This window comes from Paraburkholderia sp. AV2, from assembly GCF_054968425.1.
The window spans coordinates 1-80,747 of record NZ_JBANLK010000032.1; the positions used below are offsets into that span (position 1 = coordinate 1).

Sequence of the window (80,747 nt, forward strand, 5' to 3'; positions counted from 1 at the left end):
GTCCGATCAGCCTGATGGCGCTCAAGCGTGCCGCGCCGGACCTCGATCGTCCGCTGTCCGTGCCGCTCATGAAGGTAATCGCGCCGTTCGCGTTCGTCTGCGCGTCGATGATCCTGTACTGGGCGAAGTGGCCGCTGACGGGCGAGATCATTCTTCTGATGATCGTGGCGCTGCCGGTGTACTTCTACTTCCAGGGCAAGAAGGGCTGGGGCGGCTGGGGCCAGGACCTGAAGGCGGCGTGGTGGCTGTGCGCCTACCTGCCGACGATGGCGGTGCTTTCGCTGATCGGCAGCAAGCAGTTCGGCGGCAGCAACGTGATTCCCTACGGCTGGGACATGCTGGTGGTGGCGTTGTTCTCGCTGGTGTTCTACTTCTGGGGCGTTCACTCGGGTTATCGCTCGCCGTACCTGAAGGAGCGCGACGAGGAGGACGAGGTGCTCGAGGGTATCGGCGCGCACTGATCGCCGATCCTCTTTGGGCGGCGTTCGTGCCGCCATGAACAGCGAGGCCCGCCTGGAGCGATTCAGGCGGGCCTTTTTTACTGTGCCTGGCCGCGAGGTGATCGAATTCGTTGGACCGTGCGGCGCAGGCCAAGGCTCCCGACCGCGCCAGCGCCCCATCGGCTCCGGGAAAAACGTCGGAATCGAAGGCCACGCGCCATATCGGCCATAATCTCGCCCATCACTTTGTATGGACCCACACGGCAGCACGCCCTGTGCGAGACGCAATCATGAGGAAACCACTCAATCAGCGGCAACTCGACGCCCTGCTTCAGCAGGCGCTCGCGCTTCAGCAAAATGGCGCGTGGACCGAAGCCGCCGAGATTTATCGGGAGATCCTCGCGGTTCGGCCCAAACACTTCGACGCACTGCAGTTGCTGGGCGCGCTCGCCTTGCAGACGGGCCATCTCGACGAGGGCATAGCCCTGCTGCAAACCGCTCTCTCGATCAACGGGAAGCAGGCGGCGATTCACTCGAACCTCGCGTTCGCGCTCAATGCCAGATCGCGGCACAAGGAGGCGCTCGAGCGTGCCAACCACGCGCTCGCGCTGATGCCGGATTTCGTCGACGCGCTGACCAATCGCGGCATGGCGCTGGGCGCACTCGACATGCCCGCCGAAGCGCTGGAGAGCCTCGATCGCGCGCTTGCGCTCAAGCCTGAAATGCCCGAGGCCTGGAACAACCGCAGTTGCGTGCTGCGCGACCTGGGCCGACCCGAAGAGGCGGTAACGAACTGCGACCGGGCGCTCGCGCTGCGGCCCGATTACGCCGAAGCCTGGAGCAATCGCGGCAATGCCCTGAGCGACCTGAACCGGCCCGCGGAAGCCGAAGAGAGTTACCGCAAGGCCATTGCGGCGGCACCTGGCCTCGCCGACGCCTGGAGCAATCTCGGGCTCGCGCTCATCGACATGAATCGTCACGCCGACGCACTGTCCAGCTACGACCAGGCCCTCGCGCTGAAGCCCGACCATGTCGAGGGGCATTGGAATCGCGCGTTGTGCCTCCTGCAGATGGGCCGGCAGGAGGAAGGCTGGCACGAGTACGAATGGCGCTGGAAGCGCAGGCGCAACGCGGCGAGCCGACGCTCGTTCGAAGTGCCGTTGTGGCTTGGCGACGCGCCGCTCGACGGCAAGGCGATTCTGCTGCACGCCGAGCAGGGCCTGGGTGACACCTTGCAGTTCTGCCGCTATGCGTCGATGCTGGCACGGCGCGGCGCACAGGTGGTGCTGGAGGTCCAGCCCGAACTGGTTCGGCTGCTCGCGCCGCTGGAAGGCGTCGCGCACATCGTCGCGCAAGGCGATCCATTGCCGCCGTTCGATTTGCACTGTCCGCTGCTGAGCTTGCCGCTTGCGTTCAAAACCGATGTCGCGACCCTCCCCGGCACAACGCCGTATCTGTTTGCGGATGCGCAAGCGGTCGGGCACTGGGAAGCAAAGGTGAGTCAAGCAGCGGGTCCGGCGGCGCTGAAAGTGGGGCTCGTCTGGGCGGGCGGCGATCGGCCTCATGTCCCCGAACTCCGAAAGAACGATGCACGTCGCTCGATCGCACTGGAGCGGATGCTTCCGCTCTTCGACGTGCCGGGTGTCCGGTTCTTCAGCCTGCAGAAAGGCGCGCCCGCGCAGCAGCTTGCCGCGTTGCAGGAGCGTGGCGCAGGGAAGCCTGGCGCCGATATCGTCGACTTCACCCGCGAGCTTGCCGACTTCGCCGACACGGCCGCACTCGTGTCGACCCTCGATCTCGTGATCTCGGTCGATACGTCGACGGCGCACCTCGCGGGCGCAATGGGCAAGCCGGTCTGGATCCTGAACCGTTTCGATACGTGCTGGCGCTGGATGCTCGAACGCAGCGACACGCCCTGGTATTCGAGCGCCCGGTTGTTCCGGCAGCCCGCGCTTGGAGACTGGGATAGCGTTCTCGCCGCGGTGCGCGAGGCGCTCGCGGCACGCGTGGCGACGATCCCGTCCTGAATCCCGGCGAGGTTGCCCTGGCTCACCGTCATGGGAAAAGCGCAACTAACGGTCCGCCACGCGCCGCATCGCAAACAGCAGCATCGCGGCGCACTAAAAAGCGAGCAAGGAGGGGCGGGAGGTCAACTTTGTCGCGTACCGCTATGAAAGCGCGCGCAACTGCTGGCGCAGCCGATCGACTTCACCCGGAGCAAAGGGCTTTTCAATTTCGGCATGCATCTGCTGCCACAAAGGGAAAGCCTCTGCGAGCAGCCGCTGGCCGGCGGGCGTCAGGGTGAGCAGACGGCTGCGCTTGTCGTCCGGATCCTGCGTAATGGTGACAAGCTCGCGCCGCTCCAGTGGTTTGAGCGCGGCCGTTAGCGTGGTGCGATCCATCGCGAGCAGCGAGGACACGTCTTTCATCGCCGGGGGATGGGGCCGGTTGAGCGACATCAGCAGCGAAAACTGCCCGTTCGTGAGGTCCAGCGGGCGCAAGGCGTCGTCGAAAATGCGCGCGAGGTTGCGTGCCGCGCGCTGCATATGCAGGCACAGGCAGCAGTCGCGAACCATCGCGGTCATTTCGAAGGGAATTTTTTTCGCCCGTGCCATGTTGCAATTATGTTGATATCAACCTATCCTGTCAAGGCTCGAAGGGCAACATTCCGTTGCTCCCCTCATCGGACGGAGGATCTATGAGCGATCAGCAATTGTTTCTCGCGGTGTTTCTCGGCAGCAAGGACAACCCGCGCATGCATGCGTGGATGGCATTGCCGGAAAAAGAACGGCTCGCCAGGCAGCGGGAGGGCATTGCGGCCTGGCATGCCTGGGTCGACAAGCATCAGGCGGCGATTGTCAACATGGGTGGTCCGCTCGGTAAGACTTTGGCCATCGGCGAACATGGCGTCAAGGAAACGGTCAACGCGCTGTCTGGCTTTACGGTTGTGCGCAGCGCCTCGCATGAAGAGGCCGCGAAGATGTTTGAAGGCCACCCGCATTTCGCGATCTTCCCGGGCGAGTCGGTTGAAGTGATGCCCGTTCTTCCGATCCCTCGCGGCTGACTTCCAGGGAGCCGTCATGAAACTCTATGGATTTCCAGGGACCCGCGCGCAACGTGCGCTGTGGGGGCTGCACGAAGTCGATGCCGATTTCGAATATGTGTCGGTGAACCTGCTCCAGGGCGAGCACAAGCAGCCCGAATTCCTGCGCATCAATCCGGCGGGCAAGGTCCCCGTGCTGGTGGACGGCGACCTCGTGATTCCGGAGTCGGCCGCGATCGTGCTCTACCTTGCGGAAAAATATCCGGAGAAAGCGCTGCTGCCGGTCGATCTCGAAGCACGGGCGCAGGTGTATCGCTGGACCCTGTTCGCGGTGACCGAACTCGAACAGCCGCTCTGGAGAATTACCCGGCACGCCTTTCTTTACCCGCCGGACAAACGCCTACCGGCCGATATCGAGCTGGCGCGCGAGGATTTCAAAGCCATGGCCGCGATCCTCGAAAAGCATCTGGAAGGGCGTCAGTTCCTTGTTGGCGACAAGCTGACGGTGGCCGATTGCGTGATGGTCTATCTGATCGATTGGGCGAACGAAATCCAGTTGGTCGATGGATTCCCGGGCTTGCAGGCATACCTCGAACGCCTGTATGCACGGCCCGAGGCGCCGCAGCGAATCGCCGACGCGCGCAAGGCGGCGTGATGCCGATGCACGCAAGTTTGCGTGACATCGGCTGCCCGCCGCAGCGCGCGCGGTGAATTACTGGCCCGACCGGTAGACCGGCAGCTCGTCGTAGCGTTTCAGGCGGTAGATGGCGAACGACACCAGCCACGCGAGGATGAACACGCCGATGATGACGAAGCCGAGGTTGTTGAAGTTGTCGTTGAGGGTGCCGATCAGATCCCAGAAACCGCCTTTCAGGTTGAACTGGTCGGCGATCAGCCCGAGCGTTTCGATGCCGCCGATCAGCACCGCAACCAGCACGGAGACGAGCGTGATCGTGAGGTTGTAGTAGAGCTTGCGGATGGGGCGCACGAAGGCCCAGTCGTAGGCGCCGAGCATGAGCACGCCGTCGGTCGTATCGACGAGCGACATGCCGGCTGCGAACAGCACGGGAAACACGAGCACGACGCTCATCGAGAGGCCCTGCGCGGCCTGGCTTGCCGAAATGCCGAGCAGGCTCACTTCCGTTGCGGTGTCGAAGCCGAGGCCGAACAGGAAGCCGAGCGGCAGCATCCACAGCGGTCCCGAAACGAAGCGGAAGAGCGGGCGGAAGAGCCGGGCGAGGAGGCCGCGGTTGTTCAGCAGCAGATCGAGATCGTCGTTGTCGTAGGGCTTGCCGCGGCGGACCTTGTTGAAGGCGCGCCACACGCCGCGCAGGATGACGATATTCATCGCGGCGATGAGAAACAGGAACAGCGCGGAGACGCTGGTGGAGATGACGCCGCCAAGATCCTTCCAGGCTTCGACGCGGCTTTCGAGGGCGGCGGCCGTCGCCGCGACGGCTGCCGCGACCAGCAGCACCACGGCGGAGTGGCCGAGCGCGAAGAAGAAGCCCACGGTCACGGGACGCTTGCCGTCCTGCATCAGCTTGCGCGTGACGTTGTCGATCGCGGCGATATGGTCGGCATCCACGGCATGGCGCAGGCCAAAGCCATAGGCGAGGAGGCCTGTGCTCAGGAGCAGCGGGTGAGCGTGAAAGGCGATGAATGCCCAGATCCAGGCACCGATGTTGAAGGCTGCAAGGACGACGTAGATGCCGATGACGCGGCGGCGGAGGGACGCCGGAGCGGCAACCGTTTCCAGAGTGGTGGACATGTGACAGATCCTGAGGTCGGGACTGTCCCTGCAACGAGCGACCGCGTAAAGCGGCGCTGGCGCATTGGGACACCCCGCCCGTTGCGGCTGCATGGACCTCGGTTGATGGCAGGTCTCCTGGCTCGCGGGTCTCTGTCCTGTGCCGGCCTTCCCGGTTTCCCAGTGGCGCGGGGTGGCATGGACTCGCCGCTTACAGTTGCGGGGGCAGCCGCAGACTTTCGAAACCCGGCCGTTTTCACGGCGAGCTTCGACTGCGTTCCCTTTTGATCCCGTTGCCGGGAACCATCAGCGCGAAAGCGTAATCGCCCCTACGTTGCGGTGTCAACCTTTCGAGCAAAACCGCTCTCACCCCCTGCCGCGTTCAGAACTGCTCGATCCAGGCCGCGAGGCGGTCGGCAGGAAATTCCGTTCTGTGCTGAGTGGGCAGGAACGCCATGCCACTGTCCTTGCGTACCGGTTCGAGCGCGAAGTCGTTCCCGTCCAGCCAAAGCAGGCTGGCCAGCCAGACGGCGTGCCGGACCGACACGGCCTTGCTGGCCGGCTCGCCCAGGAACTCGGCCAGCGCGGTGAGATCGTCCAGGATCAGGCCGTCGCCTTCGCGCCGGACCGTGATGCCCGCGTGCTCCAGCGTTTCGGCCATCGCGGCCACCGCGTTGCCGGTGGTCGAGCCGACGTGGCGGTTACGCAGCGCCGCGAGGTTCGCCGCCACCATATGGCCAAACGTGCCGCTTCGGGCGCTCTCCGCAGCGATCAGATCGGAGTAGTCCATCAGCAGCCAGTCCGGCTCGGGACTGGGTACCTCGGCGAGTACCGCCGCAGCCAGGTAGGTCTCCACCGGCTGGAACCGCTCGGGCCCGATCAGCGCGGCCGAGAGGGACCGGACAAGGCCGATCCGCGTGGCGAGCGTCTGCTTTTGCAGCACGCCCAGCTTCTCGCGCACGAGCTGGTCCCGCTCCTTGCGCAGCTCGGCCAGTTCGAGCGCCTGTTTCAGCTCCATGCGCAATGCGGTGATGTCCCACGGCTTCTTGATATAGCGGTGGATCTGACCGAGGTTCACGGCCGCCACGGTCTGGTCGATCTCCGAATACGCGGTGGTCAAGATCCGCACGATATGCGGATAGCGCTCGCTCGCGTAACGCAGCAACTCGTTGCCGTACTCGCCCGGCATGCGCTGGTCGGAGACAAGGACCCCCACCCTGTCACCGTGTGCGTCCAGCAGCGCCTTGCCTTCCTCTACCGAGCCGCCAGTCAGGACCGGCGCCAGGCTTCCAATGGCACGCTGGAAGTACTTCACGGCCGTGGCCTCGTCATCGACGAAGAGGATCGCCGGTGACGACTCCTGGTTGGCTTTCGCTTCGTTCATCAACAACTCCTGAGTGTTTGACCTTTGATAGGGGGGAAATCCAGCACTACGTTGGTGCCAACCCCCGACGTGGACTCGATCCGAAGTCCACCGCCGCAAGACTGCATGACACGGTTGCATAGAATCAGGCCCAAGCCGTGGCCGCCGGATTGTGCGTGCGTTGTAATCGGGTCCGTCAACAGGCGGGCTTTGATCTCGGGCGGAATGCCCGGGCCGTTGTCGGAAATGCCGATACCGGGACTGGGTTCCGCCGTGACGGTAAAGCGCACAGACGGAGCGGGAATATCCGCGAGCGCGCGCAGCGCGTTCGACAAGAGCGAGGAGAGCACGAGCGCCACGCAGTTCGGCTGCGTGACCACGGCAAAGTCGCCGTCGACCTCGACCTGTACCCACGACCGCTGCCCCGCAGCGAACGGATAGGTATCGAGCAAGGCGGAAATCAGCCCGTGCGCCGTGATCTCGCTGCGGGCGTCGTCCCCGGCAGGCTTGCGGCGCCCGTTTTGGACCGAGCGCCAGAAGGACGAAACCACCGCGAGGCAGTACTGCGCGCTCTCGCGCATGGATCGGGCGGCGCCGTCGATATCCCACTGCGACTCGTGCTGCTCGTCGGCGCGATGTTCGATGTTGCTCGCGTTCAAGGCGATGGCAGCAAGCGGCGTGTTCAATTCGTGCGCCAGAAAGGCCAGAGTCTCGTCGATCGCGATCAGCCGGTGATTCTGGATGGCGCGTTCCTGGTGGCGCTCGAACGCCAGTTGCAGCGTCTCGCGCACGGAAGCCTGCCTGAGCGGCTTTTCGAGGATGCGGAACACCTCGCCGGTATTGACCGTCTGCAGCAGCACGTCGATGTCGGCATAAGCCGTCACCAGAATCCGAACGATGTGCGGGTAGTCGTGCGCCACCTGGCGCAGCAGGTCGCCGCCGTCGCGGCCCGGCATGCGGAAATCCGTGACCAGCACGGCAATGCGGGCGCTGTCCCGCTCCAGGACGGCGATGGCCTCATCGCTGCTCGTGGCCAGCAGGACCTCGTAATCCGCACCGACCATGCGCGAGAAATACTTTCCCGCCAGCTCTTCGTCGTCGACGTAGAGAACCGTGGGCTGTGTTTGCCGGATGTCTTGCCGGATTTCGTTCATGGCGTTCTCACGGCGCGCGCGACAGATCGAAGCTGAACGACGCCCAGTTGCCCAGCTCGCTCTCGGCGAACAGCAGGCCGCCGTGGCGCTCGATGACCGCATAGCTGATCGACAAGCCGAGGCCGAGGCCTTGTCCCACCTCGCGGGTGGTAAAGAACGGCTCGAACACGCGCGCGAGATTCTCGTCCTTGATGCCCGGCCCGTTGTCCTTGACCGTCACGGCGAGGCGTTGCTCCTCCCATTTCGCCGAGATGTGAATCGCCGGCCCGGTGGTGCCCGCGTTGCGCATGGCCAGGACTGCGTTGGAGAGCAGGTTGATCAGCACGCCGATGATGGCCGCTTCGTCGCCCTGCACGAGCGTATCGGTCGGAAGCTCGCGCGTCACCGTGACGCCGCGCAATTCGTGCGCGACAAGCCGCGTAGCGGAATCGAGCGCTTTTTCGAACAGGAAGGGCGTCCCCACCTCCGCTTCGGCGCCCGGCTTGCGGTAGGCAAAGGTCTTGAGGTCCGACACGATGTGCTGGATCCGCTGCATGCCCTGCTTGGCGTCGACGAGACATTCCTGCAGCGTTGGCTCCGCTTTGGCCGCGGGCTCTTCCATAGCGACTTCGATTGCCATCAGGCAAAAGTTCACGGGGTTATTGACCTCATGCAGCAACCCCGCGGCAAGCGTACCGATAGCCGCCATCTTTTCCTGCTGCAGCAACTGCCCCTTGATGTCGACCAGCTTGCGGTTGATCGATTCGAGCTCGGCGTTCTTCTGCGAGACTTCCGCCTTCAGGCGGAACAACATGAAGCGCACCCGCTCGTTGAAGAAGGTATAGACGCCGCTGGCGGCAGCGGCGAACAGAAGGAGCAGGACGTTGACGGTCAGCGTGCCGATAGGCGCGCCGCCGCCGGAATGCAGCAGGCAGGCAATCAGGTAGAGCGCGCAGGACAACACGCCGAAAACCATGTTCTGCCATAAGCCGAATGGCAGTGCGATGCCCGAAGCGAAGATGGCCAGGTTCAGGCCCATGTAGTAGGGCGACAGTACCCCGTCGGTCCTCCAGATCATCCACGAAATCATGATCTGCGGCAGCAGTAGCCAGGACAGCGTCAACCATGGAGAAAAGCGTCGCCCCGCCACGCTGCCCAGCAGGATCGCAATGCCGCCTATCAGCAGCGAGACGACCACGCGCGCGGCAGAGAACGAGATCAGTTGTTGAGGATACTGCGCATAATCCAGCCCCACGCCGAGCAGGACGAGCACGATGGCGGTACAGGCACCGCCGCGGCTGAAGGTCACGCGGAAGTCGGCCAGTTCGGTTTGATAGCCTGTGTGCAGTTGAGCAGTGCTCATGGATGGGGTGTCCGCCGGCGTTTCAGAGGATCGTGGCTTCCGCGAACACATTCACCCCGGTCTCATCGACGTAGAGCTTGTGGTCGGCGGATTGCGTGGGCAGCAGCGAACTCATGCCGCTCTCGTTCCGATAGATCAGATACCACTCGAGCAGATGCTCCATGCCGTACTTCTCGGGGTTCGCCGAATGGACGTTGGTGACGAGCAACTGGCCGCCGGGCCGCGTGCGGGCCGCGAAATAACTCAACAGACGCGCGCAGACCTTGTCCGAGAGATAGTCGAAGAGGCCGGCACAGTAGACGGCGTCGAATTCCCGCGAAGACTCGTCGGGCGAGATCTTGCGTTTGAGCAGGTCGTGCACGGATTGATGCACCATTTCCACCGAGGTCTTGTGTCCGGCTTCGGCCGCCGCCTGTTTGATCGAGGCCTCCGTAAAGGCCAGCGTTTCCTCGCTGAAATCGACCAGTTGAAACGACAGCAGCTCGGGCTGCGCATATTCGCGCACGAAGCGCTGGATCTCGAACGCCGGTCCGCAGCCGACGTTGAGGATACGAAACGGCCTGCCCGCAATGCGCGCTGCATCGGCCTGACGCGTGAGAAAGTCGATCAGCAGCGTGATCCGGTTGCGGTGCGCGGTTGCCACGGCGGCCTTGAGGAACGCCGTGTTGACGATCTGGAAGTAGGTGGTCGGCCCTTGCTGCGGATCGCTCAGGATCTGGTTGACCATCTCGTAGTCGCCGGCATAGCCCAGCGGCTTGGTGAACGTCCGGTAGACGAAGGGCGCGCGCAGCAGCAGCGGATGCAGTGCCGACTGCGCATAGGATCGATGCACGGGCGCCAGCTCGGGATCGACACGCTCCGCCTCTTCCTCCAGCCAGTTGAGGTAGGTCTTGACCTTGACCATGATGGGCGTGGCGAGCTCGTAGAACAGATCCTCGCGCAGCCTGCCTTCGTTTTTCGGCAGGCTTTCGGTCAGATCGACCTGCTCGACCCAGCGCGACACTTCCGAGAGGAACGCGCGCATCTCGTTGACCACGATCTGATAGTCGCGCCGGATATTGAAGCGCGTATCCCAGTCGGTGATGAAGAGTTCGGCTTCCCGCCCGACCGACCTGGGTTCGTTGGGCAGCACGCTAAGCTCGCGCCACTCGTCGATCAGCGCCAGCGAAACCACCGCGGTGAGGCCGGTGTTCACGAGGCTGACGACCACCGCCTTGCCCAGATAGGCGTTCTTGGCGCCCATCCGCACGCTCAGGTCGCTCAGGACTTCGCTGACCTGCACGATCGAGTATGGGTTATAGACCTCCATCACCAGCGACTTTCTCTGGAGGTTGATGATGGTTCCACGCACCTGCTCGCGCTGTGAGTTGCGGAAGCTAACTACCGGGTCGATTTGCGTTTGAGAGTACACGGTATAAGAACCTGAGGAATCCGGAAAACGCAGCGGGGTATCGGACGAGGTCCAGTGAATGGCGGCTGCACGTTCGGCATCGCATTCGATGCCGTGGACGCGGTCCGAACCAGCATTGCACTGGAAACACCCAAACCCTTGGCCGGAGTGGCTCCGGCGTGTTGCAGTGTAACATCAACGCGGATTATTCTGACCTATGCCAATTTTGGAGGGAAGGACCTCCGGCCCGGGGGGGCAGGTCGCGGATGCAGGCGGGGGAGGCGGCGCTGCACGCGGCAAGCGCAGTTGCCGGGCGCAGGTTCCAGGCGCTGGATTCCAGCGCGAGGGTGCCGCGATACAGTGGCCGCGCTAGTCTTGCCGCGGCACCGGCTTCGATGCGCTCACTTGCTGTTGCGCGTCGAATTCGATGCGGTTTCTGCCGCCGCGCTTCGCTGCGTAGAGGGCGGCGTCCGCGATGCCATAGGCAGTATCGAAATCCGTGCCCGCGGGGTTGTCGCTCACGCCGAAACTGGCCGTGATGCTCCGGCTCACGGGCGCCCGGAACACATGGCTGGCGATGGCCGCGCGCATGTCTTCGGCGAGCAGCAGCGCATCGGCGATATCGGCGCCCGGCATCACGACGGTGAACTCCTCGCCGCCCACGCGCCCGATGAAGCCCGTGCTGCCAAGGATCTGGCGAAGGCAGTTGACGATGCCGAGAATCACGGTGTCGCCGGCAGGGTGGCCGAAATCGTCGTTGACCTTCTTGAAGTCGTCGATGTCGAGCAGGATCATCACGGCCCGGTTCACGCGCAGCGCCTTGACCGTTCGCTCGATCACGGCGCTGCGATTGAGCACGCCGGTGAGCGCGTCGTGAGTCGCGCGATACTGCAACTGCTGGGTCAGTGCCTGCATTTCGCGCTCGGCCCGATCGCTGCGCCCGATCAGCCGGCGCGTCTCGCGCATCAGGCGCTCGTAATGGCCGATGAGTTCGCCTAGCGCCTCGCGATAGCGCCCGGCTTCGGCGTGCGGATCCTCGCACATTGCCCTGGCGCGTTCCAGGGCCTCGCTCTCGCTGCGGAACAGATCCGGCGCGTCGCCATGCGACGCGCTCCGGGAGTCGACCGGTTTCACGACGGCGGTTCTCAAGTTGCAACCGGGCAATCGTTGAACTTGATCGCCGTGAAATCGGTTTGCAATTCCTCGCCGAACTCGAGGATCGTTTCGTCTTCTTCGTCGCGGTACCAGTTCACCTCCACCCGGTTGCCGGACGTCGCGGCCCGGTCCAGGGCGTCGAACATGCCGAAGAGCATTTTCGTGCTGGAGCTGTTGAAGTAGGTGAGCGTCACGTCGACCGTGATCGCGGCATCCGCGCAACCCGCGAGCCAGGCGTTCAACTGTTCCATGATGGGCGCATAGAATGCGGCGGCGTTCTCGGGATAGGATTCGCCACGAAGCGCAAGCACGTTCTGGTCGAAGCGGAAGTCGATTTCCGGCGACGTGGCCGTGGCGGCGATGAAAAGATTTTCCATTCTGTACACGGACCCTGGTCAGATGATGGTCTTGAGGCAAAACAGCGTGGTGCCCGGATCGTCCTGGCGCGGATAAAAGGCAAATTCGATCGGAGCGCTGGCGTCGCGCGCCATCGTCAGGAAGCCGAGGCCCGCGCCCTTGCTGTCGACCGGCGTTTCGGCGCGCAACGACGTTTTGTAGGCCTGCTTGATTTCTTCGATCGACATGTTGCGCAGCGGTTCGAGCTTCTCGCGCAGATCGTCGACGGCACGCGTGGCGATCGGGTTGATGCACACCATCAGGTGACGCTCGCCGTCGCTGGAAATGCACATCGCGCCTTCGCGGATCGCGCCGCCTTGCCCCGTGGCCTCGGGCAGCGAGTCCGACGAATAGTGGACGATGTTCTGCGAGAGCTCGATGAAGGACGAAAAGATCTTCCGGCGCGTCGACGTGGTGACGCCGGCGACTTCCAGTTGCAGCTTCACGACTTCGCTCATCGCCGCCACGATGCTGTGCGAGAAATAGCCTTTGTGATAGAAAATCAGATTGCGCTGCTGGGCAATTTCGAAGAAGCAGCTATGCTGATCCATAGTGACAGACATGGTTGTGGAGTACCTCAAACTCGTGCAAAGAAGAGCGTGACGTCGTCACGCCGGGATTGCGTTTCCTGCCACTGGGCGAGCGCGTCGAGCAGGCCCGCGCAAATCGCGGACGGTGCTTCCTCGCGGCGGCCCAGAATCAGTTCGATTGCGCGGCGCTTGCCGAAGGCAATCTTTCGCGGACCGCCGATCTGATCGGTCAGCCCATCCGTCGAAACGAACAGCAGGCTCCCGCGGGGAACCTCGACGGTGTGCAGCGTCCATGCGTAGTCGGCGAGGCTGTCTACATAGCCCACGCCCATGCGTTCTCCGGCGATCGTTTCGAATTCGTCCGCATCCGGCCGAAGCACATGCAGCGCCACCCGCGCGCCGGCAAACGATACTTGCTGGCGGGCGGCATCGAACCAGAAGAAGGCGGCGTCGAGCCCGTCGTTGGACTGCGGGGCGTCGCCGCTGCCGTTGATTTGTCCTAGCAGCCCCTTGACGTTGCGGTTCACGGCGCCAAGCAGCGCCGACGGGTCGCGCGGCCCGAGCCTCTCCAGCGCTTGCGACAGCGAGGCCGAAGCGAGCAGGGTCATGAACGCGCCGGGCACGCCATGCCCGGTGCAGTCGGCCACGGCGCCGAACCAGCCGTCGGGAAACGACGCGAAATGGTAGAAGTCGCCGCCCACCACGTCGCGCGGCTCCCAGACGAGCGCGGCATCGGGCAGCATGGTCGAGAGCATGTCGCGCGACGCGCGCAACATCGCCTGCTGGATCACGCTCGCATATTCGATGCTCTGCATGATCTGGCGGTTCTTGGCCGCCTGCATTTCCGCCACGCTGCCGAGAAGCCGCAGGCCGTTGCCGACGCCCGCGAACCGTCCCTCACGCGTGACGATGAAGCCGTCCACCAGCGCCTTCTCGCCCACCTCGACCGTCTTGAACGTGAGCGCCTCGATGCTCATGTCGGCATCGACGATCAGCGGCTCCTTGTCCATGAACGCAATGCAGCTCTTTTTGTCGTAAAGCTCGCGATGAAACGGCTTGCTCATTTTCGAGAGGAATATATCCCGATTGATCAAACCGATAGGGCGACTGTTTTCGACAACAGCGAGACTGACCATATCGGGCCGCGAATAAAAAATCTCCATGACCTGAGAATTCGAATCCGTGGCGTCAATGGCCGGCACTTCCTGAACCAGATCACCGGCGCTTCGCGGGCCAGCGGAAAATCCCGGACGACGAAATTGCGCAAGCGCGGGATGCATGGCGATCCGCTCCTGTCCATGAGGAAAACAAGCACGCTAAAGGCTATTTATGTCAGTTTCGTTACAGGAGCGATGGAAGTGGAACGATGTTGGGGGCGTTCCGCCCGACGGCCCTCGCGCTAACGTTTGCGGGATTCCGGACGGCGCAGACGGGGCCAAAACGCCGGTCGAAGCAATAAATTTGTAAGCTGGCGTTTTCGGCCTGCCGTCACGCGCAGGCTGGCTCTCCGCGCTCTGTCTCCAGGCTAACAGATAATCGAAAAATGATTTTCCAGTCTCGACCATGCGATTCTCGTGCGATTCAAGCGATAAAGCCGATAACCTCATTTCGGCTTATTTCCACTATTCGAGAACAATCGATACTGGCCAATCGAAAACGTGAAAATCGACAGCGACGCTGATCAGCGCTCTCTCAATAGGGCGAAGGGCCTTCGTGGTCTGGCGCCCGGAAGGTGACCGGCGTTGCGTCCTTTACAATGCGCGCATGTGCTGACTTATCTGGGAGACTCCATGATTATCAAACCACGCGTGCGCGGCTTCATTTGCGTGACGACGCATCCTGCGGGATGCGAGGCCAACGTGCGCGAACAGATCGAGCACGTCGTCGCAGCGGGTCCTGTTGCCGAAGGCCCCCGCAAGGTGCTCGTGATCGGGGCATCGACCGGCTACGGCCTTGCGGCCCGCATTACGGCCGCGTTCGGCTGCGGTGCCGATACGCTAGGCGTGTTCTTCGAGCGCGGCGGCAGCGCCGACAAGCCGGGCACGGCGGGCTGGTATAACACCGCTGCCTTCGAACAGGCTGCGGCAGCCAAAGGTCTCTACGCACGGAGCCTCGACGGCGATGCCTTCTCTGCCGAGGTCAAGCAGCAAACCATCGACATCATCAAGCGCGATCTCGGCCAGGTCGATCTGGTCGTGTACAGCGTAGCCGCTCCGCGGCGCAAGCATCCCGTAACGGGGGAGATTTTCACGTCGACGCTAAAGCCCATCGGCAAGTCCGTCACGTTGCGCGGCGTCGACACGGACAAGGAAGTCGTCAGGGAGAGCACGTTCGAACCGGCGACGCAGGGCGAGATCGACGCGACGGTTGCCGTAATGGGTGGCGAAGACTGGCAGATGTGGATCGACGCCCTGCACGACGCGGGCGTTCTGGCCAAGGGCGCGAAGACCACCGCCTTTACCTATCTGGGCGATCGGGTTACGCAGGATATCTACTGGAATGGCTCGATTGGCGCCGCGAAGAAAGACCTCGACCGGACGGTTCTGAAGATTCGGGAAAGGTTGGCAGTCCTTGATGGCGACGCCCGCGTTTCCGTATTGAAGGCGGTTGTCACGCAGGCCAGTTCGGCGATCCCGATGATGCCGCTCTATCTCTCGCTGCTATTTCAGGTCATGAAGGAGAAGGGGACGCACGAAGGCTGCATCGAGCAGGTCTACGGGCTCTTCAAGGACAGCCTGTACGGCGGCGCGCCGCACGTGGACGAGGAAGGGCGTTTGCGCGCCGACTACAAGGAACTCGATCCCGAAGTGCAGGCCCGCGTGGGTCGGCTATGGGATCGGGTCAGCAGCGAAAACCTCTATCAGCTCACCGATTTTGCGGGCTACAAGACGGAATTTCTGCGCTTGTTCGGATTCGGCATCAACGGCGTGGATTACGAGGCCGATGTGAATCCCGACGTAGCGATACCGAATCTCGTTCAGTTGTAGTGTCCGGCAGCGCAGCCGTTGTTCAGGCTGCGCCCGCTCGATGCAACTCAGCCTGGCGCGACCCAGCGCGACCGGCGCACGCGTCATGACCCGCTCAGAGCTCACCCAGCACGGTAGCGCACACCGTCCGGAAGGTGTCCGAGGCTTGCCTCAGTTTCCGAAGCTCGCACCGAAGTTCTCCCTTGAGCCGTGTCGCTTCGCTACCTGCCAATACGTCGTGGTCGACTTCGATGGTATCGGCAAGATGTTGTGCGGGCACGCTCTTGTCGAAGGTCCGTATGAACGCCGGGACCTGGTCGAGGACCGTGCCGAGCCGGGCGCATTCGGAAACAGGCGCTTCGCCTGCTTCCAGTTTCACGGCGACCGCGTCGAGCCGGTCGGCCAGGGACGCGAGAAATTCGGCCGCACGTTCGCGACGGGAAAAGCTATGCGCCGCGAAACCGGATTGAATCGAGCAGGCGAACTGCGCGACGCGAAGAAGACGGTCGGCGGCGGACGGCATCGTTTCGATCCTGGACAGGCGTGTCACGGTTCAGCTCAGACGGCCAGCTTCCGGAATGTCTCGAGCACCGCTTCGCCCTTGAACGGCTTGACGATCCAGCCTTTCACGCCCGCCGCCTTGCCGCGCTCCTTCATCGCCGGACTGCTTTCGGTCGTGAGCATGACGACATTGACGGTCGTGTTCGCCAGCTCGCCGCGAATCTTTTCCACCATGGTCAGGCCGTCCATGTTGGGCATGTTGACGTCGCTGACGATCAGGCGGATGCCGGGGTCCGCTTTCAGCTTGACGAGTCCGTCCTTGCCGTCGATCGCCGTTGCAACATCGAGCCCGTTGTTCTTCAGAAAGCCCGCGACCTCGTCGCGCACCGTGCTCGAATCATCCACCACCAGTATTTTTGCCATGCTCGCCTCCTTCGCGTGCAAGGTTCAGAACAGGTCGAGTTCGCCCGTTTCCACGAGCCTATCGACATCGACGATGTTTTCGGAAAAGTCCTCGGGGGACCAGCTCAGGCTGAAGACGAAGCGCTGATCGATCGTGACCGAGCTTCCCGTCGATGGGTCCGTGAGCCGATAGCGAAAGCACAGTTGCGGGTTGCTCGAACCGAACGAAATGTAGCGGTTCTTGTGATTGACCAGCAGCGGCACCTGAACCTGGCTGCGCGATGTCATGGCTTCCTGGTTCAGGAAGCGGTCCTTGAACGCGCCCCAGATCAGATTGGTCAGCTCGCCCAGCAGGCCATTGATGTCGCGAAAGTCGCCAGGCGCGTCACCCGGACCTTCCTTCGCGAGAAGGGCAAGCATGGGGTCCTCTTCCACCTGCATGAGCATGTAGCCGCGGCACCACGCGCCGTCCAGCGGAATCAGGCTGAACACTTCGCCGAAGATGATGCGGTCGCGAACGATGCTCGGCGTGTCCCACGTTACGGAAACGCCCCGAAAGAGGCTTGCGAGGCGCACTTCGGTGATTTCGGAGATGCCCCGCACGAGGGCATTGGGAAACTCGAGGCTGAAGATGTACTCGTCGACTGCCGCCGAGAGTGCGGCCATCTCGCGCGTCGTGAAGGTAGCGCAGACGGCTTTGCGCAGCGTCGCGGGCAAGGCGTCGGGCGACGTTCCCGACGAAAGACGCAGGATGATCGGCAGCTCGGGACGCAGCGCCTCGATGCGCAGGGCCGCGCTGGTCGCTTCCTCGATGGAGCCGCCGTAGTCGTCCCCCAGCAGCACCCCGCCCAGATCGATGTTCGAGCGCAGCACGGACATGAGACGGTCGTGACGCGCTTTGAGCGCGACGAGACAGCGTTCGTCGCAGAACTGCTTGAGCGCGGGAGCGTGATCGGGGTTGTCGTCGAGAACCAGCAATTTGCTGATCGGGACTTTCGCGTCTGTCATGTGAACGTACCTGGTTGGGGCGGCGGCGTATCCCCGCAACTATCGGAGGATACGTTATGTAACCCTAATTAATTGCTCAACAGGGAAGTGGGCTGGCGATTGGGGAAGCGCAGTGCCAACACGGCAATCCAGGCACGCCAAAAGGGGCGTCCCGATCGAGTCGAGCGCCGCAATTATTCCAGGCGAGTATGACGGCAGGGTGACTCAATAAGCATAAATCCGGCGTGCGCGGTGAAATGCGTTATTGCGTCGGGCGATCTAAATTAAATCGTGGGAATGCCGTTAACCATGGCGCTCAGATGCTCATGCCGCCATCCACGGGCAGCGTCGCGCCCGTGACGAAACTGCTCAGCGACGATGCGAGATACGTCACTCCATTGGCGATTTCCACCGGATCGGCATGGCGGCGCAGCGGGATGACCCCGTTGAGAAACGCGGTGGCGTCGGTGTTCAGCACGTGATCGAGCGAGCGTTCGATGGCGCCCTGAAATTCGTTTGCCACCGGCCCGGGGTGGATCGTATTGACGCGTATCCTGCGCGGAGCGAGTTCTTTCGCGAGGACGCGCATGAGACCGACCACGGCATGCTTCGACGTGGCATAAGCTGCGACGCCCGGATCCGCCGTCAAGCCCATGACGCTCGACATCATGATGATCGAGCCGCCATCGTTCATCTGGGGAATCGCGTATTTGCAGGTGAGGAAGCTGCCGCGAACGGCCACGCGCAGCACCCGGTCGAAGACGTCCTCGGGATAGTCCGTCAACGGCGCGACCTGGCCGAACACGCCGGCGTTGGCGAACACCACGTCGATCTTGCCGAAGCGCGCGAGCGTTGTTGCTACGAAACGCCGGGTGTCGCTGGCGTCGCCGACGTCTGCGGCGCAACCCGCGGCGTCCGGGTGCGCCAGTGCGGCAAGCGTCGCATCGATCTGTGAGGAATCCAGATCGACCAGCATCACGCGTGCGCCCTCATCGAGAAAGCGGCGTGCCGTTGCGGTTCCAATGCTGCCCGCGCCGCCCGTGATCAGGCAGGTTTTGCCGTTCAGTAAGCTCATCGTCCTCGGATTCCTGTTTCCGTGAAGGCGGGAAGGGATGGCTCGAACCTCAGGCCATCGACGAACCCGCCTCGTGCGCACCGCTCGTGTGGCGCGCGGTTTCCTTCATTAGCAACCCGACGAGGAAGACGACGGCCGCGCCGCCCAGCGCCATGTAAAGCGGCACCGAGAGCCCGAATTGCTGGGCCAGCGCGCCGCCGACGGCGGGCGCCGCCGTCGCGCCGACAATCTCGGCCGCCATCGTCGCCATGCCGATCGCCGTTGCACCTAGCCGCGCGGGAACGGTCTCCGTGGGCACCAGCACCATCAGCAGCGCGACGATGCCTTGCTGCGCGTTCGTCAGGAAGAAGATCCCGGCCAGCAGCCACAGATTGGCGTACAGCGACTGCGTGAGCATGGCCAGGACGAGCAGGGCGATCAGCACCGACATGATGAGGAGTGCGGCCTTGCGTCCGATGCGGTCCGAGAGCGTCGGAAAAATAATCCCGAGGAGGAATGCGCCAAAGCCGGCGGCGCCAAGCAGGAATCCCGCCGTGGTTCCGCTCTGGCCCGCCACCTGCGTGATGTAAAGCGGCGCAAAGACGTTGACCTCGAAGAGCCAGCAGATGACGCCGATGGCGCCAAGGCAACAGAGCCACATGTTGCGGTAGGTGAGGATCGACAGATAGTCGCCGGGCGTGAGGTGCTCCTTCTCGACCCTGGCTTTGCGCGCGGGCTCCGGAACGAACTTCCAGATCAGGAGGCCGAGAAGGATGCCCGGCACACCGGCGACGAAGAACGCCGTTCGCCAGCCTTCGTGCGCGGCGACCTGGGTGGTCAGCACGGGGGCGACGGCGAGACCGATCAGCGACGCGGCACTGACCACGATCCCGACATTGCGGCCCCGGTGCTGCGGTTCGGCCGTTTCTTCCGTGAGCGCCATGATGACCGAGAAGCACGGCCCTTCGGCAATGCCCAGCAACCCGCGCACCAGCAGCATCTGCTCGTAGCTCTGGACGATACCGGATAGCCAGGAGAGCAGCGAGAACGCGAAGATCGAGGGCAGCAAAACCTTACGGCGTCCTATGCGATCGGAGAGCGCGCCGAGCAGCAAGGTGGAGATTGCCCAGCAGATGCCGGTGATCGCGGCCAGATTGCCCACCTTCGCACTATCGAGGTGGAGGTCGCCGATCATGTAGGGCGCCAGGTAGAGCTGCGACATGCGGTCCAGAAAGACCGTTCCCCACGTCAGGAACAGCAAAAGCAGCACGAGTTTCGAACGTCCGTCCGACCTTTCCATGATGTACCCCTCCGTTTAATGAAGGACCGCTTGATGGTGCCGCCGTCGGTTGGCGGCGCGGCCTCGACCGGTAGCCTCACGCGAGGTGCGCGATGATCTTGCGCAGCGAATGCAGAAACGCCTCTTTGGAGGCGGGCCCGATCAATTCGTCCAGCATCTTGTCGTGCTCGCGTGCGTGCATCCGCAGCGTTTTCAAGGCTTTCACGCCTTCCGTCGTCAGCCGCAGGGCGTAGCTGCGGCGGTCCGTGGCAAGACGCTCGCGTATCACCAGTCCGCGTTTTTCGAGCGCGTCGAGCACGGGCGTCAGCGTGGACTTGTCGCGTCCGTTGGCCTGACTCAGCGCGGTCTGGGAAATACCGGGATTCTCGTGAATCAGCTCCAGCGTGGCGTAGAAACCGGGGCGCAGATCGCTCGCGCCCACACGGCGCGCGAATGCCTGAAACGAAGCCTGCTGGGCCAGGCGCAAATGGAAACCAATCGTTTGTTCGAGCTCGCCAAACGCAATCTCCGGCGGCGAGTAGCGCGGTTCGGGCTGATCTTCCAGCAGTTTCGGCTGGCGGGCGGCATTCGACTTGTTCTGGCTCATGGAGGATCGACCCGGATGAAAAGGGTGAACGACTGCATTAAAGCAAATGATTGGAGATCCAACAGTTGGGAGTTCTACTATGTGGGTGCTTTCCGGTTCGAGGCTTTAGCTCACCGCTCAGGCGGGATCAGGCGCCAGGTCAGCACGACGGCAAGCAGGAACGCGACGTAGGCAAGCGTAAACACCCAGCCCGGAAAATCGTAGTACATCCAGACGCTGACCCAGTGCTGTATGAAGCCAGGCTGGCCGGCTGCTCCGATCGTTCCGGCGGTCCCATTGCGCAGGTAATCTTCGAGCACGGTGAGCGGGCACGGCACATCGAGCACCGCAAGCGTTGCGACGATGCCGATCGCGACGAGGTGCGTGGTGCGGAACACACGGTTGCGCGCCCACCGCTGCCTGACGGCGGCGCCGGCCCAGATCGCGGCGAGGCCGCCAACGATGAAGAGCACGAGCAACGCGTGCAGCACCAGGACCAGATTCGCAAGCCCGTTCATGAAATAGTCGCGTCGGCAGGTGGGCGGTTACCGGAATTCGACCGCCCGCAGCCGCATTCGTGCCGATCTGTTCTGTGAGCGCGTCAGCATTTTGTGGGCAGATCATCGGCATGCCAAGGTCCGCGACGAGGCCGGTGTAGACTTTGCCGGGTTCGCCTTGGCGCATCGTGCCCACTGGAATTCCCGCAATGGTCAATCCCACGCATTTCGATCTGCAGTCGCTCCGGGTGTTTCTGATGGTGGCCGAGCAAGGCAGTCTCACGAAAGCGGCCGAGCGTGGCCATCTGACGCTATCGGCCGTGAGCAAGCGCATTGCCGAACTCGAAAGCGTGACGGACTGCGCACTGCTGATCCGCCGGCCGCGCGGCATCGAACTGACGGCCGCGGGGCGTGGTCTCGTCGAGCATGCAAGCCGTGTGCTCGACCAGGTGAACAGCATGGCCAGCGAAATGAGCGACTATGCGATCGGCGTGCGCGGGCACGTGAGGCTCTGGGCCAATACCTCGGCCGTCGTGCAATTCCTGCCGGGCGATCTCGCGGGCTTTCTCGGCGCGAACCGGTCGATCAGGATCAGCCTGGAGGAACGCCTGAGCGGCGACATCGTCGAAGCGGTGAAGTCGGGCAAGGCGGATCTTGGCATCTTCGCGGACAACGTACCCGCTTACGGCATGGCGCGGCGGCTGTACCGGCGCGACGAACTGGTCCTGCTCGTGCCGCAGTCGCATCCGCTGGCCCGCGAGGCGCATGTCGATTTTGCGCAGACGCTCGACGAGGACTACGTTGGGCTCAACACCGGCAGCTCGTTGTTCGCCCGGCTGACCGACGCGGCATTCGAAGCGGGCCGGCCGCTCAAGCTCAGGATTCAGGTGTCGAGCTTCGACGGCATTTGCCGCATGATCGAGTCGGGACTTGGAATCGGTATCCTGCCGCGCGAGGCGGTGCGGCCCGAACTCCTCGTCAGCCGGCTCGGCATGGTGCGGCTTACCGATGCCTGGGCGAGCCGGACGCTCTGGATCAGCGCGAACGATTCGTCGTTGTCCGCGCCGGAGGTCGCTAGGCTGTTCGATTTCCTCTCCGGCGGCGCGCAGCCGGAGTCCTCTTGATTCGCGAGTGGCGGCGACCGTGGCGACAGCAGGTTCACACAGGATTGATTTCGTCCTGGCTGCGTCGCGTCGTCAATGGGCCGAGCACGCGCACGGTTACGGCCACGATCACGAGCGCGGTGGAGATGACGCCGAACATCGCCCCGGCGCCGTACCCGTTCAACACCGGCAGCAGCAGGAAAGGCAGCGCGCCGCTCATGATGCGGGACAGGGCATAGGTGCTGCCGATGGCGGTGGAACGCACGCGCGCCGGAAAAATCTCGGCTTGGTAGACGTGGTAGGCATTGCTGAAAACGTTCGAGGCACAAGTCGTTAGCACACCGAAGACGACGATGAGGATCGTGTCCTCCGAATACGCGAAGCCGAAGCCGAAGACCGCGATCGAAAGGATCGATGTGATCACGAGCGTGCGGCGTTCGAGCCAGTTGAGGAGCGGGATCGAGAGCAGGGAGCCGGCCGGGTAGCCGAGGAAGGAGAGGGCCATGAACAGGGTGCTTGCGGTGACGTCGAAGCCCCGGCTCTTGACCACGAGGCTCGCGAGCGTGCCGAATCCGTAGTAGCCGAAGCACTGGAACAGATGGAAGACCACCAGCATCAGGAATCGCTTGTCGTAGGGCGCCTGGCGCAGCACGGCGATATGTTCGGCGAGGCCCATCGCGTGCGGCGTGGCGGGTTCGCTGGCGATCACGGCGGGCAGTTTCGCGCCCGCGCTGTCGGCAAAGCGGCGCAACTGGTTTTGCGCTTCGTCGAAGCGGCCGCGCGCCAGCAGCCAGCGGGGGCTTTCGGGCAGACGATGCTGGACGAACAGCACGAATATCCCGCCCACTCCGCCAACGGCGAGAATCAGGCGCCATCCCGCCACCGAGCCGATCTGCAGGGTATTGAGCCATACGGCGAGGAAGCCGACGAGGGGCACCGCGACGTAGGAGACGGTATAGGCCCAGGCGGCGAGGCGGCCGCGGCGCTCCTTAGGCAGAATCTCCGAAAGATAGCTATCCGAAACAGGATAGATGGCCCCAACGCCGATACCGGTCAGAAAGCGGCAGAGCACCAGCATATCCGCATTGACCGACAAGGCGCCGAGCAGCGAAAACGCGCTGTACCACACGAGGCAGAACACGAACGCCTTGCGCCTGCCGATGCGGTCGGCGAGGCTGCCGAGGCAGAGCGAGCCGAAAAACATGCCGATGAAGGCCGAGGCGAGCAGCAGCTTGAAATCGGCGCTCTGCCGGGCGATGCCGAAGTCGTGTTGCAGCGCGGAGCCGATCGAGCTGACGAGAAAGATCTCGTACATGTCGAAGAAGAGCCCGATGCCGACCACCCATACGACGAACCGGTGCAGCGTGCCCACCGGCATGTCGTCTATCAGGCTGCCGAGCGTGGCTTCCTGAGTCCGCTCTTGTGTTGTCTCGCGAGCGACGCGCTGCCCTGCGTCGGCGCCGAACAGCGGCAAAGGGGTGCCCGCGGTCGCTACGCCGCGCCGGTCGAGCGGGTTGATGCCCATGATGTCTCCTTGATGTTCGGGGTGCGGCGTGTGGCTTCCCGGGATCTACGCCCCGTGGCGAGGGCCGTTGCCATGCCGTCATCGTGCAACGGCTAGTTCAGCAGCTCGGCAATCTCGATCAGGTTCAGGTCGGGGTCTCGCACATAAACCGAGCGGATCTTGTGCGTGGCGCCGGTGCGTGGCACCGGCCCTTCCACAATCGGCCAGTTCGCGTGCTTCAGATGAGCGATGACTTCGTCGAGCGGGACCGTCGCGATGAAGCAGAGGTCCAACGCGCCCGGAGCGGGCAGGTGAGCCTTGGGCTCGAATTCGGCGCCGCGCACGTGCAGATTGATCTTCTGGTTGCCGAAGCGGAAGGCGATGCGGCCCGCGCCGAACGTCTCCAGCTCCATCTGCAGCACGCGGGTATAGAAGTCCTTCGTGGCTTCGGGGGCCACGCAGGTGAGGACGAGATGATCGAGGTGATCGATCAGGGCCATGTCATGCTCCTTGTTGCGCGAACGCGCGCTGTTCGGGAACGCCGTCGGCCAGTGCCGGCGGCGCCAGGTGAAGGTCGAGGCGGCGGCCGGCTTTCAGGATCTGACTGGGCACGTCGTGGCCGACAAGATCGGGCAGCAGGGCAGCGGCATCGAGCGTTGCTGCGAGATTGACGCCGGTGTCGTAGCCGTCGAGTTCCAGCATGTGCACGAGTTCTTCCGTGCAGACGTTGCCGGTCGCGCCCGGTGCATAAGGGCAGCCGCCGAGCCCGCCGAGCGACGAATCGAAGCGGACCACGCCGGCTGCGAGCGCCGCGAGCGTGTTCGCCAGGGCCATGCCGCGCGTGTTGTGGAAGTGCAGCGTGAGTTCGAGGTGAGGGAACGCGTCGATTGCCTGGCGGCACAGATCGCCCACCTGCGAGGGAAAGGCCATGCCGGTCGTGTCGCACAGCGTGATGCCGCGCACGCCCAGATCGGAGAACCGGCTCATCCAGTCCAGCACGGCGGCGGCCGGCACGTCGCCTTCCATCGGGCAGCCCATGGCCGTCGAGAGCGACACGTTGATGGCCACATCGCTCCCGCTCCCGCGCACGGCTGCAACGACATCGCGAAGCTGTGCGAACGATTGCTCGCGGCTCATGCGCAGGTTCGTGCGGTTGTGACTCTCGCTGACCGACATCACGAGATTGACTTCATCGATACCGCAGGCCAATGCGCGCTCGGCGCCGCGCACGTTCGGCACGAGCACCGTGTAGACCACGCCGGGTACGCGCGTGATCCCGTGCATTACCGCTTCGGCGTCGCGCAGCGCGGGAATCGCTTTGGGCGACGTGAACGAGGTGACTTCTATCTTCGCGAAGCCGCACTGTCCGAGGCGGTTCACGAGAGCGATCTTGGCATCCGTATCGACGAAGCGCGCTTCGTTCTGGAAGCCGTCGCGCGTGGCGACTTCGTGGATAGAGAGCTTCTTTCGTGCAGGCGTCATGGTGGCGCTCCTTGCTAGATGATGCCGCGCGAGCGCCAGGCGGCGCGCGTGCCGGCATCGATACCGAGCGCGCCGAGCACGTCATCGGTGTGTTCGCCGAGCGCGGGCGCGGGGCGTTCGATTGTGCCGGGCGTCTCGCTCAGCTTCGGCACGATGCCGGGTACCTGCACCGGCGTGCCGTCGGGCAGCGCAGCCTCGACGATCATGTCGCGGGCCCGGTAGTGCGGGTCGGCGGCAATGTCGGCGGCGTCGTAGACACGGCCGGCCGGAATCTTCGCTTCGTTGAGCGCCGCGAGCACCTCGTCGAGCGTGAGGCGGGCCGCCCATTCGCCAATGGCCGCGTCGATGCGCTCGACGTCCTTCACGCGCCCGTCGTTCTGCGCGAGCGCCGGATCGCTGCCCAGGTCGGGGCGGCCAATCAGGTCCATGAGCCGGCGGAAGATGCTGTCGCCGTTGCCGGCAATCAGCGCGTAGCGGCCGTCGCTGCACCGGTAGGCGTTGCTGGGCGCGATGCCGGGCAGACTGCTGCCCGCAGGCTGCCGGACCGCGCCGAACACGGAATATTCGGGCAGCAGGCTTTCCATCATGTTGAAGACGGATTCGTACAGGGCGACGTCCACCACCTGGCCGCGGCCGCCTTGCTGCTCGCGGTGCCGAAGGGCGAGCAGGATGCCGATCACGCCGTGCAGCGCGGAGAGCGAGTCGCCGAGCGAGATGCCCACGCGAACGGGTGGACGGCCGGGTTCGCCGCTGAGGTGGCGCAAGCCACCCATGGCTTCGGCCACCACGCCGAAGCCGGGGCGGTCGCGATAGGGCCCGGACTGGCCATAGCCGGAGACGCGCAGCATGACGAGCTGCGGATTGATCGTTTGCAGTTCGTCCCAGCCGAGCCCCCACGCTTCGAGCGTGCCGGGCCGGAAGTTTTCGATCAGCACGTCGCTTTGCGCGATCAGGCGGCGCGCGGCGTCCTGACCTTCGGGCGTGCGCAGATCGAGTGTCACGGATTGCTTGTTGCGCGACTGCACAGCCCACCAGACCGACGTGCCTTCGTGCAGCAGACGCCATTTGCGCAACGGGTCGCCGGTTTGCGGCGGCTCGATCTTGATCACCTCGGCGCCGAACTCCGCCAGCATTTTCCCCGCGAAAGGGCCCGCGATGAGCTGCCCCATTTCGAGTACCCGGACACCTTCCAAAGGCCGCATCATCGCCGTGTCTCCTTCCTTCGATCAGTTGGAGACCATGTTGCGCGATTTTCGCGGGCTCGATAATCGATCGATGTTCAAGCAGGCTTTCCCGAACGGAAAGGCGGGGCTGGCGGGAGACGACGCGCGGGCTGCCTCCTGCAACTTCGGGGGGCAGCCCGGATTCCCCGCATCGTTTCATCGATAAGTCCGTATGGCGGGCTGCGATAACCTATCATGCCTGTGAGGCTCCCTAGTCACCCAATCCCATGACCACCGCACCCCTATCCCAGCTCGACCTTTCGAGGTTCCCGCGTCATGTGCTCCTCGATGGACCGACGCCCATTCAGCATCTTCCTCGCCTGAGCGCTCACCTTGGCGGCATCAACATTTACGTCAAACGAGAAGATCTGAACGGCCTGGGGGGCGGCGGTAACAAGCTGCGCAAGCTCGAGTTCCTGATCGGCGAAGCGCTGGCGGGCGGTGCGGATACGATCATTACCGTGGGCGCCCGGCAGTCGAATCACGCGCGCTTGACGGCTGCAGCGGCGGCGCGTGTCGGCCTGCATTGCGAGCTCGTTCTGACCCGGGCGGTGCCCCGTTTCGACGCCGACTATATCGACAACGGAAACATCCTGCTGGATGGCTTGCTGGGTGCGCGCGTGCATGATTTGCCGGGCTCGGCAAACGCGTTGCAATACGCCGAGGAGCGCGCAAACGAGTTGCGCGCGAAAGGCCGTAACGTCTATGTCTGCCCGCTCGGCGGCTCCAGTCCGGTGGGCTGCCTCGGATACGCGGATTGCGCCGCCGAAATCGTGGCGCAATCGAATGCCGCCGGTTTGTCCTTCGATCGCATCGTTGTTCCCAACGGCAGTGGCGGGATGCACGCCGGACTCGTTGCCGGATTTATCGCATTGGAACGGGATCCGTCGATCGTTTCCGCATTCACGGTGTACGGGAAGGCCGGGCAGGCGCGGGCTACCACGCTCGAGAAAGCCAATCAGACGGTCCGGCTCATCAATACGGGCCTGAGCGTCGATAGCGCGGCGATTTCGATTGATGAAGCGCAGCTTGGGCCTGGCTATGGAATCCCAACGGAAGGAATGCGAGAGACCGTTCGCCTGATGGCGTCGACGGAAGGGCTGTTGCTCGATCCCGTGTATGGCGGAAAGGCCTTTGCCGGCCTCTTGCAAAATGCGACCTGCGGAAACTACGTTGCCGGGCAGAATATTCTTTTCGTCATGACCGGTGGTCTTCCCGGGCTTTTTGCTTACCGGAGCGAATTCTGATATCGGTTGGGCGTTTCGGGTAGCGCGAAGAAGGCAGTACGTTTTTCTTTTCTCGTACGCCGAGGATCAGGGGGAGCCCGGCGAGGCGCCCGGGCCTCCGCCCTATTGCCGTGTACTCGTAGAACTGGCGCCCGCCGTTGCTATGCCACGTCCCGCACCTCGACCTCGGGCGCCGTCACAATGCGGTTACGTCCCATTGCCTTCGCCGTATAAAGTGCGGCGTCGGCCCGCGCCATGGCGCGCTCCAGCGTATCGTCCGGAGCGATCTGGTCGACCCCCGCGCTGAGCGTACAACGCACGCCCTCAACAGGCGACTGTTCCACAGCGAGCCGCAATGCATCCGTCAACTCCGCAGCGCTGTTCTTGCGCGCATCCACGAACACAATCGCGAACTCTTCGCCACCCAGCCTTCCAAAAAGATCGTCGGATCGCAGTTGACCGAACACAACCGACGCGATGTGCGTAAGCGCCCGGTCGCCAATTGCGTGACCAAAGCGGTCGTTGATCGACTTGAAGTTGTCGATGTCGAGAATGGCGATGGACAGCGGCTTGCCGGTTGCCAACACGTCGGAAAGCAGTCTGTTCGCTTTCGCCATGAATGCGCGCCGCATGAGTGCGCCGGTCAGCTCGTCGATCGTCGCGAGCTTGTCCATCCTCTTGACGATTTGATCGTGGACCAACATCACCATGCCGATCGACATGCAGGGCAGCGAAACGATCCCCAGACCCACGAGCAAAACGTTCCAGGGTGACGCTTGCAGAAATGTGCTGGGCGGCACGAGGCCGAAGACGACCGCGACGGCCCGCGCGATGTGGATCAAGGCGCCAAGCCAGGCCGCGGCGGTGACGAATCGAAAGGCATAGCGCGCGCCGTCACGCGGCGTGTGACGCAGCGCCAGGATACCCACGGCGATCCGTCCGTAGGCGAAGACGATGGACAGGAGGACGACTCTCGCATCGATGTTCGGCGAGACGCACGTAAAGTACACCAGTGCGGCAAAAACGCCGCCGAACGCCGCCGACTCTTTATGCCGGGCAGGGCGCATGCCGAAGAACTGGCGCGTACCCTGCACGAGCAGCAGCACGGCCACCAGCGCAACGAGGGAAGTGACGACGATCGCAATCTGGCGTGGCCGCTCGCCGGCGAGCAGCACGAATGACGACGTTACCGCGAACAGTGCGTAGGAAGCGCACCAGCGGTCTACCCCCGGCACCGCAGTCCGGTGCAGCGAGCCCAGAATGGCGACGCTCATCAGGCAGGATACGATCAAAATCCCGAATAGCGCGAGCGGGCTGAACATGAGTTTGAGCGGGCGGCAAGAGAGAACGAACGAGGAAAGACACGCCGCCATCAAACGCATGAAAGCAAAACGAAAACCATGAATCTGCGTATCCAGGCGGCGATGGAAGCATATCGTATTGCACGTGTGTCCCGGGAAAATCTCTCGTTCGCCCAACGCATCCGGATAACTACGGCGAATCTTTTCTGGCAATCAGCCATGGGGAGATCCCGGTTCCTGGAATATCCGATCCTTCTGGGGAGGCGGGCAATAATGCAATTGCTCCATCCGGAGCATGCAGAAAAGGGCTTTTAATTAAACGCCGTCTAAACCGGTGTCGCGAACGCAAATCTGGCGATTGCGCAATCGGGCTTTCTCATGTTCCATGCGAACGACCACAGCAGCACTCGTTCGTGCACTTGGGATCGATCCGGTTTTGTGCTATCAAAGTAAGCAGAAAGACCAAGAAAAGAACAAGAATCGATAGTGGGGCTTTCAGGGTTCAGCCGGGGGGCGCGCCAGACAGAAGTCGTGAAAGGAGGCACCCGTGCACGAACCAGATGGTTTCCTGTTGTCGTTGCATGCCGCGGCCCGCGAAGTTCCGGTCGAGGCCTTCCAGGAGCATGCACTTAATCTGCTTAGACAAATCACGGCGCTGAATCTCGATCTGCCAGACCTGTTCGGGAAAAATCGCAGTCCGGGACTACTCAACTATGTGCACCGTTACGGGCATATTCAGGCTTTGATCATCGGCCGCCAGTGCGGGGAAGCGGGCATGCATCAGGCGATCTCGCTGTACCGGGCTCGCGAGGACAAACCGTTCGCGGAGGCGCAGCGCCGGATGCTGGAGGTCGTGTTCCCGCATCTTACGGAGGCTTTGCAAACCAGCATGGCCTTCCACATGGAGCGGATCAGGCCGCGCGGCGGCGAAGTCGCATGGTCGCTCGCCATCTGCGATACGGCCGGGGAGTTCCGCTTCGCCGAGCCGGGCTTTTGCGATCTGCTGCGTGTGGAGTGGCCGAGCCACGCGTACCGTAATTTGCCCACGCAGCTTGCCGGCGTGATCGGCGGAGGCAGGAAAGCGCGCTTTCAGGGGCGCGCGGCGCTCTTCGTCATCGAGGTCGTGCACGATGTCGTTTTCGTGCGCGCCCGTGTGCGCGTACCGGTCGACGCGCTCTCGCCGCGCGAGCTCGAAGTCGCGAAACTGGTGGTCGCAGGCCTCACGCACAAGGAAATCGCGAAGGCGCTTGCGCTCGCACCGGCCACCGTGCGTAATCATCTGCAGGCAATCCATGAGCGCGCCGGCGTGCATACCAATGCGGAGCTCGTGCAGCAGCTCAGGCATGCCGGCGTCTAGAGGGCTTTTCACCAAATCGGGACCGGCGTGTCGAGACGAGCGAAATCACCGGTGTCGAATTCGACGTACGGCACATGGGCACCTTTGCATCGCGCGAAGAGGCGATGACGCGCTCAGGCCGCCGGAATCACGTCGATACGCAAGGCTTCGCCGCCGGCCGCGATGGCGAGCAGGCGGTCGACGTTCGGATGCGCGCCTGGACGAGTGCGCGCATCGGCAGTGTGTTCGGCGAATACAGCAAGGCCATGCTCGGCGGCGCGTGCATCGAGCGTGCCGAAGGCCTGCTTCAGGTAGTGATAGACCGCCAGCGACCCCTGCCTGCCCGGTTTGTTTTCGATGCTTGCCGTCACGGCGCCCTGGCCGTCGACCAGGTCGATGCGCTCGACGCCTTCGATGGCGGGCAGTTGGGCGAGGTTGTCCTTGAATACGTTGCTCGGCTGAATCACTCGAAATACTCCGTTGAAGGGGATGAAACTGGCGGCCCGCATCTTAACCTGGAGCGCGGCTCATCACGTACCCGCTACGCGGGCTGCGGGAGGCTGAGCCTCGAATGCGTCGTGATACGAAACGATTTTGCGAGCGTCATGCCGCGCGTGCCGGTTTGCCCAGATGCAGGGCGGCATACTGTAGAAGCATGATGGTTTTCCCGTCTTCGATCCGGCCTGCCCCGATCCATTCGAGCGCCGTGCTCAACGGCAACTCGACGACTTCGATTTCCTCGCCTTCGGCTTCCACGCCGCCGCCACGGCCCACGCGCATGGACGGGTCGTATTCGCCCACGTAGAAGTGCAATCGCTCGGTCACCGAACCGGGGCTCATGAAAGCCTCGAACACCTTGCGCACCTCGCGCACGCGATAGCCGGTTTCCTCCTCGACTTCGGCGCGGATGCGCGCCTCGGGCGTGGCATTGTCGAGCAGACCGCCCGCGGCCTCGATCAGCATGCCGTCATGGCCGGTGACGAATGCCGGCATGCGGAACTGGCGTGTCAGCACGACGTGCGCGGTTTCGGGATTCCACAGCAGGATCGTCGCGCCGTCGCCGCGGTCGTAGGTCTCCCGGTTCTGCCGCTGCCAGCTCCCGTCGCGGCGGAGGAAATCGAACGTCACCTTTTTCAGCACATACCAGTCGTCGGACAGGACAGTCGTTTCGACGATACGGACCCGCTCGCGCGTTGCGGTCATGGCACTCTCCATTCGACAGATCGGTGACTTGCATGGTAACGTGCATATTCGCGCAATATCAAGAAATTTCGTGCAAACCATGCTGACCAGTCAACGCAAGAAGGCCATTCTGGAAACGCTGCGGCGCGAGGGGCAGGTGCTGGCAGGCAACCTGAGCGAACGGTTTGGCGTGTCGGAGGACACGGTGCGCCGCGATCTGCGGGAACTGGCCGCGGAGGGGTTGCTGCAGCGCGTGCATGGCGGTGCGCTGCCGGCCTCGCCCGCCGTGGCGCCTTTCGCGCAGCGCGAGGGGATGGAGACGGCGGCCAAGCGGCGCATTGCGCGGTGCGCGGCGGCGATGATTGCACCGGGGCAGGTGGTGATCGTGGATGGCGGGACCACCTCGGCGCTCCTCGTCGCCCATCTCGCGCCCGACCTCGCGGCGACGATCGTGACGCACAGTCCGAGTGTCGCCGTCGCGCTCGCGGAGCATCCCGCGCTGGAAGTCGTGCTGATCGGCGGGAAGCTTTACAAGCATTCGATCGTGTCGGTTGGCGCGGCCGCCGTGGAGGCGATCTCGCACATTCACGCCGATCTCTACTTCATGGGGGTGACGGGCGTGCACCCGCAGGCCGGGCTGAGCACCGGCGATTTCGAGGAAGCCTATATCAAGCGCGCGCTCGCCGCGCGCGCCGCAGAGACCGTTGTGCTCGCATCGGCGGCCAAGCTCAATGCCGCCTCGGCGTACCGGATCGGCGACATTTCGCTGGCCCAGACCATCATCGTCGAAGCCTCGACGCCAGAGTCACTGATTGCGCCGGTCGAGCAGGCGGGTGTGACGGTCGTGCGCGCGTGAGGCGGGTGCCATAGGGGGCAAATGCTCCCGTCAACCGCCCAGGGCCACGATGGCCATCGTCAGCGCGCTGCCCAGCGCCACCATGCCTAGGCCCGGCCGCCAGCCTCCCGTGCCGGCGAAACGTCCCAGCGCATAGCCGCCCGCGAAGAGCATCAGCAGGGTCAGCACGCGCGAGACGATCAGGGCGACGGCGAGGTTCTGGAACAGCACGAAGGGCAGCGCAACCGGGAACGTGGAGAGCACGACGATCGTGAAGATCCCGAGCGCGCCCGCGAAGTCCGCGGCGTCCAGCCGGGCGTGGCGGGGCAGGGTTTCCATCGCGGCAATGCGGGCGCGTATGAGTTCGAGCTCGGGCGCGGCGACCAGTCCGCGCAGCGAAGGCGGCAGCGCGTCGTGCAGCTTCCGGACCGCGGCGGCGGGGTCGCCTTCCCGCTTGATGCTCAAGGCGAGCGAAAGCCGCTTGCCTCGGCCCGTGAACGTGCGCACGAGGAACATGACGGCGTCGGCCAGTCCCCATGCGAGGTTGCAGCCGAGCGCCGAATAGAGCATTTTGCGCCCGGCATCGTGCCCCGCGCTCACCACGGAGACCGCCCCGACGAACGTGAGCGCCATGAAGAGGCCAAAACACAGTTCGGAAACGCGGTCGACGGTATCGAGCACGGGTTCGCGCGGTTCGGGCTGGTCATGGCGGGTGGCGAGCGTTGCGTTCATGAAGCGTCCTCGGTTCTGGCGATGGAGGGGGTAGGTCCGTGCGCAAATGCACGCGGGCGATCTCGCATTTTTGAATGTGTACTTTTACCGCGCGCAAGGCGGCATACCGCCGAAGTGTGTTTAATAGGGGCTGCGCGCCGGTGCAACAAGGGTAGCCGCGGAGCGGCGGCGTGTCAGCCACCAGAATCACGGAGAAGTGACATGATGCATATGCTGTTGGGCAACATCGAACCGGGGACGACCGGCGACGAGATTCGCGACCTGCTCGTCAAATATGGCTTCCCGCCTTTCGATGAGATCGCGTTTATCGAGGGCGACGGCTCCCGGCCCGCCGTGGCGCTGACTTTCCACTCGATCGACGCCCATGTGCTCACGAGCCTGCAGTCGCGGCTGCACAATATGTACTGGAAGAATCGCCAGCTTTCGGCAGCAGTTGGGCGCGAGCGCTTCGTCTAAGCCGAAAGGGCACGCCGCCGCTGTCCGGGCGGCGCGTCATGTTGCCATGCATAACTAAGTAATTGGCGGTACATCTGGTTGCGGCCGGCCGTCATGCCGGCCGTTGTGTCGATTGTCGTGCGTCACACCCAAGGCTGTGCGAGCTGCTCGGTTTCGAAGGCACGCACGACGGCCGGGCGTTCGAGCATGCGCGCGAGGTAAGCGCCGATCTGCGGCCACGTACGCGCGGGGCGGTGGAAGCCGCGGGTCCAGCGGCATAGCATCAGCGCGTACGGATCGAGCGCCGTATAGTGCTCGCCGAGCAGCCACGGGCCGCCCGCAGCCGCGAGCTGCGCTTCGATCTGATCGAGCAGCCCGGCGATCTTTGCTTCGGCCTGGGCCGCGACCTGCCGCGCGCCTTCGATATTGCCGGCATCGACCCAGCGCTCGGGATAGAAGTAGACGATCAGTGCGGCTTGCAGCGTATTCGTGAGCCACGCGAGCCACTGATAGAAGTGCGCGCGCTGCGGCGTGCCGAGCGCCGGGGCCAGTGCTTTCGCGGGATGCGTGTCGGCGAGGTGCAGGCAAATGGCGGCCGTTTCGTAGAGCACCAGGTCGTCGTCCACCAGCACGGGAATCAGGCCGTTGGGATTCAGCTTGAGGTAATCGGCCGATTTGTGCTCGTCGTGGGTTCGATCGACGAGCTTCAGCTCGAACGGCTGCCCGATTTCCTCGAGCAGGATGTGCGGAGCCATGCTGGCATTGCTGGGATAGTAGAACAGCGTTTTCATCGGGTCTTTACACTCGGCAGATGCGTTCTGGAATGCAGCGCGGCGATGAGGCAAGCGGTGCATCGGCATTATTGCAGGAAGGCAGGCGGGCACCCAATCCTTTGTTCGCACAAGCAAAACCCTGCATGCCTGGGCGGCGCGCATGATGCGCCAGCAACACAAAACCCGCCGGCTTTTACGACATTTTTTCTTGTGGCACGCGCGGCGCCAACCCTAGACTTCGGTATAGAGCAAGGACCGGAGGGGCTATGTCGAAGCAGCGCACAGCGTCGGGGAATGGAGAAGAACGGATCATCTGCAATCAGCCGGGTATGGGACGGCTCGTGCTGCGACGATTCGATCCCCAGCGCGACTCTTGGGAACATCTCACGAAGCTGCTGCATCGCGCGTTCGCGAGGCTTGCGGCGCTTGGCCTGCACTGCGGCTGCGTGGATCAGGGCGCGAGCGTCACGCGGCAGCGGGCGCTGGCTGGCGACTGCTTCGTTGCGGTGTGCAACGGGCGCATCGTTGGGACGATGACGCTCGAGTCGCGCGACAGCGCCTCGCAGTGCGAGCAGTACCGTCAACGTCACGTCGCCTCGCTGCATCAGTTCGGCGTAGATCCTGCGTGGCAGCAACGCGGCATTGGCCGTGCGCTGCTTGCCTTTGCGGGCTATTGGGCCGCCGCGCGCGGTTTCACGCAACTCGCGCTAGACACGCCGTTTCCTGCCACGCATCTGATCGACTACTACCGGGCTCACGGGTTCAGCCTTGTCGATGTCGTGCGCTTCGCGGGCCGCGGCTACGATAGCGCGATTCTCAGCAAGCCCGCCACGACCGGGTGGCCGTTTCCGGCTTTCCCAGCTTTCCCGGTATCTACGCCACCTGGCGCATTGCCGCGCGGCGCCGCGCATCTGCCGTTATGAGCGATGACCGGCGCCCGCCGCCTTCCGGGCAGGAAGAGGAAGCACGCATCCGGCAGGGCCTGCGCACGCGTGCGCTGCTCAAGATCGTGCTGGTGACGATTGCTTTCAGCCAGGTGCTGGTCATGCTCTTCGGGATGGCCGCACGGACCCTCGATCCGGACGTGTCCGCCATGCCTTCCTTGATCTTCGGCTACGTGACCTGTGCGCTGGTGAGCTACTGGCTGCAGGCGGACGCGCGCCGCGCCTGGCAGCATGCCCGCGAGCGCGGCCATATCCGACGCGGAACGCAAGGCCCACTGCCGGGCATCGAGATCGCGGCGGCGTGCCCGCGTCGCTGGCTCGTGATCCTGTACGCGGAGTTGAATCCCGCCGCCAAGGCCTGACGCGCATTGACGCATTGACGTTTACGCAATTTTTGCGGAGCCATCAGGATTCCTTGCAGCTTTTTGCCGGGCCGCCCGGTATCGTGAGATCAGGCGCATCGGGCGTCATTCCATCAAAAAGCAGCGGGCATATGGCCCAGCGAGGTGCGCGGTGTTGAAACTGCTGATTCCCATACTCGATCGTAACGGCGCACTGGAAGCCGCGCGCCACGGCGCATTTCTCTTCGCGGAGCGCTGCGTTTCCGAGGTCGAGATCGTCGAAGTGCTGGACGAGGTCGGGCAGGACCGGAGCTCGGCTTTCCGGTCGAGAAGCGAGTTGCGGCGCTCCGAAAAGCAGACTATGCGCGACGCGCTCCTGCGCACGCGCGCGATCCTCGACGACGCGGGCGTGCCCTATACCTGGAAGCGCGTGTTCGGCCAGCCCGAGCGGATCATCGCGACTTGCGCGGAGAGTGGTCATGCCGACATCGTCGTGCTCGACGCGAGCCGCCTCGGCTTCTTTCGCAAGTGGGGCATGCTTGCGCGGCTGCGCCGGCTCACGCATACGCCCGTCACGCTGCTCCAGTGAATCGGGCGCCGCAAGGCGTCACCCGGTTGGGACCGTGCCGCGGGCATTGGGCGGGACACCCGTCGCCAGCGCATAGCGCACGAACTGTTCGGCCGGCATTGCCTTCGCATACCGCCATCCCTGCCCGTACCGCACGCCATGGCTTTCGAGCCAGTCGGCCTGGTCCGCGGTTTCCACGCCTTCGGCGATCACTTCGAGCCCGAGGCCGTTCGCCATGGCAATGATGTGCGGCACGATCGCGTCGACTTGCGCGCCCGTACGCAGGGCACGGACGAAGGCCCGATCGATCTTGATGCCGTCCACGGGCAACTCCTGCAGGTAGGCCAGGTTCGAATAGCCGGTGCCGAAATCGTCGATCAGGATCCGGTGGCCCGCTGCACGATAGCGGTCGAGCACAGGAGCGAAACGGCGTGCGTCGATGAATGCGCGCTCGATGGCCTCGAACCAGATTTGCCTCGGCCGCACGCCGTATTGCTCGCAGCCGGCCTGCAAGGTGTCCATCATGCGCGAGGTTTCGAGATCGTCGGGCGTGAGATTGATCGACACGTGCAGATCGCGGTGCCCGGCGAGCAAAGCGCCCACGCCCTCGAACACCGAACGGATCACGAGGTCCGTGATCGGCTGGATCAGGCCTAGCTGCTCGGCCATGGGAATGAACGAATCCGGCGCGACGATGGTGCCGTCGCCGAGGCGCCAGCGCACCAATGCCTCGGCGCCGACACAGCGGCCGCTCTGCAGTTCCACGATAGGCTGGAACCAGGCCTCGAACTGGCGTTGGCGGATTCCCTCCAGCAATGCCGCGCGCGGGGTGCGCTGGCGCCGCCGCCAGGCGAGCACGAGCCAGGCGACGAAGGTGCTGGCGAGCAGGGCGGGGAGGATGAGTGTCTTCATCCACCGCAGCCAGTCGGGGCGGATGCTGCGTTCGGGTTCGTAGGCCACGACGGCGAGCGGATAGCGGCTCGACCGCTCGATGACGTAGTAACGGTCGTCGGTATAAGTCGAGGGACTGCCGCGGCGCACGGCTTCGCGTACGGCGTCCGGATCGGCGTTCGGCCAGCGCGCGATGACGAGCGCATTGTGCGTCTCCAGTATGCCGATTTCGATCGTGTCGTCGAGCGGCACGATGTCGAGGTAGAAGCGTGGATCGAGCACGACGAAATAGTTGCCGTAGCGGATATGGAACATGCGCTGTTCGTGGCCCGGTTTGCCGGTCGTGCTCTGCCACGCCGGGAAGCCGCCCGGCAAGGTCAGTTCGGGCGGCGGCAGCGGGGCGCCGGCGTCGTTGAGCGTCGAGCAGGCGGTACCCTGACCGTCGTTCCAGGCGGCCCCGCGTACGTAGCGGTGCTCCGCTTCCACTTGCCGGAGCAGCCGAAGATGGTCCGCCGTGCAGGGTGGGCCGCTGTAGTGCGAGAGTTCGCGCAAGGCGGCTTGCGCGTCGTCGGTCACGAGTTCGGCGCGCATGAGCGCCCGCCGTGCGTATTCGTCGACCTGGGCGCGCTGGTGGCGCTCGGTCACGGCGCTCATCGTATAGGTGACGACCGCCAGCGTTACCGAAACGGCAAGCGCGGCGAGGGCAATCGTTGCCAACGTTGTCAGTCTGCTGGCCATATAGGGCAGGCGGTTTTGCGCGGCTTCGACGAACGGGACGGCATGAGAGCCGACGCGGCCGGCCCCCTGGCAAGGCGTCAGGCCGGCGCGGCGAGAGACGATTTCGTCCGATGTTAGCGGCTTTCGCGCGAAGCTGGACGGCATGTGTCCGGACGGCGCCGCCCGGCGCGCAGCTTACGCTTTGACAGGTCCGGAGCGGGCTGCGTCGTCGGACACGACGCGGTTGCGCCCGTTTTCCTTCGCGCGATAGAGGCGGCGGTCGGCCGCCGCCATCAGCGTCTCGCAGGTGGCGGGGCCGTCTTCGGGGCTTGCCGCTACGCCAATCGAGATCGAGAACGGAATCGTCTCGGGCCTCGCCGCATCGGGCTGACCGCCGCTGCCCGCGTGCCCGGCGTGCATTTCCACGGCGCGGCGCAGCCGCTCGGCCACGGCGGCGGCGGTGGCGCGATCCGCGTCGGGCAGCAACGCCGCGAACTCCTCGCCGCCGAGGCGCGCCGGCACGTCCACGGTGCGAAGGCTCGTGCGCATGAGGTCGGCGAGGATTTCCAGCACGCGATCCCCCGTGGTATGGCCCCACCGGTCGTTGACGTGCTTGAAGTGGTCGATGTCGATCATCAGCACTGCGATGGGTGTCGGGCCGCCGGGCGCGCGGGCGGCGTGTGCGATGGCTCTGGCGAACGCTTCGTCGAAGGAGCGCCGGTTGGCGAGACCCGTGAGCGGGTCGCTGCGCGCGAGCGCCGCGAGCCGGGCGCTCGCTTCGACGTAGCGGCCGAAAATATGGTTTACGACGCGCAGTGTGCCGAACAGCAGGACGGCGAGCGCGAGCCAGGCGACGATCAAGGGGCTGCTGAACACGTGCTTCGCGGCGTTGAGGGTGAGTTCCAGGTTGTCGGTTGCGCTCGTCAGCCCCCATTGCGTGTCGCCGATGCGCTGGAAGATCAGGTAATGGCCGCCGCGCTCCACCACCGTCTTGCCGTCGCGCAGCCAGGCGCCGGCGGAGGTGTGTGCGGCCTGCAGCAGGTCATCGGTAAAGGACGCGGGCCGGGCCGCGATCATGTCGCCGTTGTGGAAATAGATGGCGTTGCCGTTGCTGTTGACGAGCGCGAAGTCGGCAGCCGCTTCGTCGTCGGTGAGGATGCCTGACGAGAGTTGCAGCGCGAGCAGGCGCGACGGCGTGACGTCCATGAGCACCACGCCGCGAAAGCGGCCGCGGACGTAGACCGGCGCGCTGAGGGTTGCGATGGCTTCTCCTTGCTGAAATTCCGTGTAGACCGGTGTCCAGACGACGTCGTGGGACGTATTGCTGTCAGGCAACTGGCCGCGGTAATAGGGCATTTTTTCGAAGCGGCGGAACATGGCTTCGACATTGGCCGCCGGGCGTTGCGGCGAGATCACGTAGAGCCCGTTCGACGAGATGAACGCCGCGGTCCTTTCCACGGCGTCCGCATTCTGGCTGATCGCGAGGAGCGGTCCGATCTGGCGGGCGAGCACGAGGTCCGCCGGGAGCGTGGCGTCGTCGCGGCGAAAACCTTTGAGTCCGTAGAGGCCCGCAGCGTTCGTGCCGAACACGGGCGGTCCATCCATGGCGCCGGCGATTTCCCAGGTGTTCAGGCTCGTGTCGGAATCGGCGGTGGACGTGGCAGCCGGAGCGGGGTGGGGCGGGGTTGCGTGGGACGGACGGGCGTTGTGCGGCGGCTCCGGCTCCGGGATGGACGCCAGTACGTGCTGTGCATAGTCGCGCAGAAACAGCAGCCGGCGGCTTTCGGAGGCGATCAGCGCATTCACGCCCGCGGCCCGGACCTCCAGGTCGCGCTGCCGGTTTTCCAGGTCCTGGCGGGTTATCTGGTAGAGCTGACGTATCCCGACGGTCGCCACGAGCGCCATCGCGCAAACGAAGCATAACGTCACGATCAGGCGCGGACGCTTCATCACGATGCGGGAAACGATGCCCGCGTGCTTGCCGGTCTGGGTAGCCGCGTGCTTGCCTGTTTGCCGCGATGGGTCCGCCGTACGATCCATGGATCTCCCCGATCCGCCGAAGCAGCGCGTGAAATCCGGGGCCACCGCCCGCAGGGCGCGGGCTGGGCCGGTCCGGACAATGGGCCAAGGATAGCATCGCCCGCGAATGCCCGGACGGTGGCGGTCCTTCCACCTTCGACGTCTTACCCGCGCCAGGCCGAGTGGCGGATCACGCTGCAGAAGTTGCCGGCGTGAAAATGCGGATCCTTGTCGGCGAGCACGTCGGTCTTCACGTTGCCGAACGTCGTCGCCGGCTTGTGGTGGATGCCATCGTAGAACGCCTGGATGATGTCTTCCTTGAAATGCGGGGTGCGCGGATGCGCGTGCACGATCGCTTCGCGTTCGGCGTCGCTGTATTTTTCATAGGCGAGGCCGAGCACGTCCATTTCGACACCTGCCGTCACGAGCGCGATTACCGGATGCATATGTTCGGGAATGCCAGGTGTCGTGTGAAGCGCGATGGCGGTCCACACGAGATCGATGTCCTGTTGCGCGATGCCGTGGCTCTTCAGGAAATCGCGCGCCGCGTTGGCGCCGTCCACTTCGAAGCGCTCGTGCGGACTGCTGTGCGCGTGCATAAGGCCCACGTCATGGAACATCGCGCCTGCGTAGAGCAGCTCGGGGTCGAATTTCAGTCCGCGCTGCCGGCCCGCGAGCGCGCCGAAGTAGTACACCCGGCTCGAATGATGGAACAGCAGCGGCGTTTCGGTGTCGCGCACGAATTCGGTGATCTCCCGGGCCAGTTGGCTATCGGGAATTGCAACGTCGTTCAGGTCGAAGCTCATGGGAATCTCCGTGTGGGAAGCGGTGTGCATCTATTGTGGTTCGTGCGAGAATTGTCCTCAATTGACTGAAGGCGCCAGATTCTGCCATTTCGCGCAGGATCCGGACATGGAAGCGGAGTGACAGGAAACATGGCCAGAATCGTCGCCATTCTTGCGTTGCCGGGCGTCCAGCTGCTGGACGTGAGCGGGCCGCTCGACGTCTTCGCGCAAGCGAATCGGGAGGCCGGCCGGCATGTCTACGATCTGCGCGTGGTAGCATGCCGGCCCGGCCCCATTCGCAGTTCCTCGGGCGTGCGGCTGGTGGCCGATGCGGTGGCCGGCGCTGCGGCCGCTCAGGGGCAAGCCGGAACGCAGGCAGCGGGCGAGGGGCAGGAGCGCATCGACACGCTGCTCGTGGCCGGCGCCCCCGACGCCGCCACCGCGCAGTTGCCCGCGCGCGTGCAGGCGTGGCTGCGGGCGAGCGCCGCGCGCAGCCGGCGCTACGGATCGGTCTGCACAGGCGCCTTCGTGCTTGCCGCGAGCGGCCTGTTGCACAAGCGCCGCGTGACGACGCACTGGGCCGCGGCGGAGCGGCTCGCGCAGATGTGCCCCGGTGCGATTGTCGAGGCGGATTCGCTCTACGTGCGCGACGGCAAGTTGCGCACGGCGGCGGGTGTGACGGCCGGTCTCGATCTCGCGCTCTCGCTCGTGGAGGAGGATCTCGGGCGCGAGATTGCGATGCGGGTGGCAAGCCAGCTCGTGATGTTCTTCAAGCGGCCCGGCGGTCAGTTGCAGTTCAGCCGCGGCGGCGCCGCGCAGCCGTCCGGGCGCTCCGCGCTGCAGGAGGTGCAGCGCTGGGTGGCGGCGCATCCCGAGGAACCGCACCGCGTGCCCGATCTTGCTGCCCGCGTGGGCCTGAGCCCGCGCCATTTCGCACGGCTCTTCCAGTCCGAGGTCGGCATGACGCCGGCGGCCTGGGTCGAAACCGTCCGCGTCAATGCCGCGCGCGGCCTGCTGGAGACGTCGGGCGAGGCGCCCAAGCGCGTCGCGACCCGCTGCGGGTTTGCGAATGCCGACACGCTGCGGCGCGCATTCATCAAGCATGTCGGCGTGACGCCGGCAGAATATCGCCGGCGTTTCGCTTCGCATGCGGCAGCGGGTACGACAGCCCGCCAGATTCGGTAAGGATTAGAAAGTGATTCGTGGCGCATCGGGAGGGCATGCGCAGTGCATCCGCAGTACATCATTTGTGCCTGAACAAGATAAGACGCCACCCTGCAAAGACAATACCGGCGATAATCTGCGAAATTAAGCGCCGCCCGCTGCGAGGGGGCGATCGGCCGGCAAAAATACAATCCACGCGACAAACTTATGTTCTCGATCCTGCCCGCGTTCGTGTCCGCGCAGTTTCTCGGATTCGGCGTATACGTGCTGCTCACGGAAGGCGTGACGCGCCTTTCGGTGCCGTTCGCCCTGATGTGCGCGACCACGTTCATCTGGCAGGGCACGTGGGCCTTTCTGTTCCAGATCTCAGACCCCGAGCTTTCGGGCATGCTCGTCAAGCTGGGCTATCTCTTCATCCTGTTCCTGCCCACCACCTTCTATCACTTCGTTGCCGAAGTCACCGCGCGGCGCGGCGAGAAGCCGTTCCTCGTCGCCTCGTACAGCCTGAGCGCCGTGCTGGCGGTGCTGCTGGTCCTGAGCAACTGGGTGGTGGACGGCTATGGCACGTTCTTCTTCGGGCGCTACCCGAAGGCGGGCCTGCTGCATCCCCTGCACGTCTTGCAGACGGTGGTGCTCACGCTGCGCAGCGGCTGGCTGCTGGTTTCGGCACACCGGCAGACGCACGCGCACGACCGCCGCAAGCTGCTCGACCTCTGCCTGGTGAGTCTGTGCCTCTACGGCCTCGCCGCCAGCGATTACGCCGTGAACTACGGCGTCGGCTTCTATCCGGTGGGGGCCCTCTTCATTGCCGTGAGCCTCGGCATACTGGCCGTGACGATCGTGCGCTACGGCCTCATGCGGCCGTATCTGCTCGCGGCCACGGTCGCGCACGAAGTCGCGACGCCGCTTGCCGCCATCGGCATGCACGCCGAGGAGATCGGCAACGTGCTGCCCGAACTGATGCGCGGCTATCAACTGGCCGTGCAGCATCAGCTCTGCGTGGACGGCCTGTATCCCGGGCAGTCGGAACGGCTCACGTCGCTCGCTTCCTCGATCCGCCGGCAGGTGGACAGCACGAGCACCGTGGTCGAGATGTCGCTCGCGTCGTTCACGCTGGACCGGCTCGACCGGCGCAGCTTCGAAATCTGCTCCATGCGTTCGTGCGTGAACGCGGCGCTCGAACGCTTTCCGTTTCGCGCCGGCGAGCGCGAGATGGTGGACGTCGAGCCGATGGAAGCCTCGCTGCGCTTCTCGGGTTCCGATTCGCTCGTGGTCTTCGTGCTTTTCAACCTGCTCAAGAACGCGCTTTTCGCAATCCAGAACGCCGGCGGCCCGGGGCGCGTCGAGATCGGCGCGCACGACGAAAACGGCTTTTGCGTCCTCACTTTCCGCGACACCGGACCGGGCATTGCCGCGGATATTCTGCCGCGCATTTTCGACCCGTTCTTTTCGACCAAATCGCATGGCCGCGGTGTCGGCATGGGCCTCGCTTTCTGCCGGCGCGTGGCGGATGCGCTGGGCGGCAGCATCGCATGCGAATCGGAGCCGGGCGTCCACGCCACGTTCACGCTGCGCCTGCCGCAGCCCGGGTCCCCCGCGGACCGCGCGCTGCATGATATGTCGGGGCGACCCCGCCGCTGGGCGGCGGGGCAGGACTATGCGGGTTAATTCACGCCCGAAGGCAGGATCAGCTCATATTCCTTGACCCGTTCGATGATGCCCGGCGGGAAGCGGCGAATGCGCTTGTCGGTGCCGGCGAACAGGATCTGCTGATAGCCGAGCGATACCGGCTGCCCGTCCACGCAGAAGCGGAACACGAGATAGGCGGAGCATTGCCGCACCTGGAACGTATTCAGATAGCAATCCACACGCTGGAACGGGAATGTCTCCTGAACGTACTCCTGATGCGCGCGCTTGGTCACGAACACGCCACCCGAAGCGAGCAGATTGTTGTGGATGCATTCGTGGAACCAGCGTTCTCGGCAAATGCCTTGCCATTCGAAATAGCGCGCGAAATAGGTGTTCATGAAGGCATTGGAGTCCTTGAGATAGATGTCGATCACGTGATGGAACGTCTTGCTGGGCGTTGCATCCGTGATCTGCTCGGAGAGCTGTGCAGTGCCACGGGTAAGGAGGGCGGGAATGGCTTCGCGTGTGAACATCGTATAACTCCGGAGGGTGACTGCAGGCGGCAGCCGCGCATGTCATTCCGCGAAATGACATGCGAGCATTCTGGCCCCCTTCGTGCGCCGCAAAAACGGCTCGGACCACACTGTTTTTGCGCCCTTGGCGTAGCCAACGTTTGCCGTTGATGCGCATCGCATTCGAGGCCGCACACTACTGCTCACAGGTTGCTGCGCGATGCGATATCGCCGCATAATCTGGACGCTTTGCACCGGGTATCGCGCACGGAATCGTTGCCGCCCCGGCCTGTATTTACTGAGGCAACCATGAGTTCGATAGTCAGACAGCCGGTGCTGTATCCCGTATCCGTAGTGTTCGTCGACGACAGCGCCGATTTTCTCCACGCCTTGCGCGGGTTCTTTCACGATGCGCCCATGCATCGCTTCTACACGGACCCGCACGAGGCGCTCGCGCACGTGGCTTCGCGGGCGGAGCGGCACGCCGCGAAGAGTCCGTTGTCGGGGCCGGCCTGGTCGGAATTCGAGAAGCGGGGGGGCAATGCGCTGGGCGAGGACGTGATGGCCGATGCCGCGCGCTTCGAGGATATTGCGGCGCTCGTGGTGGACTGCGAAATGCCGGGTATGGACGGCATTCAGTTTCTTTCCTCGGTGACCGGCACGGCGTGCTCGAAGATCCTGCTCACGGGGACGGCGAACGAGTCGCACGCCGTGGAGGCGTTCAACGCGGGCCTGATCGACTACTACCTGAAGAAGAGCGATCCGGCGATGACGCGCAAGCTCGCACGCGTGCTCGACGAGGCGAAGCAGAAGTATTGCGCGGGCCGTGGTCACATCGGCGTGCACGGGGTCGGTTCGATCTATGCGGCTCCGCAGACGCAGGAGGTGCTCGACGAACTTGCGCAGCGCGAGCGCATTGTCGAGTACTACTGGCGGCCCGAGCAGAACGCCGTGCTGACCCTCGATGCGCTCGGCAACACCGGCGTGTTTCTGGCGTGGGACAGCCGCGACTGGGTGGCGCAATGCGACGTCGTGGCGGACGAGGGCGGGCCGGCCGAGCTGCTCGAGGCCATGACGGCCCGAAACGCGATGCCGGTATTCTGGCCGGGCGAAGCGTATCGGCCAGGCTCGGCCAGCGTGCCCATGGCGACGCCGGTGCCGATGCCCGGCGTGGACGGCGCGCACTGGAGCTGGACCCGGCTCGATGCGGCGGTGCTCGAACCGGGCATGTCAACGTTTGCCGCCTGGCGCCAGCAGCGTCAGAAGGTTTCCCAGTCCTGACTGTCCCCCGCGGCTGCCTCGGCCGTTGCCGCGGGCTGGCGTGCGGGTGCCGCCGCGGCGCTCGGGCGGGACTTCAATACCGGTTCGCGCGGGGCTGCTGGACGCACCGGCACCGGCGCCTTGCGTGTGGAAACGGCCAGCGGCGCGGGGGCGGCAGGAGCGATCGGCGCGGCAGCGGCCGAGTAGGCGGCCCCGCCAATCCGGAACACCGAAACCACCTCGCGCAGGCCCTGCGATTGCGTGGCCATGGTCTGTGCCGCCGCCGACGCCTCTTCCACGAGTGCGGCGTTCTGCTGGGTCATCTCGTCCATCTGTGAGACGGCCCGATTGACCTGCTCGATACCCGAATGCTGCTCCTCGGAGGCGGCCGAGATCTCGCCCATGAGGTCGGCCACGCACTTCGCGGACTGCACCACTTCGTCGATCGTCGTACCCGCTTCGTCGACGAGCTTCGAACCTTCCACCACCTGCGTCACCGACTGGCCGATCAGTTCCTTGATCTCCTTGGCTGCGCTCGCGCTGCGCTGCGCGAGGCTGCGTACTTCGGCGGCGACCACGGCGAAGCCGCGCCCCTGGTCGCCGGCGCGCGCGGCTTCAACGGCCGCGTTGAGCGCGAGGATGTTGGTCTGGAACGCAATGCCGTCGATTACGCCGATGATCTGCTCGACACGCTCCGACGTGGTCGAGATAGCGTGCATCGTGGCCACGACGCGGCGCACGACCTCGCCGCCGCGCGCCGCGACTTCGGCCGCGTTGGCGGCGAGCGTATTGCCCTGGCGCGCGTTGTCGGTGTTGTGCTTGACCGTGGCCGTGAGCTCTTCCATGCTCGCGGCCGTTTCCTCCAGCGAGGCGGCCTGCTCCTCGGTGCGCGAGGACAGGTCGAGGTTGCCGGTGGCGATCTCGTTGGCTCCCGTGGTGATCGATTCGGCCGAGGTCTGGATGCGGCGGACGGTGTCCACGAGCTGATGCTGCATCTGGCTCATCGCATACAGCAGGCTGCGCTCGCCGCCGCCCGAAATTTTCACCTGCGCGCCGAGGTCGCCCGAGGCGATGCGCGCGCAGATCTCGGCCGCGTAGTCGGGCTCGCCGCCGAGGCTCGTGCGGATGCTGCGGATCAGCCAGAGCATGCCGAGCGTGATCGCCGCGCCGATCAGGCAGACCAGCGCGAGGTTGCTCGCGAGGGCGCGATAGAACGCGTCGTCGATGTCGTCCACGTAGACGCCCGTGAACACGTGCCAGTCCCACGCCGGCACGAAATCCGAGTAGGTGATCTTGCCGACGGGCGAGCTGTGCCCGGGTTTCGGCCAGACGTACTGACTATAGCGATTGCCGCCCGGCGACGAGCTTTTGACGATCGCCACGGCCACGTGCGTGCCCTGCGGATCGACCATGTCGGCCTGGCTTTTGCCTTCCATATCGGGCCTGGGCGGCACGAGCAGGGCCACGGTCTGCGAGTCGTAGATACCGAAGTAGCCGCTCTGGTCGGCTCCGTAGCGCATGTTGCGCAGCGCGGCGAGCGCCTGGCGCTTCGCGTCGTCGGTCGAAAGCTGGCCCGAGGCCGCCTGCTTCTGATACCCGGCGATGAGGCCCATGGCGCTCTCGGTCTGCTGGGCCAGCAGGTCCTTGCGGTCGTCCAGCATGCCCTGGCGCGTCATGACGGCGTTCGCCACGACCATGACGACGAGCGAAATCCAAAGCAGGGCGACGATGCTCCATGCTCGCTTATTCAACGATAGACGTTTCACTTTTCCGAGTTCCCGGTCTCTTGCGCTACCCAAAAACACCAATCTGGCAGCAGGGACTGCCTTCCCACCCTACATAACGGACGATTCGGCGCAATCTGAAGGTCTACGCGCAAACGATTGGCGAATGGGGGTGGGATCGAGGACGGGGAGATAGCCGGCCGGGCGGCGTGTCGCGTGCAGGGGCGACATGGGGCTCAAGGAGCGGGTGGGCGTCGGATCTTCGGGCTGCCCGCCCGCGGCATCGTCATGCGATCAATGCGATTCGCGCGGCACGGGCGCGCCGCTGGCCCCCACGAGGAAGTCGAGGTCGGCGCCTTCGTCCGCCTGCAGGACGTGCTTCACATAGAGCCGGTAGTAACCGCGTTCGGGCAGATCGGGCGCCTTCCATTCGGCCTTGCGGCGCGCGAGTTCTTCGTCGGAGACGTCCAGATGCAGGCGCCGCGCGTCCACGTCCAGCTCGATCATGTCGCCCGTGCGCACGAGCGCGAGCGGGCCGCCCGCCGCCGCCTCGGGCGAAACGTGCAGCACGACCGCACCGTAGGCCGTGCCGCTCATGCGGCCGTCGGAGATGCGCACCATGTCGGTGATGCCCTTCTTGAGCACCTTCTTCGGCAGCGGCATGTTGCCGACCTCCGCGAAGCCCGGGTAGCCCTTGGGCCCCGCACCCTTGAGGACCATGATGCAGGTTTCGTCGATGTCGAGCGAGTCGTCGTCGACCTTCTCGTGCAGTTCCTCCACGTTCTCGAACACCACGGCGCGCCCGCGATGGCGCAGCAGCGCGGGCGTGGCCGCGGAAGGCTTGATCACGGCGCCGTTGGGCGCGAGGTTGCCCTTGAGCACGGCGATGCCGGCCTTCGGTTTGAAAGGTTCGGCGAACGAGGTGATCACCTCGCTGTTGTAATTCGCCGCGTCCTGCACGTTCTCCCAGATCGTCTTGCCGTTGACCGTGAGCGCGCCGCGGTGCAGCAGGCCCTGCTCGCCGAGCTGGCGCAGCACTGCGGGCAGACCGCCCGCGTAGTAGAAGTCCTCCATGAGGTACTGCCCGGAAGGCTGGAGATTCACGAGGCACGGCACATTCGAGCCCAGCTCCCAGTCTTCGAGCGAGAGCGGCACGCCTATGCGCCGCGCGAGCGCGATCAGGTGAACGACCGCGTTCGTCGAACCGCCGATGGCGGCATTCGTGCGGATGGCGTTCTCGAAAGCTTCGCGCGTGAGGATCTTCGTCATGGTCACGTCGTCGCGCACCATCTCGACGATGCGCCGGCCGGCCAGATGCGCGAGCACCTGGCGGCGCGCGTCCACGGCGGGGATGGCCGCGTTGTGGGGCAGGCCCATGCCGAGCGATTCGACCATCGAGGCCATGGTGGAGGCGGTACCCATCGTCATGCAATGGCCGCGCGACCGGTTCATGCACGATTCGGCCTCGACGAACTCGGTCTCGCTCATGGTGCCCGCGCGCACTTCCTCGGACATCTGCCAGACGCCGGTGCCGGAGCCGATATCGCGGCCGCGGAAGCGCCCGTTGAGCATGGGGCCGCCGGAGACGGCGAGCGCTGGCAGGTTGCACGAGGCCGCGCCCATCAGCAGCGCGGGCGTGGTCTTGTCGCAGCCCACCAGCAGGATGACGCCGTCGATGGGGTTGCCGCGAATCGATTCCTCGACGTCCATCGAAGCGAGGTTGCGGAACAGCATCGCCGTGGGCCGCAGGTTCGTTTCGCCGAGCGACATCACGGGAAATTCGAGCGGCAGGCCGCCCGCCTCGCGCACGCCGCGCTTCACATAGTCGGCGAGCTCGCGGAAATGGGCATTGCAGGGCGTGAGCTCCGACCAGGTGTTGCAGATGCCGATCACCGGGCGGCCGTCGAACTCGTCGTGGGGGATGCCCTGGTTCTTCATCCAGGAGCGGTGAATGAAGCCGTCCTTGTCGTTGCGGCCGAACCAGCTTTGCGAGCGTAGCTTGCGCATGGTGTCTCCGTGCAGTGGGGGTCGTGTGGCGTTTTGCTCATTATCGGCCGCAACGCGCGCATGCGTTCTGTCCCTTCGGTTTGCTCCGCGGCGTAGCGCGGATCCGATGCGGTCGAGGGCCAGTCTAACGAAAAAATCGCTCGACTCATCGAAATTCAACGACCGTTTCGATCACATGGCCGTCACGCGCCGTCCCTATCCTGACGAATACATTGCGCCCCGGTTCCGCCGGGCCGGCTGTCTTCAGGGACTCCATTGTGACCTCTCAAACCGCGATCCAGACCGACGCGCTCACGCGGCTCGACAACATGCCGTGGACGCGCTTTCACACGCTGATGACCGTGGCGCTCGGCGTGGGCTGGGCGCTCGATTCGTTCGAGACCAACATCATCGGCAGCGTGTTCGGGGCACTCAAGGCGCAATGGCATCTGTCGCCCTCGCAGGGGTCGCTGGCCGTGAGCATCTGGGTGCTGGGCATGCTGATTGGCGCGATTGCGTTCGGCTATCTCTCCGACCGCTTCGGCCGCAAGCGCCTCTTCCTCGCCACATTGCTCTGGTACGCGGCGTTCAGCGTCGCCACGGTGTTTGCCTGGAACTACGAATCGTTCCTGTTTTTCCGCGCGATGACGGCGCTTGCCGTGGGCGGCGAATATTCGGCCGTGACGGCGACGATGGGCGAATTCATTCCGAAGCGCCATCGCGGCCGCACCGATTCGATGATCCTCTCCGGCTTTCCCGTGGGCGCGCTGCTTTCCGCCGCCGTCTCCTGGGTGGTCCTGAATAATCTCCCCTTCGACATATCGTGGCGTGTGGGCTTCGGCTTCGGCACCACCATGGCGCTGCTGTTCTTCTGGATTCGCCGCGTGATTCCCGAGTCGCCGCGCTGGCTGCTGCAACAGGGCCGCGTGGCCGACGCCGAGGCCGTGGTCGAGCGCATCGCCGCCGCGGCCACGCGAGACCGCCCGTCCGCCGAGCTGTGCGCGGCCGTGGCCAGACGTTACGCACCCACCGCGTTCGTGCCGCAGCATCCCACCTTCTGGCGCAACGTCGGCGCGCTGCTCGGCAAGTACCGCGTGCGTTGCGCGCTGGCGAGCGCGCTGAACTTCTCGCAGGCGGCCATCGTCTATGGCGTGCTTTCGCTGATGGCGCTCGTGATCCTGCCGTACATGAAGGTGCCCGCCGCCTCCATGCCCATCTATTATCTTTATGGCAATGCCGCCGCGCTTGCCGGCGGGTTGACCGCCGCATTGCTGGTCGAGGCGTGGGGGCGGCGCGCGTCGCTGTTCGTGAGCTATGCGTTCACCACGCTCGCCGTGTGCGTGATCTATGCGATGCACACGCTGGCCGGCATGGTGATCGGCTACTGCCTGGTCCAGTACGGCGTGACCTGGGCGTATATCTCCGGTTACGTGGTTTCCTCCGAAGTGCTGCCCACGCGCATCCGTGCCACGGGCCTGGGCGTTTCGGTGGCGGTTGGCCGCGTGGGTGCCATGGTCGCGCCGCTCCTGCTTACGAGCGTGTTCGCTTCGTCGGGCACACCTTCTTCGGCCTTGATCGTGCTGCTCGTGCTCGCGTTGCCGGGGCCGTTCGCCGCCGCGCTCTGGTGGTGGCAGGGCCGTGAGACGCGCAATGTCTCGCTGGAAGAGGGCAGCACGCAGGGCGTTGACGAGACGTGGGCGGAACCGGCCGCCGTGGCGCGCTGAAATACGGGGCCCGCTGCCGGATGACCTGATGGTCTGGTTCCTGCGCGCCCGTGCGGCGGGTAGAGCCCTGCCGGCAGCGTCGGCCTGGCAGCAAGCTCGTCAAGTTCGAGGCAGCGGGTATTCTCGCACCACCGGCCGGCACCGTTCGACCGCCGCGAAGAACGACGCCACGAGGCGGCTCTCGCGCCGCTCGCGCAGGCAGCACACGTGGATATGCGTGACGACGGGATCGCCTTCGATGCGCAACGGCCGCAGCCGCTCGTCGGGCACGTATTCCGCCTGGGAGACCGTGCCGACGCCAAGTCCGCGCGCGACGGCTTCGCGCAGCGCTTCCCGGCTGCCGATTTCCATTGCCACGCGCGGCGCGAGGCCCGCGTCGTGCAGGGCGTCTTCCAGCGCGCGGCGCGTGGTGGACCCGGGCTCGCGCATCAGGAGCGGCTCGCCCACGAGATCCTTCAGCGTGATCGAGCTGCGCATAGCGTAGGGGTGCTGAGCATTGACGAACGCGATCACCGGGAATGTTGCGTAGTGCTGCATATGGAAGCGCTCGTCCTCGAATGCGCGCGCAAGGATCCCCACGTCGCACGCGTACTGTTCGAGGCCGAGCAGCACTTCCTCCGAATTCCCGAGCGTGACCGAAAGATGCATGCGCGGATGCAGCGCGTGCCAAGCCTCGATCATTTCGGTGACGTGGAACGGGCCGACCGCGCCGATCTTCAGCGTGCCGCGCTGGAGCACGCCGCTGTCGTGCAGGAGAGAGATGGCGTCGCTCTCGTAGCCGCTGATGCGGCGTGCGAGCGGCAGGAACGCCAGCCCGACTGCGGAAAGCTCCGCGCGCCGGCCGCGCCGGTGAAAGAGTTCGACGCCATGCTCGTGCTCGAGCGCCTGGATCTGCGAGGTGACGGTCGTCTGGCTCATGGAGAGCGCCCGCGCGGCGGCCGTGAAGCCGCCGTGCTGCGCGACGGCGATGAAGCTGCGGATCTGGATGAGGGTCATGGCGGACATTCAACGAAAAAATCGTCCAATTACGCGATTTCGAACGAAAACCTCAATGTAGGCGCGCAATATGACAATCACGGTTCCGCGATGGGCCTCCGCGCGATGGCGCTTTCGCTGACGTCAGAACGTGCAGGCTTGTGTCTCGCGCAATTGCACGAAGGCGCCCGTCAACGTGGCGTTGTGGTGCGCGACGATTGCCGCTGCCGGGAGCGCGGGCGTGTCCATGCAGGTATGCGCATCGGCGATCAGGATCGTGCGCAAGCCAAGATCGGCGGCCGCGCGGCAGGTGCTGTCCACGCAGTACTGCGTCTTCATGCCGGCAATCATCAGTTCACCGATGGACGCCTCGGCCAGCCAGCCGGCGAGCGGCGTGCCGTGAAAGCAGTTGGGCCGCGTCTTGTCGAACACGGTGTCCCGCTCGTCATCGACAAGCAGATCCGGCAGCAGGTGCGTGAGCGGGCTGCCGGGCTCGATGGGCGAACCCGCAGGCCCGGTATGGCGTGCGGCGAAGATAGGCGCGTGGGCAGCACGCGCCTTGCGCACGAGCGAGTTGATGTTGGCGAGGATGCGTGCACCGTCGTGCGGGAGATCGGGGCCGGCGAACAGACCGCGCTGCATGTCGATGATGAGCAGCGCGCGACGCGGCGGATGGGATTCAGGCATGGCGTTTCTCCGGTTGAGCCCGTGGCGGACGGAGAAACGACAAGGCCCCGTCCGTTGCGGGCGGGGCCTTGGGGGGGATTCGTTATCTTGCGCTCGCGTCTCACCCACACGACCCGCCCGAGGCGGTCGTGGTGGTGGTCGCAGTCGTGAAGAGGGCGCAGATCATGCGGGACATCTTGCCGGACAGGCTGAGGGGATGTCAATGCCTGTCGTAAAAACGCTCGCTTCGTCAGGTGCGAGGGATCGGTGGCGATCCGTTTAAGGATCTAGTCATTGATCAGGACTTCTGAGGTTATCGCGAGGCGCACGGGATGCTCTGGACGAAGCGTGACGTGGTGGGGTGGCGTGGCTCCCACTGGAACAGCCTTCATTTAATCGCCGAGGGCGATACGGAACCGCAGAGCTTCGGCGCCGCCATAGGCGGCCGCTTTCCTGAACCGCTCGACCAGAATGCCTCCGGACGACGCGATCACCTTCTGTGACGCCAGATTTTCCGGATCCACGGTCAATTCCACGTATTCCAGCCCCTCGCCCTGCGCCTCGGCAAGCATCAGGCGCAGGGCTTGCCCGGCATAGCCGTTCCCGCGTTTCCACGGGACGATGGAGAAGCCCATATGTCCCGGCACATGCGGCGGCAAAATCGATGTTCCAGGCTGCCAGCGGAATCCGATCGAGCCGCAGAAATGGTCGTCGAAGATCCATCTCGTGATGCCTGGCAGGCGGGGGATGACGGTGCCGTCGGGCAGGGGGATGGGGCCGCCGGCGGCGGTCGGGTCGTCGAGGCTGGCAACGAATGCCTCAGGCGCCTGCGCGATGGCCTCCAACTGCTCTCTGGCGGCCGCTTCTTTTCGAATATTATCGGGAGACCAGCCCGCTTCCAGTGCCAACACGTAGGCGGGCAGCAGGGCGAGCGATGGCGTTTCGAGCTGGATTTTTCCCATGACTTCGACGGTTCCTGGACGCCTCCATTGTCGAGGATCGCGGCTTCGCCGTCGAGATGAGGTGCTCAGGTAGGTTGTTCGCGGCGCTGCCCGTTTCCAGGCAGCTTATGCCGGATGCCACTACAATCCTGCACTTCGATCCCCCAGCTTACCGCGCCATGAAATACCTTCTCGCATCGGCAGTCGCAGCGCTCATGGCGACGTCCAGCGCGATAGCGCAAGCCCAGGCATCCAGCAGCGGCGTCACATCCGCGGATCAATGCTCCATTGGCTATGTCACCGGCGCCGGGGGCGCGCTGCAGAGCATGCGCGAATATCTCTCGCTGCCCGAGCGCGACCGGGTTCGCTATATCGCGGACCATCCGATCCAGTGCCAGGTCTCGGACGACGGCCGCACGTCCGGTTGCACGGGCGTCGACGATTTGCGCAGCGAGCGCGTGAGCGTGTACGACGACATCGACAGCACGCTCATGGCCGTCGTCGCCCACGTGGAGCTCGACCACGGCACCTATCCGGCGATCATCGCGGTGCAGAAGAAGGATTTGCAGTGCGATCAGTGAGTGCGCTTGCAGCGGCCGCTCAGCTTGCCTTGCCCATGCCCGATTGCTGGTAGTTCTGGATGCCGACCTTGTCGACGAGATCGATCTGGATTTCCAGCCAGTCGATATGGTCTTCGGTGTCGTCGAGGATTTCAACGAAGATCTCTCTCGACACGTAATCCTTTACCGTTTCGCAATAGGCAATCGCTTCCTTCAACGTGGCCTGCGCGGTCTGTTCGAGCTTGAGGTCGCAGTGAAGCACCTCTAGCGTCTCTTCGCCGATCATGAGCTTGCCCAGATCCTGCAGGTTGGGCAGTCCGTCGAGCATGAGAATGCGCTCGATCAGCTTGTCCGCGTGCTTCATTTCTTCGATCGACTCTTCATACTCGTGCTTGCCGAGCGCTTCGAGTCCCCAGTGCTCGTAGAGCCGCGCATGGAGGAAGTACTGATTGATCGCCGTGAGTTCGTGTTTCAGTTCGGCGTTCAGATATTCGATAACCTTCGGATCGGCTTTCATGTTTTCTCCCGGTTCCCGCCCCATGTCAGGTTCGATGGTCTCCCTGCAGGATAGGCGTTAAGCGCGAAAACGACGCGAATGATGGCGGGAAAGCGAACCGTTCCGGTTCAGGTGGGCCGTAACGTCTGACAAAAAGCGTCCACACGGCGACGGCTGCCCTTGCCGCGCCGCCTCAGGACCGCCACGCCGGGCCGTCAGGAAAGGTGTGCGCGGCGAGAGACGATGCACGCATTTCGATGCTGTAGCCGGGTTGTTGGGGCGGCATGTAGCGGCCATTACGGATCACGACGGGGTCGATGAAATGCTCGTGCAGATGATCCACGTATTCGAGCACGCGATTTTCCAGCGACGCCGACACGCAGATATAGTCGAAGAGCGAAATGTGCTGCACGTATTCGCACAAGCCGACGCCGCCCGCATGCGGGCATACCGGCACGCCGTACTTCGCCGCCATCAGCAGGACGACGATCACTTCGTTGAGCCCGCCCAGGCGGCACGCATCGACCTGGCAAAAGTCGATGGCGTGCGCCTGCAGCAACTGCTTGAACATCACGCGATTCTGGCAATGCTCGCCCGTCGCCACGCCGATCGGGCGGATGCGCTGGCGGATGGCGGCGTGGCCGAGCACGTCGTCGGGGCTCGTGGGCTCCTCGATCCACCACGGGTCGAACTCCGCGAGCCGCCGCATGTTCGCGACGGCTTCGTCGACGTCCCACACCTGGTTGGCGTCCATCATCAGCTTGCGGTCCTCGCCGATCTCTTCGCGCAGAATGCGCGCGCGCCGCATGTCTTCCTCGATGTTGCCGCCCACCTTCTGCTTGAAGTGCGTCCAGCCGTTCGCCACGCCTTCGCGCGCGAGCCGGCGGATCTTGTCGTCGTCGTAGCCCAGCCAGCCTGCCGACGTCGTGTAGGCCGGATAGCCTTGCGCGAGCATTTGCGCCTCGCGCTCGCCCTTCGTCTTCGCGTGGCGATTGAGCAGCGCCACGGCTTCTTGCGGCGTGAGGGCGTCGGTGACGTAGCGGAAGTCGAGGCAGCGCACGAGTTCTTCGGGGCTCATGTCGGCGAGCAGCTTCCACACCGGCTTGCCCTGCGCTTTCGCCCACAGATCCCAGACGGCGTTGACGACGGCCGCCGTCGCGAGATGGATAGCGCCCTTGTCGGGGCCGATCCAGCGCAACTGGCTATCCGAGGTCAGCGCGCGCCAGAACGCGCCCATGTTGCCGGCGATCTCTTCGAGTGTCCTGCCGATCACGAGCGGCGCAAGCGCCTTCGCCGCGGCCACGCAGATTTCGTTGCCTCGCCCGATGGTGAATGTCAGGCCGTGGCCGGTCAGTCCCGCGGGCGAATCGGTTTCGAGCGTCACATAGGTTGCCGAATAGTCGGGCGCGGCGTTCATCGCGTCGGAACCGTCGAGCGAACGCGAAGTGGGAAAGCGGATGTCCTTGACGGACAGAGCGGTGAGGGTGGTCATCTGAAACTCCTGCCGGCACGCAAGTGTTGCCCGGGCAGCGCCGCGACAGCTTCGGGCCGGATCGGGCAGAGCGGATGGATAGCCCAACGATTCTACGACTCGCGGCGAGAGTTCGCTCGGCTTATCGATTCGCAGGCGTATTGGCGCTTTCCCGGCGCAGGCACAAGCTGCCGACGAGAAGCACGACCTGTGCCGCGAGCCATGCGTAGAACGCAATGCCGAGGCCCGCGACAGGCGTTCCCTCGGCCTCGTTGAAGTACCACTTCGTGGTCAGCGGCGAGTACAGGGCGCAGGCGACACCCACGCCGCAGAAAATGCTGGCATAGCCATAGCGTCTGCGCAGGCCCAGCACGAAGGCGATGGCATAAAACGGATTGGCGAGCCATGCGGGGTTCGCGTCCAGAAGACCGAACCAGCCCTGAGCGAGAAGGGCGATTCCAGGCAGGGGCGCTTCCCTTTCGAAATACATTGCGGGCAAAAACAACGAGACGGCGTATAGCGCGATAGAGGCGCAAAGCACGACGCCCCGCGTGCTACGCGGAAACGAGTCAAAGTGCGCCGTCATGGCTCATGTGCCGCCGCGTGAAAAGGTCGCCGTCCCGGCTCCGCTCAAGGCAGCGAGATCGTCAGATTCGCCGATTCGGGCCCGACCTTGATGATCTGCGAGTAGGGCGCGAGCGCCTTGAGCGTCTGGTCTTTCAGATACGAGTTGAGCCCGAGAAACGCGAGCAGCGCGACGAGTCCGAACACGGCGCCGATGCTCCACAGCGGCACCTCGCGCTTCAGCCGGTGCGAGATCTGGTCCGGCAGCGGCCAGTGCGGTGCGAACGGGGCGCGCTTGCCTTTCAGGTGGGCGATTTCGTCGCCGATGCGCGCGGTCAGATAGGCCAGCTTCTCCGGCCCTTCGAGCAGGTACTTGCCGCGAAATCCCAGCAGCAGGCACATATGGAACACTTCGAGCGATTGCAGCCGCGCGGCGCCGCGCGAACGGCACTCTTCGAGATATTCGAAGAATTTTTCGCCGGCAAGCTGCTCGCCGAACAGCACGAGTTGCAGGGGGCGGCGTTCCCAGTCCGCGCGGATCCTGAGCTGCGAGGACAGCACGAGCTCGTCGATGGCCGCGCAGAACGCGAACTTGGCGGCATACACGTCGTCGGCCGCGATATTGAGCCGCTTCGCGCCGCGCTCGAACTCGGCCAGAAATTCCTGGATTCGCGTGCTGAACTCCTGCGCGCTTTCGGGTTCCCGGCCGTTCTTCAGCAGAAACAGCATGAAAAACCCGTCGTACAGCAAGTCGAGCAGCGAGCGCGCCTGGAACGCGTTGTCGGTCGACGAGGCCGTTGGCCGCGTGGGCGGCGGCGTGCTGCCGCCAAGCAGGGAGGGAGCGTAGTTCATGATGTGACGGCGATCAGTTCGAATTTCAGGTCGTTGATGCCAGACGGCGCGTAGATCATTGCGGACTGGGCCTGCAGCATGCGTTCATAGAGCGCGCCGCGCGAATCGAGCGCGAAGTAGCAGGCGCCCGGCCGCACGGGAATGGCGGGCGGCACCTGCGGCGTGTACGTGAGCCGGACGCCGGGCATGGCCGAGAGCACGAGCTTGTCGACGTCGTCGGGGGCGCCGACCTTGAAGCGCGCCGGCACGGCGTCGATGAGCTCGACGCTCGGCATGTCCGCCGACACCGCGAGATAGAACGCGGTCTTGTCGTCGATCTTGCCCGAGTCGAGCCGGCCGACGTGGAACGACGGCCGCACCTCTTCGAGCGTGATCGCGAAGTAGCGCGTCGAGATCACCGTTTCGAGCAGCTCGCGCAGCATCGTATCGAGCAGCGCGAAGCCGGGGCCCGGATCTTCGTGGCGATAGACGGGGAGATCGGCGAGCGCGTAGCCCTTCGAGAACGTCATGAGCTGGCCTGCGAGGCGCAGCAGCTCCTGGAAGAGCCGTTCGGGATGCAGCGACGCATGCTGATGCAGATGCGCCAGCGCGGCGAACGCGGCGTTCGCCGTGTGCAGGAGCCAGAACGAGGCAATGTCGCCCGAACGGAACTCGATGATGTTCTTCGACGGTTCGCGATGGAAGCCGTAGAGCGCGTTGACCTTCGCCTGCAGCGCATCGATCAGTTGGCGCAGCCGCTGGGTCAGCAGTGACGAGGCGTTGATCGCGAGACTGGGCGGCACGAAGTTGTCGTCGATCTCGAATCCCGAGGTGGCCGTGCGGCGCACCCGGACGAGCGGCACCGAAAGCAGTTGATCGCGCGGCTCGCCTTCGGCGATGAGCTTGACCTGCGTCTTCAGGAAGTCGATATCGGCTGCGGCCGCATCGGTAAAGTTGTCGCCGACGCTCGAACGCTCGCTGACGAAGCGCGTTCTGAAGCCGCCGCCCGGATCGTCGCTGTAATTGGCGGCGTTTTCGCGCAGCGGGTGCAGCGCCAGATAGAACACGAAGTCGTTGATGCCTTCGGGCAGCGTGTCGAGCGCAATGGGCGGCGGCAGGCCGTCGGCCTGCGGCGCCGAGTACAGCGTGCCATCCTGGAACACGAGGGAGAGCTCGCGTACGCGCAGCACATTACTTGCGAGCGAGTCGCGTTCGAATTCCACCGAGCGCACGCCCCAGTTGTAAGGCTGGATGGCCTGGATCGATTCGAACAGGCGGGCTTCGTGGTAGGCGTCCTGCCGCTGGAAGTGCTGCGGCCGCAGGAACAGTCCTTCTCCCCACAGCACCTTGGCCGAATAACTCATGTCACACCTGGTTTATGAATGAAGCAGGGCGATCGGCAGTCGAGCCCCCCGAATTGCATCCGTAATTGTTAAATTTTGTAAATCGACATTCATTTTACTCGGCCGCCGGCTAACCGCAGCTAACCGACGAAAGCATATTGAGCGGCTGCGACGGCATTCCCTGAACCGGTGCGATCACACTGCCGTCCGTGACCGTCATCGCGCAATTATGCAGGCCGATGATTATGCCGGATTTCTCCGATTTTGCCGGGTCGAACGTCAATTTCCAGCGCTGCACAGCGGGATCTCTAAAGAGCGCGACAATGCCGAACGCTTGAGCGTCGCGTGAAACTTTCTCGGTCGCCGTATAGCGCTGGCCGGGAATCAATGTGATTTCGCGCACGCTCAGCAGGTCGGCGCCCAGCACGCTCTTTTCCTTGTCGGGATCGGTAAAGCTGTCGAAGGGCGCCTGCTGGAACGAAGTCGGATCCTTCAATACGTAGAGCCGCACGACGAGCGCGAGCGGCTTGTTGTCGGTCGCCGCATTGAGGTTCTGCGCCGCGTACAGCGTGATGCCGACGTTGCGCGGCGGCTTCGGGGCGTCGCTCTTGCCCATGCCGGCCACCTGCATGACGGCGCTCGCGGCGGTGCCGAGCAGCGGGGCCGCCGCGCAGCCGGCCAGCAATGCGCAGGCGGCGAGCGGCAGCGCATGGCGAGTCAGATGGGCGCTCATGTTTATCCGGCTTGCCGCCATTTTGTGCTGGTCTCGGTCCTGGTCTCGATTGCGCATACAACTAACGGGTAGCGGTTCAGGGAAATTTTGCCCGATTAATCGGGGTGTAGTTTGCTTGCCAAGTAAATGTTACGGGGTCGCCTAATGCATAATGCATCACCCAGTATATTGGGGTACGCCTTTGTCGGACGTCCGCACTATTTATAAAGGTTTACTCGATCGCGAAGATTGAATTATGAAAAAATCACCGGTACTATACCGGCGCATCTCAAAAAGAAAAAGAACCGATATCCAACTTTAAACTTCATCCGTGCACATCGGTGAAAAAACGATGAAAAACCGTTTGTTTACAAGATTCTCCGGGGTAATGGTGGCATGTGGGGTGGCTTGCGCCGTGATGGCCGGCTGCGCGTCGACACAGCAGAATGTCCCGCCCACCGCGGACCAGTTCAACAAGCAGCTTGCCGACGCGGACGCCGTGGCGAAGGCAGGCGACCAGGACAAGGCAATCGGTCTTTACCAGGACCTGGCGAAGGCCGATCCGACTCGCGAAGAGCCGTGGTCGCGCATTGCGCAGATCCAGTTCTCGCAGAATCACTATGGGCAGGCCATCGTTGCCGCGCAGGAAGCGTTGCAGCGCGATCAGACCGACCGCACGGCGAAGAGCGTGCTGGCGGTTTCCGGCCTGCGCATCGCCACCGAATCGCTTGGCGAGCTGCGCGACGACGCTGCGCTCCAGGGCGATGCGAAGTCGGATGCCCAGGCGCTGGCGGTCCAGTTGCGCGACACGCTCGGCGAGTCCGAGCTGTTCCCGCCGGACCAGCAGCCCAAGCAGCCGGTGAAGCGCCGTCGCGTGGTCCGTCATGCGAAGGCTCCGGCCGTCGCGTCGGGTGCCGACGCAACGGCCGCCGCCGCGCCCGCGAATCCGGCACCGGCCGGCGCAGCACCGACGGCAGCGGCACAGGCGCCCGCGCCGGCGAAGGCCGGGGATCCGTTCAGCGCGTTGCGCTGAGCATGCGCGTGGTACGACCAGACTAGATACGGGAGCCGCAGATGGCGAAGAAAGAAAGCATTCAGAAGCGTTTGCAGAAGGTGCGGCCGCCGCGCGTGCAGTTGACCTATGAGGTCGAGAAGGGCGACGCGATCGAGGTCAAGGAGCTGCCGTTCGTTGTCGGCGTGGTGGGCGATCTCGCGGGGCAGTCCGAGATCGAGCAGCCCAAGCTGCGCGACCGCAAGTTCGTCAGTATCGACCGCGACAACTTCGACGATGTCATGAAGGCGATCGAGCCGCGCGCCGCGTTTCAGGTGGAGAACCGCCTGAGCCAGGAAGGCGGCAAGTTCGCCGTCGACCTCAAGTTTCGCGGGCTGGACGATTTCAGTCCCGACGAGGTGGTCGAGCAGATCGAGCCGCTCCGGCGCCTGCTCGAAGCGCGTTCGAAGCTGGCCGATCTGCGCAACAAGCTTGCCGGCAACGACAAGCTCGAGGATCTGCTGAGCGAAGTGTTGAAGAACACGCAGCAGTTGCAGGCGCTTGCGAAGGATGCGGGCGGCGACGACTCACAGGGCGAATGAGGACGGGTGTCGAGATGAATCAGCTGAATCAGCAAGGCGCTGTGGTCCCGACGGGCGATGCCGAATATGCCGGCGGGACGACGCTGCTCGACGAGATCGTCGAGAAGAGCAAGGTGGCGAAGTCCGAGTCGGAGCATGCGCGCGCGAAGGATCTGATCGGCGAACTCGTGCATCAGGTGCTGGACGGCACGGTGATCGTGTCCGACAACCTGTCGGCGACGATCGATGCGCGTGTCGCGGAACTCGACCGGCTGATTTCCGCGCAGCTTTCCGCGGTGATGCACGCGCCGGAATTCCAGAGACTCGAAGGGACGTGGCGCGGGCTCAATTATCTGGTCAAGGAGAGCAATACCGGCCAGACGATCAAGATCAAGGCGTTGCATGCGTCGAAGCGCGAGATCGTGCGCGACTTCAAGGCCGCGACCGAGTTCGACCAGAGTGCGCTCTTCAAGAAGGTCTACGAAGAGGAGTTCGGTACTTTCGGCGGCGCGCCGTTCGGTACACTGATCGGCGACTTCGAGCTCTCGCGTCAGCCGGAGGACATGTATTTCATCGAGCAGATGTCACATGTGGCGGCAGCCGCGCATGCGCCGTTCATCGCCTCGGCGTCGCCGGAACTGCTTGGCCTCGAATCGTTTTCCGATCTCGGCAAGCCGCGCGATCTGGGCAAGGTGTTCGATACGGTCGAATACGCCAAGTGGAAATCGTTTCGCGACTCGGAAGATTCCCGCTATGTTGGCCTTACGCTGCCGCGTTTTCTTGGCCGCCTGCCGTTCAATCCGAAGGACGGCCAGATCGCCGAGACGTTCAACTTCGTGGAAGACGTTGACGGCACCGACCACGATAAATATTTGTGGTGCAACGCGGCGTGGGCCTTTGCGGCACGGCTGACAGCCGCGTTCGACGACTTCGGCTGGTGCGCGGCGATTCGCGGTGTCGAGGGGGGCGGTCTGGTCGAAGATTTGCCGACCCATACGTTCAAGACCGACGATGGCGAGATCGCGCTGAAATGCCCGACCGAAATCGCGATCACGGACCGTCGTGAGAAGGAACTGAGCGATCTCGGCTTCATCCCGCTCGTCCATTGCAAGAATTCCGACTATGCCGCGTTCTTTGCTGCGCAGTCGGTGCAGAAGCCCAAGAAATACAACACCGACAGCGCCAATGCGAATGCCGTTCTGTCTGCCCAGTTGCAGTACATCTTCTCGGTATCGCGTGTTGCGCACTACCTGAAGGCCATGATGCGGGACAAGATCGGCAGTTTCGCATCCGCGCAGAATGTCGAGTCGTTCCTCAACCGGTGGATCTCGCAATACGTGCTGCTCGACGACAACGCCACCCAGGAGCAAAAAGCGCAATTTCCGCTGCGCGAGGCGTCCATTCAAGTCGCCGAGATCCCGGGCAAGCCGGGTTCGTATCGCTCGGTCGCGTTCCTGCGGCCACATTTTCAGCTCGACGAACTTTCGATTTCCTTGCGTCTCGTCGCTGATTTGCCCAAGCCTGCCAATGCGTAAGTGAAGCGCCCGGACGGAGGTTGCTCGGGTAGGACGTTAAAACCACCCTATGGGGAGTTGAAGCATCATGCTAGATATGTACATGAAGTTTGGTAATCCGGTTATCAAGGGCGAATCCGCCGATAAGGACCACTCGGGCTGGGTCGAACTGAAGTCCTGGAACCACACGATCACCCAGCCGCGTTCGGCGACGGCATCGACGTCCGGCGGCCATACGTCGGAGCGCTGCGACCACGGCGACATGCAGTTCACGAAGGAGATCGATTCGTCGAGCCCGCTGCTGTATCAGCACTCGTCGGGTGGTACGACGTTCGACGAGGTGACGATCGATTTCATGCGCGCGGATGGCGAAGGCAATCGTGTCAAGTATCTCGAAGTCAAGCTCAAGTACGTGATCATCTCGAGCGTGGCGCCGAGCATCGAGCAGGAAGGCCTGCCAATCGAGACGTTCACGCTGAAGTATGCCGCGGTGCAGTGGAAGCAGACGCAGCAGAAGATCGGCGGCAACCAGGGCGGTAACACGCAGGGCGCCTGGAGCCTGACGAAGAACGACAAGACCTACGCGGTCTGATGCGGGCCTGAGGCAACGGGGCGTTTCACCCGTTCCGTTGCTGCTTTTGTTTCGACCGGGCTGCGTGATGAAACGTTTCGAACCGAGCTTTCTGGACAAGCTGTACGACGACGAACCGCACCAGCCTGCCGCGGCGGCCATGCGGCAGTTGTCGATAGACGAACTGAAGAACACGGTGGCCCGTGACGTCGAGGCGCTCCTCAACACGCGTATCGCGTTTGCCGATGAGGATCTCGCGCCGCACCCCGAGTGCCAATATTCGGTGCTGACCTATGGGCTCAACGATTTCGCCGGGCTGAGTCTTGCGAGTCACTACGACCGTGCGTTCATCTGCAAGTCGATTCAGCAGGCGATCGAGCGGCACGAGCCACGCCTGCAGCGGGTGCAGGTGAAGTTCGAGCTCAACCAGCAGTCGACCAACGCGCTCTATTTCGCGATTCAGGCGATGCTTGTCGTGCATCCGGCCGAAGAGCCGGTCAATTTCGATGCGATGCTGCAGCCTTCGACGCTGCAGTACGCGGTTACGCGCACACGGGCCGCGAAAGCGCCGTAACGCTCGATGCCGCGCGGGGCCGGAGGACCGTCCGGTGCACGCCCCGCGATCTGGCAACGAAAGAAGTCTGGGGTTCATCGATGGAAGAGCTGCTGCCGTATTACGAGCGCGAGTTGTCATATCTGCGGCGCTATTCGAGGGATTTTGCCGAGCGCTACCCAAAGATTGCCGCGCGTCTTGCGCTGTCCGGCGAGCATTGCGAGGATCCTCACGTCGAGCGGATGATCGAATCGTTTGCGCTGCTCGGTGCACGGATCAACAAAAAGCTCGACGACGACTACCCCGAATTCACCGAAGCGCTGCTTGAGGTACTGTATCCGCATTATCTGCGGCCCTTTCCGTCGTGTTCGATCGCGCAGTTCGCACCTGCCGCTCAGGGACAGCAGACGGGCGCCAGTGTGGTGCCGCGAGGCACTACGCTGAGAAGCCTTCCGATACGGGGCGTGGAGTGCAAATTCCGTACCGCGTACGACGTGACGCTTGTGCCAATCCGTATTTCCGAAGCGCGGTACATACCGGTAGCGCTTGCGCCAGGTTCAACGGTGCTGCCGGCAAATGCGACGGGTGTCATTTCTATCACGTTCGAATCGCTCGCACCCCAGCTCGATCTGGGTGCGCTGCGAGCCTCACCGTTGCGCGCGTATCTTCAAGGCGAGCAGTCGTTTGTGGCGACTCTTGTCGATTGCCTGTTCATCAGCGTGTTGGGCGCGTACGTGGAGCCCGAGCGTAACGGTCGCTGGACCAAACTGCGCAATTCACCGGTTGCCCAGGTCGGTTACGACGAGGCAGACGCGCTTATCGACTATCCCGCAAAGTCTCATCCGGCGTACCGGCTGCTGAGTGAATACTTCGCTTTTCCGGACAAGTTCGATTTCGTCGATTTCGATCTGGCGTCGATTGCGCAGGCGGCTGGCCATTGCCGGCGTGCAACGCTGCATCTCGTGTTGCAGGACGTGCGTGGCGATTCGCACGTCGCGCGCTTGCTCGAACTGCTGAGCGCGAATCACTTACGCCTGTTCTGCACGCCGGTCGTGAACCTGTTCCAGCAACATGGCGAGCCGATCCGGATCACGCACCGGGCTTTGTCGTATCCGGTGATCGCGGACGGTCGGCGAGCTTCTGGATACGAGATTTATTCGATCGATTCGGTGAAGCTCGTCCGGCAAAAGGAACACGAAGAGAGCGTGATCGAGTTTCGTCCTTTTTATTCGTTGCATCACGGCGAGGCGGCGCGCATGGGCCACTACTGGTTCGCGCGCCGTGACGAGCAGGTCGCGCAGAAAAGCCCGGGGTACGAAACCGAGATCTCGATCGTCGACATCGACTTCGAGCCGAGCATGCCGCAAACGGACACGCTGAGTCTCGATCTCACGTGCACGAACCGCGATCTCCCCGCCCAGCTTGCGTTCGGCTTGGCCGGTGGCGACCTGTTTATGGAAGGGGGCGAGAAGTCCGGAAATTTGATTTCGATGCTCCGCCGGCCGACACCCAGTGCGCGCTTCGCGCGCGGCCATGCCGTGCACTGGCGGCTGGTGTCGCACCTTGCGCTCAATCACGTGTCGCTTGCCGATCACGGGCTGGCACCGCTGAAGGAAGTGCTGACGCTGTATGACCTGCGGCGTAGCGCGGTGTCGCTGCGGCAGATAGACGGCATTGTCGGCATCGAGCAGCGCGGCGCCGTGCAATGGCTGCCCGGCAAGCCCTTCGCGACGTTTGTCCGCGGTATCGAAGTGCGTGTGACGATCGACGAGGAGCACTTTGTCGGTTCGAGTCTCGCGGCATTCGTGCGCGTGCTCGATCACTTCTTCGGGTTGTATGTGCACCTGAACAGCTTTGTTCAACTGATCGTCGTGTCGAAGCGCACCGGCGAGGAGATCATTCGATGCAAACCCCGAACCGGCGAATCGATCCTGGTGTAGTCGGCCAGTTGCTCGACGAGCCGTATCGCTTCGAATTCTTTCAGGCGGTGCGCGTGCTCGAGGGCTGGTTTGCGCGGCAGGCGGTCGAGGCGCCCGAGGTCCGGCGTCAGGGTAATGTCGTTGCCCAGCGTATCGGGTTTCGAAACACGCTATCGCTCGGCTTTCCGGCGAGCGAGATCGAAAGCGCGGAATCGTTTGACGCAGCCGGCGCACCGCTGAAGAGCGTCGACGCACGCAGTGCGGCGCTCGCATCTGGCGAACTCGACCATGTCGAGCTCACGCCCGCGTTCTTTGGTTTGCTCGGCAGCCAGGGGGCTTTACCGCTTCATTACACCGAGCAGATCGTTGCGCGCGAGCATTTGAAGCGCGACCGTGCAGCACGCGCTTTCTTCGACGTGTTTTCGAACCGCGCGACGGCGTTGTTCTACACGGCGTGGAAGAAGTACCGGCTGCCGTTGCATTACGAAACCGACCGTGACGAACGCTATCTCCCGCTGCTGCTCGCGATCGCGGGCGTGGCAAGCGACGACGTCAGCGAGGCGCTGGGAGCAGGGCGCGGCGGCCTGCTCGACGAGGCCGTTGCCGGCTACGCGCTGGCCGCGCGACATCGACCGATGTCGGCCGCCTATCTGCAGCGCGTGCTGTCCGACTATTTTCGCGTGTCCGTACGCGTCGACCAGTTCGTCGGCAAGTGGTACGACGTGCCGCCGGACCAGCTTAGCGTGCTTGGCAATTTCAACGTTACGCTGGGAGCGACCGCGCTCGTCGGCGCGCGCGTATGGCAACGGGACATGCGCGTGCGGCTGGTGATCGGTCCGCTGTCTAAGCGCCATTACGGGGCGTTCCTGCCTGGCGGCGAACAAGCGCTTGCGCTCGAGCGGATGCTGGCGCTGCTCGCTGGCGTCACCATCGAATACGAGGTGGTCCTCGTGCTGCGCCGCGAAGACGTAGGAGCGAGCGTACTGGGCGCGGGCTCGCGTCTTGGCTGGGATGCCTTTCTGTGCACGCGCGACGCCGGGCGGCATCGCGACGATGCGCGCTACGAACTGCACGTGATCCACTGAAAACAACGAAGACGCAACGAACCCACGCGAGACCGTTTCCATGAGTACGCCTCTGAAGACCCTGATCACCAAACTGGATCCGCTGTGCAGGCGGGCAGCCGAGCGTGCGGCAGGCGCGTGCCTTTCGCGCGGCCACTACGAAATCGAACTGGAGCATCTGTTCCTGGCGCTGATCGACGATCCCGCGTCCGACGTGACGCTCGCCCTGCGCGCGAGCCGCATCGACGTGCACGCGGTGCGTGCGGACCTGGAGCGCGAACTGCCGAAGCTGAAGACGGGCAACACGCGTACACCTGTGTTCTCCGTGCATCTGATCGCGCTTTTCGAACAGGCGTGGCTAATCGCTTCGCTCGATACGGAGTTCGGCCGTATCCGGTCGGGGCACCTGCTGCTTGCGTTGTTGAGCGCGCCAGATCTGGTCCAGCTTTCGCAGCAGATGTCCGCGCTGTTTGCCAGCGTGCGCGTGGCCGACTTGAAACACAAGTTCGACCTCCTCACCGAAGGTTCGGCGGAGGCCGAGCCGCATAACGCAGGGACGCCGGAAGCGTCAGGCACCGAACCGGCGGATGCGGCGCAGGCTGCGAGGCTCTCGAAGACTCCCGCGCTAGATACATACACGACAAATCTCACGCAGCGCGCGCGCGACGGCAAGATCGACCCGGTGATTGGCCGCGAAGCCGAGATTCGCCAGACGATCGATATTCTGATGCGCCGCCGCCAGAACAATCCGATCATGACGGGCGAAGCGGGGGTTGGCAAAACGGCCGTCGTCGAAGGGCTGGCGCTGCGCATTGCGGCTGATGACGTGCCGTTGCCGCTGCGCGGTGCGGCGCTCCACATGCTCGACATGGGCTTGTTGCAGGCCGGGGCAAGTGTGAAGGGCGAATTCGAGAACCGGCTGAAAGGCGTGATCGACGAGGTCAAGAAAAGCCCGCATCCGATCCTCCTGTTCATCGACGAAGCGCATACGATCATCGGCGCGGGCGGACAGGCCGGCCAGAACGATGCCGCGAACCTGTTGAAGCCGGCGCTCGCACGCGGCGAACTGCGCACGATCGCGGCGACCACGTGGAGCGAATACAAGAAGTACTTCGAGAAAGACGTGGCGCTTGCGCGGCGCTTCCAGGTCGTGAAAATCGAGGAACCCGGCGAGACCCTCGCGGCGTCGATGCTGCGCGGGATGGTCGGGCTGATGGAGAAACATTTCAACGTCCGCATTCTCGACGATGCGATTACGGAGGCCGTGCGTCTGTCGCATCGCTACATTAGCGGCCGGCAACTGCCCGACAAGGCGATCAGCGTGCTCGACACCGCATGCGCCAAGGTTGCGCTCGCCCAGAGCACGACGCCCTCGGTTATCGACGACACCAGGAGACGGATCGAGCGGATCGACGCCGAAATCGCCTCGCTCGAGCGCGAGGTGTCCGCAGGTGCTTCGCATGACGAACGACTTGGTGAGCTGCGCACCGAGCGCGAAGGCGCGAGCACGCAGTTGGCAGCCGATGAAGCACGCTACGAACGCGAGCGGGCAATCGTGGCCGAGATCGCACCACTGCGGGCGGCGCTCGATGCGGCGCGATCTTCCGTCGCGGAAGGCAAGTCGGTTGACGTGCAGGCAAAGCGCGAGGCACTCGCGGAGCGCGTCGCGGCGCTGCATGCGCTTCAGGGCGACGAGCCTATGGTGCCGATGCAGGTCGATGGACACGCGGTTGCGGAAATCGTTGCGTCCTGGACCGGTATTCCGCTGGGCCGCATGGTCAAAGACGAGATCGGAACCGTGATGAACCTGCATTCGCTGCTGGCCGCACGCGTGATGGGTCAGGACCATGCACTTGAGGCCATCGTACAGCGCGTGCGAACCGCTACGGCAAATCTCGAGGATCCGAACAAACCGCGCGGCGTATTCATGTTCGTCGGCCCCTCGGGCGTCGGCAAGACCGAAACCGCGCTCGCGCTTGCCGACATCCTGTACGGCGGAGAACGCAAGATGGTCACGATCAACATGAGCGAGTATCAAGAGGCACACAGCGTTTCGGGGCTGAAAGGCTCGCCGCCCGGCTATGTCGGCTACGGCGAGGGCGGCGTGCTGACCGAGGCGGTTCGGCGCAACCCCTATTCGGTCGTGCTGCTCGACGAGGTCGAAAAGGCGCACCCGGACGTACTCGAAATGTTCTTCCAGGTGTTCGACAAGGGCATGATGGACGACGCCGAAGGCCGCGAAATCGATTTTCGCAACACGTTGATCATCTTGACGTCAAATGTGGGCTCGTCCGCGGTAATGCAGGCGTGCCTGAACAAGCCAGCCGAGGATCTGCCGGATCCGGATGCGCTGACCGAAACCTTGCGGCCACAACTGTACAAGACGTTCAAACCGGCGTTCCTTGGCCGGATGAAAGTCGTGCCGTATTACCCAATTTCCGACGAGGTGCTGGCAGAGATCATCGAACTGAAACTGGAGCGCATTCGCCGGCGGATCGAAGCCAATCATCGCGCCGCGTTCTCGTGGGACGAAACGCTCGTCGACGCGGTGCTCGCGCGCTGCACAGAAGTCGATTCAGGCGCACGCAATGTCGATCACATCCTGAACGGAACACTGTTGCCGGAGATTGCGACTCGTGTGCTTGAGCGGCTCGCCGAAGGCGGAACGATCGACCGGATCACGGTGCGAGCCAACGACACCGGCGAGTTCGAGTACACGCTTGCATGAACGCTGCTGCGCGCGGCACACGATGACGCACTGAAGAATCCCTCGATTGCCTGAACCATGTCCATCAATCTGACCGAACTGCTGACACCGATCAGCGACACCTCACCGTGCGGCGAAGACTTGCTGTATTCGTCCGACTTTGATGCGATTCAGCACGCACGCCGCTTCGATGATCCCTCGCTCGACCAGGGGGAGTGGGTTACCGAGATCAAGGAAGCAGATTGGGGCTTCGTGGTCGAACAATCGACCACGTTGCTTCGCGCCCGAACCAAAGACCTGCGCCTTGCCGTGTGGCTGACCGAAGCGCTTGGCATGGACGAAGGCGTCAAGGGATTGACGCAAGGTTACGCCTTGCTGGAGGGGCTGTGCCGCGACTTCTGGGAAGGCGTACATCCCATAATGGATCGTGACGATGCCGAATATCGGCTTGGTAACGTCTCGTGGCTCGTGGCTCGTACGGCGGAACTGCTGCGCGCGGTGCCACTGACCGAAGGCGACTCTAATGCGTTCAGCATGGTCGACTGGGAAGTCGCCCAGCACGTGGCGCAAGCGGTGCGACGCAATCCGGAGCATGCTGACGACATTGCGCGCGGCAAGCCGTCGGTCGAGCAGATCGACGCGTCGAAACGGATGACGCCGGTTGCGTTCTATTCAGCGCTGCTCACGGATTTGAAGGTGTTCGCGGCGGCGGTCGACGCATTCGAGAAGGAACTCGAACAGCATGCGGGCAATGCGGCGCCCAGCTTCCGGCAGTTACACGATGCATATGAAAACGTGTATGGGCTCGCGGAGCGATTCGCGCGAGAGCAGGGGTATAGCGATACGCCGCCAAAGACCCAACCGGTGCAGGACAATGTGCCGGAGAGAGTGGAGCCAGGCTTCAAGACGCCGCTTCATGCGCAACAACCGCCCGCGCAGCCAGGAGTGGCACCGCATGCGGGGGGGGGCGGAGAAATCCGGAGCCGCTCGCAGGCCGTGGCGCAGTTGCGGGCCGTTGCGCGGTACTTCCGGCAGACGGAGCCGCATAGCCCCGTTGCCTATCTCGCGGACAAAGCGGCGGAGTGGTCGGAGATGCCGCTTCATGTGTGGCTTGAGAGCGTCGTGAAGGACGACGGGTCGCTTGCGTATCTGCGAGAGTTGTTGGGGGTGAAGGCGGAGTGATCCGGCGGCATCTGCCTCGTGGCGCTCAATCCCGATAGCGCAGGCGGGGATTGAGCAACCGGGCGACAAAAATGGTGCGGCGGGCTTCTTGAAGTGCAGCAACGTTGTCGAACTCGAAACGTTGGTTGCGTTGTCGTTCGGCTTTACGAACCTCGCGGATACCAATTCCATAGGTAACGAAATAGCGCAGCAGAAAGAGCGGCGACACCATGAATGCCGCCACCACTATCATCAGTAGCAGAGTCTTTCCGGTCGCGCCGAAGAGTGCCCCGACAAGACCGGGCATGGCAATCCCAAGTGCCGCTCCGATACTTGCCACGGCATTTGTCTGCGATGTTTTCTTGCCAGATTCCCCGGTTCGCACGATTCGCCGAACTTTCCCTTTTTCGATGACGAGCGCGGGATTCGAGAGTGTTTTATCAAACTCACTCCAGCTTCTACGCCGTTCCTTGTGGTAGCAAATCAGATAGGTGATTGTCAGCAGAACAAAGTAAGTAATTATCACCGCGATTCGCACCGCTTGTGGCAACCACGGATCGAGCGCCGTTTGGGTCATCGCGGCGATGAATAAAAAGAAATTGAGCGTAAGCAGCCATTTCAGCCCCTCATGGTAAGTCGTGTACCGGGTCGCGAAGAAGGACGCGAACAGGCTATACGCAAGTACGATAGCCAATAGGGGAAGAACAAGCCACGTGGTCGGCGGGAAACATAGTGCGACCAATCCGCTGGTTACGACGGTCATAACAAACAGAGCAATGGGTGTACGGATGAGTGCCTGTTCCATGTCTCTGCTTACCAATGATGTTCTGCCATGAAGCGGTCCCATGCGTTGCCGATGCGCTTTCCTGCGTAATGCGACACGAGTACCTGCACGCCGAGGCCGACGCCAAAGCCGATTGCCAGAACAGCCAGTGCCGGGAGTTCGGCGGGGAGGCCCAGGGTTGCGACGATAATGCCGGGTACATAGGCTCCTGCTCCCCAACCTGCCAGCCAGCCAGCAGCGTTAGCTGGCTGGCTGTGTGCCTCGAGGCTCATGAACTGGTGCAGGTTGTCGGCGTCAATGGCATCGAAAATGGCCTGCGGCCCTAACGCAAGCAGACCACCCGCGCTTACGCCGGTAATGTGACCGCCGACTGTTTCGCCGAAGCCGTCGATGTTCAGCCGGTTCCTGGCTTCAAGCGCTTCCAGTGCCGCCTGTCGATAGGCGGGAATGCGGACCACGTTCTGAGCGGCGCGGTTTCGCAAGACATAGCCCGCCGCCTTTTTGCCGGCGGGAATTTCGAACATCCATTTGCCGTCGACACGCGTCAGTTTCAGCACGTCGCCAAACCGCTTGCGCGCCGATTTGATCCCTTGATTGCCGCTTTTTCTCGCCCACGCCAACAACTTCTGACGCACGTCTTCCGGTATGTCCAGCAAGTCGGACGTTGGAGCTTTCTGGGCTGCGGAGAGTGCTGCGCCGGTAGCCGTTGCCAGCGTCGAACCGATGTTGGTCGGAGCGTAGAGACCATTTAGTACGTCGCCGCCCAATCCCGGCACGCTCTGCGCCTCCTTGTAAAGCTTGCCGAACTCCGTCTTGCTGAAACTCTGTTCGGCATCGCGCAATGCCTGCCGAAGCTGGACAAGCGTATTCAGACGCTCGTCCGGTGTCATTTCAGTGTCGTACTTGAGCTTTGCAATCAGATAACGGCTTGCCGCCCCCGGATCGGCCGGATAGCTGCCACCAATATCGAAAGTCGTAGCCGCCACGTCGGTACCCATGCCCAGCACCGGGCCGATCCCGGGGCCCGCTCCCGGTCCGAGCAGTCCGGGATGTCCGTACAGCGCCCCCGGATTTTCCGCCGTACAAGCATAAAAATCGGTATCAGCCATTTTTACCTGACTTGCTTAAGATGGGTTGGCAACGAGGAAATTCTGACCGGCTATATATTGCACAATGCTATGGCGACCAAACTGTTAAAGCCGGCTACAACTGATTTCGGGCGCAGGAAAATCCATCTATAATCGCCGGGAAGATTTTAACCGCCTTCGTGTCGAAAAACCACGATCTCTCGTGGATAGCGCCGTATGCGCATAGGGGAGCCGCATGCAGATGTCCGATTTCACCCAGATCCTGAGTTTGCAGAATAACAGGCTCTTTTCGCTCAAGACCCCGTTATCCGGCCAGTCGCAACTGCTTGTTAACGATTTCGCCTATCACGAGGAATTGTCGCGGGTCTATACGATCGAGTTAGGGCTGACGTCCCAGGATTCGACAATTGAACTGAAAGAGCTGATCGCCAAGGATCTAACGGTCGATCTGAGCATGCAGGACGGCACCACCCGGTATTTTCACGGCTATGTGACGCGTTTCGTGCATCTCGGCACGGATGGCGGATTGTCGACCTATTCGGCAACGCTGCGGCCGTGGTTATGGATGCTCGGCCGCCGGTACGATATCCGCATCTTTCAGGAGAAAACGTCGGAAGCCATTCTTCGCGAGGTTTTCTCCCAGTATGGCGCGATCGCCAAATTCGAATTCCGGGTCCGCAGGACGTTGAAGCCGTACAGCTATTGCACGCAGTACAGGGAGTCGGACCTGAATTTTTTCAAGCGGTTGCTCGAGCAGGACGGCCTTTTTTTCTATTTCGAACATGATGAGCAAGGCCACACCTTGATCATTACGGACGACTCCGTGGTAGCAAAGCCTATCGACGGCAATCCGGTGCTGCGGTATGCCACCGGAGAGATGTTCGACGAGGAAAACGTCGTTACCCAGTTTCGCGCGGACCGCAAGCTGGAGTCAGGCCGTGTCAGTCTCAAGACCGCGGACTACAAGGCGCCCGCCGCCCGCCGTTACGTCTCCGGCGACACGTTGACGAATCAGGGCGATGTCGAAAAGTACGAGATCTACGATTATCTCGGCGCTCACGGTTTCGATTCGACGGATCGCGGTGAGGAACTGATGCGGTTTCGCCTTGAAGCGCTGGAGGCGGAGGGCAAGGTTTTCATCGGCGCGAGCAACTGCCGCACGCTTACGGCTGGCCGCACCTTCCAGTTGACGGGCCACTACGATCACGACAGCGGCCAGGATGAGGAGCGCGAGTTCCTTGTGATTGCCGTCAGTCATCACGGCACCAACAACTTTCAAAGCGCGCAGGGATCGGCGACCTATTCCAACAGTTTCGTCTGCATTCGCAAGAAGATTCCGTTCCGGCCTTCTCTCACGACACCCAAGCCGATGATCGCGGGGCCGCAGACCGCTATCGTGGTGGGTCCCAAGGGCGAAGAAATTTATACGGATGAACTGGGCCGCGTGAAAGTGCAGTTTCACTGGGACCGGCTCGGGCAGATGGATCACCGCAGTTCGTGCTGGGTGCGGGTTGGGCAGGCGTGGGCCGGCTCGGGTTTCGGCGCCGTCCAGGTTCCCCGGGTTGGCGACGAGGTGGTCGTGTCGTTTCTCGACGGCAACCCGGATCGCCCTCTCATCATCTCCCGCGTCTACAACCAGCAGAACCCGCCGCCATGGAAGCTCCCCGAAAATGCGACGCAAAGCGGCATCCTGTCACGCTCCACAACGGGCAGTTATAGCACGGCCAATGCGATTCGCTTCGAGGACAAGAAGGGGGCCGAGGAGCTATGGCTGCAGGCGGAAAAAGACATGAACGTCGTTGTCGAGGACGCGCAGACGACGCAGGTTCTCGGTGGTGACCGAACTATCACGGTTGAAAAGGGGGACCAGAAAACTACCGTCTCGGCGGGCAATCTGGTGGACACCGTAACGCAGGGCGATACGAACCAGAAGACGCCGGCTGGCACCCATACGATCGAAACGAAGGAACTCTGGATCAAGGTGGGCGGCGACGACGGCACGAAGATCCACATGACCGGCGATGCGATCGAGATCTACAAGGGCGCGTCGAAGATCACGATCGACGGATCGCAAATCAAGGTCCAGGCGAGCAATACCCACATCAACCCCGACAACAAACCCTGAGGGCTGACCAGCCGAGCCACAGGAACGGACGAGATCATGTACCAGATGCAGGAAGGGACGTTGTCGTTGCCACCCGAGTGGCTCGACAAGACGATGAACGTGTTTGTGTCCGCCTCGACGGGCACCGAGGGTGTGAGCTTCGTGATTACGCGGGAGCGCCTGCCTTGGGGCATGCGGTTCGAGGAGTACACCGCGGGGGAGGCCAGAAAGCTGGAAAAGCAGGTCCCGGGTTACGAGTTCGTGGCTGCGAGCGAGTCGCAGGTGTCGGGGCGCAAGGCCTCGGTGCACGACTTCAAATGGTTGAATAACGGCTCGCCGGTCCAGCAGTTGATCACGATGGTCGAGCATGGCAAGCAGGTGCTGATGCTCACGTTCACGGTTCCCGGCCATCTCAGCGACACGCAAAGAGCGCAGGTGCAGGCCGTCGTGCAGAGCCTCAAGTTAAACGAACCGAACTGAGCGATACGCGATCATGGCCGACCAGGACGTGAATAACACGGACTCCGAAGTACCCTCCGGCAGTGCGGACGAGCGGCTCGCATACCTCAATACGCTCGAAGACGGCGACGCGACCAAACAGCAGCAGATGAAGTGGGTCGACGGCGCCAACTACGGCATGCTGGGCGCAGATGTCGGCTATGGCAGCTACGCAGCCGGGGCGGCGGCGCTCGCTGCGCCGGGTGCCACGGGCGCGGCGGCGGCAGGCGCCGCCGCCCTTGCCGCCGTGCCGGCTGCCGTGGCGCTGGGGGGGGCGTGGCTACTGGGGAAGATAGGCGTAACCGGTGCAATTGAGAAGGGAGCCGAGCGCGTAGGGGATGCGCTCGGCCTGACCATCGGGAATGGCGATCCTCACCCCGCATGCGTGGATGACGAGATTGCCCATTCGTCGGGATTCTGGGGGATGGTGGCGGGCCTCGCCACCGGCGTCGCGATCGGCGCAATGGTGGCGGCGACGGTGGCGACCGGTGGTCTGGCCGGCGCGCTCATTGTCGGCGCCTGCATGGCCGGGGGGCTCAGCCTTGGCGGCGCCCTCGCGGCGGCAAGCCAGCACATGGGCAGCAACTGCGGAAAGATAACGACTGGCTCGTCCGACGTCACGTTCGAAGGGCGGAAGGCGGCAAGAGTGACCGATGTGGTCGCCTGTTCGAAACATTCCAGCTCGCCCGAGCCTCTGGTCGAGGGTAGCCGGACGATCACGATCAATGGTTTGCCGCTCGTTCGGATCGGGCACTCCACTCACTGCAGCGCCAAGGTCAATTCGGGGCGCAAGAGCGTCTGGGCCGACACGACGACTGGACAATACGGTCCCAGGAATCCCGAGCTCTCCGCCGCTGAGGAATTCCTTGCCGGCTTGCTGGGCGGCCTGATCGGCGCAAGGATTGGCGGCATGCTCGGCGAGGCGTTGAAAACGCCCGAGCCGACAGAAAGCGCGGAAATCAGCGGCAAGAATGACGAGGTTTCGACCTGCAAGAAAGACCCGGTGGATGTCGCGACCGGCGAAATGCTGGAAATTCGCACCGATCTGGCCATTCCCGGGGTATTGCCGCTCGCGCTCAGGCGCCGTTATCGCACCCGGTCGGACGACAAGGGGTTGCTGGGTTACCGCTGGTCCGACAACTGGTCGCAACGCCTGACAATCGACGACGGGCGGTTCGTGCGATTCCACGACGGTACCGGACTGGCGATTGGTTTCGACGCCCCGGACGTGGCGCTCGACGGCGTCAACCTGCGTGAGCCGCGCTATCGGCTTATTGGCAGTCGCCAGGAACCGCGGATTCTGGACCGCAATACCCGCCAGTTGCTGGTCTTCGCGCCGCTGGTCGAGGGACATTCGTCGCGCCTCGAGCGGATCGAAGATCTGTCCGGCAACACGATCGCATTGGCGTACGACGCGGGTGGGCGCCTGAGCGGACTGGCGCACAGCGACGGCTACCGGCTCGAGGTCGTGTATCACGGGAAAGACCATCGTCCGCAGCGTATCGTGCTGCACGACGCGGACGGAAGTCTGCGAACGCTCGTCGATTACGGCTACGAACGGGGCAGGCTCGTGCAGGTGGCGAGCTTCCAGTTCGGCCAGTTTCACTACGCGTACGACGAACGCGGCTGGATGACGCAGTGGCGGGATACCGATCAAACCGACGTTCGGTATCGGTATGACGACGCCGGGCGCGTGGTCGAGACGGGTACCCGGCAGGGTTACCACACGGGACGATTCGTCTATGAGGCCGGGCGTACGCGCGTGCTCGACGCCGACGGCGAATGGGTTTACGACCACGACGACGAAGGTCTCGTCAGCGCCGAAACCGATCCGCTCGGCCATTGCACCCGGTCCGAATGGGAGCTTGGCCGGTTGGTGGCGCGGATCGATCCGCTCGGACGGCGCACGAACTACCGCTACGATCACCGCGGGCAACTGACCTCGGTCGAGGAAGTCCCGGGCCGCATCATCGGCTTCGAATACGACGACGAGCAGCGACTCACCGCGACGATCCTGCCCGGCAAGGAACGGATCAGGCTCGAGTACGATCATCTTCACCGGTTGACCGCCAGGATCGAGCCCGATGGCACGAAGACGGCCTACCGGTACGGCTCGCATGGGGAACTGCTGCGCATCATCCAGGGCAAGCGCGAGACGCGACTCGACTACGACGACCGGTTGCGGCTAACCGACATCAAGCTGCCCAGCGGCGCGCATCTCCGGCGCAAGATCGACGTGCTGGGCCGCGTGCTTGAGGAAACGTCGCCCGAGGGGCACGTGACCCGTTTCGACTATGCCGCAGGCCCGGACAATCCGCGTGGCTTGCTGAGGGCCGTCACGCGGCCGGACGGGTCGACGACGCGGGCGCAATACAACAGCGAAGGACTGCCCGTCGAGTGGACCGATCCGCTTGGACGCACGGTGCAGAGGACCTACGGACCGTTCGACCTCCTGACGGCCTCGATCGATGCCGCGGGGCATGCGACGCACTTCGGGTACGACCATGCAACCCGGCTGACGAAGGTCGTCAACGCGCTCGGCGAAACCTGGACCTACCGCTATGACGCAGCCGGCCGCCTTGCGGAAGAAATCGATTGGGGCGGCCGCGCGACGAAATACGAGCGGGACGCGATTGGCCGCCTCCTGACGAAGACGCTGCCCGACGGCGGACAATGGCGGTACGCATACGATGCGTTTGGCCGCCTGACCGGAGTCGACGCCGGTGACGTGAAACTGGCCTACCGCTACGACGTACGGGGACGGTTGGCCTCGGCGGAGGTGCGCGGGGAGCAACAGTCTCACGTGACGCGTCTGGCGTACGACCGGAACGGCCGCCTGATCGGCGAAGATCAGCATGGCGAACTGCTGCGGCACGTCTACGACGTCGACGGCCAGCGTCAGTTGCGGATGACGCCGCGCCGCGAGACGGCGTATGCGTACGACACGCTCGGTACGCTGACGCGGGTGGGTGGGCTGACGATCGAGCGCGACGGCCTGGGCCGGGAGACCGGCCGGCAGGCGGGCGACTTCATTGCGCAACAGCAGTACGACGCACTCGGGCGGCTACGGCGGCAGATCGCCGGGCCCGCGCCGGCGCTCGAGGCTTTGCAGACCGATCCGGTTTGCGCGCTCGAGCAACTGACCCGGCAGGGGTATCACTACGATGCCGCCGGACAACTGGAGCGGATCGAGACGGACGCCGACATCTCGACCTATCGCCGCGACGTGCGTGGGCAGGTTATCTCGGCCGAGAGCTTGCTGCAGCCCGCCGAACACTTTGCTTATGACGCGGCGATGAACATCGCGGCGAACGGACAACAGGCGCCGGTGGATGTACACCGCTATGGCCGGGGCGGCTTGCCTGAGCGAGTAGGCTATGCGCGTTACCGGTACGACGCGCGCGGGCGCACGATCGAGAAGACGGTCGAGCAGCCAGGCTTCCGGCCGAAGATCTGGCAATACACGTGGGACGGTCTGAACCGGCTCGTGAAGGTGGTGACGCCGGAGCGCGGCGTGTGGGTGTACGGCTACGACGCGTTCAACCGGCGGGTGGAGAAGCGCCAGGTGGGCGGGCGCGAGGCGGTGAAATTCCTGTGGGACGGTCCGGCGCTGGCCGAGCGATGGGTCGAGCAGCGGGACGGCACGACCGGGGAGGCGGTGACGTGGCATATCGAGCCGGGCAGCTTCGCTCCGCTGGCGCAGGAGACGGACGAGGGCCTGTATCCGGTTCTGACCGATCAGGTGGGCCTGCCGAAGGCGGTGTTCGATGCGCAGGGCAAGGCGGTGTGGAAGGCGTCGTACTCGCTGTGGGGCAGGCTGCTGCCGGCGCTGCGGGCGGCGAACGACGATGATGGTGCGTGCGGGATCGATACGACGCTGCGGTTTCCGGGGCAGTGGGCGGATGATGAATCGGGGCTACATTACAACCTGAACCGGTACTATGATCCGGAGACGGGGCAGTATCTGAGCACGGATCCGATTGGGTTGCACGGTGGTCTACGCACTCAGGCTTATGTGCCGGATCCGGTGCTTTATTTCGATCCTTTAGGTCTTGCTATATGCGCCTTTCGATATGAACGTTACAAAATCTATCGTGAGGCGGGGTATTCTGCGGAAGATGCCGCAAAATTTTCAAAGCTGGGGAGTTCTAGTTTTTATGTCAATAGTAATGGAGTAGCATTACCGGCCGTCGGCTATCGTTACATGGACAGCCGCTTTGCGGCGACAACTGCGAGTACATTGCAAGCACCATTAAGTTATTTTGGATTTTCAGATCTATCTTCTGGAGCATCCGTGCGCGACGGATTCCAGATATTCTACGAAGAGGGGAATCCTGATTCGTGGAGCGATGGGCGCTTAAAGGGAGAATTTGATACATTACAGCTATTTAGCCAAGATGGATCAGTTAACGCACGAGTCCCATTTTCTAATGGAGATAATGGTACAGATCTTGAGCCCATAACCAGTGCATATCCAGAATATGGGTCAGGAGGCCAGGCGCAGCTTCTGCCAGCAGCACCTGGCACTAAAGTTAGTCTTGATAACGTTACATTATTACCCGAAAATGACCCCTGATGAACTTCGAGTCAATTTAATTCATCTTATTGAAAAATATGCTCAACCACAAAAGAAGCGGGAGGATTTGTTAGCACTTGTCGTTCGAGATAGAATTCCAACCAAACACATTTTGGCCGAACTGACATCGGACTTATCTGGGAGAAGTTCTCCGGAAGATCAAGCACTGCTGAAGGAGATAGTATTCAACTATTGTTGAATAATCAGGCCTGAAAAATCACAAAATTTTGTGAATTGAGTCTTCGAATCAGAAATGCAGCTGTGGGAATTGTAGAAACTTGGCACATTAACACGAGAATCCTGCATCTTTTGATGAGATACAGATGGAGCTGAAGGCGCGGTTGAAACACTCTAAGCGAAAAAGCTCAATTCGTCAGACCCCTCGGGGACGAAATTTCCTTACCTTGCATATGCAGGTTGGAAGTGAACGGCGCTGGCCGAGCGATGGGTCGAGCAGCGGGACGGCACGACCGGGGAGGCAGTGACGTGGCATATCGAGCCGGGCAGCTTTGCGCCGCTGGCGCAGGAGACGGACGAGGGCCTGTATCCGGTTCTGACCGATCAGGTGGGCCTGCCGAAGGCGGTGTTTGATGCGCAGGGCAAGGCGGTGTGGAAGGCGTCGTACTCGCTGTGGGGCAGGCTGCTGCCGGCGCGGCGGGCGGCGAACGACGATGATGGTGCGTGCGGGATCGATACGACGCTGCGGTTTCCGGGGCAGTGGGCGGATGATGAATCGGGGCTGCATTACAACCTGAACCGGTACTATGATCCGGAGACGGGGCAGTATCTGAGCACGGATCCGATTGGGTTGCACGGTGGTCTACGCACTCAGGCTTATGTGCAGGATCCGGTGCTGTGGGTGGATCCGCTGGGCTTGGCCCCTTGCTTTGAACCGATGGCGCGACAGCGAAACGAGGCGTTTTGTTAAAACAGCCGACGGCGTTGATTCTCATTGGGATCAATTTAGAGGCAGTGCCTCATATATAACTCCAGCAAGTGCGCTTGATACTTACGGACGCAATCCTATTGGACGCCCTGATGGGCAATTTGTTATGCCATCTTCGTATTTAGACAGTCTAATGAAATCCGCTGGTGGGAGTGTGTCCGAACTTGAACAGGCGCTTGGAATTCCATCCGGATCGTGGTAAAGAACTCCTCTTAGCCGTATTGATATTCCAGATCCGCCGTCGGTTGATCTTCGTATAGCAACAAGCAACGAGTCGGAAGCGAATGCTCTTTGGAAGCCAGGAGGGTATACATCTGGCAGTATTCCGGAAGCAGTTACGGACCAAATCCCTGCTGGAAGCTATATTGAAAATCCCTTGTGAATATTTTAAATATGATTGAAATGGACGAGTTCAATGAACCATGGTTATATAGAGTATTTTTTAGGGGAAATTTGCCAATCATGGCTGTGCTAATGGGCGGATTTTCTCAATATGAAAGGGAAATAATCTTGACGGAGGCTCAATATGAAACATTCCGCAAGGATCGCAACGCCGCACGAATTTTTGCAACGGCCATATTGAAAGGACAAATCGCTCCCTAAGCAACGTAAAAGCTCGGTCTGCATGCGGTGCAAGCCACCGTGCCGTCTTGCACCGCATGACTGAGCGTGGCACACCGCACGCCGTCAAGGCCAGGCTCTGCGGGCGCGCGTTGCGCTGCCTTGACGGGTTCCGCGCCGGAGCGGTGCGCGACGGCGAGCGCAGTTCTGGAGCGGTGAGGCACACGGCCCTGTTTCGCGGGGGGTTTTGGGGGGGGGGGGGGCCCCCCCCCCCCCCCCCGGGGGGGGGGGGGGGCCCCCCCGCCCCCCCCCGCGGGGGGAGTAAAAAATATTTTTTAT

General features: G+C 63.4%; 72 protein-coding genes, 2 pseudogenes and 1 riboswitch. Of the genes and pseudogenes, 31 read left to right on the top strand and 43 right to left on the bottom strand.

The features are described 5' to 3' along the window. Both V8683_RS20790 and V8683_RS20795 read left to right on the top strand, forming a co-directional pair. Positions 1 to 461, top strand: a pseudogene (locus V8683_RS20790) (amino acid:proton symporter); the annotation flags it as partial. 269 nt (positions 462 to 730) lie between these two features. Continuing rightward, positions 731 to 2,467, top strand: coding sequence for a tetratricopeptide repeat protein (locus V8683_RS20795; protein ID WP_411192901.1), 1,737 nt, complete (start codon positions 731 to 733; stop codon positions 2,465 to 2,467). 141 nt (positions 2,468 to 2,608) lie between these two features. On the opposite strand, the gene V8683_RS20800 is transcribed toward V8683_RS20795, so the two are convergent. Beyond that, the gene (locus tag V8683_RS20800) at positions 2,609 to 3,055 is read right to left on the bottom strand and encodes a MarR family winged helix-turn-helix transcriptional regulator (protein WP_411192902.1); all 447 of its coding nucleotides are present in this window, start codon (positions 3,053 to 3,055) and stop codon (positions 2,609 to 2,611) included. An 83-nt stretch (positions 3,056 to 3,138) separates the two neighbouring features. On the opposite strand from V8683_RS20800, the gene V8683_RS20805 reads away from it, so the two are divergent. Then, the gene (locus V8683_RS20805) at positions 3,139 to 3,504 is read left to right on the top strand and encodes a YciI family protein (protein WP_411192903.1); all 366 of its coding nucleotides are present in this window, start codon (positions 3,139 to 3,141) and stop codon (positions 3,502 to 3,504) included. A gap of 16 nt (positions 3,505 to 3,520) precedes the next feature. After that, positions 3,521 to 4,138, top strand: coding sequence for a glutathione S-transferase family protein (locus tag V8683_RS20810; protein WP_411192904.1), 618 nt, complete (start codon positions 3,521 to 3,523; stop codon positions 4,136 to 4,138). Between the two features lie 57 nt (positions 4,139 to 4,195). Here V8683_RS20810 and V8683_RS20815 read toward each other — a convergent pair whose 3' ends face one another. The 9 genes from V8683_RS20815 to V8683_RS20855 form a co-directional block, all read right to left on the bottom strand. After that, positions 4,196 to 5,254: a HoxN/HupN/NixA family nickel/cobalt transporter gene (locus tag V8683_RS20815; protein ID WP_411192905.1), complete on the bottom strand. Its 1,059-nt coding sequence runs from the start codon at positions 5,252 to 5,254 to the stop codon at positions 4,196 to 4,198. Between the two features lie 90 nt (positions 5,255 to 5,344). Then, a riboswitch (cobalamin riboswitch) is annotated at positions 5,345 to 5,556 on the bottom strand. A 59-nt stretch (positions 5,557 to 5,615) separates the two neighbouring features. Then, a complete protein-coding gene (locus tag V8683_RS20820) occupies positions 5,616 to 6,617 on the bottom strand; it encodes a response regulator (protein ID WP_411192906.1) in 1,002 nt (333 codons plus the stop codon). After that, positions 6,617 to 7,750, bottom strand: coding sequence for an ATP-binding protein (locus tag V8683_RS20825; RefSeq protein ID WP_411192907.1), 1,134 nt, complete (start codon positions 7,748 to 7,750; stop codon positions 6,617 to 6,619). The genes V8683_RS20820 and V8683_RS20825 overlap by 1 nt, the downstream gene beginning before the upstream one ends. Positions 7,751 to 7,757: 7 nt before the next feature. Further along, entirely contained in the window at positions 7,758 to 9,092 is a 1,335-nt protein-coding gene (locus V8683_RS20830) for a sensor histidine kinase (RefSeq protein WP_411192908.1), read from the bottom strand. Positions 9,093 to 9,114: 22 nt separating this feature from the next. Further along, positions 9,115 to 10,503 (bottom strand): class I SAM-dependent methyltransferase, encoded by a 1,389-nt coding sequence (locus V8683_RS20835; protein WP_411192909.1) that lies wholly within the window; start codon positions 10,501 to 10,503, stop codon positions 9,115 to 9,117. Positions 10,504 to 10,851: 348 nt separating this feature from the next. Beyond that, positions 10,852 to 11,616 carry a GGDEF domain-containing protein gene (locus V8683_RS20840; RefSeq protein ID WP_411192910.1) on the bottom strand — a complete coding sequence of 255 codons (765 nt, stop codon included), beginning with the start codon at positions 11,614 to 11,616 and terminating at the stop codon, positions 10,852 to 10,854. Positions 11,617 to 11,627: 11 nt separating this feature from the next. Beyond that, positions 11,628 to 12,014 carry a DUF1987 domain-containing protein gene (locus V8683_RS20845; RefSeq protein WP_411192911.1) on the bottom strand — a complete coding sequence of 129 codons (387 nt, stop codon included), beginning with the start codon at positions 12,012 to 12,014 and terminating at the stop codon, positions 11,628 to 11,630. An 18-nt stretch (positions 12,015 to 12,032) separates the two neighbouring features. Continuing rightward, a complete protein-coding gene (locus V8683_RS20850) occupies positions 12,033 to 12,596 on the bottom strand; it encodes a SiaB family protein kinase (protein ID WP_411192912.1) in 564 nt (187 codons plus the stop codon). A gap of 14 nt (positions 12,597 to 12,610) precedes the next feature. After that, a complete protein-coding gene (locus tag V8683_RS20855; protein WP_411192913.1) occupies positions 12,611 to 13,726 on the bottom strand; it encodes a SpoIIE family protein phosphatase in 1,116 nt (371 codons plus the stop codon). A gap of 627 nt (positions 13,727 to 14,353) precedes the next feature. Here V8683_RS20855 and fabV point away from each other — a divergent pair. Beyond that, positions 14,354 to 15,550 (top strand): enoyl-ACP reductase FabV, encoded by a 1,197-nt coding sequence (fabV, locus tag V8683_RS20860; protein WP_411192914.1) that lies wholly within the window; start codon positions 14,354 to 14,356, stop codon positions 15,548 to 15,550. A 94-nt stretch (positions 15,551 to 15,644) separates the two neighbouring features. Here the strand turns inward: fabV and V8683_RS20865 are convergent, their stop codons facing one another. The 7 genes from V8683_RS20865 to V8683_RS20895 form a co-directional block, all read right to left on the bottom strand. Then, positions 15,645 to 16,052 (bottom strand): hypothetical protein, encoded by a 408-nt coding sequence (locus tag V8683_RS20865; RefSeq protein WP_411192915.1) that lies wholly within the window; start codon positions 16,050 to 16,052, stop codon positions 15,645 to 15,647. A gap of 35 nt (positions 16,053 to 16,087) precedes the next feature. Then, positions 16,088 to 16,453: a response regulator gene (locus tag V8683_RS20870; RefSeq protein WP_411192916.1), complete on the bottom strand. Its 366-nt coding sequence runs from the start codon at positions 16,451 to 16,453 to the stop codon at positions 16,088 to 16,090. 24 nt (positions 16,454 to 16,477) lie between these two features. Continuing rightward, complete coding sequence (locus V8683_RS20875; RefSeq protein ID WP_411192917.1) at positions 16,478 to 17,440, bottom strand: chemotaxis protein CheX; 963 nt, start codon at positions 17,438 to 17,440, stop codon at positions 16,478 to 16,480. A gap of 295 nt (positions 17,441 to 17,735) precedes the next feature. After that, positions 17,736 to 18,494 (bottom strand): SDR family NAD(P)-dependent oxidoreductase, encoded by a 759-nt coding sequence (locus V8683_RS20880; RefSeq protein ID WP_411192918.1) that lies wholly within the window; start codon positions 18,492 to 18,494, stop codon positions 17,736 to 17,738. Between the two features lie 49 nt (positions 18,495 to 18,543). Then, entirely contained in the window at positions 18,544 to 19,773 is a 1,230-nt protein-coding gene (locus tag V8683_RS20885; protein WP_411192919.1) for an MFS transporter, read from the bottom strand. A 76-nt stretch (positions 19,774 to 19,849) separates the two neighbouring features. Continuing rightward, positions 19,850 to 20,359 carry a MarR family winged helix-turn-helix transcriptional regulator gene (locus V8683_RS20890; protein WP_411192920.1) on the bottom strand — a complete coding sequence of 170 codons (510 nt, stop codon included), beginning with the start codon at positions 20,357 to 20,359 and terminating at the stop codon, positions 19,850 to 19,852. Positions 20,360 to 20,469: 110 nt separating this feature from the next. Continuing rightward, positions 20,470 to 20,856, bottom strand: coding sequence for a DUF2784 domain-containing protein (locus V8683_RS20895; protein ID WP_411192921.1), 387 nt, complete (start codon positions 20,854 to 20,856; stop codon positions 20,470 to 20,472). 188 nt (positions 20,857 to 21,044) lie between these two features. Between V8683_RS20895 and V8683_RS20900 the strand changes: the two genes are divergently transcribed. After that, positions 21,045 to 21,959, top strand: coding sequence for a LysR family transcriptional regulator (locus V8683_RS20900; protein ID WP_411192922.1), 915 nt, complete (start codon positions 21,045 to 21,047; stop codon positions 21,957 to 21,959). Between the two features lie 34 nt (positions 21,960 to 21,993). Here V8683_RS20900 and V8683_RS20905 read toward each other — a convergent pair whose 3' ends face one another. The 4 genes from V8683_RS20905 to V8683_RS20920 form a co-directional block, all read right to left on the bottom strand. After that, a complete protein-coding gene (locus V8683_RS20905; RefSeq protein ID WP_411192923.1) occupies positions 21,994 to 23,463 on the bottom strand; it encodes an MFS transporter in 1,470 nt (489 codons plus the stop codon). 92 nt (positions 23,464 to 23,555) lie between these two features. Further along, positions 23,556 to 23,942, bottom strand: a complete 387-nt coding sequence (locus tag V8683_RS20910; RefSeq protein WP_411192924.1) for a VOC family protein — start codon at positions 23,940 to 23,942, stop codon at positions 23,556 to 23,558. A gap of 1 nt (position 23,943) precedes the next feature. Continuing rightward, positions 23,944 to 24,924: a hydroxymethylglutaryl-CoA lyase gene (locus V8683_RS20915; protein ID WP_411192925.1), complete on the bottom strand. Its 981-nt coding sequence runs from the start codon at positions 24,922 to 24,924 to the stop codon at positions 23,944 to 23,946. Positions 24,925 to 24,938: 14 nt separating this feature from the next. Next, complete coding sequence (locus V8683_RS20920) at positions 24,939 to 26,129, bottom strand: CaiB/BaiF CoA transferase family protein (RefSeq protein ID WP_411192926.1); 1,191 nt, start codon at positions 26,127 to 26,129, stop codon at positions 24,939 to 24,941. A gap of 245 nt (positions 26,130 to 26,374) precedes the next feature. Here V8683_RS20920 and V8683_RS20925 point away from each other — a divergent pair, with 245 nt between their 5' ends. Next, positions 26,375 to 27,394: a D-cysteine desulfhydrase family protein gene (locus V8683_RS20925; RefSeq protein ID WP_411192927.1), complete on the top strand. Its 1,020-nt coding sequence runs from the start codon at positions 26,375 to 26,377 to the stop codon at positions 27,392 to 27,394. 140 nt (positions 27,395 to 27,534) lie between these two features. Here V8683_RS20925 and V8683_RS20930 read toward each other — a convergent pair whose 3' ends face one another. After that, on the bottom strand, positions 27,535 to 28,887 hold the full coding sequence (locus V8683_RS20930; RefSeq protein ID WP_462880673.1) for a GGDEF domain-containing protein: 1,353 nt from the start codon (positions 28,885 to 28,887) through the stop codon (positions 27,535 to 27,537). 334 nt (positions 28,888 to 29,221) lie between these two features. On the opposite strand from V8683_RS20930, the gene V8683_RS20935 reads away from it, so the two are divergent. Next, positions 29,222 to 30,031 (top strand): helix-turn-helix transcriptional regulator, encoded by an 810-nt coding sequence (locus tag V8683_RS20935; RefSeq protein WP_411192930.1) that lies wholly within the window; start codon positions 29,222 to 29,224, stop codon positions 30,029 to 30,031. Between the two features lie 113 nt (positions 30,032 to 30,144). Here V8683_RS20935 and V8683_RS20940 read toward each other — a convergent pair whose 3' ends face one another. Together V8683_RS20940 and V8683_RS20945 are read right to left on the bottom strand one after the other, a co-directional pair. Next, entirely contained in the window at positions 30,145 to 30,477 is a 333-nt protein-coding gene (locus V8683_RS20940) for a DUF2322 family protein (protein WP_411192931.1), read from the bottom strand. A gap of 136 nt (positions 30,478 to 30,613) precedes the next feature. Continuing rightward, a complete protein-coding gene (locus tag V8683_RS20945; RefSeq protein ID WP_411192932.1) occupies positions 30,614 to 31,213 on the bottom strand; it encodes an NUDIX domain-containing protein in 600 nt (199 codons plus the stop codon). A gap of 79 nt (positions 31,214 to 31,292) precedes the next feature. On the opposite strand from V8683_RS20945, the gene V8683_RS20950 reads away from it, so the two are divergent. After that, positions 31,293 to 32,048 (top strand): DeoR/GlpR family DNA-binding transcription regulator, encoded by a 756-nt coding sequence (locus V8683_RS20950; RefSeq protein ID WP_411192933.1) that lies wholly within the window; start codon positions 31,293 to 31,295, stop codon positions 32,046 to 32,048. A gap of 30 nt (positions 32,049 to 32,078) precedes the next feature. Here the strand turns inward: V8683_RS20950 and V8683_RS20955 are convergent, their stop codons facing one another. Beyond that, complete coding sequence (locus tag V8683_RS20955) at positions 32,079 to 32,759, bottom strand: hypothetical protein (RefSeq protein WP_411192934.1); 681 nt, start codon at positions 32,757 to 32,759, stop codon at positions 32,079 to 32,081. 201 nt (positions 32,760 to 32,960) lie between these two features. On the opposite strand from V8683_RS20955, the gene V8683_RS20960 reads away from it, so the two are divergent. Next, positions 32,961 to 33,215 (top strand): RNA-binding protein, encoded by a 255-nt coding sequence (locus V8683_RS20960; RefSeq protein WP_411192935.1) that lies wholly within the window; start codon positions 32,961 to 32,963, stop codon positions 33,213 to 33,215. Positions 33,216 to 33,337: 122 nt separating this feature from the next. Here the strand turns inward: V8683_RS20960 and V8683_RS20965 are convergent, their stop codons facing one another. After that, the gene (locus V8683_RS20965) at positions 33,338 to 33,985 is read right to left on the bottom strand and encodes a glutathione S-transferase family protein (protein WP_411192936.1); all 648 of its coding nucleotides are present in this window, start codon (positions 33,983 to 33,985) and stop codon (positions 33,338 to 33,340) included. A 311-nt stretch (positions 33,986 to 34,296) separates the two neighbouring features. Here V8683_RS20965 and V8683_RS20970 point away from each other — a divergent pair, with 311 nt between their 5' ends. The 3 genes from V8683_RS20970 to V8683_RS20980 all read left to right on the top strand — a co-directional run bounded on the left by V8683_RS20970 (position 34,297) and on the right by V8683_RS20980 (position 35,841). Further along, complete coding sequence (locus V8683_RS20970; RefSeq protein WP_411193528.1) at positions 34,297 to 34,890, top strand: GNAT family N-acetyltransferase; 594 nt, start codon at positions 34,297 to 34,299, stop codon at positions 34,888 to 34,890. Further along, entirely contained in the window at positions 34,887 to 35,273 is a 387-nt protein-coding gene (locus V8683_RS20975; protein ID WP_411192937.1) for a hypothetical protein, read from the top strand. The genes V8683_RS20970 and V8683_RS20975 overlap by 4 nt, the downstream gene beginning before the upstream one ends. A 151-nt stretch (positions 35,274 to 35,424) precedes the next feature. Further along, a complete protein-coding gene (locus V8683_RS20980; RefSeq protein WP_411192938.1) occupies positions 35,425 to 35,841 on the top strand; it encodes a universal stress protein in 417 nt (138 codons plus the stop codon). An 18-nt stretch (positions 35,842 to 35,859) separates the two neighbouring features. Here V8683_RS20980 and V8683_RS20985 read toward each other — a convergent pair whose 3' ends face one another. From V8683_RS20985 to V8683_RS20995, 3 genes are all read right to left on the bottom strand, one after another. Next, positions 35,860 to 37,428 (bottom strand): EAL domain-containing protein, encoded by a 1,569-nt coding sequence (locus tag V8683_RS20985; protein WP_411192939.1) that lies wholly within the window; start codon positions 37,426 to 37,428, stop codon positions 35,860 to 35,862. A 195-nt stretch (positions 37,429 to 37,623) separates the two neighbouring features. Further along, positions 37,624 to 39,468 carry a diguanylate cyclase gene (locus tag V8683_RS20990; RefSeq protein WP_411192940.1) on the bottom strand — a complete coding sequence of 615 codons (1,845 nt, stop codon included), beginning with the start codon at positions 39,466 to 39,468 and terminating at the stop codon, positions 37,624 to 37,626. Positions 39,469 to 39,611: 143 nt separating this feature from the next. Beyond that, positions 39,612 to 40,253, bottom strand: a complete 642-nt coding sequence (locus tag V8683_RS20995) for an HD domain-containing protein (RefSeq protein ID WP_411192941.1) — start codon at positions 40,251 to 40,253, stop codon at positions 39,612 to 39,614. Between the two features lie 129 nt (positions 40,254 to 40,382). On the opposite strand from V8683_RS20995, the gene V8683_RS21000 reads away from it, so the two are divergent. Both V8683_RS21000 and V8683_RS21005 read left to right on the top strand, forming a co-directional pair. Beyond that, positions 40,383 to 41,417 carry a GlxA family transcriptional regulator gene (locus V8683_RS21000; protein ID WP_411192942.1) on the top strand — a complete coding sequence of 345 codons (1,035 nt, stop codon included), beginning with the start codon at positions 40,383 to 40,385 and terminating at the stop codon, positions 41,415 to 41,417. 186 nt (positions 41,418 to 41,603) lie between these two features. Next, complete coding sequence (locus V8683_RS21005) at positions 41,604 to 43,064, top strand: sensor histidine kinase (protein ID WP_411192943.1); 1,461 nt, start codon at positions 41,604 to 41,606, stop codon at positions 43,062 to 43,064. Here V8683_RS21005 and V8683_RS21010 read toward each other — a convergent pair. Continuing rightward, complete coding sequence (locus tag V8683_RS21010; RefSeq protein ID WP_411192944.1) at positions 43,061 to 43,558, bottom strand: acyl-CoA thioesterase; 498 nt, start codon at positions 43,556 to 43,558, stop codon at positions 43,061 to 43,063. The two genes, V8683_RS21005 and V8683_RS21010, sit on opposite strands and share 4 nt — an antisense overlap. 288 nt (positions 43,559 to 43,846) lie before the next feature. Here V8683_RS21010 and V8683_RS21015 point away from each other — a divergent pair, with 288 nt between their 5' ends. After that, a complete protein-coding gene (locus V8683_RS21015) occupies positions 43,847 to 44,818 on the top strand; it encodes a response regulator (protein WP_411192945.1) in 972 nt (323 codons plus the stop codon). On the opposite strand, the gene V8683_RS21020 is transcribed toward V8683_RS21015, so the two are convergent. Continuing rightward, complete coding sequence (locus V8683_RS21020) at positions 44,797 to 46,548, bottom strand: methyl-accepting chemotaxis protein (RefSeq protein ID WP_462880674.1); 1,752 nt, start codon at positions 46,546 to 46,548, stop codon at positions 44,797 to 44,799. The genes V8683_RS21015 and V8683_RS21020 overlap by 22 nt on opposite strands. A 267-nt stretch (positions 46,549 to 46,815) precedes the next feature. After that, complete coding sequence (locus V8683_RS21025; protein WP_411192947.1) at positions 46,816 to 48,528, bottom strand: IlvD/Edd family dehydratase; 1,713 nt, start codon at positions 48,526 to 48,528, stop codon at positions 46,816 to 46,818. A 308-nt stretch (positions 48,529 to 48,836) separates the two neighbouring features. On the opposite strand from V8683_RS21025, the gene V8683_RS21030 reads away from it, so the two are divergent. Further along, the gene (locus V8683_RS21030; RefSeq protein ID WP_411193530.1) at positions 48,837 to 50,231 is read left to right on the top strand and encodes an MFS transporter; all 1,395 of its coding nucleotides are present in this window, start codon (positions 48,837 to 48,839) and stop codon (positions 50,229 to 50,231) included. Positions 50,232 to 50,330: 99 nt separating this feature from the next. On the opposite strand, the gene V8683_RS21035 is transcribed toward V8683_RS21030, so the two are convergent. The 3 genes from V8683_RS21035 to V8683_RS21045 all read right to left on the bottom strand — a co-directional run bounded on the left by V8683_RS21035 (position 50,331) and on the right by V8683_RS21045 (position 52,834). Next, entirely contained in the window at positions 50,331 to 51,227 is an 897-nt protein-coding gene (locus V8683_RS21035; RefSeq protein ID WP_411193532.1) for a LysR substrate-binding domain-containing protein, read from the bottom strand. Positions 51,228 to 51,350: 123 nt separating this feature from the next. After that, positions 51,351 to 51,893, bottom strand: a complete 543-nt coding sequence (locus V8683_RS21040; RefSeq protein WP_411192948.1) for a cysteine hydrolase family protein — start codon at positions 51,891 to 51,893, stop codon at positions 51,351 to 51,353. A 371-nt stretch (positions 51,894 to 52,264) separates the two neighbouring features. Next, on the bottom strand, positions 52,265 to 52,834 hold the full coding sequence (locus V8683_RS21045; RefSeq protein ID WP_411192949.1) for a GNAT family N-acetyltransferase: 570 nt from the start codon (positions 52,832 to 52,834) through the stop codon (positions 52,265 to 52,267). 158 nt (positions 52,835 to 52,992) lie between these two features. Here V8683_RS21045 and V8683_RS21050 point away from each other — a divergent pair, with 158 nt between their 5' ends. Beyond that, positions 52,993 to 53,394 (top strand): hypothetical protein, encoded by a 402-nt coding sequence (locus V8683_RS21050; RefSeq protein ID WP_462848908.1) that lies wholly within the window; start codon positions 52,993 to 52,995, stop codon positions 53,392 to 53,394. Between the two features lie 19 nt (positions 53,395 to 53,413). Here V8683_RS21050 and bfr read toward each other — a convergent pair whose 3' ends face one another. The 6 genes from bfr to tssJ all read right to left on the bottom strand — a co-directional run bounded on the left by bfr (position 53,414) and on the right by tssJ (position 58,811). Then, complete coding sequence (gene bfr, locus V8683_RS21055; RefSeq protein ID WP_411192951.1) at positions 53,414 to 53,890, bottom strand: bacterioferritin; 477 nt, start codon at positions 53,888 to 53,890, stop codon at positions 53,414 to 53,416. Between the two features lie 172 nt (positions 53,891 to 54,062). Next, positions 54,063 to 55,361, bottom strand: coding sequence for an L-fuconate dehydratase (locus tag V8683_RS21060; protein ID WP_411192952.1), 1,299 nt, complete (start codon positions 55,359 to 55,361; stop codon positions 54,063 to 54,065). 121 nt (positions 55,362 to 55,482) lie between these two features. Beyond that, positions 55,483 to 55,830 carry a hypothetical protein gene (locus V8683_RS21065; protein ID WP_411192953.1) on the bottom strand — a complete coding sequence of 116 codons (348 nt, stop codon included), beginning with the start codon at positions 55,828 to 55,830 and terminating at the stop codon, positions 55,483 to 55,485. A gap of 140 nt (positions 55,831 to 55,970) precedes the next feature. After that, on the bottom strand, positions 55,971 to 56,756 hold the full coding sequence (icmH, locus tag V8683_RS21070) for a type IVB secretion system protein IcmH/DotU (protein WP_411192954.1): 786 nt from the start codon (positions 56,754 to 56,756) through the stop codon (positions 55,971 to 55,973). After that, the gene (tssK, locus tag V8683_RS21075) at positions 56,753 to 58,099 is read right to left on the bottom strand and encodes a type VI secretion system baseplate subunit TssK (protein WP_411192955.1); all 1,347 of its coding nucleotides are present in this window, start codon (positions 58,097 to 58,099) and stop codon (positions 56,753 to 56,755) included. Before tssK ends, icmH begins: the two co-directional genes overlap by 4 nt. Positions 58,100 to 58,208: 109 nt before the next feature. Then, the gene (tssJ, locus tag V8683_RS21080; protein ID WP_411192956.1) at positions 58,209 to 58,811 is read right to left on the bottom strand and encodes a type VI secretion system lipoprotein TssJ; all 603 of its coding nucleotides are present in this window, start codon (positions 58,809 to 58,811) and stop codon (positions 58,209 to 58,211) included. A gap of 331 nt (positions 58,812 to 59,142) precedes the next feature. On the opposite strand from tssJ, the gene V8683_RS21085 reads away from it, so the two are divergent. The 9 genes from V8683_RS21085 (at position 59,143) to tssA (ending at position 69,872) form a co-directional block, all read left to right on the top strand. Continuing rightward, positions 59,143 to 59,823, top strand: a complete 681-nt coding sequence (locus V8683_RS21085) for a tetratricopeptide repeat protein (protein ID WP_411192957.1) — start codon at positions 59,143 to 59,145, stop codon at positions 59,821 to 59,823. Positions 59,824 to 59,864: 41 nt separating this feature from the next. Next, positions 59,865 to 60,383: a type VI secretion system contractile sheath small subunit gene (gene tssB / locus V8683_RS21090; protein ID WP_411192958.1), complete on the top strand. Its 519-nt coding sequence runs from the start codon at positions 59,865 to 59,867 to the stop codon at positions 60,381 to 60,383. Between the two features lie 14 nt (positions 60,384 to 60,397). Then, a complete protein-coding gene (gene tssC, locus V8683_RS21095) occupies positions 60,398 to 61,897 on the top strand; it encodes a type VI secretion system contractile sheath large subunit (RefSeq protein WP_411192959.1) in 1,500 nt (499 codons plus the stop codon). A 67-nt stretch (positions 61,898 to 61,964) separates the two neighbouring features. Then, positions 61,965 to 62,468, top strand: coding sequence for an Hcp family type VI secretion system effector (locus tag V8683_RS21100; protein WP_411192960.1), 504 nt, complete (start codon positions 61,965 to 61,967; stop codon positions 62,466 to 62,468). Positions 62,469 to 62,535: 67 nt separating this feature from the next. Then, positions 62,536 to 63,021, top strand: coding sequence for a type VI secretion system baseplate subunit TssE (gene tssE / locus V8683_RS21105; protein WP_411192961.1), 486 nt, complete (start codon positions 62,536 to 62,538; stop codon positions 63,019 to 63,021). Between the two features lie 80 nt (positions 63,022 to 63,101). Beyond that, positions 63,102 to 64,940 (top strand): type VI secretion system baseplate subunit TssF, encoded by a 1,839-nt coding sequence (tssF, locus tag V8683_RS21110; protein ID WP_411192962.1) that lies wholly within the window; start codon positions 63,102 to 63,104, stop codon positions 64,938 to 64,940. Continuing rightward, complete coding sequence (gene tssG, locus V8683_RS21115) at positions 64,904 to 66,004, top strand: type VI secretion system baseplate subunit TssG (RefSeq protein WP_411192963.1); 1,101 nt, start codon at positions 64,904 to 64,906, stop codon at positions 66,002 to 66,004. The genes tssF and tssG overlap by 37 nt, the downstream gene beginning before the upstream one ends. Before the next feature lie 40 nt (positions 66,005 to 66,044). Then, complete coding sequence (gene tssH, locus V8683_RS21120; protein ID WP_411192964.1) at positions 66,045 to 68,711, top strand: type VI secretion system ATPase TssH; 2,667 nt, start codon at positions 66,045 to 66,047, stop codon at positions 68,709 to 68,711. Positions 68,712 to 68,768: 57 nt separating this feature from the next. Then, positions 68,769 to 69,872 (top strand): type VI secretion system protein TssA, encoded by a 1,104-nt coding sequence (gene tssA / locus V8683_RS21125; protein WP_411192965.1) that lies wholly within the window; start codon positions 68,769 to 68,771, stop codon positions 69,870 to 69,872. A 25-nt stretch (positions 69,873 to 69,897) separates the two neighbouring features. On the opposite strand, the gene V8683_RS21130 is transcribed toward tssA, so the two are convergent. Both V8683_RS21130 and V8683_RS21135 read right to left on the bottom strand, forming a co-directional pair. Further along, entirely contained in the window at positions 69,898 to 70,656 is a 759-nt protein-coding gene (locus V8683_RS21130; protein WP_411192966.1) for a hypothetical protein, read from the bottom strand. A gap of 8 nt (positions 70,657 to 70,664) precedes the next feature. Then, positions 70,665 to 71,744, bottom strand: a complete 1,080-nt coding sequence (locus tag V8683_RS21135) for a hypothetical protein (protein WP_411192967.1) — start codon at positions 71,742 to 71,744, stop codon at positions 70,665 to 70,667. 214 nt (positions 71,745 to 71,958) lie between these two features. Here V8683_RS21135 and V8683_RS21140 point away from each other — a divergent pair, with 214 nt between their 5' ends. The 4 genes and pseudogenes from V8683_RS21140 to V8683_RS21155 form a co-directional block, all read left to right on the top strand. Then, complete coding sequence (locus V8683_RS21140) at positions 71,959 to 73,848, top strand: type VI secretion system Vgr family protein (protein ID WP_411192968.1); 1,890 nt, start codon at positions 71,959 to 71,961, stop codon at positions 73,846 to 73,848. A gap of 36 nt (positions 73,849 to 73,884) precedes the next feature. Next, positions 73,885 to 74,307, top strand: a complete 423-nt coding sequence (locus V8683_RS21145) for a DUF1795 domain-containing protein (RefSeq protein ID WP_411192969.1) — start codon at positions 73,885 to 73,887, stop codon at positions 74,305 to 74,307. Positions 74,308 to 74,320: 13 nt separating this feature from the next. Beyond that, on the top strand, positions 74,321 to 78,901 hold the full coding sequence (locus tag V8683_RS21150; protein ID WP_411192970.1) for a DUF6531 domain-containing protein: 4,581 nt from the start codon (positions 74,321 to 74,323) through the stop codon (positions 78,899 to 78,901). A 433-nt stretch (positions 78,902 to 79,334) separates the two neighbouring features. Continuing rightward, positions 79,335 to 79,787 (top strand): annotated as a pseudogene (locus V8683_RS21155) (RHS repeat-associated core domain-containing protein); the annotation flags it as partial. Between the last annotated feature and the right edge of the window lie 960 nt (positions 79,788 to 80,747).

Excerpts from the sequence above, each read along its gene's own strand:
- V8683_RS20795 (WP_411192901.1), top strand. The coding sequence starts at position 731 with ATGAGGAAACCACTCAATCAGCGGCAACTCGACGCCCTGCTTCAGCAG.
- V8683_RS20800 (WP_411192902.1), bottom strand. The coding sequence starts at position 3,055 with ATGGCACGGGCGAAAAAAATTCCCTTCGAAATGACCGCGATGGTTCGC.
- V8683_RS20805 (WP_411192903.1), top strand. The coding sequence starts at position 3,139 with ATGAGCGATCAGCAATTGTTTCTCGCGGTGTTTCTCGGCAGCAAGGAC.
- V8683_RS20810 (WP_411192904.1), top strand. The coding sequence starts at position 3,521 with ATGAAACTCTATGGATTTCCAGGGACCCGCGCGCAACGTGCGCTGTGG.
- V8683_RS20815 (WP_411192905.1), bottom strand. The coding sequence starts at position 5,254 with ATGTCCACCACTCTGGAAACGGTTGCCGCTCCGGCGTCCCTCCGCCGC.
- V8683_RS20820 (WP_411192906.1), bottom strand. The coding sequence starts at position 6,617 with ATGAACGAAGCGAAAGCCAACCAGGAGTCGTCACCGGCGATCCTCTTC.
- V8683_RS20825 (WP_411192907.1), bottom strand. The coding sequence starts at position 7,750 with ATGAACGAAATCCGGCAAGACATCCGGCAAACACAGCCCACGGTTCTC.
- V8683_RS20830 (WP_411192908.1), bottom strand. The coding sequence starts at position 9,092 with ATGAGCACTGCTCAACTGCACACAGGCTATCAAACCGAACTGGCCGAC.
- V8683_RS20845 (WP_411192911.1), bottom strand. The coding sequence starts at position 12,014 with ATGGAAAATCTTTTCATCGCCGCCACGGCCACGTCGCCGGAAATCGAC.
- V8683_RS20850 (WP_411192912.1), bottom strand. The coding sequence starts at position 12,596 with ATGTCTGTCACTATGGATCAGCATAGCTGCTTCTTCGAAATTGCCCAG.
- V8683_RS20855 (WP_411192913.1), bottom strand. The coding sequence starts at position 13,726 with ATGGAGATTTTTTATTCGCGGCCCGATATGGTCAGTCTCGCTGTTGTC.
- fabV (WP_411192914.1), top strand. The coding sequence starts at position 14,354 with ATGATTATCAAACCACGCGTGCGCGGCTTCATTTGCGTGACGACGCAT.
- V8683_RS20865 (WP_411192915.1), bottom strand. The coding sequence starts at position 16,052 with ATGCCGTCCGCCGCCGACCGTCTTCTTCGCGTCGCGCAGTTCGCCTGC.
- V8683_RS20870 (WP_411192916.1), bottom strand. The coding sequence starts at position 16,453 with ATGGCAAAAATACTGGTGGTGGATGATTCGAGCACGGTGCGCGACGAG.
- V8683_RS20875 (WP_411192917.1), bottom strand. The coding sequence starts at position 17,440 with ATGACAGACGCGAAAGTCCCGATCAGCAAATTGCTGGTTCTCGACGAC.
- V8683_RS20880 (WP_411192918.1), bottom strand. The coding sequence starts at position 18,494 with ATGAGCTTACTGAACGGCAAAACCTGCCTGATCACGGGCGGCGCGGGC.
- V8683_RS20885 (WP_411192919.1), bottom strand. The coding sequence starts at position 19,773 with ATGGAAAGGTCGGACGGACGTTCGAAACTCGTGCTGCTTTTGCTGTTC.
- V8683_RS20890 (WP_411192920.1), bottom strand. The coding sequence starts at position 20,359 with ATGAGCCAGAACAAGTCGAATGCCGCCCGCCAGCCGAAACTGCTGGAA.
- V8683_RS20895 (WP_411192921.1), bottom strand. The coding sequence starts at position 20,856 with ATGAACGGGCTTGCGAATCTGGTCCTGGTGCTGCACGCGTTGCTCGTG.
- V8683_RS20900 (WP_411192922.1), top strand. The coding sequence starts at position 21,045 with ATGGTCAATCCCACGCATTTCGATCTGCAGTCGCTCCGGGTGTTTCTG.
- V8683_RS20905 (WP_411192923.1), bottom strand. The coding sequence starts at position 23,463 with ATGGGCATCAACCCGCTCGACCGGCGCGGCGTAGCGACCGCGGGCACC.
- V8683_RS20910 (WP_411192924.1), bottom strand. The coding sequence starts at position 23,942 with ATGGCCCTGATCGATCACCTCGATCATCTCGTCCTCACCTGCGTGGCC.
- V8683_RS20915 (WP_411192925.1), bottom strand. The coding sequence starts at position 24,924 with ATGACGCCTGCACGAAAGAAGCTCTCTATCCACGAAGTCGCCACGCGC.
- V8683_RS20920 (WP_411192926.1), bottom strand. The coding sequence starts at position 26,129 with ATGATGCGGCCTTTGGAAGGTGTCCGGGTACTCGAAATGGGGCAGCTC.
- V8683_RS20925 (WP_411192927.1), top strand. The coding sequence starts at position 26,375 with ATGACCACCGCACCCCTATCCCAGCTCGACCTTTCGAGGTTCCCGCGT.
- V8683_RS20945 (WP_411192932.1), bottom strand. The coding sequence starts at position 31,213 with ATGACCGCAACGCGCGAGCGGGTCCGTATCGTCGAAACGACTGTCCTG.
- V8683_RS20950 (WP_411192933.1), top strand. The coding sequence starts at position 31,293 with ATGCTGACCAGTCAACGCAAGAAGGCCATTCTGGAAACGCTGCGGCGC.
- V8683_RS20955 (WP_411192934.1), bottom strand. The coding sequence starts at position 32,759 with ATGAACGCAACGCTCGCCACCCGCCATGACCAGCCCGAACCGCGCGAA.
- V8683_RS20960 (WP_411192935.1), top strand. The coding sequence starts at position 32,961 with ATGATGCATATGCTGTTGGGCAACATCGAACCGGGGACGACCGGCGAC.
- V8683_RS20965 (WP_411192936.1), bottom strand. The coding sequence starts at position 33,985 with ATGAAAACGCTGTTCTACTATCCCAGCAATGCCAGCATGGCTCCGCAC.
- V8683_RS20970 (WP_411193528.1), top strand. The coding sequence starts at position 34,297 with ATGGGACGGCTCGTGCTGCGACGATTCGATCCCCAGCGCGACTCTTGG.
- V8683_RS20975 (WP_411192937.1), top strand. The coding sequence starts at position 34,887 with ATGAGCGATGACCGGCGCCCGCCGCCTTCCGGGCAGGAAGAGGAAGCA.
- V8683_RS20990 (WP_411192940.1), bottom strand. The coding sequence starts at position 39,468 with ATGGATCGTACGGCGGACCCATCGCGGCAAACAGGCAAGCACGCGGCT.
- V8683_RS20995 (WP_411192941.1), bottom strand. The coding sequence starts at position 40,253 with ATGAGCTTCGACCTGAACGACGTTGCAATTCCCGATAGCCAACTGGCC.
- V8683_RS21000 (WP_411192942.1), top strand. The coding sequence starts at position 40,383 with ATGGCCAGAATCGTCGCCATTCTTGCGTTGCCGGGCGTCCAGCTGCTG.
- V8683_RS21005 (WP_411192943.1), top strand. The coding sequence starts at position 41,604 with ATGTTCTCGATCCTGCCCGCGTTCGTGTCCGCGCAGTTTCTCGGATTC.
- V8683_RS21010 (WP_411192944.1), bottom strand. The coding sequence starts at position 43,558 with ATGTTCACACGCGAAGCCATTCCCGCCCTCCTTACCCGTGGCACTGCA.
- V8683_RS21015 (WP_411192945.1), top strand. The coding sequence starts at position 43,847 with ATGAGTTCGATAGTCAGACAGCCGGTGCTGTATCCCGTATCCGTAGTG.
- V8683_RS21025 (WP_411192947.1), bottom strand. The coding sequence starts at position 48,528 with ATGCGCAAGCTACGCTCGCAAAGCTGGTTCGGCCGCAACGACAAGGAC.
- V8683_RS21030 (WP_411193530.1), top strand. The coding sequence starts at position 48,837 with ATGCCGTGGACGCGCTTTCACACGCTGATGACCGTGGCGCTCGGCGTG.
- V8683_RS21035 (WP_411193532.1), bottom strand. The coding sequence starts at position 51,227 with ATGACCCTCATCCAGATCCGCAGCTTCATCGCCGTCGCGCAGCACGGC.
- V8683_RS21040 (WP_411192948.1), bottom strand. The coding sequence starts at position 51,893 with ATGCCTGAATCCCATCCGCCGCGTCGCGCGCTGCTCATCATCGACATG.
- V8683_RS21045 (WP_411192949.1), bottom strand. The coding sequence starts at position 52,834 with ATGGGAAAAATCCAGCTCGAAACGCCATCGCTCGCCCTGCTGCCCGCC.
- V8683_RS21050 (WP_462848908.1), top strand. The coding sequence starts at position 52,993 with ATGAAATACCTTCTCGCATCGGCAGTCGCAGCGCTCATGGCGACGTCC.
- bfr (WP_411192951.1), bottom strand. The coding sequence starts at position 53,890 with ATGAAAGCCGATCCGAAGGTTATCGAATATCTGAACGCCGAACTGAAA.
- V8683_RS21060 (WP_411192952.1), bottom strand. The coding sequence starts at position 55,361 with ATGACCACCCTCACCGCTCTGTCCGTCAAGGACATCCGCTTTCCCACT.
- V8683_RS21065 (WP_411192953.1), bottom strand. The coding sequence starts at position 55,830 with ATGTATTTCGAAAGGGAAGCGCCCCTGCCTGGAATCGCCCTTCTCGCT.
- icmH (WP_411192954.1), bottom strand. The coding sequence starts at position 56,756 with ATGAACTACGCTCCCTCCCTGCTTGGCGGCAGCACGCCGCCGCCCACG.
- tssK (WP_411192955.1), bottom strand. The coding sequence starts at position 58,099 with ATGAGTTATTCGGCCAAGGTGCTGTGGGGAGAAGGACTGTTCCTGCGG.
- tssJ (WP_411192956.1), bottom strand. The coding sequence starts at position 58,811 with ATGAGCGCCCATCTGACTCGCCATGCGCTGCCGCTCGCCGCCTGCGCA.
- V8683_RS21085 (WP_411192957.1), top strand. The coding sequence starts at position 59,143 with ATGAAAAACCGTTTGTTTACAAGATTCTCCGGGGTAATGGTGGCATGT.
- tssB (WP_411192958.1), top strand. The coding sequence starts at position 59,865 with ATGGCGAAGAAAGAAAGCATTCAGAAGCGTTTGCAGAAGGTGCGGCCG.
- tssC (WP_411192959.1), top strand. The coding sequence starts at position 60,398 with ATGAATCAGCTGAATCAGCAAGGCGCTGTGGTCCCGACGGGCGATGCC.
- V8683_RS21100 (WP_411192960.1), top strand. The coding sequence starts at position 61,965 with ATGCTAGATATGTACATGAAGTTTGGTAATCCGGTTATCAAGGGCGAA.
- tssE (WP_411192961.1), top strand. The coding sequence starts at position 62,536 with ATGAAACGTTTCGAACCGAGCTTTCTGGACAAGCTGTACGACGACGAA.
- tssF (WP_411192962.1), top strand. The coding sequence starts at position 63,102 with ATGGAAGAGCTGCTGCCGTATTACGAGCGCGAGTTGTCATATCTGCGG.
- tssG (WP_411192963.1), top strand. The coding sequence starts at position 64,904 with ATGCAAACCCCGAACCGGCGAATCGATCCTGGTGTAGTCGGCCAGTTG.
- tssH (WP_411192964.1), top strand. The coding sequence starts at position 66,045 with ATGAGTACGCCTCTGAAGACCCTGATCACCAAACTGGATCCGCTGTGC.
- tssA (WP_411192965.1), top strand. The coding sequence starts at position 68,769 with ATGTCCATCAATCTGACCGAACTGCTGACACCGATCAGCGACACCTCA.
- V8683_RS21130 (WP_411192966.1), bottom strand. The coding sequence starts at position 70,656 with ATGGAACAGGCACTCATCCGTACACCCATTGCTCTGTTTGTTATGACC.
- V8683_RS21135 (WP_411192967.1), bottom strand. The coding sequence starts at position 71,744 with ATGGCTGATACCGATTTTTATGCTTGTACGGCGGAAAATCCGGGGGCG.
- V8683_RS21140 (WP_411192968.1), top strand. The coding sequence starts at position 71,959 with ATGCAGATGTCCGATTTCACCCAGATCCTGAGTTTGCAGAATAACAGG.
- V8683_RS21145 (WP_411192969.1), top strand. The coding sequence starts at position 73,885 with ATGTACCAGATGCAGGAAGGGACGTTGTCGTTGCCACCCGAGTGGCTC.
- V8683_RS21150 (WP_411192970.1), top strand. The coding sequence starts at position 74,321 with ATGGCCGACCAGGACGTGAATAACACGGACTCCGAAGTACCCTCCGGC.